The 102,604-nt window shown below is 47.2% G+C and carries 78 protein-coding genes (1 of these 78 running past the window's edge); 32 read left to right on the forward strand and 46 right to left on the reverse strand.

Annotation, left to right across the window (positions count from 1 at the left end; translation table 11 throughout):
- Positions 1-669, forward strand: partial view of a diguanylate cyclase DgcS gene (dgcS, locus tag NE536_RS06205; protein ID WP_261272146.1) — the 3' portion only. It extends 222 nt beyond the left edge of the window; the window shows 669 of its 891 coding nt (coding positions 223-891); its start codon lies off the left edge, out of view; its stop codon occupies positions 667-669.
- Positions 670-950: 281 nt separating this feature from the next.
- Here dgcS and tilS read toward each other — a convergent pair whose 3' ends face one another.
- The 17 genes from tilS to rpsB form a co-directional block, all read right to left on the reverse strand.
- The gene (gene tilS, locus NE536_RS06210; RefSeq protein WP_261272147.1) at positions 951-2,426 is read right to left on the reverse strand and encodes a tRNA lysidine(34) synthetase TilS; all 1,476 of its coding nucleotides are present in this window, start codon (positions 2,424-2,426) and stop codon (positions 951-953) included.
- A 41-nt stretch (positions 2,427-2,467) separates the two neighbouring features.
- Complete coding sequence (gene dnaE, locus NE536_RS06215; protein WP_261272148.1) at positions 2,468-5,941, reverse strand: DNA polymerase III subunit alpha; 3,474 nt, start codon at positions 5,939-5,941, stop codon at positions 2,468-2,470.
- A gap of 163 nt (positions 5,942-6,104) precedes the next feature.
- The gene (rnhB, locus tag NE536_RS06220; RefSeq protein WP_259573333.1) at positions 6,105-6,737 is read right to left on the reverse strand and encodes a ribonuclease HII; all 633 of its coding nucleotides are present in this window, start codon (positions 6,735-6,737) and stop codon (positions 6,105-6,107) included.
- Complete coding sequence (lpxB, locus tag NE536_RS06225; protein WP_261272149.1) at positions 6,737-7,915, reverse strand: lipid-A-disaccharide synthase; 1,179 nt, start codon at positions 7,913-7,915, stop codon at positions 6,737-6,739. Before lpxB ends, rnhB begins: the two co-directional genes overlap by 1 nt.
- Positions 7,916-8,135: 220 nt before the next feature.
- On the reverse strand, positions 8,136-8,906 hold the full coding sequence (lpxA, locus tag NE536_RS06230) for an acyl-ACP--UDP-N-acetylglucosamine O-acyltransferase (RefSeq protein ID WP_006080991.1): 771 nt from the start codon (positions 8,904-8,906) through the stop codon (positions 8,136-8,138).
- Positions 8,903-9,367 (reverse strand): 3-hydroxyacyl-ACP dehydratase FabZ, encoded by a 465-nt coding sequence (gene fabZ, locus NE536_RS06235; protein ID WP_006080990.1) that lies wholly within the window; start codon positions 9,365-9,367, stop codon positions 8,903-8,905. The genes lpxA and fabZ overlap by 4 nt, the downstream gene beginning before the upstream one ends.
- 31 nt (positions 9,368-9,398) lie before the next feature.
- A complete protein-coding gene (gene lpxD, locus NE536_RS06240) occupies positions 9,399-10,424 on the reverse strand; it encodes a UDP-3-O-(3-hydroxymyristoyl)glucosamine N-acyltransferase (protein WP_259215462.1) in 1,026 nt (341 codons plus the stop codon).
- A gap of 3 nt (positions 10,425-10,427) precedes the next feature.
- Positions 10,428-10,925, reverse strand: a complete 498-nt coding sequence (locus tag NE536_RS06245; RefSeq protein ID WP_261272194.1) for an OmpH/Skp family outer membrane protein — start codon at positions 10,923-10,925, stop codon at positions 10,428-10,430.
- Positions 10,926-10,989: 64 nt separating this feature from the next.
- On the reverse strand, positions 10,990-13,470 hold the full coding sequence (bamA, locus tag NE536_RS06250; protein ID WP_261272150.1) for an outer membrane protein assembly factor BamA: 2,481 nt from the start codon (positions 13,468-13,470) through the stop codon (positions 10,990-10,992).
- A gap of 31 nt (positions 13,471-13,501) precedes the next feature.
- The gene (gene rseP / locus NE536_RS06255) at positions 13,502-14,872 is read right to left on the reverse strand and encodes a sigma E protease regulator RseP (RefSeq protein WP_261272151.1); all 1,371 of its coding nucleotides are present in this window, start codon (positions 14,870-14,872) and stop codon (positions 13,502-13,504) included.
- Positions 14,873-14,911: 39 nt separating this feature from the next.
- Positions 14,912-16,102, reverse strand: a complete 1,191-nt coding sequence (gene ispC, locus NE536_RS06260) for a 1-deoxy-D-xylulose-5-phosphate reductoisomerase (RefSeq protein ID WP_261272152.1) — start codon at positions 16,100-16,102, stop codon at positions 14,912-14,914.
- 4 nt (positions 16,103-16,106) lie between these two features.
- Positions 16,107-16,964 carry a phosphatidate cytidylyltransferase gene (locus NE536_RS06265; RefSeq protein ID WP_261272153.1) on the reverse strand — a complete coding sequence of 286 codons (858 nt, stop codon included), beginning with the start codon at positions 16,962-16,964 and terminating at the stop codon, positions 16,107-16,109.
- Positions 16,965-16,984: 20 nt separating this feature from the next.
- Complete coding sequence (gene uppS / locus NE536_RS06270) at positions 16,985-17,812, reverse strand: polyprenyl diphosphate synthase (protein WP_106650023.1); 828 nt, start codon at positions 17,810-17,812, stop codon at positions 16,985-16,987.
- A gap of 82 nt (positions 17,813-17,894) precedes the next feature.
- A complete protein-coding gene (gene frr / locus NE536_RS06275; RefSeq protein ID WP_261272154.1) occupies positions 17,895-18,452 on the reverse strand; it encodes a ribosome recycling factor in 558 nt (185 codons plus the stop codon).
- Positions 18,453-18,473: 21 nt separating this feature from the next.
- Complete coding sequence (gene pyrH / locus NE536_RS06280; protein WP_106650021.1) at positions 18,474-19,211, reverse strand: UMP kinase; 738 nt, start codon at positions 19,209-19,211, stop codon at positions 18,474-18,476.
- A gap of 68 nt (positions 19,212-19,279) precedes the next feature.
- Complete coding sequence (gene tsf / locus NE536_RS06285) at positions 19,280-20,131, reverse strand: translation elongation factor Ts (protein ID WP_106650020.1); 852 nt, start codon at positions 20,129-20,131, stop codon at positions 19,280-19,282.
- 120 nt (positions 20,132-20,251) lie between these two features.
- Positions 20,252-20,980, reverse strand: coding sequence for a 30S ribosomal protein S2 (rpsB, locus tag NE536_RS06290; protein ID WP_037458301.1), 729 nt, complete (start codon positions 20,978-20,980; stop codon positions 20,252-20,254).
- Positions 20,981-21,263: 283 nt separating this feature from the next.
- Here rpsB and map point away from each other — a divergent pair, with 283 nt between their 5' ends.
- Genes map through dapD form a run of 3 tightly spaced genes read left to right on the forward strand, consistent with a single transcriptional unit; the run spans position 21,264 to position 25,559 of the window.
- Complete coding sequence (gene map, locus NE536_RS06295) at positions 21,264-22,094, forward strand: type I methionyl aminopeptidase (RefSeq protein WP_261272195.1); 831 nt, start codon at positions 21,264-21,266, stop codon at positions 22,092-22,094.
- A gap of 33 nt (positions 22,095-22,127) precedes the next feature.
- A complete protein-coding gene (gene glnD, locus NE536_RS06300) occupies positions 22,128-24,713 on the forward strand; it encodes a bifunctional uridylyltransferase/uridylyl-removing protein GlnD (RefSeq protein ID WP_261272155.1) in 2,586 nt (861 codons plus the stop codon).
- A gap of 21 nt (positions 24,714-24,734) precedes the next feature.
- Complete coding sequence (gene dapD, locus NE536_RS06305; RefSeq protein ID WP_106650017.1) at positions 24,735-25,559, forward strand: 2,3,4,5-tetrahydropyridine-2,6-dicarboxylate N-succinyltransferase; 825 nt, start codon at positions 24,735-24,737, stop codon at positions 25,557-25,559.
- Between the two features lie 129 nt (positions 25,560-25,688).
- Here dapD and NE536_RS06310 read toward each other — a convergent pair whose 3' ends face one another.
- The 4 genes from NE536_RS06310 to NE536_RS06325 all read right to left on the reverse strand — a co-directional run bounded on the left by NE536_RS06310 (position 25,689) and on the right by NE536_RS06325 (position 30,729).
- A complete protein-coding gene (locus NE536_RS06310) occupies positions 25,689-27,620 on the reverse strand; it encodes an HD domain-containing phosphohydrolase (protein ID WP_261272156.1) in 1,932 nt (643 codons plus the stop codon).
- Between the two features lie 173 nt (positions 27,621-27,793).
- The gene (gene purU / locus NE536_RS06315) at positions 27,794-28,660 is read right to left on the reverse strand and encodes a formyltetrahydrofolate deformylase (protein ID WP_080561625.1); all 867 of its coding nucleotides are present in this window, start codon (positions 28,658-28,660) and stop codon (positions 27,794-27,796) included.
- A gap of 165 nt (positions 28,661-28,825) precedes the next feature.
- The gene (locus NE536_RS06320) at positions 28,826-30,313 is read right to left on the reverse strand and encodes a PTS transporter subunit EIIC (protein ID WP_261272157.1); all 1,488 of its coding nucleotides are present in this window, start codon (positions 30,311-30,313) and stop codon (positions 28,826-28,828) included.
- Positions 30,265-30,729 (reverse strand): flavodoxin, encoded by a 465-nt coding sequence (locus tag NE536_RS06325; protein WP_107402272.1) that lies wholly within the window; start codon positions 30,727-30,729, stop codon positions 30,265-30,267. Before NE536_RS06325 ends, NE536_RS06320 begins: the two co-directional genes overlap by 49 nt.
- Before the next feature lie 121 nt (positions 30,730-30,850).
- Between NE536_RS06325 and NE536_RS06330 the strand changes: the two genes are divergently transcribed.
- On the forward strand, positions 30,851-31,045 hold the full coding sequence (locus NE536_RS06330) for a hypothetical protein (RefSeq protein WP_006080971.1): 195 nt from the start codon (positions 30,851-30,853) through the stop codon (positions 31,043-31,045).
- A gap of 233 nt (positions 31,046-31,278) precedes the next feature.
- On the opposite strand, the gene truC is transcribed toward NE536_RS06330, so the two are convergent.
- Both truC and NE536_RS06340 read right to left on the reverse strand, forming a co-directional pair.
- Positions 31,279-32,121, reverse strand: coding sequence for a tRNA pseudouridine(65) synthase TruC (gene truC, locus NE536_RS06335; RefSeq protein ID WP_261272158.1), 843 nt, complete (start codon positions 32,119-32,121; stop codon positions 31,279-31,281).
- The gene (locus tag NE536_RS06340) at positions 32,108-32,428 is read right to left on the reverse strand and encodes a YqcC family protein (RefSeq protein ID WP_261272159.1); all 321 of its coding nucleotides are present in this window, start codon (positions 32,426-32,428) and stop codon (positions 32,108-32,110) included. The genes truC and NE536_RS06340 overlap by 14 nt, the downstream gene beginning before the upstream one ends.
- Before the next feature lie 162 nt (positions 32,429-32,590).
- Here NE536_RS06340 and NE536_RS06345 point away from each other — a divergent pair, with 162 nt between their 5' ends.
- Positions 32,591-33,604 (forward strand): DUF3549 family protein, encoded by a 1,014-nt coding sequence (locus tag NE536_RS06345; RefSeq protein ID WP_261272160.1) that lies wholly within the window; start codon positions 32,591-32,593, stop codon positions 33,602-33,604.
- Positions 33,601-33,987 carry a DUF3301 domain-containing protein gene (locus tag NE536_RS06350; protein WP_006080967.1) on the forward strand — a complete coding sequence of 129 codons (387 nt, stop codon included), beginning with the start codon at positions 33,601-33,603 and terminating at the stop codon, positions 33,985-33,987. The genes NE536_RS06345 and NE536_RS06350 overlap by 4 nt, the downstream gene beginning before the upstream one ends.
- Positions 33,988-35,718: 1,731 nt before the next feature.
- Here NE536_RS06350 and NE536_RS06355 read toward each other — a convergent pair.
- Both NE536_RS06355 and NE536_RS06360 read right to left on the reverse strand, forming a co-directional pair.
- On the reverse strand, positions 35,719-36,024 hold the full coding sequence (locus NE536_RS06355; RefSeq protein ID WP_220592463.1) for an Mpo1-like protein: 306 nt from the start codon (positions 36,022-36,024) through the stop codon (positions 35,719-35,721).
- Positions 36,008-36,655 (reverse strand): GNAT family N-acetyltransferase, encoded by a 648-nt coding sequence (locus tag NE536_RS06360; RefSeq protein WP_012588138.1) that lies wholly within the window; start codon positions 36,653-36,655, stop codon positions 36,008-36,010. The genes NE536_RS06355 and NE536_RS06360 overlap by 17 nt, the downstream gene beginning before the upstream one ends.
- A 148-nt stretch (positions 36,656-36,803) precedes the next feature.
- Between NE536_RS06360 and NE536_RS06365 the strand changes: the two genes are divergently transcribed.
- On the forward strand, positions 36,804-37,037 hold the full coding sequence (locus NE536_RS06365; RefSeq protein ID WP_106650007.1) for a DUF2789 domain-containing protein: 234 nt from the start codon (positions 36,804-36,806) through the stop codon (positions 37,035-37,037).
- A gap of 16 nt (positions 37,038-37,053) precedes the next feature.
- On the opposite strand, the gene NE536_RS06370 is transcribed toward NE536_RS06365, so the two are convergent.
- Positions 37,054-37,461, reverse strand: coding sequence for a DUF3192 domain-containing protein (locus NE536_RS06370; RefSeq protein WP_261272161.1), 408 nt, complete (start codon positions 37,459-37,461; stop codon positions 37,054-37,056).
- Between the two features lie 164 nt (positions 37,462-37,625).
- On the opposite strand from NE536_RS06370, the gene NE536_RS06375 reads away from it, so the two are divergent.
- The gene (locus NE536_RS06375; protein WP_261272162.1) at positions 37,626-38,009 is read left to right on the forward strand and encodes a hypothetical protein; all 384 of its coding nucleotides are present in this window, start codon (positions 37,626-37,628) and stop codon (positions 38,007-38,009) included.
- Positions 38,009-38,782, forward strand: coding sequence for a Zn-ribbon-containing protein (locus NE536_RS06380; RefSeq protein ID WP_261272163.1), 774 nt, complete (start codon positions 38,009-38,011; stop codon positions 38,780-38,782). The genes NE536_RS06375 and NE536_RS06380 overlap by 1 nt, the downstream gene beginning before the upstream one ends.
- A gap of 154 nt (positions 38,783-38,936) precedes the next feature.
- Here the strand turns inward: NE536_RS06380 and syd are convergent, their stop codons facing one another.
- The gene (syd, locus tag NE536_RS06385) at positions 38,937-39,587 is read right to left on the reverse strand and encodes a SecY-interacting protein (protein ID WP_261272164.1); all 651 of its coding nucleotides are present in this window, start codon (positions 39,585-39,587) and stop codon (positions 38,937-38,939) included.
- A 59-nt stretch (positions 39,588-39,646) separates the two neighbouring features.
- Here syd and queF point away from each other — a divergent pair, with 59 nt between their 5' ends.
- Positions 39,647-40,504: an NADPH-dependent 7-cyano-7-deazaguanine reductase QueF gene (gene queF, locus NE536_RS06390; protein WP_006080957.1), complete on the forward strand. Its 858-nt coding sequence runs from the start codon at positions 39,647-39,649 to the stop codon at positions 40,502-40,504.
- 94 nt (positions 40,505-40,598) lie between these two features.
- Here queF and NE536_RS06395 read toward each other — a convergent pair whose 3' ends face one another.
- Positions 40,599-41,540, reverse strand: a complete 942-nt coding sequence (locus NE536_RS06395; protein ID WP_261272165.1) for a LysR family transcriptional regulator — start codon at positions 41,538-41,540, stop codon at positions 40,599-40,601.
- 123 nt (positions 41,541-41,663) lie between these two features.
- Here NE536_RS06395 and NE536_RS06400 point away from each other — a divergent pair, with 123 nt between their 5' ends.
- Entirely contained in the window at positions 41,664-43,652 is a 1,989-nt protein-coding gene (locus NE536_RS06400) for an alkyl/aryl-sulfatase (RefSeq protein WP_261272166.1), read from the forward strand.
- Between the two features lie 142 nt (positions 43,653-43,794).
- On the opposite strand, the gene NE536_RS06405 is transcribed toward NE536_RS06400, so the two are convergent.
- Together NE536_RS06405 and NE536_RS06410 are read right to left on the reverse strand one after the other, a co-directional pair.
- Complete coding sequence (locus NE536_RS06405) at positions 43,795-44,340, reverse strand: hypothetical protein (RefSeq protein ID WP_261272167.1); 546 nt, start codon at positions 44,338-44,340, stop codon at positions 43,795-43,797.
- A gap of 191 nt (positions 44,341-44,531) precedes the next feature.
- The gene (locus NE536_RS06410; protein WP_261272168.1) at positions 44,532-45,425 is read right to left on the reverse strand and encodes a 4'-phosphopantetheinyl transferase family protein; all 894 of its coding nucleotides are present in this window, start codon (positions 45,423-45,425) and stop codon (positions 44,532-44,534) included.
- A gap of 725 nt (positions 45,426-46,150) precedes the next feature.
- Between NE536_RS06410 and NE536_RS06415 the strand changes: the two genes are divergently transcribed.
- The 10 genes from NE536_RS06415 (at position 46,151) to NE536_RS06460 (ending at position 72,403) form a co-directional block, all read left to right on the forward strand.
- On the forward strand, positions 46,151-47,020 hold the full coding sequence (locus NE536_RS06415; RefSeq protein ID WP_261272169.1) for a transcriptional regulator: 870 nt from the start codon (positions 46,151-46,153) through the stop codon (positions 47,018-47,020).
- Complete coding sequence (locus NE536_RS06420; protein WP_261272170.1) at positions 47,017-55,167, forward strand: type I polyketide synthase; 8,151 nt, start codon at positions 47,017-47,019, stop codon at positions 55,165-55,167. Before NE536_RS06415 ends, NE536_RS06420 begins: the two co-directional genes overlap by 4 nt.
- Entirely contained in the window at positions 55,164-57,404 is a 2,241-nt protein-coding gene (locus NE536_RS06425; RefSeq protein ID WP_261272171.1) for a PfaB family protein, read from the forward strand. The genes NE536_RS06420 and NE536_RS06425 overlap by 4 nt, the downstream gene beginning before the upstream one ends.
- On the forward strand, positions 57,401-63,364 hold the full coding sequence (locus tag NE536_RS06430; protein WP_261272172.1) for a hotdog fold thioesterase: 5,964 nt from the start codon (positions 57,401-57,403) through the stop codon (positions 63,362-63,364). Before NE536_RS06425 ends, NE536_RS06430 begins: the two co-directional genes overlap by 4 nt.
- 88 nt (positions 63,365-63,452) lie before the next feature.
- Positions 63,453-65,099, forward strand: coding sequence for an eicosapentaenoate synthase subunit PfaD (gene pfaD / locus NE536_RS06435; protein ID WP_261272173.1), 1,647 nt, complete (start codon positions 63,453-63,455; stop codon positions 65,097-65,099).
- 378 nt (positions 65,100-65,477) lie between these two features.
- Entirely contained in the window at positions 65,478-66,857 is a 1,380-nt protein-coding gene (locus tag NE536_RS06440) for a KAP family P-loop NTPase fold protein (RefSeq protein WP_261272174.1), read from the forward strand.
- Position 66,858: 1 nt separating this feature from the next.
- A complete protein-coding gene (locus NE536_RS06445) occupies positions 66,859-69,630 on the forward strand; it encodes an NACHT domain-containing protein (protein WP_261272175.1) in 2,772 nt (923 codons plus the stop codon).
- A 529-nt stretch (positions 69,631-70,159) separates the two neighbouring features.
- A complete protein-coding gene (locus tag NE536_RS06450; RefSeq protein ID WP_006080947.1) occupies positions 70,160-70,336 on the forward strand; it encodes a DUF1328 domain-containing protein in 177 nt (58 codons plus the stop codon).
- Positions 70,337-70,359: 23 nt separating this feature from the next.
- On the forward strand, positions 70,360-70,554 hold the full coding sequence (locus NE536_RS06455) for a hypothetical protein (RefSeq protein WP_006080946.1): 195 nt from the start codon (positions 70,360-70,362) through the stop codon (positions 70,552-70,554).
- A gap of 142 nt (positions 70,555-70,696) precedes the next feature.
- Positions 70,697-72,403 carry a diacylglycerol kinase family protein gene (locus NE536_RS06460; protein WP_261272176.1) on the forward strand — a complete coding sequence of 569 codons (1,707 nt, stop codon included), beginning with the start codon at positions 70,697-70,699 and terminating at the stop codon, positions 72,401-72,403.
- Here NE536_RS06460 and NE536_RS06465 read toward each other — a convergent pair.
- The 3 genes from NE536_RS06465 to NE536_RS06475 form a co-directional block, all read right to left on the reverse strand.
- The gene (locus NE536_RS06465) at positions 72,396-73,052 is read right to left on the reverse strand and encodes a hypothetical protein (RefSeq protein WP_012088707.1); all 657 of its coding nucleotides are present in this window, start codon (positions 73,050-73,052) and stop codon (positions 72,396-72,398) included. The two genes, NE536_RS06460 and NE536_RS06465, sit on opposite strands and share 8 nt — an antisense overlap.
- 240 nt (positions 73,053-73,292) lie before the next feature.
- Positions 73,293-74,369: an L-dopachrome tautomerase-related protein gene (locus NE536_RS06470; RefSeq protein WP_172591388.1), complete on the reverse strand. Its 1,077-nt coding sequence runs from the start codon at positions 74,367-74,369 to the stop codon at positions 73,293-73,295.
- Between the two features lie 107 nt (positions 74,370-74,476).
- Positions 74,477-75,847 carry a sigma-54 interaction domain-containing protein gene (locus NE536_RS06475; protein ID WP_259544090.1) on the reverse strand — a complete coding sequence of 457 codons (1,371 nt, stop codon included), beginning with the start codon at positions 75,845-75,847 and terminating at the stop codon, positions 74,477-74,479.
- A gap of 248 nt (positions 75,848-76,095) precedes the next feature.
- Here NE536_RS06475 and NE536_RS06480 point away from each other — a divergent pair, with 248 nt between their 5' ends.
- Positions 76,096-76,551 carry a hypothetical protein gene (locus NE536_RS06480; protein WP_012088704.1) on the forward strand — a complete coding sequence of 152 codons (456 nt, stop codon included), beginning with the start codon at positions 76,096-76,098 and terminating at the stop codon, positions 76,549-76,551.
- A gap of 305 nt (positions 76,552-76,856) precedes the next feature.
- The gene (locus NE536_RS06485; RefSeq protein WP_006080940.1) at positions 76,857-77,411 is read left to right on the forward strand and encodes a BON domain-containing protein; all 555 of its coding nucleotides are present in this window, start codon (positions 76,857-76,859) and stop codon (positions 77,409-77,411) included.
- A gap of 196 nt (positions 77,412-77,607) precedes the next feature.
- Here the strand turns inward: NE536_RS06485 and NE536_RS06490 are convergent, their stop codons facing one another.
- The 3 genes from NE536_RS06490 to NE536_RS06500 all read right to left on the reverse strand — a co-directional run bounded on the left by NE536_RS06490 (position 77,608) and on the right by NE536_RS06500 (position 80,338).
- Positions 77,608-78,030, reverse strand: coding sequence for a DUF3224 domain-containing protein (locus NE536_RS06490; protein ID WP_261272177.1), 423 nt, complete (start codon positions 78,028-78,030; stop codon positions 77,608-77,610).
- A 180-nt stretch (positions 78,031-78,210) separates the two neighbouring features.
- Positions 78,211-78,996 (reverse strand): hypothetical protein, encoded by a 786-nt coding sequence (locus tag NE536_RS06495; RefSeq protein WP_261272178.1) that lies wholly within the window; start codon positions 78,994-78,996, stop codon positions 78,211-78,213.
- Positions 78,997-79,210: 214 nt separating this feature from the next.
- The gene (locus NE536_RS06500; RefSeq protein ID WP_261272179.1) at positions 79,211-80,338 is read right to left on the reverse strand and encodes a polysaccharide deacetylase family protein; all 1,128 of its coding nucleotides are present in this window, start codon (positions 80,336-80,338) and stop codon (positions 79,211-79,213) included.
- Between the two features lie 359 nt (positions 80,339-80,697).
- On the opposite strand from NE536_RS06500, the gene NE536_RS06505 reads away from it, so the two are divergent.
- On the forward strand, positions 80,698-83,334 hold the full coding sequence (locus NE536_RS06505) for a TonB-dependent receptor (protein ID WP_006085196.1): 2,637 nt from the start codon (positions 80,698-80,700) through the stop codon (positions 83,332-83,334).
- Positions 83,335-83,401: 67 nt separating this feature from the next.
- Positions 83,402-84,907 (forward strand): tryptophan halogenase family protein, encoded by a 1,506-nt coding sequence (locus NE536_RS06510; protein ID WP_261272180.1) that lies wholly within the window; start codon positions 83,402-83,404, stop codon positions 84,905-84,907.
- A 9-nt stretch (positions 84,908-84,916) separates the two neighbouring features.
- Here the strand turns inward: NE536_RS06510 and NE536_RS06515 are convergent, their stop codons facing one another.
- A complete protein-coding gene (locus NE536_RS06515; protein WP_261272181.1) occupies positions 84,917-85,891 on the reverse strand; it encodes an AraC family transcriptional regulator in 975 nt (324 codons plus the stop codon).
- A gap of 539 nt (positions 85,892-86,430) precedes the next feature.
- Here NE536_RS06515 and NE536_RS06520 point away from each other — a divergent pair.
- The 3 genes from NE536_RS06520 to NE536_RS06530 all read left to right on the forward strand — a co-directional run bounded on the left by NE536_RS06520 (position 86,431) and on the right by NE536_RS06530 (position 91,285).
- On the forward strand, positions 86,431-87,723 hold the full coding sequence (locus NE536_RS06520) for an MFS transporter (RefSeq protein WP_261272182.1): 1,293 nt from the start codon (positions 86,431-86,433) through the stop codon (positions 87,721-87,723).
- Positions 87,720-88,562, forward strand: a complete 843-nt coding sequence (locus tag NE536_RS06525; protein ID WP_261272183.1) for an ROK family protein — start codon at positions 87,720-87,722, stop codon at positions 88,560-88,562. Before NE536_RS06520 ends, NE536_RS06525 begins: the two co-directional genes overlap by 4 nt.
- Positions 88,563-88,630: 68 nt before the next feature.
- Complete coding sequence (locus NE536_RS06530) at positions 88,631-91,285, forward strand: family 20 glycosylhydrolase (RefSeq protein WP_280925589.1); 2,655 nt, start codon at positions 88,631-88,633, stop codon at positions 91,283-91,285.
- 186 nt (positions 91,286-91,471) lie between these two features.
- Here the strand turns inward: NE536_RS06530 and NE536_RS06535 are convergent, their stop codons facing one another.
- The 4 genes from NE536_RS06535 to NE536_RS06550 all read right to left on the reverse strand — a co-directional run bounded on the left by NE536_RS06535 (position 91,472) and on the right by NE536_RS06550 (position 94,467).
- A complete protein-coding gene (locus NE536_RS06535) occupies positions 91,472-91,900 on the reverse strand; it encodes a PaaI family thioesterase (protein ID WP_261272185.1) in 429 nt (142 codons plus the stop codon).
- A 62-nt stretch (positions 91,901-91,962) separates the two neighbouring features.
- Positions 91,963-93,672 (reverse strand): FAD-dependent oxidoreductase, encoded by a 1,710-nt coding sequence (locus tag NE536_RS06540; RefSeq protein WP_261272186.1) that lies wholly within the window; start codon positions 93,670-93,672, stop codon positions 91,963-91,965.
- 36 nt (positions 93,673-93,708) lie between these two features.
- Complete coding sequence (locus NE536_RS06545; protein ID WP_261272187.1) at positions 93,709-94,140, reverse strand: transcriptional repressor; 432 nt, start codon at positions 94,138-94,140, stop codon at positions 93,709-93,711.
- Positions 94,141-94,185: 45 nt separating this feature from the next.
- Complete coding sequence (locus NE536_RS06550) at positions 94,186-94,467, reverse strand: DUF134 domain-containing protein (RefSeq protein WP_006085187.1); 282 nt, start codon at positions 94,465-94,467, stop codon at positions 94,186-94,188.
- Positions 94,468-94,722: 255 nt separating this feature from the next.
- Here NE536_RS06550 and NE536_RS06555 point away from each other — a divergent pair, with 255 nt between their 5' ends.
- Positions 94,723-94,965, forward strand: coding sequence for a hypothetical protein (locus NE536_RS06555; protein WP_261272188.1), 243 nt, complete (start codon positions 94,723-94,725; stop codon positions 94,963-94,965).
- A 110-nt stretch (positions 94,966-95,075) separates the two neighbouring features.
- Here the strand turns inward: NE536_RS06555 and NE536_RS06560 are convergent, their stop codons facing one another.
- The 3 genes from NE536_RS06560 to NE536_RS06570 form a co-directional block, all read right to left on the reverse strand.
- Positions 95,076-95,585: a YgjV family protein gene (locus NE536_RS06560; protein WP_220592436.1), complete on the reverse strand. Its 510-nt coding sequence runs from the start codon at positions 95,583-95,585 to the stop codon at positions 95,076-95,078.
- Between the two features lie 139 nt (positions 95,586-95,724).
- Positions 95,725-96,336: a Crp/Fnr family transcriptional regulator gene (locus NE536_RS06565; protein ID WP_259563934.1), complete on the reverse strand. Its 612-nt coding sequence runs from the start codon at positions 96,334-96,336 to the stop codon at positions 95,725-95,727.
- Between the two features lie 23 nt (positions 96,337-96,359).
- Positions 96,360-96,986: a fumarylacetoacetate hydrolase family protein gene (locus NE536_RS06570; protein ID WP_261272189.1), complete on the reverse strand. Its 627-nt coding sequence runs from the start codon at positions 96,984-96,986 to the stop codon at positions 96,360-96,362.
- Positions 96,987-97,193: 207 nt separating this feature from the next.
- Here NE536_RS06570 and NE536_RS06575 point away from each other — a divergent pair, with 207 nt between their 5' ends.
- On the forward strand, positions 97,194-99,221 hold the full coding sequence (locus tag NE536_RS06575; RefSeq protein WP_261272190.1) for a methyl-accepting chemotaxis protein: 2,028 nt from the start codon (positions 97,194-97,196) through the stop codon (positions 99,219-99,221).
- 156 nt (positions 99,222-99,377) lie between these two features.
- Here the strand turns inward: NE536_RS06575 and NE536_RS06580 are convergent, their stop codons facing one another.
- Entirely contained in the window at positions 99,378-100,391 is a 1,014-nt protein-coding gene (locus NE536_RS06580) for a succinylglutamate desuccinylase/aspartoacylase family protein (RefSeq protein WP_006080925.1), read from the reverse strand.
- Positions 100,392-100,518: 127 nt separating this feature from the next.
- Entirely contained in the window at positions 100,519-101,157 is a 639-nt protein-coding gene (locus tag NE536_RS06585; RefSeq protein ID WP_261272191.1) for a MarR family winged helix-turn-helix transcriptional regulator, read from the reverse strand.
- A 230-nt stretch (positions 101,158-101,387) separates the two neighbouring features.
- Here NE536_RS06585 and NE536_RS06590 point away from each other — a divergent pair, with 230 nt between their 5' ends.
- Positions 101,388-102,593 (forward strand): MFS transporter, encoded by a 1,206-nt coding sequence (locus NE536_RS06590; RefSeq protein ID WP_261272192.1) that lies wholly within the window; start codon positions 101,388-101,390, stop codon positions 102,591-102,593.
- Positions 102,594-102,604 lie beyond the last annotated feature (11 nt).

Genomic DNA, 102,604 nt, shown 5'->3' on the forward strand with positions numbered 1-102,604 from the left:
GGCAAACGTTATGGTATCAGCGTCAAACGACAGCTGATATGTGCTGGTATGCAGCTGACGATTCAATACCAGTTATTGACGCCACTGACGCCATCGCAAACCTCGAACCTGAAAGAGATTGAGCCGCTGTTATTGCAACCGTTATTAAATGCAATGCAATACCAAGAAATGTCGATGCAAGCTATGTTTGACTCGCTCACAGGTTTAGGTAATCGCCATTACTACAGTCAAAGTCTCAGCAATGCGACCGCCAGAGCCCATAGAAAACAAGGCTCTGTCGCACTCATAGTGCTCGATTTAGATAACTTTAAACAGCTAAATGATAAATTCGGCCATAAATGCGGTGATTATATTCTGAAGGAATTTGGCGACATCATTCGTGCGACCATACGTAATACGGATCAAGCATTCCGTATCGGCGGTGACGAATTCGTTATTATTGTCCAAGGCAATATTCATGCGGCAGGCTTGCTATGCGAACGGATTGTCTCGGCTATCAATCAGCACACTAGTTTCACCCAGTTTGGGGTGAGCTGTAGTTTAGGTGCGGCAGAATCACACGATACCATTGAAGCCGAACAACTTTATGAACTTGCCGATAAGGCGCTATATCAAGCCAAAGCAGCGGGACGTAACTGCTACAAACTCAGCCAAAATCAATTAGTTTAGATGCGCAGGGATGCCAAATGAAATGCGATAACAAACTTGCAGCGCGTAATCTGTGAAGGTTCAAAACTAAAGGAAGGTTAATATCTCAATGTAGATCTCAAGGAAGATTCGAATCAAACTGACGTGCTGCGACCTACTCTTTCTTACTTTGCTGCTTTCCTACTTAAAAAGAATAACGCCGCAACGACTCACAAAAACTCCAGCGACAACTCCCAACCCAAACCCCTTGCTTCGCCAACAGGCACTTAAACAAACACTCAAACAAACACTCAAACAAACACTTAAACAGAAGTTTGAGAGACCTGCAAACCTAGTCCATTCGACTCAAGAATAAAGCTTTTTTCAACCCACAGCCCAATCGCCATCACCAGTTGCTCGTTATAGAACACGAAACCGATCTTTTCACGTACCCAAGGCGGAACGGCAAACTCTTGCCACAGTTTCTTTAATTCTCGGCCCTTGCCACGGGAATGGGGATAACAGCGATATTGCCCCGCGAGTTGATAACGCACACTCACCACTTCATCTGGCTGAGGAAAGCGGGCTCTAGGCCCTTGTCTAGAGGCACTGAGACGTATCGTCTCACCACAAGTAACACCCGCAAGTTTCACGTCTAATTGAGTAACGTCCAATTGAGTAACGTCTGATTGAGTCACGTCCACTTGAGTAACATCGCCCTGCACTAAAGGATTGAGGAGCTGCGAAGGAAATGCCCAGCTAGCAGGCTTAACATGACGCGGGCGGGCGTGATACTTAAATAAATACACTTGATTAGCAAAGCGGCGGATTTCACACTCACCCACTCGAATATGCACTTTGGCATCATCTTTCGCGGTTAAAAGCTGAGTGATGATCTGATTAAGCTGCACCTTTGAGGGCAAGGCAAAACCTTGTGATTCGATAAATCCCCGCAAGAGTAACGCTTGCCAGTCGGCTGACTGCTCGGCAAAACCCTCGAGTTTAAATACACTTTGAGTATGGTAAGGCGCTTGGGTTAACCATAAAGGTAAACGTTCACTCACCTGTAAATCCAGCGTTGCCTGTTGCTCGGCGCACAATGCCGCGCTACGACTCGCGGTTGCAGCGATACTCGGCCAACGCGCTTTTAAACGGGGAATGATTTCTAAACGTAAAAAATTACGATCGAACTTATCGTCTTGATTACTTTCATCTTCGATATGCACTAAGCCTTGCTGTTTTGCGTAGGCTTCAATTTGCTCACGGCTGATATCCAATAACGGCCGCAGTTGTCTGCCATGTGCTAATGCTTGCACTTGTCCCATGGCCGCCAGCCCTTTAGGCCCCTGACCCCGCTTGAGTGCCAGTAAGATAGTCTCAAGCTGATCGTCTTCATGGTGAGCCGTCAGCAACACATCATTGGCACTTAAATGCCGCTCAATCGCCAGATAACGCGCTTTGCGCGCTTCGGCTTCAAGGCTCAATCTTGGCCCACGATTAACCGTGACTCGCTCAACCGTCACGGGCAGATCGTAATACAGGCCCCGCTCAAGGCAATGCAGTGCCCAAGCCTCAGCGTTATCGCTTAGGCCATGGTGTACATACACTAGCTGATAATTAAACTCCGGATGTTGCCGTGCAAACTGGCTTAAACCAAAGGCCAAGACTTCGGAATCAACTCCGCCACTGTAAGCCAGCACTAACTTGCTGTCAGGCGCTAAAGACTGCGCTGTCAAAAAAGCACTAATATGCACGCAGAGATCGCCTGCAGCCAATGGTTCATCAAACTTAACCGACATAGGTTAACTTCATCTGTTTGCACCTAAGACATTCGCCAACATTAGAATAAAATTCTCACCTTGTTTGGCCCGAGTAACGATTCAAGCGAGAGCATCAAGTCATCGGTCGGATTCACTCGCCAAGCATCGGCGAGCCTAAATTGACCTTTGGCTTGGGCTTGAGTGTAGTTGATCACCACAGGCACGGCGCCGTTACGCCACGGGCTTAAGGCTTGCTCGAAGGTATCGAGGGCTGATGGCGTTAACTCACTGCCATCCATATCGATTTCAAGCGCCTTAGCAAAGTGACTACGCGCCTCACTAATATCAATAATATTACGCGCCGTCATGCGGTTGCCGCCGGCGAAATCATCGTAACTCACCTCACCTTCACAAATGAGGATGCGGTCTTTCTCCAACAGATGATTAAATTTTTCAAAGGCTTCGGTAAACAACATGATCTCAAGCCGCGCGCTCTTATCGTCAAGCGTTAACAGACCCATTTTCGAGCCGCGCTTGGTCAACATCACGCGTGTTGCCACCACTAAACCCGCAGCCTTGGCTGTTTTACCGCGCTCGGTGGGATGCACATCTTTCAAACGCCCGGACGTGTAATGCTTAAGCTCTTTTAAATATTGATTGATCGGATGACCGGTCAAATACAAGCCTAAGGTTTCGCGCTCACCTTCAAGCCAAATTTTATCCGGCCAAGGGGTACATTCAACAAACTGCTGCTTGCTGTCTTCGGGTTCACTGTTGAGCAAACCAAACATATCGTGTTGGCCAATCGCCTCGGCTTTGGCATGTTGATCGGCGGCGCGAATGGCTTCAGGCAAGGTGGCCATCATTGACGCACGGTGTGGCCCAAGATTGTCTAAGGCGCCCGCGCAGATAAGCTTTTCAATCACACGCTTATTGAGTTTTTTCAAATCGATGCGGGCACAGAAATCGAATAAATCCACGAAGGGGCCGTCTTTACGCGCCTCTAAAATCGATTCCACTGGGCCTTCACCCACACCTTTAATAGCGCCAATGCCATAAACAATGCGCAGATCATCATCGACGGTAAATTTGAACAAACCTTTGTTCACATCCGGCGGAATAAGCGGCAAGCCCATCCGCTCACATTCATCGACCAAGGTCACAATTTTATCTGTGTTATCCATATCGGCCGACATTACCGCCGCCATAAACTGCGCAGGAAAATGGGTTTTAAGCCATAAGGTCTGATAGGAAACCAGCGCATAAGCGGCGGAGTGGGATTTGTTAAAACCGTAGCCGGCAAACTTTTCCACTAAGTCGAAAATCTTCATCGACAAGTCGCCATCGACGCCGTTATTGATTGCGCCTTCTTTAAAGATACTGCGCTGCTTGGCCATCTCTTCGGGCTTTTTCTTACCCATAGCACGGCGCAGCATATCGGCGCCGCCAAGGGTGTAGCCCGACAGCACCTGCGCAATCTGCATCACCTGCTCTTGATACAGAATAATGCCGTAGGTCGGCGATAATAGTTCTTTTAATGATTCATGCTGGTACTGAGAATCTGGGTACGAGACTTCCTCGCGCCCATGCTTACGTTCGATAAAGTTATCTACCATGCCCGATTGCAACGGCCCCGGACGGAATAGTGCCACCAGTGCAATCATGTCCTCGAAACAGTCGGGCTGCAGACGCTTAATCAAGTCCTTCATACCACGGGATTCGAGCTGGAATACCGCCGTGGTTTCATACTTTTGCAGCAAACGGAAACAGGCGGGATCCGTGAGTGAAATCGCCTCAATCCGTATTGGTTTGCGCCCGTTTTTCACTTCGACCTTGTTCACCATCTCGAGCGCCCAGTCGATAATCGTCAGGGTTCTTAATCCCAAGAAGTCGAACTTAACCAGCCCTGCGGTTTCAACGTCGTTTTTATCGAATTGTGTTACTGGGTTTTTGCCTTCTGCATCGCAATAGAGCGGCGCAAAATCGGTAATTTTTGTCGGTGCGATAACGACACCACCGGCGTGCTTACCAGCGTTACGGGTTACACCCTCAAGCTTACGGCACATGTCGATCAGATCTTTTACGTCTTCATCGCCATCATAAGATTCTTGCAACGCTGGCTCGACTTCAAAGGCTTTCGCCAGTGTCATTCCAGGCTCAGGTGGAATTAATTTTGAAATTCGGTCAACGAAACCATAGGGATGACCGAGCACTCGGCCAACGTCGCGGATAACCGCTTTTGCCGCCATAGTACCGAAGGTAATGATTTGCGATACCGCTTCGCGGCCGTACAACTCAGCCACGTGGTCGATCACTTCATCGCGTCTATCCATGCAGAAGTCGACGTCAAAGTCGGGCATGGAAACACGCTCAGGGTTCAAGAAACGTTCAAACAGTAAGTCAAACTCGAGCGGATCTAAGTCGGTGATTTTGAGCGCATAGGCCACAAGTGAACCCGCACCCGAACCACGACCGGGTCCCACTGGGATACCGTTATCTTTACCCCATTGAATGAACTCCATTACGATCAAGAAGTAACCGGGAAAGCCCATCTGATTGATTACTTTGAGTTCGATATCAAGTCGTTCGTCGTATTCGCCCCGTTTCTCGGCGCGCACTTCTGGATTGGGGAACAAAAACTCGAGCCGCTCTTCAAGGCCCTTCCTCGAGCAATCGACCAGAAAGTCTTCGATGGACATATCGCCCGTCGGGAAGTTGGGCAGGAAATACTCGTACAAACGAATCGTCACGTTGCAACGTTTAGCGATTTCGACACTGTTCGCCAGCGCCGCGGGAATGTCGGCAAATAACTCACACATTTCTTCTTCGCTACGTAAGTACTGCTGTTCACTGTACTTTTTAGGTCGGCGAGGATCGGCAAGGGTAAAGCCATCGTGGATAGCGACGCGAATTTCATGGGCGTCGAAATCTTCAGGTTTAAGGAACACCACCTGATTGGTGGCGACCACGGGAATCCCTTTCTCCTGCGCTAAGGCCACAGCCATGTGCAGATAGCGCTCTTCGTCTGGGCGTCCAGTGCGGATAAGTTCAAGAAAATAGCGATCGGCGAAATGGGTTTGATAAAACTCACATAAAGATTCGACTTGTGTGCCATTGCCCTTGAGCAGCGCCTTACCCAGATCGCCTTCTTTGGCACCTGATAACAACAAAATGCCTTCGTTATAGGTGAGTAACCACTCTTGGTCTATCACTACACGGCCAGCCACTTGGCCACGCAAATAGGCCTGACTGATAATTTGGGTCAGATTCTGATAACCGACATTGTTCATCGCAATAATGGTCAAGGCGCATAATTCGCCTTCAAATCCGGGCACTTGCATCCAAAAATCGGCGCCGATAATCGGCTTGATCCCCGCACCATGGCAACCACTGTAAAACTTCACCAAACCACAAAAGTTGTTTTGATCAGTCAGGGCGACAGCCGCCATTCCCTGCGCTTCCACCTGCGCCAAAATAGGCTTAACCTTGGCCACGCCATCGGTCATAGAGAAGTCACTGTGGACACGAAGATGCACAAAACGAGGATCGGACATAATTAGGATTATCTTTGAATAGCAGGTTAACAATAACTAGAAAGCAGCCTAACAAAGTCACGCAGCCAGAGCCAGTGACTTTGCAGGATAACGGCAACTATATACCCAAACAACCTCAAGATACCTATTTCGGCTTGTTTGGGTTAAATGCTAAAATCAGCGCTCACAGTCCCAGTAATGCTTTGACGGGTTTGAAACTTTTACGATACTGGTCAAACACACCATGTTCAGCGATAGCCGCAAAGTGTGCCTTAGTTGGATAGCCCTTATGCTGAGCAAAACCGTATTGCGGATAAGCAGCATCGAGCACGTCCATCTCACGATCCCGCGTCACTTTCGCGATGATCGAAGCGGCGCTGATGCTAGCAATTAAACCATCACCTTTAACGATGCTGTGACTGGTAAGCCCAGCGCCATTATGGGCAACAAAGATGGGGCTACGATTGCCATCCACAAGCACAAGCTCAGGGGCAATATTAAGCCCAGCAACCGCACGCTGCATCGCCAGCATAGTGGCGTGCAGAATATTCAACTCATCAATTTCAGCAGGACTGGCGCGGCCAACGTGATAACACAAAGCTTTATCACAAATCTCATCGAACAGGGTTTCGCGGCGCTTCTCAGTGAGTTTTTTCGAATCATTCAGGCCACTGATGGGCTTGCTCGGATCCAAAATCACTGCGGCAGTGACGACGTCGCCGACTAAGGGGCCACGGCCGACTTCATCCACTCCGGCAATCAACCCCGTCGAAAAGGCCAGCAAATCGGCTTCAGTTAAACTTTTATAGGTTGCCACTAATTAGCCTCCTGCGATTTAGCCTGAGTGTGTTTAGGCTCAACCAGTGCCATCACGGCCTCGGCGGCTTTTAAACTCGCATCACGGCGTAATACTTGGTGCAGGGCTTCAAACTCGGCTTTGAGCGGCGCAAAATCGCGATTGAGCTCAAGGGTAACTGCTGCCGCAATTTTCTCTGGGGTGCAATCTTCTTGAATGAGTTCTGGGACGAGATCTTTTCCAGCAAGCAAATTCGGTAACGAGAAACGCTCCACCTGCATCATGCGCTTAGCAATGCGATAGGTTAACGGGCTCACCCGATAAGCCACCACCATAGGACGCTTGACCAGCATGGCTTCTAACGTCGCTGTACCAGAGGCCAATAAAATCCCATCGGCTGCCGTCATCACTTCACGCGACTGGCCTTCAATCATGTGGATTTCAAGATCTGGCGCAAAATCCTTCAGCGCTTGCTCAAATTGGTCACGACGTTTTTGATTCACCAGCGGCGTCACAAAACGTATATCTGGAAAATTGTGTCTAATCAATAAAGCTGCTTTTACAAAAGGCTCGGCCAGTTGCTTTAGCTCACCGCCGCGGGAACCGGGCAGGATCGCTAAGTATTCGGCATCGGCATCTAGTCCGAGCAAGGCACGGGCTGCTGCCTTATCGCTTTGCATGGGAATATCGTCGGCCAAAGTATGACCGACAAAGGTACAAGGCACCTGATGCTGATCGTAAAAGGCTTTCTCAAAAGGCAACAGCGACAACACCATATGGGTGGCTTTGGCGATTTTGAATATCCGTTTTGGACGCCACGCCCACACAGACGGGCTTACATAATGGACCGTCTTAATGCCACGCGCTTTGAGTTTAAGCTCAAGGCCAATATTAAAATCCGGTGCATCAATACCAATAAAACAATCGGGCTTAAGCGCGGTAATCTCTTTAATCAGGGAGGCACGTACTGTTAATAAACGAGGCAAACGGGATAGCACTTCTACAATCCCCATCACGGCGAGTTCTTCCATCGCAAACAGGGATTTAAAGCCGAGGGCTTCCATGCGGGGTCCACCGATACCGACAAAATGCGCATCGGGATGAGTCTTTTGCAGCGCCGCCATTAAACCTGCGCCTAAAATATCGCCCGAGAGTTCTCCGGCAACCATGGCAAACACTAATGGAGTTTTATTGCTCATAAACCAATCATGTCTCATGAATGAATGACATTGGATGACGGAGCGAACAACAGCTAAAACACATCATTCCAAGCCATACTGATGTAAATTAATGATTAAGCTCATTGATGGTTGAATGCACAAGGACATTACTAACAAAAACGTCTAACCACCCAATAGGCTTAAGCCAATAATACAAAAGGGCATAAAAATGCCCTTTTGTTGTCGTGTGGTCATCAAGTTAGCGAATAATGCCGCGACTCGATGACTTTACAAATTCAAGGAACAATTTCACTTGCTCATCGTTCTGCGCATCTTCAGCCAACGCTTCAATCGCTTCTTCAACAGTCAAGCTGCTGCGATATAAGGTTTTATAAGCGCGGCGCACCGCCAGTTGGCTTTCTTTAGAAAAACCACGACGCTTCATGCCTTCGCTGTTTAAACCTCGTGGAATCGTCGGTTGACCCGCAGCCATCACAAAGGGAGGCACATCCTGCAATACTAAAGAACAACCTGCAGTAAACGCATGGGCACCGATATGCACAAACTGGTGAACACCTGTCATGCCGCCTAAAATCGCCCAATCACCCACATGTACGTGACCTGCGATAGAAGCGTTATTGGCCATGATCACATTGTCGCCGACCACACAGTCATGGGCGATATGTACATAGTTCATAAACAGGTTGTTCGACCCAATACGCGTCTCACTGTTATCTTGGACTGTACCGCGGTGGATAGTCACGTTTTCACGGATGACGTTATTGTCACCAATGATCAATCGTGTGGGTTCGCCAGCGTACTTTTTGTCTTGGCACTCTTCGCCTACTGAGGCGAATTGAAAAATACGATTACCTTTGCCGATAATCGTTGGGCCTTTAACAACCACATGGGAACTCAACCAACAATCATCACCAATTTCAACGCCTGCACCGATATAGGTCCAAGGGCCAATGGTGACGTTATTGCCAATTTTTGCATCGGGATGCACAAACGCTAATGTATCTATCACTGACTAATCTCTCTGCGGGCACACATGATTTCAGCGGAACAAACCACTTCACCATCCACTTTGGCCTCGCCGTAGAAGACGCCAATCCCGCGGCGCTCTTTAATCATTTTGACATCAAAATGGATTTGATCTCCTGGCTCAACGACACGTCTAAAACGCGCATTGTCGATACCAGCAAAGTAATACAACACCCCTGGAGGTGGCACATCACTGCTCATGGTTTTAAAGGCTAACAGGCCAGTTGCCTGCGCCATGGCTTCTAAAATAAGCACGCCTGGCATCACAGGCTGAATCGGGAAATGTCCCTGAAAAAATGGCTCATTTATTGAAACGTTTTTAATCGCCTGCAGACTGACACCCGGGGTGTAGTCCAGCACACGATCGATCAATAAGAATGGATATCTATGGGGCAGATATTTAAGTATTTCTTTAATATCCATAGTGTTCATTTGATTAGACACGAACCGAGTTCCTCAAATTGCCTTGGAGCAATTAATCTGGTGTTTTTAAATTTTTTTCCAACGTTTTAACACGATGGAACAGTTCATCTAACTGACGGAAACGAACTGTGTTTTTACGCCAAAGTTTATTGTCCATTGCCACAGTGGCAGAAGAGTATAAACCAGGCTCACGCATAGTACTGGTAATGTTAGTCCCACCAGACACATGCACACCATCGGCAATGCTCAAATGACCTGCGATGGCACAACTACCACCAATAATACAATATTTACCTATGGTGACACTGCCTGCGACAGTCGTACTGCCTGCGATAGCGGTATTCTCACCGATAATATCGTTATGGGCAATTTGAACTTGGTTATCGATAATCACCCCATCGTGGATCTCGGTATGGCCTAATGCACCGCGATCTACCGTTGAATTCGCGCCTATTTCAACTCGATCGCCGATACGAACGCCGCCCGTTTGTGGGATTTTAATCCACTGACCGCGATCATTGGCATAACCAAAACCATCTGAGCCTAATACAGCGCCCGAATGGATAATACAATCTTGTCCTAAATGCACATCGTGATAGACAGTGACATTAGCCCACAAACGCGTTTTTGAGCCAATAACCACATCTTGTCCGAGCACGACACCGGCACCTATCTGGACATTTTCACCTAAAATGACGTTCGCACCAATAACCGCATTCGCCCCAATCGCAACACCTTCACCTATATGGGCAGAAGCGTCAATTTGAGCCGAAGGATGGATACCCACCGCCGCTTTAGGCGTAGTGTCCAAGTACTGGGCAACACGGGCAAAACCGACATAAGGATCTTTTACAATTAACGCAGTACCTTGATAATCCTGCGCATCTTTAGCTGACAATAACACCGCACTCGCTTGAGTTGCCTCAAGCTGAGAGCGATATTTACTGTTGGCTAAAAAAGAGATTTGACCTGCTTTGGCATGTTCTAAGGTCGCCACACTATTAATAATTAGCGTTTCGTCGCCTTGGATATCACCGTCTAATAACAGGCCTAGCTCTTTTAAAGTCACACTATTCATCTATTACTTGCCTTTGCTTAAGGCTTCAACCACTTTGCCACTGATGTCAGCGTTAGGCTTAACATAAATGACTGCACCACGTTGTAATACCAAATCATATTGGTCTTTTTCAGCGATAGTGTTGATGGCTTTCTGCACTTTAACTAACAGTTTATTTTGCTCTTCACCTTGGCGACGACGTAAGTCTTCATCCAATGCTTTGCCTTTTAACTGATATTCAGATTTTAGCGATTCCATTTTACGAACCAGTTCCGTTTTTTGTGCATCGTTCATTAACGCACCGTCACGTTGCTGCTTCTCCATTAGAGAGCGCATTTCTTCTTGCATTTTTTGGACATCAGCCATGCGATCGCCAAACTCTTTCTTCAGAGATAGAGAGATCTGTTCACGTTGTGGCAGCTGTTCGAACACAGCGCCCATATCCACTACGGCAATTTTCTCAGCATGTGCCATTAACGGCGCGCCTAACAAAACTAACGTCATCAGCGCGCGATTTACCATCTTGTTCAAAATAAACTCCTTGTTACCTTGTTATAGTCAGCAAAACTTGCCGAGTGTATGCCTTTTAAAAAGTTTTGCCAATATTGAAAGAGAAGATCTCTGTTTGGTCGCCTTCGTATTCTTTAATCGGCCACGCTAAGCTAAACACCATAGGACCCATAGGTGATAACCACTGCACACTTAAGCCCCAAGAAGCGCGTAAACGTGCTGGATCACTGTAATCCTGTAACTTAGCAAACTCGTCTGCTGGAAGTGTTTGATATGCATTGTAATCAAACTCAGTATCCCAGACGTTACCCGCATCAACGAAGAAACTCGTACGCACTGAGTTTGTGTAAGCCTCATCCAAGAATGGCGTCGGTACAATCAACTCCATGCTCGCTGTCGCAAGGGCGTTACCACCGATTGAACGGCCAGAACTCACTTGGATACTGTTAGGATCGCCCGGCAAACTACAACCATCGCCCGATGGATCCGGTGCACATGGCTCACTACCTCGGTAGAGATAGAAAGAACGTGGCCCCACAGAGTTAGACTTAAAGCCGCGCAGTGAACTGCTACCACCTGAGTAATAGTTCTCCCAGAACGGTAGAATTTGGTCGTTATCATTAAATTGACCATAACCGTTACCATAACCTAATCGACCACGGGCCAAGAGCACAAAGCTATGACTTCGGTTAACGGGGAAATAGAAGTTAGTATCAAAGTCTGTCTTAAAGTACTGTAAATCAGACCCTGGCGAGGTCATTTTACCGTTCAAACGCTGAGACGAGCCGTCTGTTGGGAAAGTGCCACGGTTCAAGGTGCTACGATACCAGCCCAAACTCAGTTCAAAGTTATCGAAGCTTAAGTCCGCATTTGGATCGTCATCACGGTAGATGTTATAGAAACGCAGTGCTTGCTCGTAGGCAGAAATTTCAGAAATCGTGTTATGACGATAGCCGATGCCACCGTTGATACGGTTGTATTCATTGATCGGGAAACCCGAGTTCAATGCCACACCGTAAGAACTGTTTTTATAACGTTCTAAGTTCGCTTCATTGGCGTCAAACTCACTCCAATAAACGCTCCCCCCTAAACTCACGCCATCCTTCGTCCAATACGGATCGGTATAGGATAAGTTAACGTTCTTAGAGTACTTGTTGGTGCTCAAGCTGATACCCGCTTGGTTACCTGTTCCTAAGAAGTTATTTTGCTGCACACCAAACTGCAAGCTCAGGCCTGATTCAGTACCATAGCCGACACCCGCGTTGAATGAGCCCGATGGCTGCTCTTTCACTTTAACCGCGACATCGACTAAATCATCGGTACCTGGCACTTGAATGGTTTCAGTGTCAACGGTTTCAAAGAAGCCCAAACGGTTAAGACGCGCTTTAGATTGCTCAACTTGCGCTGAGTTTAACCAAGCCCCTTCCATCTGACGCAGTTCACGGCGCATCACTTCATCTTTGGTCACTGTATTACCAGTGAAGTTAATCGCACGCACGTAAACACGTTTACCCGGTTTAACATTGATGTTTAAGGTGACTTCTTTGGTCTTATCATCAATTTCAGGATACGTTTTGACTTCTGGATAGGCATAACCGAAGCGGCCTAAATACTTGCTGTACATTTCTTCGGTGAAAGTCACATCACCGCCGTTGTACATATCTCCCGCTTTGATCGGCAGAATTGATTTCATCAACTCTTCACGGCCCATCAAATCACCCGTCAGGTTTACTTCTTTAACTTTATATTTCTCACCTTCATCTACGTTGATGGTGATATATAAACCTTTACGGTCAGGCGTCATCGCCACTTGAGTCGAGGTGACTTCAAAGCGGATATAACCTTTATTGTGATAATAGGTTTTGATGGTCTCGAGATCAGCTTGCAGCTTTTGTTTCTGATAACGGCGTTCGCCGAACAGATCCCACCAAGCCACATAATCTTTAAGTTCCAACATGCCAATCAACTCAGCATCGGTGAACTCATGATTACCGACCACGTTAATTTGGCGGATTTCGGCCGCTAAACCTTCGGTGAACTTAAATTTCAGCTCAACCCGGTTACGGGGTAAGTTGATCACTTGAGCTTCCACTTTAGCGCCGTATTTACCCACGCCGTAGTAGAAATCCTGCAGACCCTTTTCAATACCGGTCAACATAGTGCGATCGAGCGACTCACCAACTTTAACGCCAGAACCGTCCAGACTTTCCTGTAACTGTTCGTCTTTAATGTCTTTGTTGCCATCGAATGTCACGGCACTGATGGTAGGACGTTCAGTGACTTTCACCACTAATACGCCACCATCTCGGCTCACGGAGACATTTTCAAAGTTAGTCGATGCATACAAGCTTTTAATAGCTTGTTGAATTCTTAACTGGTCAACAGTGTCACCTACTTTTACTGGTAAGCTTAACAGGGCAGCACCGAGTGCAACTCGCTGCAAACCTTCAACTTGGATGTCGGTCACTTCAAACGGTTGGAAAGTATCAGCCAACACAGTCCCTGAAAACGACGCACCGACGAATAACATCGAGGCAAAAAGTTTATTCAATCTCATAGAGCACTTCTAATTATTAGTCTGTCCTTGCTCAGAGTCGGGCAAAATCATTGAAAAGCGCAACGCTCATCAACATCAGCAGTATTGCTGCCCCAAATCTGAATCCTATTTCCTGCACCTTTTCAGGTACAGGTTTACCAGTTATTACTTCAATAAAGTAATACAGCAGGTGTCCCCCATCGAGCACAGGTAAAGGCAGCAAGTTAATGATGCCTAAATTGACGCTGATGAGCGCGAGGAACCCGAGAAAATAGACCAAGCCATAGTTTGCACTACTGCCCGCACCCTGTGCGATCGAGATGGGTCCACTCAGGTTTTTCACCGACACATCGCCGGTAAATAATTTGCCAATCATCTTAAAGCTCACAGCAACAAGTTGCCATGTTTTATCCGCTGCGATGCCGAAAGAATCGATTGGTCCATATTCAAGTTGTAAACGCATATTGTCTGGCCATGGCGCTTGGGTTGGGCTCACCCCCAGCATACCTATCTCTTGGCCATCGGCGTTTTTACTGCTTAACGGTGTCACTGCCACGTTAAACTGCTCGCCATTGCGACGCACAGTTAAGCTCACAGGCACATTGGCAGAATGTTGAATAATGTCAACAAAAGCCTGCCAATCGGTATAATTTTTACCGTTTATCGCCACTAAGGTATCGCCGACTTTCAGCTCGCTCTTGGCAGCGGCGCTGTCAGGGCTAATTGCAGCTATTGTCGGGACGATTTCAGGGCGGTAAATCCCTAAACCTAAGGTGGTAATCGGTGATTCTTTTTCAGGATCAAAATGCCAATTGCGGGTATCTAAAGTATAAGAGCGCACACTGGAATCTAAGCCCTGTAATCCGCTCAATGGCGTCAGCGATACACTCAGACTTTCATCGCCTATGTGGCCCACTAAGGCTAAACTCACCTCTTCCCAGTTACGCACAGCCTGACCGGAAATGGCCGTAATTTGCATGGGCTCAGTAACTTGAATTTGCGCGGCGGCTGTCCCTGGCGTTGTCGATGTGATAACAGGTTTCAGTGATGGCACACCAATCAAATACATAAAATACAGGGCAACAATAGCAAAAATAAAATTCGCAATCGGGCCAGCAGCCACAATCGCAATGCGTTGCCAAACGGTTTTACGATTGAATGCTTGATCTTTTAATTCATCGGGAACATCTTCAACGCGCTCATCGAGCATTTTGACATAACCACCGAGTGGGATCATGGCTAACACGTATTCAGTGCCATCTTTACCGACACGGCGCCAAATCGCCTTACCAAAACCTATGGAGAAACGTTCGACCTTGACACCACAACGGCGCGCGACATAGAAATGGCCGTATTCGTGGGCTGTGATTAACAGGCCCAGTGCAACGATAAAAGAACCTAAGTTCCATAAAAAATCTAACATCCCACTCCTTACGTCATTGATTTAATCACTCAGCCATTGCTAAGCGATGCTTGCTAAGGTCTCACGCGCATAGACGCGGGTTTGCGCATCTAAGGCTAAAATATCTTCTATGCTGCCCATAGGGCGCTTAGGCACAGTCACTAAACAAGCTTCGTTCACTTTTGCAATTTGCGTAAAGCCAATTTGCCCCTGTAAAAATGCTTCAACGGCAATCTCATTGGCAGCATTTAACACAGTTGTCGCCTCTTGGCCTTGGGCACACGCGTCCATTGCCAGAGCCAAACAGGGGAAACGTTCAAAATCAGGTTCATAAAAGCTTAACTGTCCGACTTTGAAAAAATCTAAAGGTTCAACGCCAGAATGAATTCTTTGCGGATAAGCCATGCAATGGGCAATAGGCGTACGCATATCTGGGTTACCCATTTGGGCAATAACTGAGCCATCACGGTACTGCACCATAGAGTGGATCACGCTTTGCGGGTGGATAACCACCTTCAGTTGCTCAGCCTGAGTGTTAAACAACCAACGCGCCTCAATAAACTCTAAGCCCTTATTCATCATAGTGGCGGAGTCGACGGAGATTTTAGGTCCCATGGACCAATTAGGATGTTTACAGGCCTGAGCTGGCGTCATGGCGGCCAGTGTCGCCAAATCCGAGCGCAGGAAAGGCCCGCCAGAACCGGTTAACAGAATATGGGAAATACCCGATGCCGCTAAGTCACAACGGCCAAGGTTGGCTTGCACTTCTTGGGGCAGACATTGGAAAATGGCATTATGCTCACTGTCCACAGGCAAGAGCAAAGCACCAGAGCGCTTAGTCGCCTCAATAAACAGCTCACCTGACATGACTAAAGCTTCTTTATTCGCCAGTAATACCCGCTTTCCCGCCTTCACGGCTTCAAGGGTTGGTACTAGCCCTGCAGCCCCAACAATCGCCGCCATCACAGTATCCACTTCGGCGGCGGTCACTAAGCCGAGTAAATCATTAATGCCTGTGGTGACTTGGATATTGAGCGTTGCGGGTAAAACGGCGCGCAACTGTTTCGCTGCGGCTTCATCTACCATATGCGCCACTTTTGGTCTGTGAGCAACACAAAGTGCGAGCATCTTATCGACGCTGGCGTTAGCCACTAGTCCATACACGCGATAAGCGAGTGGATTAGCCGAGATTACACTTAAGGTACTGGCACCTATAGAGCCGGTAGCACCCAAAATCACCATATTTTGCATAGCGTTACATCCAGAATGCAATGTAGATCAGGGTAAACACCGGCAAGGCTGCGGTCAGGCTGTCGATGCGGTCGAGCACGCCGCCGTGACCTGGCAAAATGGTGCCAGAATCTTTAATACAGGCCGCACGCTTAAACATACTTTCAGATAAATCCCCCACTGCTGACACTAAGGCAACAAATAAGGTTACTGCCACAACTAAGCCCAGTTCTTGCTCAGGCGAATAATACATCACAATCGCAACCACTATCATGGTGGTTACTAAACCACCGACTAGTCCTTCAAGCGTTTTCGCTGGGCTCACCGCGGGCATTAGTTTGGTTTTACCTATCGCCTTACCAACAAAGTAAGCGCCAGAATCGGCAGCCCACACAATCAACATCACCAATAATACCAATACTGGGCCAAAATAAGGCGAAGCTTGTGAACCAATAGATTTGAGCGCGATAAGAGCGACAAAGCAAGGTATTAAGGTTAACTGTCCAAACATGGACTTAAACATAGGATTTTCTTGCCAAAACTTAGCGCTCTTAGGATAAGTCACCACTAATAATAGTGAGGCTAACCACCAAAGTGCGCCAATATAGAGAATGGCTAAATAAATAGGGTGTAACTGATGGTTTAACCAAACCGCATCGATGGGCACAATCAGATTCAGTGCCACCAATAAAATACCGACCGTGCAAGTGAAACTCCACTGAGTCACATCACACTGATTATCGATAATTCTTCCCCATTCCTTTGCTGCAATGAGAAAGACGCCGACCAAAGCCCAAGCGAAGTAGCTGGCAGGGAGCAAGAATATCGCCCCCAAAACTAATGGAACTAACCAAATTGCTGTTATTATTCGTTGTTTTAGCAAAAAAAATCCCTCATGAGGTTTTACAATGCACGCATCTCATCAATCTGACTTCCAGTCAAACCAAAGCGGCGCTGGCGACTTGCAAAAATGGCAATCGCTTCATGAAAAGCCTGTTCATCGAAATCAGGCCAAAGGGTGTCGGTAAACACCAATTCTGCATAGGCCGCCTGCCACAGCACAAAATTGCTGATGCGACAGTCCCCGCCCGTGCGGATCATTAAATCAACTTCACTCTGATTTTGCATGCACAAATGTGCACTTAAGGCTTCTTCGGTGAACTGACTGCTGGTCATTTCGCCAGTTTCAACCTTTTCAGCTAATTTTTGGGCTGCTTGAAGTATGTCCCAACGGCCACCATAGTTAGCGGCGACATTCAAAACTAAGCCTGTATTGCCTGATGTCTTCTCTTGCGCGGCAGCAATTTGCTTCTGTAATCGCGCAGAAAAACGGCTGATATCGCCAATAATCTTCAGCTTAACCTGATTCTTGTGCAGCAATTTAATTTCACGCTGTAATACGGTAAAAAACAATTCCATCAGCAAGCTGACTTCTTTATCCGGTCTACGCCAATTCTCGCTAGAAAATGCAAATAACGTTAGCGATTCAATACCTAATTGGCTTGCCGTGCTTACGGCTCTTCTAACGGCCTTAACACCGGCCTTATGCCCCAACACTCGTGGCTTACCTTGGGTTTGTGCCCAACGCCCATTGCCATCCATAATAATGGCGACATGCTTAGGTAACGACTGTTTCACGAGTTCGGGTAATTGTCCCGGCAAGGTCGTTTGAGTGTATAAATCACTCTCACTCGTCCTAGGGTGCGGATCAAGTTCCACTGTGGATGACATCTAATACAGCCCTTTAAAATAGACAAACGCCGTGTAGTATACCCCTACACGGCGCATCAACTCTAGCTTATCGAACTTGAGATTAGACTTCCATCAACTCAATTTCTTTGGCTGCTAAAATCTCATCGACCTTTTTAATGTGAGCATCGGTGAACTTTTGTACATCTTCTTCGCTACGACGAACGTCATCTTCTGTACATTCTTTAGCTTTCTCAAGCTTTTTCACTTCAGAAATGGCATCACGACGTACGTTGCGGATAGCGATACGACCGTTTTCGGCTTCGTTACGCACCACTTTGATGAAGTCTTTACGACGTTCTTCGGTCAGCGCGGGTAATGGAATACGCAAGGTCGCGCCAGCAGACATAGGGTTCAGACCTAAATCTGAGCTCATAATGGCCTTTTCAACGGCTTGGATAGCACTACGATCGAATACAGTCACAGACAGAGTGCGTGAATCTTCAACGCCCACGTTTGCCACTTGGTTCAGTGGTGTCATAGTACCGTAGTAAGAAACCTGAATTGAATCAAGCAGGCTTGGGTGAGCACGACCTGTACGTACTTTCGCCATTTGGTTTTTAGTCGCTTCTACACATTTGCCCATGCGTTCTTGCGCATCTTTCTTAATGTTCTCAATCACGTTAAATGTCCTTCTTGGTCATTAAATAACTTTTTTTGCTCTGATCAGCGTGCCTTCCTCTTCACCCATGATAACGCGGCGAAGAGCGCCAGGCTTGTTCATGTTGAAGACTAAAATAGGCATGTCGTGATCACGCGCCAGAGTAAAGGCTGCTAAGTCCATTACTTTTAATTCTTTTTCCAGAATTTCCGCATAAGTGACTTCATCATACTTAACGGCGTCTGGGTTTTTCATTGGGTCTTCGGAGTATACACCGTCGACTTTCGTCCCTTTCAACACGACTTCAGCTTCGATTTCAATGCCGCGTAAACAGGCCGCAGAATCGGTCGTGCAGAATGGATTACCTGTACCGGCAGCAAAAATAACCACTCGGCCAGATTTTAGCAAGCTGATCGCTTCAGCCCAATTGTAATCGTCACACACACCCTTTAACGGGATAGCTGACATCAGACGGGCATTTACATAGGCACGGTGCAAGGCGTCGCGCATTGCCAAGCCGTTCATAACCGTTGCCAGCATACCCATGTGATCGCCCACCACACGGTTCATGCCAGCTTTTGCTAAGCCTTCACCGCGAAACAGATTGCCACCACCAATAACCACACCCACCTGAATACCCAGTTCAACCAGCTCTTTCACTTCCTGAGCCATGCGATCTAATACTTTAGGGTCGATGCCGAAGCCTTCGTCGCCCATCAGTGCTTCGCCACTTAATTTAAGAAGAATGCGTCTAAATGCGGGTTTTGGATTGGTGCTCATAATTTTTATCCTGGTTATAACAAGACCGCAGCGAATGCCACGGTCTTGGGGGTATTTAGCGTTGGCGATTAAGCCTTTTTAGAAGCAGCGATTTGAGCAGCAACTTCAGCTGCAAAATCTTCTTCTTTCTTCTCAATACCTTCACCAACTTCTAAACGAATGAAGTTAGTCACTGTAGCGCCTTTCTCTTTCAGAACTTCGCCAACAGTTTTCTTTGGTTCCATGATGTAAGCTTGGCCAGTCAGAGAAATCTCACCGGTGAACTTCTTCATACGACCCAGAACCATCTTCTCAGCGATCTCAGCAGATTTGCCTTCGTTCATAGAGATTTCGATTTGCAGTGCTTGCTCTCTTGCAACAAGATCAGCAGGCACATCTTCTGGATTAACGAATTCAGGCTTAGAAGCAGCAACGTGCATTGCGATGTGCTTTAAGGTTTCTTCGTCAGCTTCACCGGCTACAACAACACCGATACGCTCACCGTGACGGTATGAAGACAGGTTTGCACCATCGATGTACTCAACACGACGAATGTTGATGTTCTCACCGATTTTAGTTACCAGAGCAACACGTGCATCTTCGAACTGTGCTTTTAAATCTTCAAGTGTCACTTTAGATGCTGCAGCAACATCTAACACTGCGTTTGCGAAGCCTAAGAAGTTAGAATCTTTAGCAACGAAGTCAGTTTGACAGTTAACTTCTAACAGAGCAGCGAAACCTTCGCCATTCTTGATTAAAATAGTACCGTCAGCAGCGATGTTACCCGCTTTTTTAGCCGCTTTAGCAGCGCCAGACTTACGCATGTTGTCAATCGCTAACTCCATGTCGCCGTTAGCTTCTGTCAGAGCGTTTTTACAATCCATCATGCCTGCGCCAGTACGGTCGCGCAGTTCTTTAACTTGGGCAGCAGTAATTGCCATTGTTAAATCCTCTATAAAAAATCGACTAATTTGCAGATATAAAACAGGGGCCTAATGGCCCCTGTTAACCAATCAAAAATCTTGGTTAATAAGGGTGATGAAACTCATCCCGCCTTATTATTATTCGGCTTCTACGAAACCGTCTTGCTCAGCTTGAACAGCCAAATCTTGACCACGGCCAGCTTTAGCAGCAGCAGCAACAGAAGTAGTGTACAGGCGGATAGCACGCATAGCGTCGTCGTTACCAGGAACGATGTAGTTAACACCATCTGGCGCAGAGTTAGTATCAACAACTGCAACAACAGGGATACCCAGGTTGTTAGCTTCTTTAATAGCGATATGCTCATGGTCAGCACCGATGACGAATAATACGTCTGGCAGGCCGCCCATGTTTTTAATACCACCTAAAGATTTTTCCAGCTTTTCAAGCTCACGAGTACGCATCAGCGCTTCTTTCTTGGTCAGCTTGTCGAAAGTACCATCTACTGATTGGCTTTCCAGTTCTTTCAGACGTTTGATTGACTGACGAACGGTTTTCCAGTTAGTCAGCATACCGCCTAACCAGCGGTGATCAACATAGTACTGGTCACAAGACAGAGCAGCTTCTTTGATCGCTTCGCCAGCAGCACGTTTAGTACCAACGAATAATACTTTACCTTTCTTTGAAGCTACGTTGCTGATGAAAGCCAGCGCTTCATTGAACATTGGCACAGTATGCTCAAGGTTGATGATGTGAACACCGTTGCGAGCACCGAAAATGAATGGCTTCATTTTTGGGTTCCAGTAACGGGTTTGGTGACCGAAGTGGACACCGGCCTGAAGCATATCGCGCATTGAAACTGTAGTCATTTCTATTACCTTAAAATTTAGGGGGTTAGACCTCCACGTATCCCATGTCTTCGACCCCGCAGTTAACAGCTGAGGGCACCCCGAAGAATGTGTCGACACGTGTGTGATTTAGTATTTAGACAAATAGCCATGTATAATGGCCGCCATCTTTAGTCTTGCAAGTATCTAAACAGAGCAAATGCTGGCTTAGGCAATTCATCAAGACTTAAACATAACGGCGCGCTTTATACCATAAATAGCCCTAAAGCACAAATTTTTGCATTAGGTTGCGTGGCCAACAGACATTAAAGACACAAGAGAAAACGCAATGAGTATAGTCATCAAGACAGCTGAAGAAATTGAAAAAATGCGTGCTGCGGGCAAACTCGCCGCACAGGTATTAGAAATGATCGCCCCGTTTGTTAAGCCGGGCGTGACCACCAATGAACTCAATGATCTCTGCGCCAAATATACCGAAGAGCAAGGTGCGATTTCGGCGCCGCTTAACTACCATGGTTTTCCTAAGTCCATTTGTACTTCAGTAAACAATGTGATTTGCCACGGTATTCCGAACGATAACCCACCATTGAAAGAAGGCGATATTCTCAATATCGACATCACAGTGATTAAAGACGGCTATCACGGTGATACTTCGATGATGTTTTTAATTGGTGAAGTGAGCGCTAAGGACAAACGCCTGTGCCGCATCGCGCAAGAAAGCCTGTATTTAGCCATTCGCAAGGTGCGTCCAGGTTTAAAACTGGGTGAAATTGGCAATACTATCGAAAAATTCATCAAAGCAAGCAAAACAGGCCTTGAGAAATATTCCATCGTGCAAGATTATTGTGGCCACGGTATTGGCTCGGGTTTCCATGAAGAACCTCAGGTCATGCACTACCGTAACGGCGATAACACAGTATTACGCCCAGGCATGTGTTTCACCATTGAACCTATGATCAATGCCGGTCGCCACACGACCATACTCGATCGTGATGATAAGTGGACGGTGACCACCTCAGACGGAAAAAACTCTGCCCAGTGGGAACACACTCTTCTGGTAACAGAAAAAGGGGTTGAAGTACTGACTCTGCGTGAGGATGAAGATTTCCCGCGTATCATCAATCACGAGCGATAGGCCACACTAACAAGCATAAAAACAAGGGACTCGATGAATACAGCTCTGCTCGCTAAACAATCATTAATCGAACAGAATCAGACTCTTTTAGCCCGTTTCAAGGCTAAAACCCCGATTGAAGAGCTCGTCACGCAGCGCTGTCAATTTGTCGATGCCCTTGTCAAGCAAGCTTGGGAACAGCACGGACTAAGGGAATACGATATTGCCCTGATTGCCGTAGGCGGCTATGGCCGTGGGGAGCTGCATCCCCACTCAGATGTCGACTTGCTGTTCCTGTTTAATGATATTTTGTCACCCGCCGCCGAAGCAGCACTCAGTCAGTTTATTGCCTTTCTGTGGGATGCCAATCTCGAAATCGGCCACAGTGTCCGCACATTGAACGACACGATTGTCCTCGGTCGTGAAGACATCACCATAGCCACTAACTTATTAGAGGCACGACTACTCGAAGGGCCCGAGTTTTTATTCGACCAACTTTACGATGCCATTCGTCAGAGTGACTTTTGGACCTCAAGCGACTTCTTTATCGCTAAGCGTGACGAACAAAATGCCCGCCATGCCAGAGCCAGTGCCTTCGATTTAGAACCCAATATCAAGAGTTGCCCCGGTGGCCTTAGGGATATTCAAACTATTGCTTGGGTAGCCATGCGGCACTTTGGTGCCGCTCGCCTCGAAGAATTAGTCCAATACGACTTTTTAGAGCAAGGTGAATTAGAAGAATTGCTCGAATGTCAGCACTTTTTATGGAAGCTGCGCTTTGCCCTGCACATGGTGGTGGGGCGCGATGAAAATCGCTTACTCTTTGATGTACAACGCCAAGTTGCCGAGCTGATGGGCTATGAAGACGCCACCCAGCTTGCCGTTGAGCAGATGATGAAACGCTACTATCGCACGGTACGCCGAGTGATGGAGCTGAACGAAATGTTGCTGCAGCTATTTAAACGGGCAACATTGGGGCACACAAAAGCCTTAGAAATTCAATCGATAGATAAACACTACCAGCGCCGTGGCACCTTTATAGAAGCGCTTAGCGATGATCTGTTCGATAGCGGCGAAGAAATTGTCCGGCTGTTTTTGTTGGTCGCTAAAAACTCCAACATCAAAGGCATTTACGCGCCAACACTGCGTTCACTGCGCCGAGCAAGACGCGCCCAACCGCAAGCCTTACAAGAAAATCCGCTTTGTCGCCAAGCTTTTATGGAAATTCTGCGCCACCCTCGCGGCATTGTTGCTTTGTCTTTAATGCATAAACACGGTGTGTTATCGGCCTATTTACCCGCATGGCGAAATATTGAAGGCCAGATGCAGTTCGACCTATTCCACGCCTACACAGTCGATGAACATACTCACAGATTGCTGCTCAATATCGAACGATTCTCCCAGCCCGAACAAAAAGAAGAATTTCCCCTAGGCTCGATTCTCATCAACCAACTGCCGAAAAAGGGCTTACTGGTACTCGGTGCAATCTTTCACGATATTGCCAAAGGTCGCGGCGGCGATCACAGTAAATTGGGCTCAAGCGACGCCCTCGCCTTTTGTAAGCTGCACGGGTTAAACGATCACGATGGCCGTCTAGTCGCTTGGCTGGTTGAAAATCATCTGGTGATGTCTGTCACCGCCCAGCGCCGGGATATTTCCGACCCCGATGTGGTTGCCGATTTTGCTAGTAAAGTCCGCGATGCCGTGCATTTAAGTTATCTGTACTGCTTAACCGTGGCCGATATCTGCGCCACCAATGAAAAAACCTGGAACAACTGGAAAGGCTCACTGCTGCGTGACTTGTACTTTTCGACCCAAAGGGTACTCGCCCGCGGTAAAGAAAAACCCGTCGATATTCGTGCCAGAGTGCGTGAATACCAAGCTAAGGCGAAAAAAGAGCTGCTGCGCCGTGGACTGAAAGAAAAAGATCTCGATACCCTGTGGCAACGTTTTAAGGCGGATTACTTTTTACGCCACCAGCCCAATCAAGTCGCGTGGCACGCCGAAGCGATTTTAAAGCACAAACAACAGGATGAGCCCTTAGTTTTAGTCTCAAAACACACCACCCGTGGTGGCACTGAGCTATTTGTCTATTGCCAAGACAGACCAAAGTTATTTGCAACTGTGATGGCGGTACTCGACAATAAAAATATCAACGTCCATGATGCCAACATCATGACCTCAAAAGATAATTATGCACTCGACACCTTTGTGATCTTAGAACAAGATGGCGAGCCAGTGAGCCAGCTCTCACGCATTCAAAGTATCCGTAAGGCGCTCGAAAAAGCCCTATCGAGCGACAGCCCAAAACTGCCACGCTTTAGAAAACTGTCGCGCAAGATGAAACCTTTTAATGTTCCGACACAAGTGAGTTTCCTCGAAAGCAGTCGTCATGGTACAAGTATGATGGAGCTTATCGCCTTAGATTCGCCAGGATTACTGGCAAAAGTCGGGGATATCTTTTACCGTTGCAACACGACGTTACTCGCGGCCAAGATCACCACCATTGGTGAGCGAGCCGAAGACTTTTTTATGCTGCAAACCAACGATGGCCTGCAGCTTAACGAAACCCAAGAGAATACCCTCAGGGACGCTTTAATCAGTGTCTTGAGTGCGAAGAATATCGAATCAGTTAATTAACGAGACCAGTGGGAGAAGTAAATGGAGGCTTTACGCCAACGTATTGAGGCGGCTTTTGAAGCGCGCGCCGACATCACGCCAAGCACAGTTGACGCCAGCGTGCGTGACGATGTGCAACATGTCATCAATATGCTCGATAAAGGTGAAGTCCGTGTCGCCGAGAAAATCGACGGACAATGGCATGTACACCAATGGCTGAAAAAGGCGGTATTACTGTCCTTCCGTATTTTCGATAACGTGGTTATCGATGGCGCAGAAACCAAATACTTCGACAAAGTGCCGTTAAAATTTGCCGAGTATGATGAAGCCCGCTTCAAAGCGGAAGCGATTCGTGTGGTGCCTTCGGCCACAGTGCGTAAAGGCTCATTCATCGGTAAAAATACCGTGTTGATGCCATCCTATGTGAACTTAGGCGCCTATGTTGATGAAGGCACTATGGTTGACACTTGGGCAACCGTTGGCTCATGTGCCCAAATCGGTAAAAACGTGCATTTATCTGGTGGCGTAGGTATTGGTGGCGTACTTGAGCCATTGCAAGCGGGCCCAACCATCATCGAAGATAACTGCTTTATCGGTGCACGTTCTGAGATTGTTGAAGGCGTGGTAGTTGAAGAAGGCTCAGTGATTTCTATGGGCGTTTATATCGGCCAAAGCACTCGAATTTATGATCGCGAAACTGGCGAAGTGCATTACGGTCGTGTGCCAGCGGGTTCAGTCGTGGTTTCTGGCAACCTGCCGTCAGCCTGTGGCAAGTACAGCCTCTATGCCGCCATTATCGTTAAGAAAGTGGATGCAAAAACCCGCGGTAAAGTGGGTATCAACGAATTACTGCGTATTGTTGATTAACAGTATTCGTTCGATAACATGAGTTACGTAAAAAAGATGCCCTCGGGCATCTTTTTTATTGTCGGTAAAATTTAGCCTACAGTTGCGCTGTTATTATCAGGATTAAAAATAAAGTGTTTCATAAAGCACTTAAATCAATCTCTCAACTTCGCGGAAAGCGTTTCTTGTCATGGCAATGGCCCGCCAGCCGATAATCCCCAATGGCTGCTGTGCTTTGTTTACCACCACAAGATATTCTGAATCCAAAAGATTCAACTGCAATAAGGCATCTTCCGATGTGGCCACCTCACTGATAATAGGCACCGAATGCTGCATGATCTGATGGGCTTTTTTATGTAAAGATGCCCTATCCTGCTCACGCTCAGCCGCTGTGCCAAGTAATGGACTAAACCAATGCTCCAGCAATTGATGAGTGATCACGCCAATTATCTTATGTTGCTCATCTAATACCACAGCCACCTTAGCGCGAGCAGCAGTAAGCAAACGCTTAACGTCGGCTAACTCATGGTCGAGGGAAATCGTGACGAGAGGTTCAAGGGGCGCGGCACCAATATGATCGCTAATACTCAGTTCACGATTAATCAAAATCGCTAAACAGGTCTCGACTATCTCTGGATCAAACAGAGTCCCTTTGCCCGCACGCAGCACTTCGGTCATTTTCTCCAGCCCTAAGGATGGACGATAGGGCCTGTGGGATAATATTGAATCGGCAACATCGGCTACCGCAATAATTTTTGCCTCATAGAGAATGGCTTTATCCTTTAAACCCTCAGGATAGCCTGAGCCATCAAGCCGCTCATGATGCTGTAAAATCATCTCTTTGATGGGCCATGGAAACTCCACATCCTCAATAATTTCAGCGCCATGGAGTGGATGGGTCTGTATTAATGCGTATTCTTCTTTTGAAAGCTTCGAAGGTTTGGTCAAGATCTGCGATGGAATGGCCAACTTGCCGATATCATGGACTAAGGCACCAATTTTAAGCCCTTCTAGGCGCTGGGGATCTAAGCCTAATTTCTCACCAATCAAATAACTTAATTGCGCCACCGACTTTTGATGCCCTGCGGTATAGGCATCTTTTAGTTCTAATGCCTCAGAAATAGCACTAATAAGCTGGGTTAACGACTGAGATAACTGCTCTTTTTGCGATTTAATGATTTTGGACTGGCGAGAAACAGCGCGCAATGTGCGTGGCAGTTCAATGCTGTGCCATAAAATGCTGGCAAAAGTCAGTAATGATCTCGCATCATTACGACTATAGGGCTCGTTACGGTCAACCACGCACACTATGCCGACCAAGCGGCTGCGAAACAAAATCGGCACCGCCAAGTAACGCCCCGCAAGTAAAAGTTTATCTAAGGGCAAATCCCCTAAGCGTCTTTGGGAGTCGGTTTGATTTTGGATGATCGGCTTATAATCTCGTACGCATTCGAGCCATACGCGGCTTTCAAGTTCTGACACTTGGGTATTATCTTTGATGAAATCGGCTTGGTCCGCCTCTGCGTTGGGATAGTCGGAACGTGCCGCGAGCGTGAGTGTTTTTGATTTTTCGTTATGCAACAGAATAAAGCCATAGCGACTACCAGTGAGCGACATCGCCTTAGCAACTGCGACTTTGAACACTTCTTCTTGGGAGGATTTAATCACATCTTCAATGTGTTGCAGCCAAGCATCGCTCGCTTGAATCGCTCGACGATAATCCGAATGCAACTCTTTCATCTGCGGATCTTCAAAATTAATGTCAGATAGAATCAAATACCATCCCATCTCAGGCAAAGAATGCAGCGCAAGATGCACACGTATACCCCGATGATCTTGGAGTTGAAAACCGAGCTCTTGCCCACGACGCCTTACAATATCGGCGCACAACTCGGCATTAAAGGCACTAAACAATTGGCTGATGGGTTGATTAATGATTTGCGCCGCCGAACGTTTACAACGCCGGTAAAAGGCTTGGCTCATCCGTAGCACGCGAAATTGCTCATCAAGCTGTGCCCAAGATAAATTCAAACTATCGGGTAAATCTTTCATTCCAACAATAAGGCTTTGACTGGTTGGCATCCTGCACTCCGATCTTAGACTAGAGCATGGGCGACAAGCTTATGCGCTATGTTCGCCCGAATGTTAACACTATAAAATCTCCAATAAACATAATGATAGCTGATTAAAATGGACCAAGCTGAATGCCATGATATCGCAATACTTACCATAACCTTAGCGCGACTGCCTGCGTATTAGAAAACGATCGTTTTATTGCCGTACACGACCACTTGCTCGTTAAGCACCAACTGCAGCGCTTTGCTCAGCACACTCTTTTCAACATCCCGCCCAGAACGTGCCATTTCTAAGGCGCTATAACTGTGATCGACAGGTATCACGTCTTGCTTGATGATCGGCCCTTCATCGAGGCAATTATTCACAAAATGCGCCGTCGCACCGATAATTTTCACCCCGCGCTCCCAGGCTTGGCGATAAGGCGCCGCGCCAATAAAAGCAGGTAAAAAAGAATGATGGATGTTGATGATGCGATTCGGATATTGCGCCACAAAATCAGGCGTTAATACCCGCATATACTTAGCCAAGACTAAATAATCGGGTTCGTATTGTGATACCGCAGCCAACAGTGCTTGCTCGTGTTGAATTCGGTCTAAGCCTTCGTGACTCACCAAATGAAAGGGGATGTTAAACTTTTCGGCCAGTTCGCGCAGCGCATCATGGTTGCCCACCACAGCGGCAATCTCGACACTTAAACCGCCGTAATAAGCTTTCATCAATAGATCGCCTAAACAGTGCGCTTCTTTTGTCACTAACACCACAATGCGTTTCTTGCCGGCGCTGACCAAGGTCATGTGATTCTTAGCAGGCAGCACGTCGCGCAGATCCTGCAATAACTGTTCGCTGTTAAAAATGCCCTCTAACTCAGTTCGCATAAAGAAACGCCCTTGGGCATTATCCACAAACTCACTGTTTTTGATGATATTCAGTTTATGGGTAAAACAAACACTGGTGATTTTGGCGATGAGGCCTTGGGCATCGGCGCAATCCGTCAGTAAGATTTTACGTTCTATGGATGGCGAAGTATTACCGCGAGTTTCAGTCATTTGTTGCAAAGTTGGCTCTCCTATATTGTCCTTACATCGAGTTTGCCATAGCAAATCGTGCTGAACAGCATGAAAATCCTATAATGCGAAAATAAAAATGACATTTCAGAGGCTTGAATCAATAAAATGTAAAAATTAAGCAGTTAATTTTGTAAAAATATAATCCTAGCGGCGAGTATCTAAGTAACGCTGCAATACCTTACGCAAGGTTTCGGCCTTAGTGCCATAAACCACCTGCACACCTTTGCCCATCACAATTACACCCTTAGCGCCCAACTGACTCAAACGCACCTTATTAACTAACTCTGGCTTATGTACGCTCAAGCGTAACCGAGTCAAACAGGCATTCAGCTCAACGATATTGTCACGCCCACCAAGCGCCGCAATAATCGCCCGTAAACTTTCTTTTGGTCCTTTACTGTCAAGGTCGTTATGCTCAAGCCTGCCGGGCGTTTTCAAATTAAAGGCTAAAATACTCAACCTAAACAACAGGTAATATATGATGGCGGTCAAAGGTCCGAGGAAAATAAACCAGCTGGCATTACGGGACAATGGAAATAACAGCGTAAAGTCCACCAGCCCTTGGGAGAACACTATGCTGTGGTGAATATCGAGCATGATACAGACAAAGTAAGCGAGCCCAGTGAGTAAGGCGTGAATGATAAATAGGATTGGCGCCACAAACATAAAGGCAAATTCGATAGGTTCAGTCACCCCAGTTAACCAACTGGCCGCCCCCGCCGAGAGCATAATGCCCGCCACGCGATTGCGCTCAGAGGGATCGGCGCAGCGCCACATTGCCAGCGCCGCCGCAGGTAATCCCCACATTTTAATCAGATAACCACCGGCAAGGTTTCCCGCCTGCGAATCGCCCGCTAAATAACGCGCCACCTCACCACGGACGACTTCATGCCCTAATAACTGATATTGACCCACTTCTAAGTAAAAAGGCGCATTCCAAATATGGTGCAACCCAAGGGGAATAAGTAACCGCTCTAATGCGCCATACACGCCAAAGGCAATGGCTGGTTTTTGATAAACCGCCCAGTCAGATACTCGCTCAATCAATAGCGCTAAAGGTGGCCACACATGGGCGAGTACATAACCTAAGCCCATCGCTAAGGGAATGATCAGCAAAGATGCACTGCGGCGTCCCTCAAAGAAGGAGAAAATCGCAGGCAAACGTATATATTGACTCCAGCGCACCGCAAGACAAGTAATACCGCCGAGCATCATGCCACCCGCAATCCCCGTATCTAAGGTATCCATCCCCAATAAAGGCTGGGTTGGGAGTCGATATAAATCGGCCAGTGCGGCTAATGTCGCCGTCATCACCCCATAACCAAACACCGCCGTAAAGGCGGCAATGCCTTGATCGCGGCAAAAGCCAATAGCGACCGCCACGGCAAATAACATCGGCATGATGGCGAAAATGAGCTTGCCCACCGCCAACATCAACACTGTCAGCTCTTCGGGCATAAAAGGAATAGGACTAACGGTGAGGCCGAGCATGACCCCAGCGGCGGGTAAAATGGCAATAGGAATAAGCAGCGCTTGGCTTAAGCGCTGGGCAAATTTAAACCACTGCTGAGTAACAAAACTGCCTAAGCGACGAGCTCGGTCTTGACGACTTGATTCCAGCGTTCTAGCCATTTTATCGCTTCAACCTCAGGTTCCATGGTTTCACAGGCATCAATTTCTAATAATTCTACAAGGGGTTTAGCGCCAAGCTCACTCAAGAGCACATCAACAGCCCTACCGGCGCCGCAGAAAGTTTCATAACTTGAATCACCCAGTGCGATCACACTGTAGTTAAGCTCGGGCAAATAGGGCGCAAGATTTTTAAGATTATGATACCAAGGCTGAATATCTTCGGGTAAGTCCCCTTGGCCCGTCGTAGAAGTCACCACGACTAACAATTCATCCTGCGGAGGAATAAAGCTGGCGACGTCATTCGGTTGCCACAATGTTACATCATAACCTAAAACTTGCATTTCTTTCTCTAGGGTTTCGGCGGCAAATTGTGCACTACCATAGACAGTGCCAAACACCAGATTCACCTTTTTCATGATACACTCCACATTGCGTTGCAAACCTTATTAGGCTGACCTTACTTTATTGTTCAGCGGATGGGCAAGCTAAGGCGCAAAATTTTTATAAATCAAGTCATTGAGCATGAGGAAACATCTGATGCGACAGTCCACCCGCCAAAAACACCTCAAGCAACACCACAAAACAACCCATATTCGACGTAAAAATTATTTCCACTCCGCCCAGCAAAATCTCACATCGCCACTCGCGCCTACCTCTGGATTCTCAACCTTAGCCGTCATGATGCAAGAACTGCGTCCACAAACCGCACAAACTCCACAACGCCTCGACTAATTACCGCCAGACTCATTTTGATTGGACAGTTTTAATTGAACCGTTTTAATTGAACAGTGTTGATTCGACTGTTATGGGTTCGATAGTTTTGATTCGACTGCTTTCGTGTCAATAACCAAGCCAAGCGAATGACTTTTGATGCCGCTCACTTGGCTGACGGCCAATTATGTCCAGATTGTCTCAGTTGAGATTGTCTGAGTTAAGGTCATGAGTTACGCATTTCCAGCTGGTATTTAATACGTGGCGATTAACAACTCAGCCTGTTGACTTAAGGTCGCCTCGTCCCAACCTAGCTCGGCAAACACGGTTTCCCACTCAGGCTCGAGCTCGGTTTCTATGCTGAGCCGAACTTGAGTGACAGGATGGGTGAAGCTGAGCTTTTTCGCGATAAGCCACAGGCGATTAATGCCAAAATGCTCGCGAAAAAACGCATTTTGCTTACCATCACCATGGGTGGTATCACCGACAATAGGGTGACGTAAATGCGCCATATGTCTTCTGAGCTGATGTTTACGCCCCGTTTTAGGGCTCAAGCGTACCAGTGCAAATCGGCTAGTGGGATATCGGCCTGACGGATACGGAATCTCAGTATTGAGTAATGGCTCATAAGCCGTCACAGCTTCCTGCGCGGCTTTGTTAGGATCGGCATTCTTATCGCCTAATTCATCTAACTCAACCTTAAGCGCATAGTCTAAAATACCGCTCTCATGCATATTACCGCGCACTAAAGCCAAATATTGTTTTTCAATCGTATGGGAGGCAAATTGCTCACACAGTGCATTGGCGACTTCACTGCTCTTGGCAAACAAGAGCACACCAGATGTCGGCCTGTCGAGACGATGAACAGGGAACACATGACAGCCGACTAAGTCGCGGGTCAGCTGCATGGCAAAAAATCGCTCCCGACGCGCTAAATAACTGCGGTGGACCAATAAGCCTGCAGGTTTATGAATTGCCACTAAGTGCGCATCTTCATAAAGAATTTCAATCTCAGGCGCCTGCTCTTCTGAATCATCCTCTTGGGATGCATTCAGTGCATTTTCAGGCGTTTCAAGCCAGATATCATCTTGATTCATTTAACAACATATCCAATTCATTCAATACGCCAATCAGAGCTTGGCGCGGGGGCATATCCTGCCAAACATGTTCAGCCATAGGGGCTATCGCTATTTGCGTCGGCAATGGCGCACCCGTTTCGATTAACATCTGCATTCTAGGCAGTAAAATAAACTGCAACCACTGCTCAAGGGGCATAAGATCACAGGCAAAAGGCGCTGTGCTTGCCATTGCCTCGGCAGAGGGCGCTTGCTCAGACCACAACTCGGCCGCTTGCAGCGCTTGGGCAATCTGAGCCAATTTAGCTTGGGTTTGACTGTATAACATAGCTTTCAGATCCATTCTAATGTTAGCCGTTGTGATTAAGGAACTTGCCATAATCCACAGGCCGAATAGGTCGATTAAAGTGCCGCAATCATACCATCCAGACGCACTTCCCCCTATAATGGCGCCAATTTATTGAGCCTCTTTGATTGATATGGCAGCCAAATGACTGAAATTACAACTTTAAGCCAGTTTTTAACCACAGCCAAAACCCAGTTCCAAGTGTATGATCTTGGCCGTAGGGTGCAACATATTGATATGCTCGCGTTTCACCAAATAGAATCTCTCGCTACCCCTTATCCTTACCCCATTCAAGGACATGCGCAGTTTGCTATCGTCTTTTGGGATGCCAGTCAGCAACACTTTATTTGGTTTCTAAAGTTGGCCTTAGATGAGCAAGGATTACTGTCGCCTGCACCGCGCTCACAATTTATCGAAATGATATTAGCGGCATTAGGGCAAGATCCCACTCAGCCACTCAGTGAAGAGCAGCAAGAACGACTCGCGAATAATCCGTTTAACTTCAAGCCAAGCCAAGAAAAACTCGCCGTATTCAACGCGCTTGTTCGTAAACAACTCGGCCAACGCGCGTCATCGCAATACGAATTTGCCGTGCAGTATTTGTCAGGCCAAGTTGCCCCAGCTCAATGGCAACATATTGGGATGCAAGGCATAGCCGATGTGTGTGCGCGCGCAAATGAATTTGATCATGAGCAGCAGTTAGTATCGAGTTTTGACACCGCCGCCATTGAAGTGCAAATCGCCCTATGCCAATGTCTTGAACACTTACTGATTAGCGACACACTCGCCGATAAAATTCTCGCAAAACTTCAAGATGCAGCCCCAGAGCACCAAGCCTATTTCCTACGGGCTTTGGCTTCTAGCGCCAAACACAGCCAACAAGCGTTTGAGCATCTACACGGCCAAGCCTCTTTAGATACCAATGCCCTCATCAGCATTGCCGGACGTAACTGGTCGGTCTTAAAACAAGATTCAAGTCGCAGTCTTTACTTAGAAGCCCTAGCACTGCAGCCCCAAGCCTTTTTTAATCAGGTCTTTGCTGATATTGTGGCTATTCCTAGTTTGCGCAATCAACTGCTAGGCGAGTTAAGAAATCCCAATCGAAGCATTCAACTATCACAAGCCATAGGTGGTTTGTTTAAGGCAGCAAGCAAATGATGTCAGATTTACTGTTAATTATTGGCCTCGTCGTGATTGCCGCATTTTTTTGGCAGTTACGCCAAATGGCAGAGCTGAGCCGTATTTTTGCCGAAAAAGAATGCTGGCGACAAAAAGTGCAACTGTTAGCCATAGCAATGGAAACCGCCCGCCCAAGTATTGGCGGCACCACGGGGATTTGTTGGAAAGCGAAATATTTATTTGAATTCAGCACCGACGGTATTAACCAGTACAGTGGCCATATTTGGATGCAAGGTAAGAAAATTCAAAAAATAGAATGGCCTATCTTCCCAGAGCCAGAATGGCAAGAGGCGCCGACAGCGCAGGGGAAATTTGGCGGTTGTGGTACGCAAAGCGGCTGTAGCTCAGGCAAATGCCATTAAGCTTTTATCGACAATGTTGGCTCAAATAAGCTGTTCGCCAGAATTGAGAATAATCAGTTATTCTCTGGTGCTGCAAAATAACTCACTGTAAAAGTTAAAAAAGAAAGGGCGCGGCCCTAAAGCCACGCCCTCCTATTCTCTGTTAAGCTATCCCGCTATTTTTGTGCTCCCTGCACCATCCATGCGTCAATCTGCGTCCTGCTTCATCCCTGCTCAATCCTTGAGGTCCTTGTACTCATGTACTTCCCTATCTCTTGGTCATCCAGTCCCAAGCTTGCTCTTTCCTGAGCGGTTCCATCATCATCCATGAAACGGGTATTGCATCCATTCAATTGCACTCCCTGTGCCATTGCCATCCTATGCAATGAGTCTATCAATCCTTGATAGTCTCCCTTCCTTGGTATTGGCTATCTTTCATCCTGAAAGGCCTATATCCCTATCATTCCTTAAGTCACATTCCTTAGTCACTGTTCGATCATCCTGATCGCCAACATCCTGTTGCCCGTAATTCCTTCTACAAGATGAATTCTACGCCAACCAACAAAAGTACTCATTGCGGATTATTTAAAATGTTAACGAAAAAAGTGAGCTTAACAGATGAAAAATAGACTAACCGGCTGATATAAATAAAAATAATAACCAAAGCCAAGACATAACCACCCCTTTAACTTACAAATTACTTACATACTTGTGAGAGATCTCTTACACGGAGGATGGCAATTCGAATCAAAAGTAAGCAAAGCGCTAGATGTTCTCCCCTGAAGGACTTATGCATAAACCGCTATCGCTCAAAGTTCGACAAGCATTCGTGCATGACCAAAACACAGTCAATACAGAGAGTAAATCATCGGGCAATAAGAGGAGTAGACTGGTAAACATGCTTTACGGTGATAAGTCTTTAAGCAGAGTTAAGCTAAAGTCCATGTGAATAGCTTTATAGCTTGGCAAAGCGAGATTAATGCTGAAAATGAACCAAAGAAAAGGGCGCAACTAAAGTGCGCCCCATTTATCCTTTGTAAGCCGTCCTGCTCGATTTGTGCTCCCTGCACCATCCATGCGTCTGCTTGCTTCCTGCGTCGTCCCTGTAATTCCTTTTCGTCCCTGTGTATCAAACTTGCGTGAGATAACACTCAGTCCTTTGACCTGTAAATCCATTTTACAGAGCCTGTCACTTCCTATGACTTCTTCCTATTGCATCCTGCAAAAATTTGTCTTCCATAGAGTAGTACAAGCTGTTCACCCTTATACTTTATCCTTGTCTCGACACATCCTGTCTCGAGTTCATGCTTAATCCTTAAGCGTGTCCTGTATTCTTCCTGAAATTCATCATCCTGACGATACGACTCACTGTCTCTAATCATCCTTGAAAAGCAATCCTGCTTTTCCTTAGCCTATCCTAGGCGAATGACAGTTTTCCTACCGTCAGCGATTTCAACCATGAAATCTTAATTCGTTGCTTCTTGCGTCCCTTTGGCCTGTTTCGCTTTCCTTGCTATCCATTTGCTTTGGCCATGAGTGAATTCTACGTTAACCATGACTTTTTTGTTCGGCTCAAAGAACGGACTACAAAAGAAATTACGACCGAACAGGAGAAAGATAAATACAAACTAATGATTTAATTAAAAATTAAACCAATAAGAACAAAAAACAATCAAAAAGAAAACATTATGTCCTACAGCGTTTGTAAGCGATCTCTCACACGGGTATGGGCATCTCACTCGGGCGGCTTTTTTAACGCTTAAAAATGCCGCGGATCATCTGAGCAAACATCACCCAATCTGCCATCAAACTGTAAAAGGGATACTGAAATGTCGCGGGTCGATTCTTCTCGAATACTAAGTGTCCCACCCACGCAAAACCGTAGCCAACGACCGGAATAAACCAACATAGCCACCAGGCTTGTGAAACCAAGGCAATGCCAATCAGCAGCAGGACTAAGCAACTGCCAACAAAGTGTAATTGCCGGCAAGTTGGGTGCTGGTGTTGGGATAAATAGAAAGGATAAAAATCGGCGAACCGTTTATAAGAGTGAGTCATCTTGTTGAACCGAATAGAATAATAACTGACCATGGACACTGCCGATATTGAGCTCGCCTAAAGAGACAAAGTCATGCTGGGTAAATAATTGCAGATGACTCTCCTGAGCGACAAACACACCAATGCCATCCAAATCCGGCTGTTCATCACACCAACTCACTACCGCTTGCACTAACTTATGTCCGAGTCCTTTATGCTGCTCGTTCGGTGCAAGGGCGATAAACTGCAAAATACCGCAGTGCTTACTGGGTAAGAGTTCGACAATACTGGACTCTTTTTTCATCAAAGCTTGGGTCGATTGCCAGCCCGTACCTAACAACATTTTTAAGCGCCAATGCCAGTAACGCCCTTCTCCCAAAGGCACTTCTTGCGTTACCACACAGGCTAAACCAACCAGTCTGTCATGGTCGAACAAACCTATGAGTGCTTGTTTTTGTTGCCATAACGTATTGAGTTCTTCGCGGATCGCGGCGCGCAGTTTTTGCTCGTAAGCGGCTTTATCTGAGGTAAAAAGTGAATCGACAAAAAAAGGGTCATCATGGTAAGCGTTGTAGAGGATAGAAGCGGCAATGCGTAAGTCTTCCGCGGTCAAATAGACTGCACGGCAGTCTTCCAAGGTCTCATTATCCATTATTAGTATTCCTTGACTTAGCTCACACTTTTATGAGTAACAATCAATTTACCAAGGAAACAGAAAAGTGCAAATTTTAATCATAGATTGCATTTTTCAATCAGGCGTTTACTCTAAACGAAGGCACTATACTGAAAAGGAAATAATGATGGATACTACGCCAGTAGACTTAAGCCACTTATTCGAGCAACTCGGTTTAGACAGTAGCGATGAAGCCATAGCGCAATTTATTGCAACCCATGATATCGACCATCACATCCATCTAAGCCAAGCGCCCTTTTGGACCCCTGCTCAAAAGAGCTTTATCATCGAAGGCCTAGAAGCGGATGCTCAATGGACTGAGCCCATTGAGCAACTTGATACTCAGCTACGTAAATTATAAAACAAAACGCGCGGGGTTAAATTTTGCTGTAAGCCGTTTCACCCCAACCCACTAAGGCATTGTTGCTCAGCACGATAGGTGTGCATTCGTCCTTAGTGGTTTTTCCATCTCCATTATTGCGCTGGGTACGATAAAACAACACTAAGACTTCATTATTGGCTTCACCTTGTTGAGCACTTTGTTGAATATAGGCTTCACTAAAATCAGCGGTGCCCATTAAGATCATCACTTGGTCTTTAGGCATGCCTAAGCTCAGTTTGGTTAAGTTAGTGCGGTTTTTATCCTGCACTTTCTCCCATGATTCGCTGCTATCCCAACCCGATTCGCCATCACCGACATTGACCACACAGCCGCTAAGACCTAAGCTTGCAAGCCCTAAAAACGTGATGGCGATAAGTTTGTTATTCAATTTATGGTTAATCATGTGACATCCTGTGTAATTATTATTTTTGCTTAAAAAAACGATTTAGGCAGGACAATAAGCAAAATAGATGCCAAATGACAACACACTGTTTTTAAATGAAAAAACTTACACGACCTTTTGGGATTAGTTTAAATCATTCAACAAATTAAGGAATTTTGCTAATTATGAGTCCACTTGACCAAGTATTAGCGGCTGCGCGTTCACTCGAAGCCTGCGGTAAAGTACCGAGCCTTGCCTTAATTAAAACCCGTTTAGGTAGCAGCCTACCTTTACCTATATTGATCCAAGGCCTACAGCAATTTAAATCTATGCCTAAGGCGGATCGCGAGCGTTTAGCCGAGTTGCAAGCCATCAGCCCGACAACCGAAGCCGCTGCAACTAACGATACCTTGACGCTTGCACTGCTTGCCAAGCGTCTGCAGATACAACAGACACATTTTGAACGTCATGCTGAGCAGCAAAAAGCAGAAATAATGCAATTAAAAAACGAACTGCTTGAACTTAAACAACGCATCAACCTATTAGAATCCCAAGGAAAAACCGCTTAATGTTTGTCACTGAACTGCGTTTTGAATGCTTCGCCGACACCACTATATCTGCCGCCGAAAAAGCCATTAATCAGCTCCTCGAAGCCTATCGAGCTAACGGCCAAATCTTAGGGCGAGAATTTGCGGTCGCCTTTAATGACGGTGAGTTTAGAGTGCGTTTACTGATGCCAGAGAAAAGCAGTTTAGCGCATAAATATCACAGCCCTTGGGTCAAAAAAGCCTTAGCAGAGTTAACCGACGCTAAGCTACTCGCGCCGCGGGAAAAGTTTATCGGTCAGGACATTAATTCTGAGGTCAGCAATACCGACACACCGAGCTGGCAACTGCTGTATACCAGCTTTGTACACATGTGCTCGCCCCTGCGCAGCGGCGATAATCTACTGCCGATTCCCTTATATCGACTTCCAGCAACCTTTAATGGCGATCACAAACGCATTATCCGTTGGCAGAGCGAATGGCAAGCCTGTGACGAGTTACAAATGGCGGCGGCCACCAAAGCAGAATTTGCCGCACTCGAGGAAGTATCGAGTCCAGACAGTGATTTATTTCGTAGAGGTTGGGATTTGCGCGGCCGTATCGAATATCTCACGAAAATCCCGACTTATTACTACTTATACCGCGTCGGTGGTCAAGATTTAGCCTCAGAAAAAGCGCGACCTTGCCCACGTTGTGGCAGCCATGATTGGAAACTCGATGAACCTTTATTGGATATGTTCCACTTTCGCTGCGAGCCTTGCCGCATAGTATCGAATCTGTCTTGGGATCATCAGTAACATCATTTTATCCCGCCAAAGACCTCAACCTAAGATAAGCCATGCTTAGGTTGAGCGTTCACGCTCAAACTCAGTGTGGTAGAGCATTCACACTCTGGCTAAACGTGGTAGAAGGCTGAGAGCTCGCCGCAAGATAGCGTCAAGCTCCCGCCAACTAGCGTTTACCGAAGAGGTTTTGCCACATACGTTTAAAGCTGGCAAAAATCCCAGGATGTTCTAATGCGGGCATCGGCAGTTCTTCATGTTTAACGGGCGGTGCTATCCGTGGCGATATTGCTTCGATAAACGCAGTCAAACTCGAGGCCAATTGCTCTGATTGCACTTCACCAGGGATTTCAATCCACACGCTGCCATCACTGTTGTTGATGGTGAGCATTTTATCGCCCTCATCTAATAGGCCAATGAACCACGTCGATGGCTGCTTGAGCTTTTTCTTCATCATCAGATGACCAATCAGATTTTGCTGCAGGCAGGTAAAATCATCCTCATTCCACACTTGCAGTAACTCACCCGTGCCCCATTTTGAGTCGAACAATAACGGCGCAGAAAAATACAGACCGTAAAAATGATTAATTTCCGGCCACAAAGTCAACTCAAGCGCATGCTCAACATTGGCAAAACTGCCTTCGACTTCGCGTTTCACCGGCTGCCAAGAAACGGCTTGATCAAGATCAGCATGAAATTCGCCTTGAATACACACAGAAGGCTCACCCTGTGGGTAATAACGCGGTAGTTCACCTAAACTCGTTAGGTAAGCTTGATGGTAGTTTTGCAAAAATTTATCGAGTGCGGGCAGACAAGACACTTAAGCACAATCCAATTTCAGGTATAATGTGCGCCTATTTTGACATGGAAACAGTATTGATGACACAGAATCACGATCCCTATAGTGATGCGCAAGCGCTTGTTGGCCTGACTTTAGGTAAAGCCACAGACTATCAAGCCGAGTATGATGCGTCGCTGCTGCAAGGGGTTCCACGCTCACTAAACCGTAATGCTATTGCACTAACTGGGACGTTACCGTTTCATGGTGCCGATATCTGGACGGGTTATGAGCTGTCTTGGTTAAATGCTAAAGGTAAGCCTATGGTGGCCATAGCTGAATTTCATTTAAGCTATGAAAGCCTGAACCTGATTGAGTCGAAATCGTTCAAACTGTATCTCAATAGCTTTAATCAAACCAAGTTCGATAGCATAGATTCACTGCAAAAGACCTTAGTCGCAGACTTAAGCCAATGTGCTCAAGGTGATATTAGCGTTAAAATCATCGAACCAAAAAGCTTTGGCATTCAGCGTATTATCGAGTTACCAGGCACGTGTATTGACGATCTCGATATTGAAGTCAGCGATTATAGTTTTAATCCTGATTACTTGGAAAACAGCACGGACGATAAGCAAACGGTTGCGGAAACGCTTAATTCAAACCTGCTGAAATCCAACTGTTTGATCACTTCGCAACCCGACTGGGGTAGCGTAATGATCCGTTATCAAGGGCCTAAAATCGATCGCGAGAAACTGCTGCGCTATTTGATTTCTTTCCGCCAACATAACGAGTTCCACGAGCAATGTGTCGAGCGGATTTTTGTCGATTTGAAGCGTTTCTGTCATTGCACTAAATTGACCGTTTACGCCCGCTATACGCGCCGCGGCGGTTTAGATATCAACCCGTATCGCAGTGACTTCGAGCAACCTGGCGAAAGCCACAGACTCGCAAGGCAGTAATTAACGTTCGTTCGAGTATCAGATTACGAACTAAGGTTTAGAACTGAGAAAAAACCAAGGTTACATACCGAAACTAAGCTCTGAATCACTAGCCCTAGTTGCTAACAAGATTCAGAGCTTTTTCATTGACTGTGCTCGCACTGGCATCGAGCAATAAGTTTCGCAGCCATTGATGACTCGGGTTTTGGGTGTATTTACTGCTCCACACCATATACAAATCAATGGGTCTTGTTTTCAGTGGCATAGGTAAAATTTGGATGCCGAACATCTCGGCGTACTGACTGGCGTACCGCAAAGGCGCTATACCTATCGCCTCACTTTTGCCTACGGTAGCAAACATACTCAATAAAGATGACTGCTCACTATACATCCTGCGCCTTGGCAACACGCCTTCGGTAAACAAATCCCCCGCAGTAAGATTAAAACGCCGCATATTCAAAAAAACATGTTTCTCCTCAAAATACTGCTCATGGGTGATGGCGCCTTGAATCCGAGGATGCTGCCGACTGACGATACACACTAAGGTTTCAGTGCAGAGTAACTTGCTCGAGAGCAAACTTTGCTGCGCGGGTTTAATGTCTATCGCCACCGCAACCCGCTCAAGCAAGATATCGCGATATAAATCAGCCTCCTGAGGTGGTGATTCACGGAAAATTACTTCAATGTCCGCATTCTGCAATAACGCCTGCACACCGGTTTGTAGCGCTTCGATAACCGACTCATTGGCATACACATAAAAGCGCCGCTGGCTACACTTTGGGTCAAAATGCTCAAACCCTAGCAATACGGTTTCAATATCTGCCATCGGCTGCTCAAACTTACGGTACATTTCCCGCGCCACTGCCGTCGGTTCAATTCCCCTCCCAACCCGATTGAACAGTGACTCCCCGACCCATACCCTAAATCGACTGATCGCATTACTGACTGAAGACTGAGTTAAATCCAGTTCATCAGCCGCTTGCGTGAATGAACGAGTACGGTAAACCACCATAAACACGCGCAATAAGTTTAAATCTAACGGCTTTTGTGTCGGCATAAGGGAAAGCACTCATTCACAATATGAATATTACAACCCAAGCTAACTCGAGTTATCTAAATACACAAGCTGTCTATACTCAAACCATCAACGACACACTCTCTCTTATCTGTAGGTAAAATTATGCAAAAATCTTTGATCACATTGAGTATTATCGCAACGTTCTCCCTTAGCGCGACAGCGGCAGAACACGAGCATGAACATATCAGCCTGCACTATCAGGGAAAGCCTGCGACCCAGCAAACTACTGAGGTCAACAAGGCCACAGCAGCCACTCTAAATTACACAGATAAAAAAGCCTTTGAAGAGTTCTCTAAGAATCTCATCGCCGAACTCGATGAACCAACAGCCGCCATTTTGCGCACTGAATTTAGCTTTATCGGCGACAAAACCCCAGACACTGTCAACCCCTCACTCTATCGCCAAGCCCAGTTGAATATGGTGTCTAACGGCTTATACAAGGTCACAGAGGGGATTTACCAAGTTCGCGGTACTGACTTGTCGAACTTAACCCTTATCCGCGGTAAAACGGGGTGGATCCTTTATGACGTGCTGCTCACCAAAGAAGCGGCAAAGTTATCATTGGAATTTGCCCGAAAAAACTTGCCTGAGGGTAATGACTTACCTGTGGTCGCTATGATTTATTCCCACAGCCATGCGGACCATTTTGGCGGCTCCCGCGCCATTAAAGACATGTACCCTAAGGTCAAAGTCTATGGTTCCAATAATATTACCAAAGAAATTGTCGACGAAAATGTTCTCGCCGGTAATGCCATGAGCCGCCGCGCCGCCTATCAATACGGCGCAACATTAGAGCGCAACGAGCAAGGCATTGTCGATGCCGCACTCGCAAAAGGATTGTCCAAAGGCGAAGTGACCTACGTGAAACCCGATACCACCCTCAACAGCAAAGATAAGTGGGAAACACGCACCATTGATGGCATAGAAATGGTGTTTATGGATGCCTCAGGCACAGAAGCCGCCTCAGAAATGGCCACCTATATTCCCTCAATGAAGGCCTTATGGACGGGCGAACTCACCTACCATGGCATGCACAACATTTACACCTTGCGCGGTGCAAAAGTCCGTGACGCCATCAAATGGTCTAAAGACATCAATGCATTGCTGACACGCTTTGGCGATGATGCGCAGGTTCTTTTTGAGGCCCATTCAGCACCTGTCTTTGGCAATGCGGATGTCAATGCTTACCTCAGAATGCAAAGGGATAACTATGGTCTAGTGCATAATCAAACCCTGCGTTTAGCCAATAATGGCGTAGGTATTCAAGATATTGGCGATGCAATTCAAACCACTATCCCTAAAGCGGTGCGCGATACTTGGTATACCAATGGTTACCATGGCACCTACAGCCATAATGCCAAAGCCGTGTACAACATGTATTTAGGCTATTTCGATATGAATCCAGCCAACTTAAACCCGCTCCCGACAAAGGAGGAAGCGGCCAAATTTGTCGAGTATATGGGCGGTGCTAAAGCCGTACTCAAACATGCTAAAGCCGACTATGCCCAAGGCGAATACCGTTTCGTGGCAACGGCACTGAATAAAGTGGTCATGGCAGAACCCGATAACGAAAAGGCAAGACAATTACTGGCTGATACCTATGAACAACTGGGTTACCAAGCGGAAGGTGCAGGCTGGCGCAACATTTATCTTACTGGCGCCCAAGAGTTACGCACAGGGATCCAACCCGGCGCACCCAAATCGGCATCGGCAGATATTTTAGGTGAAATGGAGATCTCGACTCTGTTTGACTTCCTCGCCGTAAAAGTCGATAGCATCAAGGCTGCTGAACTTGGACTGTTAAGGCTTAATGTGATTAACCCCGATACCAAAGAAACACTCTACGTCGAGCTAAGCAACGGTAACTTAAGCAATATTAAGGTTGATAAACCAATGGAGGCCGACACCAATCTTTATATTGATAAGCGCTACATTACCGGGATTTTACTCGGCAAAGTGACCCTCAAAGACTTACTTGCCAACGGCACGGCCAAACTAGAAGGCGATAAAGCGGCCTTCGGTAAGATAGCGTCGACCTTAGTAAAATTTGATGAAAACTTTGAAATCGTCCCACTTCCGAACGCTAAGTAGTGACATCAACGCCCTGATGATTCAGGGCGTTTTTATGGAAAAAGATTAACTAGCGTATATTCGCCTTGAACGGCTCTAGCACTGGGGGATTGGCATCATGCCAAGCAGATTCAGGATGATGTTGTCAGTTCAGAAAGCAGCATTAGTTAGCAGAGGCTGGCGTTGGCGCTACAGTTTTACACTCAAGTAATAATTGCTGGAAATGTGCGCCTAAATCTTGCTGGGCAAATTGCTCGCTCGCGGTCGCCATTTGCTTAAGGCTTTGTAAGGCTTGATCTAAACCTTGTTGCTCGATAAGGCTTTTAGCATAGGCCGCCGCATCGGCGCCCTTTTGTAACAGACTCGCTACCTGATCAAAACTGATGTCTTGCTGCATCACTTTCTGCAAGTCACCCAGTAATTCAGCCACCTTGGCCGACTCCACCAGCGAGCCTTCAACATTCACTAACTTGCCAAGCGGATCTTGGCTCAGTTTTTCAGCCACGCAGGCCGAAACTGTGCCCGCCGCTGCGCTTTGGGCCACAACATCTAAGCCATTAGCACGAATTTGCTCAACCACTTGCTGCAATTGTGGATCTTGGGCTAACCAAGCCTGCTCTAATTGTTGCTTTTCATCGCCACCAAAATAACCACAACCAGATAGCAACACCAGCATAGTAGCCGGTAACATGCACTTAATCTGTTTCATTGCTAAACCTCATTTAATCCATTCAAATTCAAAATATTATCGGCGTGACTATACCCAGCAATGTTTAACCGAAGATGAATTAAACTGGTTGATAGCAAGATAAGACGGAGAAAGAACCATGGCTAAATGCGATCGCGAACTTCAGCGGTTTATCTGAGTTTACTGGCGTGAAAAAACACGCACTTTCGTCGTTAATCAGCAACAAGTAAGCACTCTATACTGCTCAGCTGTGCGGTTAGCTTTAAAGGAAGACTGGCGTTACCGGCATGCGCTAGGCTAATGGCAAAGCGATACTCCTCGGTCAAACGACCAAAATGTGCCTGCCAATGCATAGGGTCTGCTAAATCCAGTGTGTGTATTGGAATTTGTAGCGGGACTTGTAATGAAATATGTGGATAAACATTAAGCCTCTCTGCTACGCCGCAGGATTGCCTTAATGCGGCATCTTGACAGGATAGCTCAAGCGATTCGACTGCCAGTTGTTCGAACGGCTTTAGTTCAAAGGCGAAAGATTTAAGCGACTGCGCTAAACCGAGTCCTGTGGCCTTGATATAGGACTCCTTTAACGCCCATAAATCGAAAAAGCGCTGCCGCTGACTTGCTTCATCGGCAAGAGCGAGCAAGGCTGACGTTTCTTGGGGAGAAAAATAATGATTTAGGATTGGATAGATATCCGTCTTCGGCCGCGATCTTTCAATATCGACCCCAAATAAACCAGACTCAACGCCATGAAACTGAGCCACACCAATCAATAACCAATCGCCGCTATGGCTTAGGTTAAACTCAAGCCCAGTTTGCTGCCGTAATGCCGTCGTTAAGCTCGGTTTACCCTTAGCGCCATATTCGAAACACCAATCCTGTGGCGATAAATCTGCATAGTGAGATAACACGGCCCGCAACGCTGCCCTGACCTGTAATCCCTTCATTTGCGCCTTGGGATCGCGATAACGCGCAACCTTTGCCAGTTCATCCTCACTTAACCAAGACTCGGCGAGTGATATTTGCGGCAATGAAATATCGCTCAGTGGAATAAAAAATAGATCCACATTCACGCCGTTTTTGCTAGATGCTAGAGAGTCGGTCATTCGAGAGCCTAGCTGTACAAAGCTCTGCGGCTGATGAGTTATCATTGGCTGGCTTTCTGGAGAGCACTTAGCGGCATTCTGTTCAGGATTCATTTATGTGAGTTCATTTATCTGGATTTATTATTGTTCGGGTTCATTTATCTGGGTTCACTATTATCTGACTCATTAGCCATCTTATATAGTCGGATCAGTGCTATATCACGCCTTAGAGCCAATGCCAGCAAAAAATCAGTAGCAAAATAAGTGGCGAAATCTACAACGCAATATTTAGTGCAATGCCTAGCCCATCTTTAGCTCGTTTTCAACGCTATAAGCCACACAAACAGTCGCTCAAGTTAGCCGTTTCAGCCGCACAGTTTCACTCATCACAGAGGAGGCTTAAGCCAATATTGGGCTATTTTACCCCGCTAACTCAAAAAAGCGGCCTTTATCGCCGCTAAAAATTTAACTCTTCCACTATCAAAGTATTAAAAAGCCCAAGCGGCAAGCGAAAACCCAACATAACGCACAGAAAATACCTTTACTCAACAAAAGCCAATAAATTCCAGTCCCAGATGATTGTATCGCCCCGAAACCTCAGGTAATCTGCATCCCCATTAAGTGACACAGATGATAAGCACAGGTTTTACTATGGGTGTCACGACATGAGTCCTCAATGTCAGTCGTGACTCAGCTACTATCGCTTATCAGTCCCAATAGATTATGTCGGATGATAATTATTATTAATGGCAGCTCGCGACTCTCAATCTAAAGCGCCGTCTTACGCCCCTAAGAGCACGACTCAAGCGGCGAAAAAAGACAGCACACCTCGGCATCGCAACGCCACCACTACGCCTGAAATGCGACTCTTTATCCAGCAGTCTGATTTGAGCGTCAGCCAGCTGGCAAAAATTTTAAATATTACCGAGGCAACGGTACGTAAATGGCGTAAGCGTGAGTCCATCAGCAACAGTTCGAACACGCCCCACCACCTCAATACCACGCTCACGCCGATGGAAGAATATGTGGTGGTAGGATTACGCTATCAACTCAAACTCACTTTAGATAGATTACTCAAGGTTACCCAAACCTTTATTAATCCCAATGTGTCGCGCTCCGGCCTTGCCCGTTGTTTAAAGCGCTACGGCATATCGCGGCTCGATGAGTTTGAAGCACCGCAAGTCCCCGAACGCTATTTCAATCAATTGCCTGTGACTCAAGGCAGCGATATCCAAACCTATACGGTCAATCCAGAAACCTTAGCTAAGGCGCTCGCATTGCCGAGTACCGACGGCGATACTGTGGTGCAAGTGGTCTCACTCACCATACCGCCGCAGCTTACTGAGCAAGCCCCAAGCTCAGTGCTATTAGGCATAGATACGGCAAGTGATTGGATTTACCTCGATATTTATCAAGACAGCAATACCCAAGCGACCAATAGATATATCGCCTATGTCCTTAAACATGGGCCGTTTCATTTACGAAAGTTGCTCGTTCGCAACTATCACACCTTCTTAGCCCGTTTTCCCGGTGCCCATGGCACGCCAAAGACAAGCGCGGCTGAATCCCAAAACAAGGTCACCGTATCCAGGTCGACCCGTGGAGACTCTTTATGAGCCATACCCCTTCTGTACCTAATTCAACCACTGACTCAAAAGCTGAGTCAAAAAAAGATAAACGACTCAACAAACGTTTGAAAGATATGCCCGTTGCCATCGTCGGCATGGCCAGCATCTTCGCCAACTCGCGTTATTTAAATAAATTTTGGGATTTGATCAGCGAAAAAATCGATGCCATTACTGACATCCCAGACACCCATTGGCGCGCCGAAGATTACTACGATGCCGACAAAAGCAAAGCCGATAAAAGCTACTGTAAACGCGGTGGTTTTTTGCCTGAAGTCGACTTTAATCCCATGGAATTTGGTCTGCCGCCCAATATTCTTGAGCTAACAGATACCTCGCAACTGCTGTCGCTGATTGTTGCCAAAGAAGTGCTCGCCGATGCCAATCTGCCTACCGATTACGATCGCGATCGTATTGGTATCACGCTAGGCGTGGGCGGTGGTCAAAAAATCAGTCAGAGCTTGAACTCGCGCCTGCAATATCCAGTGCTTAAAAAAGTATTCAAAAGCAGCGGCCTGAGCGATGAAGACAGTGAAATGCTGATCAAAAAGTTCCAAGACCAATATATCCACTGGGAAGAAAACTCTTTCCCAGGTTCACTCGGCAACGTGATTGCAGGCCGTATCGCCAACCGTTTTGATTTTGGCGGCATGAACTGTGTGGTCGATGCAGCCTGTGCGGGCTCGCTTGCCGCTATGCGTATGGCGCTGACGGAGCTGACCGAAGGTCGCAGCGACATGATGATCACAGGCGGCGTCTGTACCGACAACTCGCCGTCCATGTATATGAGCTTCTCAAAAACGCCTGCCTTCACTACCAATGAAACCATTCAACCCTTTGATATCGATTCAAAGGGCATGATGATCGGCGAAGGGATCGGCATGGTTGCGCTTAAGCGCCTTGAAGATGCCGAGCGCGATGGCGACCGGATTTATGCCGTCATCAAAGGCGTTGGCGCCTCATCGGACGGTAAATTTAAGAGTATTTATGCGCCGCGCCCTGAAGGCCAAGCTAAAGCATTGGAGCGCGCCTACGACGACGCGGGTTTTGCCCCGCACAGCATTGGCTTAGTTGAAGCCCATGGCACGGGCACTGCCGCAGGTGATGTGGCTGAATTTAATGGCTTAAAATCGGTATTTGCCCAAGGCAACGACACCAATCAACATATCGCGTTAGGTTCAGTGAAATCCCAAGTGGGCCACACTAAATCAACAGCGGGCATTGCTGGGGTAATCAAAGCCGCGCTGGCGCTGCACCACAAGGTATTACCTGCGACCATTAACGTCAGCAAGCCTAATCCAAAACTGAATATCGAAAGCTCACCATTCTATTTAAATACCGAAACGCGCCCTTGGCTGCAACGCACTGACGGTACGCCGCGCCGTGCTGGCATAAGCTCCTTTGGTTTTGGCGGCACTAACTTCCACCTCGTATTAGAAGAATACAAACCCGAGCACAGCCGTGATGAGCAATACCGTCAGCGCAGTGTGCCGCAAACGCTATTATTTGCCGCCGCCAATAAAGCTGCGCTGCTTAGCGAGTTAAAAGCTGCGTTGAGCCAAAGCGTGAATACGAACGCGAATAAGAGCAGCGCTGCGAGCCTGAACGCTATCGCTCAGCAATATCCGCTGCGCGCGCTGGCAGACACAGATGCTCGTTTAGGTTTTGTGGCTAAGGATATCGCTCAGCTGCAAGCTCAGTTGAATCAAGCCATCTCTCATCTAGAAAGCAGTGCGCATTTAGAAAGCGGGCTCCTAGATACCAGTGCCAGCGAGGCGTGGCAGTTACCTTCTGGGATCAGCTACCGCGCAAAAGCTTTAGTTGCTAAAGATGAATCAAAGAAAGTGGCCGCTCTGTTTGCCGGTCAAGGTTCACAGTACCTGAACATGGGTCGCGAACTCGCCTGCCATTTCCCTGAAATGCGTCAACAAGTGATGTCCAGCGATAAGGTATTTGCTCACCACGGTCAAACACCGTTATCGAACATCCTATACCCTATTCCGGCATTCGATGCCGATGCGGTTAAAGCCCAAGAAGCGGCGCTGACCAATACCCTGTTCGCCCAAAGCGCCATAGGCGCGGTTTCAATGGCGCAATATTCGCTATTAACTCAAGCGGGTTTTGCCCCAGATATGGTGGCGGGTCACAGCTTTGGTGAATTGTCAGCCCTTTGCGCGGCTGGCGTGATTTCGAGTGTTGATTACGTCGAACTGGCCTTCGCCCGTGGGCACGCCATGGCGCAAACGCCAAATGATACTGGCGCTCAAGTCGATTTAGGCAAGATGTTTGCCATCATCCTCAAACAAAAGAGTGATATCGATGCGCTTAATTGCTGTTTAGCTCAGTTTGATGGCGTTAAAATTGCCAACTACAACGCGCCAACGCAATTAGTCATCGCAGGTGGCACAGAGCAAACTCAGCTGGCCGCAAAAGCCATTAGTGAACTGGGCTTTAAAGCGATTGCCCTGCCTGTCTCAGGCGCGTTCCATACCCCCTTGGTTGGGCACGCACAAAAGCCCTTTGCCAAGGCCATTGATAAAGCTAAATTCAGCGCGCCTGCAATCGCACTTTATGCCAACGGTACGGGTCAATTGCACCCAAGCGATGGCAAAGCGATTAAAGCAGAATTTAAACAACACATGCTGCAATCGGTTCGTTTTAGCGAACAACTGCAGGCCATGTATGATGCTGGCGCCCGTGTGTTTGTTGAGTTTGGCCCTAAGAACATACTGCAAAAGCTCGTTGAAAATACCTTAAGTGAACACTTAAATGAGCTTTGCCTTGTCAGCATGAACCCGAACCCTAAGGGCGACAGTGACAGTCAATTACGCTTAGCCGCAGTGCAACTCGCGGTAGCCGGTGTGGCGTTAACTGAGGTTGACCCCTATCAAGCCGTCACGTCACAGGAGATTGCCGAGCGTGAAGCGCCATCGGCGATGAACATCAAACTCACCGCCACTAACCACATCAGTGCCGCAACCCAAGCTAAGATGGCGAAATCTCTCGCCACAGGCAGCGTGACTAGCCAAGTGCAATATGTGGATCGCATCGTTGAAACGGTTGTCGAAAAAGAAGTCGAAAAAATCGTTGAGAAAGAAGTCATAGTCGAAAAAGTGGTTGAGAAAATAATAGAAGTGGAAGCAAATCAAGTGGCAGCTGTTGAAATGAAACAAACATCCCCAAGCGTGACGCAAGGCTTAAGCAATCACCAGCAACAAGCGACGGCGCAATTGAACCAAAGCGTTAGCGGCGATGCGTTAACGGCATTTTTCAGCGCACAATCTCAAGCGGCGCAGTTGCATCAACAGTTTTTAGCCATCCCGCAGCAATATGGCGATACCTTCACGACACTGATGACAGAACAAGCCAAGATGGCGAGCCTTGGCATTGCAATCCCAGAAAGCCTGCAACGCTCAATGGAAATGTTCCACCAGCATCAAGCACAAACCCTGCAAAGCCACGCCGAATTTATGCAACTGCAAAGCAGTAGCAGCCAAGCGGCTTTGGCCATGCTAAACAATGCGCCGATTAACTTTAACCCAGCGGTTGCAAGTCAGCCACAAGCAACAACACAGGTTCCTGCGCCTGTTGCTGCATCGACAGTGGCACACAATGCCGCACCAGTCGCGGCTCAGGCTGTTACGACAAGACCAGCGGTTAGCACACCCGTTCCTCCTGTTGTGCAAACCGCTCCCGTTGCTTATGCGCCTGCTGCGACAGTACAAGTTGCGCCAGCAGCTCCTGTTTTAGTTATGCCAGAGATGACATCTGTGGCACCAGCAACAAGCGGTTTAAGCGCAGCTCTTGTTCAACAAACCATGATGGCAGTGGTGGCCGACAAGACGGGCTATCCGACTGAAATGCTGGAGCTCAGCATGGATATGGAAGCCGATCTCGGTATCGATTCAATTAAGCGCGTTGAAATCCTAGGCACAGTGCAAGACGAACTGTCGGGCTTACCTGAACTCAGCCCAGAAGATTTGGCCGAGTATCGCACCTTAGGTGAAATCGTTGACTACATGCAAAGTAAGCTTACACAAAATGACAAATTGCCAGCGCCTGACCAAGTTGTCGTTTCTACAACAGCGCCAACAACTCCTGCAGCCAGCGGTTTAAGCGCTGCGTTAGTGCAACAAACGATGATGGCAGTGGTAGCCGACAAGACGGGCTACCCCACTGAAATGCTGGAGCTCAGCATGGATATGGAAGCCGATTTAGGTATCGATTCAATTAAGCGCGTTGAAATTTTAGGCACAGTGCAAGATGAACTGCCGGGTTTACCCGAACTTAGCCCAGAAGATTTGGCTGAGTGCCGCACCTTAGGTGAAATCGTAAGCTATATGAATAGCAAGCTGCCCGCTGCGGGATCTGTTATTGCTACGCCGATGTCAACGGCAAATGTAGTCACTCAAGTTGTAACAGCCGTACCTGCCGCCAATGGTTTAAGCGCTGCATTAGTTCAACAAACCATGATGGCTGTGGTGGCCGACAAGACTGGCTATCCCACTGAAATGTTGGAGCTCAGCATGGATATGGAAGCCGATCTCGGTATCGACTCTATCAAGCGTGTTGAAATCCTAGGCACAGTGCAAGACGAGCTACCAGGCTTACCTGAGCTGAATCCTGAAGATCTGGCCGAGTGCCGTACCTTGGGTGAAATCGTTAGCTATATGAATAGCAAATTACCTGCAGCGGGAGCTATTGCTTCGACAGCTGCGCCAGTTGCTCAAACCACTGCCGCTCCTGCATCTAACGCTTTAAGCGCTGCATTAGTTCAACAAACTATGATGGCTGTGGTGGCCGACAAGACAGGCTACCCCACTGAAATGCTGGAACTCAGCATGGATATGGAAGCAGATCTCGGTATCGATTCTATCAAGCGCGTTGAAATCCTAGGCACAGTGCAAGATGAACTGCCGGGCTTACCTGAGCTGAATCCTGAAGATCTCGCCGAGTGTCGTACCTTGGGTGAAATCGTAAGCTATATGAATAGCAAGCTGCCCGCTGCGGGATCTGTTATTGCTACGCCGATTACAACAGCAAATGTAGTCACTCAAGTTGTAACAGCCGTACCTGCCGCCAGCGGTTTAAGCGCTGCACTTGTCCAACAAACCATGATGTCTGTGGTGGCCGACAAGACAGGCTACCCCACTGAAATGCTGGAACTCAGCATGGATATGGAAGCCGATCTCGGTATCGATTCCATCAAGCGCGTTGAAATCTTAGGCACAGTGCAAGACGAGCTACCGGGTTTGCCTGAACTCAATCCTGAAGATCTGGCCGAGTGTCGCACCTTAGGTGAAATCGTTGCACTCTTTTCGAAAGAAATAGGGCAAAGCAAGCTAGGCCAAAACGCGGTAAGCCAGAATGCCGCGCCAGTTAGCGCTGTCGTTCAGCCTGAACCTACTATCGATTTACCCCCACATAGTGAGGTGGTGCTAAAAAAGTTGCCAGCGGCGGCTGAGCTAACGCAACTATCGCCACAGCAATCGTCAAAGCAATCAGCGCAACAAGCTCAAACACGCGTTTTTGCTAAAGATGCCTGCATTATCATTAGCGATGATGGTCACAATGCTGGCGTACTTGCCGAGAAATTGCATGCTCAAGGTCTAACTGTTGCGGTTGTACGCTCGCCAGAAAGCCTTGTAGCCAGTGCATCACCGCTCAATAGCCACATTGCCAGCTTCACATTGGCGGCGATTGACGATGCCAGCATTGGTGCAGTAATTAATGAGATCAAAAGCTTAGGCACAGTTGCAGGCTTTATTCATCTGCAACCACAACATAAAACCGCCGCCGATGCGAAAGGTTTAGTGTTGTCCAGTGCCGCCAAAGCGTCGGTCGAGCAAGCCTTCTTGTTCGCTAAACACTTGCAACCTTTTTTGGTCACGGGACAAAGCAGCTTTATCAGCGTCAGTCGTATCGACGGCGGATTTGGTTATCTTAACCACAGCCAAATTGCCAATAGCGAATTAAACCAAGCAGCATTATCAGGCCTAACGAAAACCTTAAGCCACGAGTGGCCAAGTGTGCATTGCCGCGCCTTAGATATCGCGCCCGCACTTGATGCCAAACAACTGGCCAATGCGGTGATCGCTGAGCTATTTGCAACCGATAAGCTATTAGAAGTCGGTGTTAGCCAAGGCGCAGCCCAAGCACTTGAGCGCGTGACCTTAGTGGCAGGCAAGGCCGATACCCGCCACGGCGCGGCGAACTTAACGAGTGCAGATAAAATACTGGTGACCGGCGGCGCAAAAGGCGTGACCTTTGAATGTGCGCTAAGTTTAGCCAAACGCAGCAAGGCACACTTTATCCTTGCCGGCAGAAGCAGCCAACAAGCGATTCCCGCTTGGGCACAAGGCAAAAATAACAGCGAACTTAAAGCCGCTGCTATTGCCCACATTCAAAGCTTGGGTGAGAAACCCACGCCAAAACAAGTGGATGCCTTAGTATGGCCAGTGCAAAGCAGCCTAGAAATTGCAGCTGCACTGCAAGCGTTTACCGCAGTAGGCGCGAGCGCTGAGTACTTAAGTCTCGATGTAAACAATCCAGATACGATCGCCAGCACGATAGTGCCGATCACTGAGTTATCACCTATTACCGGCATTATCCATGGTGCGGGCGTACTCGCCGATAAACACATCCAAGACAAAACCTTAGATGAGTTGGCACGGGTGTATGGCACTAAGGTCACAGGCATTAGCAATCTGCTAGCCGCACTGGATTTAGATAAGTTAAAGCTGGTTGCCCTGTTCTCATCGGCGGCAGGTTTTTACGGCAATACCGGCCAAAGCGATTACGCTATGTCCAACGACATACTCAACAAAGCCGCACTGCAACTGGCGCAGCAACTGCCAAATGCCAAAGTGATGAGCTTTGATTGGGGTCCGTGGGACGGCGGCATGGTGAATCCTGCGCTGAAAAAGATGTTTATGGATCGCGGTGTTTATGTGATCCCGTTAAAGGCAGGTGCTGAGTTATTTGCTAACCAATTACTGAGCAACACTGGCGCACAATTGCTGGTCGGTACTGATATGCAAGGCAGCGCACCCCATGACGACACGCCTAACGAAAAGCAAGAAACTGAAGGTAGCAATCTAAAAAAGCCTGAAGCGGATCTGACCACTGACACGTCGGATCCGCATGCTTTGCTTAACGCTTTAAATCCAAGCGCAGTAAATATAAGCGCTGTAAAGCTGCAGCGCACACTGGACCCTAAGGCAATGATCTTTATTGAAGATCACTGCATTAACGGTAATCCCGTATTACCGACTGTGTGCGCAATTCAGTGGATGCGTGAAGCCGCCTTTGATGTGCTCAAGCAGCCTGTCAAAGTGCAAAGCTACAAGCTGTTGAAGGGCATTATTTTCGACACTGCCGTGTTACAAAATGGAGTGTTAGAAAGTGCAGCCCCCATAACGCTAGAACTTGAGCTTGCACCGATTGCGTTAACGGATAAAGCCGCGAAAGACACAGACGAGTACTTGAGTGGACAATTCAGTGCCTTAATCAGCTTTGAAGGTCGTCCGCAATATCAGGCCATCTTAGTCGTTGATGACGCGGCTAACGATTACTTAGCCACTAACAGCAAAGCAACCGCCTTTGACGCGCAAAGCTTGGCGGGACTTTCTGCTATCGCAACCACGAGCCGCCTTTACAGCGACGGCACACTGTTCCACGGCCCAAGACTGCAAGGTATTGAGTCAGTGTTGAAGTTTGACGATGCGAGCTTAATCGCCAAGGTGAGTCTTCCCCATGTTGCGTTAGCGGACTGCGGGAGTTTTGCACCTAATCTCACCCCTAAAGGCTCACAAGCCTTTGCGGAAGATTTGCTGCTACAGGCGATGCTGGTATGGGCACGACTCAAATATGGCGCGGCGAGTTTGCCATCAAGTATTGGTGAGTTTATCTCCCATGCGCCCTTTGCCTTTGGCGATAAAGGTTATTTAGTGCTTGAGGTGGTGAAACACTCTGGCCGCGCCCTTGAAGCCAATATCGCGCTATATCATCAAGATGGCCGCTTAAGCTGCGAGATGAACAACGCCAAAGTCACCATCAGTAAAAACCTTAACGGTGCATTCTTAGCTAATAAAGTTGCTAATAAAACCATTGAAAGCGTGGAGGCAAAAATCGAGTGAATTTAGCCCACACTTTAGCAACTCTACATAGCGGCCAAACTGAAACGTCGATAGCTGACACGGCTATGACTGAAAAGCTTGCCAAGCCACTGCGTATTGCAGTGTTGCTTGGCGATGCCGTCAACCTTGACTCTCACTCAGCCCAAGTATTAGGGAGATTTACGGAACGTGAAAGAGTTCAAATTTGCGCTGCCGATGCCAACCAATCGACAGATCATGAACCGTCAGTGTATGAGCAAAGCTCGCTCACTGCCTTGTTAGGCCAAGCAACAACAGCCATTGAGCAAGGCAAGCTCGTTGAACTTAAATTCAATGATGGCAATCTGCCCCAGTCTCTGCACTTGCTCGATGGTTTAACCGCCGCCAAACTGCGCCTACACGCCCACGCATTTATTGCAGGCTTTGCAGCAGGTAATGAGGCTACTGGTGGTGCGAATGCGGGTGTTGCAAATGCGGCAGCTGTTGCTAACACGGCGGCTGTTGCTAATAAGGCATTAGGGGCGGCAAAGCGCAGTCCAGCGCAAACCGTTCAGCATCAGATGGTCGCTAACACGCTCAACGAGGCATGTATTGCGCTGCGCCAAGGCGTAACCGCCCTCGCAGCGCGAACACAAGCGCCGCTTTATGGCAAAGAAGGGGAAAATCAGCAAACGGGCTATTGGTTTAGCGACCAACATCAAGCGCGGGTGTTGTGCCTAAATCTTGTCGCAAAAACGTCAAATCAAACGGATGAGTCTCGAAATCTAAGCCAAAGCCTAGTGCTTACCCAAGGCACACAAGTTATCGCGCCCAAAGCCCTTGTTGATGAAAACAAACTATTTGTGCCGATAAGTGGTGACAATATTGATTCACTCATCGCGCAAGTATTGCAGCTAGTTAACACAGTGGAAAATGGCGTAGGCTTGCACGCTGACTTTCGCGCTGAGCAACTCAAAACTTGGTTTGAACGCTATGATGCCAACGCACCACTGGCATTAGTCTTGATGGCGGCATCAAGTGATGATCTCAAACTTGAAGCCAAAGCTATGCTTACGGCGCTTGAAAGTGATGCTATTCGTCATCACGGTCAACACTTTAAGACCCCAGCGGGCAGCTGCTTTACCGCGAGGCCACTAGGGGATGCGGGACTTACCTTTGTATATCCCGGCGTTGGCACTGTTTATGCCAATATGTTCAATAACTTGCATGAGTATTTCCCCGCGCTGTATCACCAGTTAGAACGTGAAGGCGATTTAAGCGCCATGCTGCAATCACCGCAGATTTATGCCGCAGATGTAAAAACCGCAGCAAGCATGAGCTTAAGCCAGCAAGCGATTAGTGGCGTGGGCGCCAGCTACCTATTCACTAAGCTTTTAACCCAAGTCTTTAATATTAAGCCAAAAATGGCGCTGGGTTACTCAATGGGCGAAGCCGCCATGTGGGCCAGCCTAGATGTGTGGCAAACGCCCCATGCTATGATCAAGGCCACCGAAAATAGCAATATTTTCAACCATGCCATTTCTGGCGAGCTAACCGCAGTGCACCGAGCATGGCAGCTTAAGGATAATGAATCCATAGTGTGGAACAGCTTTGTGGTGCGCACTGATAGCAATGAAATCAAAGCATTACTGCCAGAGTTCCCTCGCGCCTACTTAGCCATCATTCAAGGTGATACCTGCGTTATTGCCGGCTGCGAAACAAGCTGTAAAGCCCTGCTTGCAAAGTTAGGTAAGCGTGGGATTGCCGCCAATCGCGTCACGGCAATGCATACCGCGCCCGCCATGTTAGTCCACGGGCAAGTACAAGATTTCTATACTCAAGCGCTAAAAGCTGAGGCGCAAGATTCCCCAATTCGCTTTATCAGCGCAGCGCAAACTGCGCCAGTGGCAGTGGATAGCGACAGCATCGGCCGCGCGATTGCCGATACCTTTTGTTCGCCACTCGACTTTAGTGCCCTCATTCAAAATGCCACCGAGCAAGGTGCAAGGCTATTTGTCGAAGTGGGCGCCGATAGGCAAACCAGCACGCTCATCGATAAAATCGGCCATGCCCATGCAGGCCAAAGCACCGAGAACGCAACTACAGCCGCCATTGCCTGCAATGCCAAAGGTGCCGACGCGATTACTAGCTTACTCAAGTGTTTAGCTCAGCTGATAAGTCACAGAATACCGCTGTCGCTCGCGCCGCTAATAACGCCATTAAGTGCTAACGCAGCCCCTTTATCATCAGCAGTATCACCAAAAGGAGAACCCCAGTGAGTTCTCAGCATTCCCCTACTATTGATAAAACTACCGTGCCTACCATTGCGTCAAACCGCGCATCAAAAAGTGCGTCAAAAATCGCGATCGTCGGTCTCGCGACTCAGTATCCCGACGCCGACAATCCACACACCTTCTGGCAAAATCTGCTGGATAAAAAAGACTCACGCAGCCAAATTAGCCGCGAAAAGCTCAATGCTAATCCCGCCGATTACCAAGGTGTGCAAGGTCAATCTGACCGCTTTTACTGCGATAAAGGTGGCTACATTCAACACTTTGAGTTTGATGCTAGGGGCTATCAACTGCCTGAGTCCGCCTTTGACGGTTTAGATGAAAGCTTTTTATGGGCACTCGATTGCAGTCGCAAAGCCCTTCAAGACGCCGGGATTGCCCCAAGCGATGCCGTACTGGCGCACACAGGTATCGTGATGGGAACCTTGTCGTTCCCGACCGCCCGATCCAACGAATTATTTTTGCCTCTGTATCATCAAACCGTTGAAAAGGCGCTGCAAAACAAACTTAACCAAAGCGCTTTTCAACTGGCTGATTTTAACCAAGCTCACGCCGACAAAGCATTAAACGTCGAGCAAGCATTAAACGTTGCCAATGGCGCCGTTGCCCACACAGCCTCAAAGCTGGTCAGCGATGCACTCGGTTTAGGCGGCACTCAGTTAAGCCTGGACGCCGCCTGTGCTAGCTCAGTTTACGCACTCAAACTCGCCTGCGATTACCTAACAACTGGCAAGGCCGATATGATGCTTGCGGGCGCAGTATCGGGCGCAGATCCCTTCTTTATCAACATGGGATTCTCAATTTTTCACGCCTATCCAGATCACGGTATTTCGGCGCCCTTTGATAGTAACAGCAAGGGCTTATTCGCCGGAGAAGGCGCTGGGGTTTTAGTTTTAAAACGCTTAGAAGATGCCGAGCGCGATGGCGATAACATCTATGCGGTCGTCAGCGGCATTGGTTTGTCGAACGACGGTAAAGGCCAGTTTGTATTAAGCCCCAACAGCAAGGGCCAAGTGCAAGCCTTCGAGCGCGCCTACAGTGCGGCAAACACACAGCCCGCCAATATCGAAGTGATTGAATGCCATGCCACGGGCACGCCGCTTGGTGATAAAGTCGAACTCGCCTCGATGGAACGCTTTTTTGAGGACAAACTCGCGGGCTCTGCAGTGCCGCTTATCGGCTCGGCAAAATCCAACTTAGGCCATTTACTCACCGCCGCGGGCATGCCGGGGATCATGAAGATGATTTTTGCCATGCGCTCGGGCCGCTTGCCGCCAAGTATTAATTTATCGGCGCCGATATCCTCGCCTAAGGGGTTGTTTAGCGGTAAAAACCTCCCGACAGAAATGCATGCGTGGCCCGATAAAGCTGGCAATGACCGCCGCCACGCGGGTGTTTCCGTGTTTGGTTTTGGCGGCTGTAACGCGCATTTATTGCTGGAATCCTATGTACCGGCAAATACCAGTAGCAAACATCAGCAGAGTACAGCCCAAGTAAGCTATCAACATACACCATTAAATATCATTGGCTTAGCATCGCACTTCGGGCCTTTATCGTCGATTAGTGCACTGGATAGCGCGATTAGTTCTCAGCAAAACGCCTTCATTCCACTGCCTGAAAAACGCTGGAAAGGCTTAGATAAACATCCTGACATCTTAGCTAACTTTGGCTTGCCTGCTGTACCGCAGGGCGCCTATATCGACCAGTTCGATTTTGACTTCCTGCGCTTTAAAGTGCCGCCCAATGAGGATGATCGCCTGATCTCCCAGCAACTACTGCTGATCAAAGTGGCCGATGAAGCGATCCGCGATGCCAACCTAAAGCCAGGTGGCAAGGTGGCCGTATTAGTGGCGATGGAAACAGAGCTGGAATTACACCAGTTCCGTGGCCGAGTGAATCTGCACACTCAACTGGCAGACAGCCTTAAAAAACAAGGGATAACACTCACGCAAGCTGAGTATCTCGCCCTTGAAAAAATCGCCATGGATAGCGTGCTCGATGCCGCCAAACTGAACCAATATACCAGTTTTATTGGCAACATCATGGCGTCACGTATCGCCTCCCTGTGGGACTTTAACGGCCCCGCCTTTACCATTTCGGCGGCAGAATTGTCAGTCGCCCGCTGTATCGATGTGGCTGAAAACCTCTTGTCCCAAGAGTCCTTAGATGCTGTAGTGATCGCCGCCGTCGATTTAAGTGGCAGTCTCGAGCAAGTGGTGCTTAAAAACGCTGTATCACCAGTGGCATTGAATGCAACAGACACTGGCTGGAAAGTCGGTGAAGGTGCCGGCGCGTTAGTGCTCACAACAGCGCAATCAAGTGCAGCCCAGCCAAGCACTGCCGCTGACAATGCCAATAGCAGCTATGGCGACAGTTATGGTCACATTAGCGGCCAAGTATTTGGCGCTCTTTGTGACCCACAAGGCAACAGCAGCACAGCGCGAATTTGCGATAACTTGTTAACGCAAGCCAAAGTGAATAGCAGCCAAATTAGCTTGATTGAAACCAGTATTGCGGTTGAGCAACTCAGCGAGCCTGCGCTGACACCCAACACCCTGCTGCCAAGTGTGAGTGAGCGCAGCCAAGCCGCAAACACCCTAGGCCACAACTTTGCTGCCGCGGGAATGGCGAGTATCTTGAGCGCTCTGCTTCAGCTGAAAAATCAAGTTCAGCTGAAAAACCAAACGCAACAGAACACTCAAGCGCAGCACGCGCTCGTAGCCACCTTTAGCCAAGGTAAGTGCGCGCAGTTATTGCTCAGCCAAAGTGCCATGCAAGCGCACCGTTTGCAGCAAAGACTCGCGCAAGACTTAACGCTTTCAGAGCAAAAACACTTGATAAAACAAGTGACACTCGGAGGCCGCGATATCTATCAGCATATCCTGGATACGCCGCTCGCTGACCTTGGTGCAATACAACAAAAAGCCCAAGCCATGACGGCATTGCCAGCGCGCAGCCAACGCAAGTATTTGGCCCAAATAGCGAGTAAAGACACTAATCGCTTTGCAACAAGCAGCCCAACCACGGCTCTACAAAAAGAGACATTAAGCAGCATGCCAATGAATGCCCTAAGCACGCCCAATAACAACGCCGCTCAAGCAGAGCTAAAAGACGCTGCATTTATACGTAATCAGCAATTCGCCCGTGAAGCCCATTTAGCCTTTTTACAAAGCCGTGAGCAAGGCCTGAAACTGGCCGATGCCTTGATGAAAGCCCAACTGAAGGGCGAACTGGCATCGATTGGCCAAGCGACGTCAGTGCAACAGCAAGCCATTGTTCAGGCGCCAGCGTATGCATCTGCTCATACACCTGAGCTAGCTCCAGTTGTTAACTCAGAGGCAAACCCAGCAGCGCTTTATCCAAACCATGCAAAAGTGCCTGAGTACACGCCGCCAACGCCGATAAACAAGCCTTGTATTTGGGATTATGCGGATTTGGTCGAGTACGCCGAAGGGGATATCGCTAAGGTCTTTGGCCCAGATTACGCCATTATAGACAGCTATTCGCGCCGTGTACGTCTGCCAACCACAGACTATTTACTGGTATCTCGGGTAACGAAATTAAACGCCCAGATGAACCAATATCAGCCTTGCACTATGACCACAGAATACGATATTCCTGTGGACGCGCCGTATTTGGTCGATGGTCAAATTCCGTGGGCCGTGGCAGTTGAATCGGGTCAATGTGACTTGATGCTGATCAGCTACTTAGGTATCGACTTTGAAAACAAGGGCGAGCGCGTTTATCGCCTGCTCGATTGCACCCTGACCTTCCTTGGCGACTTACCGCGCGGTGGCGACACCCTGCGCTACGACATTTCCATCAATCACTTTGCCCGCAATGGCGATACCTTGTTGTTCTTCTTCTCTTACGAATGTTTTGTGGGCGACAAGCTGATTTTGAAAATGGATGGCGGCTGCGCCGGCTTCTTCACCGACAAGGAACTCGCCGACGGCAAAGGCGTTATTCGCACCGAAGCCGAAATCAAAGCCCGTAATCTTGCGCTCAACAATCCCAATAAACCGCGCTTTAATCCGCTGCTTAACTGCGCGCAAAACCAATTTGATTACAGCCAAATCCATAAATTACTCGGCGCCGATATCGGTGGCTGTTTTGGCGGTGCCCATGCAGCGCATCAAGCCCAATATGGGTTGCAGCCCTCTTTATGTTTTGCCTCTGAAAAATTCCTGATGATTGAACAAGTCAGCCATCTTGAGGTGCATGGCGGTGCGTGGGGCTTAGGCTCAGTGCAAGGCCATAAGCAGCTCGAGGCCGACCATTGGTATTTCCCGTGTCATTTCAAGGGCGACCAAGTGATGGCGGGATCGTTAATGGCCGAAGGTTGTGGTCAATTACTGCAATTCTTTATGCTGCATATTGGTATGCACGCCAGCACAGAAGAAGGTGGCGTCAAAAACGGTCGTTTCCAACCGCTCGAAAATGCGTCACAAAAAGTGCGCTGTCGCGGTCAAGTTTTGCCGCAATCTGGCCTGCTCACCTATCGCATGGAAATCACCGAAATCGGTATGAGCCCGCGCCCTTATGCGAAGGCGAATATCGATATTTTGCTCAATGGCAAAGTGGTGGTGGATTTCCAAAACCTTGGGGTGATGATCAAAGAAGAAGCCGAATGTACCCGCTACCTTGCGGATAACGATACGAATTGTTCACTGACTACAACCGCAGCAGCTGCGCCGCTAATGGCCCAGCAGCCCGATTTAACTGCGCCAACCAACAAAGGCGTAGTGCCGCTTAAGCATGTACCTGCGCCAGTCGCGCCAGCGGATTCTAAGTATGCTAACCGCGTGCCCGACACCCTGCCGTTCACGCCATACCACATGTTCGAATTTGCCACTGGCGATATCGAAAACTGCTTCGGCCCCGATTTCAGCATCTATCGCGGCCTAATTCCACCGCGCACGCCTTGCGGTGATTTACAGCTCACGACTCGCGTCATTAAGATTGACGGCAAACGCGGCGAGCTGAAAAAGCCTTCATCTTGCATCGCCGAATACGAAGTGCCCGCAAATGCTTGGTATTACACTAAAAACAGCCATCATGCTGTGATGCCCTATTCTGTGCTGATGGAAATATCACTGCAGCCAAATGGCTTTATCTCAGGTTATATGGGCACCACCTTGGGCTTCCCCGGCCAAGAGCTGTTTTTCCGTAACTTGGACGGTAGCGGTAAGCTACTGCGCCACGTGGATTTACGCGGCAAAACCATAGTGAACGACTCACGTTTGTTATCGACTGTGATTGCCGGCAGCAACATTATTCAGAATTTTAGCTTCGAATTAAGCTGTGATGGCGAGCCTTTCTACCAAGGTAAAGCGGTATTTGGTTACTTCAAAGGCGATGCGCTGAAAAACCAACTTGGCATAGACAACGGCAAGACAACTCAGCCTTGGCATGTGCAAAATGGTATAGCCGCCGATAGCCAAATCAATCTGTTAGATAAACAACATCGCAGCTTTAACGCACCAAAAGGTCAGCCACATTACCGTTTAGCGGGCGGTCAACTTAACTTTATCGACAAGGCTGAAATCGTGAAAGCCGGCGGTAAAGCGGGCCTTGGCTATTTATACGCCGAGCGCACCATTGACCCGAGTGATTGGTTCTTCCAATTCCACTTCCATCAAGATCCGGTAATGCCAGGCTCATTAGGGGTTGAAGCCATTATCGAGCTGATGCAAACCTATGCGATTGACCAAGACCTTGGCGCAGGCTTTAAGAATCCAAAATTTGGCCAGATTTTATCGGATATCAAATGGAAGTATCGTGGCCAAATTAACCCATTAAACAAGCAGATGTCGCTGGATGTACACATTACCAGCGTGACAGACGACAATGGCAAACGCATCATTATGGGCGATGCCAACTTGAGTAAAGATGGCCTGCGAATTTATGAGGTCAAAGATATCGCCATCTGTATTGAAGAAGCTTAATCACCTTGCTCAATTAGAAAGACGCTAATTACAAATAATGTGTCGCCTTGGCCAAAGTGCCTAAGGCGGCAATAAAAAGAGAATACCTATGACAAGCCATACTCTCGATCAATTTAATAGTAATAACGAAAAACTTAGCCCTTGGCCGTGGCAAGTCAACGATGCAGAGCTGAGCTTTGATATCGACTCATTAGGCAAAAAACTCAAAGATTTAAGCCAAGCCTGCTACTTAGTGAATCACAGTGAAAAAGGCTTAGGCATAGCGCAAACGGCCGAAGTGACCACCAGTGACAGCCAAGCGCCATTGGGCTCACACCCTGTCAGCGCCTTTGCCCCAGCTCTTGGCACCCAAAGTTTAGGCGACAGTAATTTTCGCCGCGTCCACGGCGTCAAATACGCTTACTATGCCGGCGCTATGGCTAACGGTATTGCCTCGGAAGAACTGGTTATCGCCCTCGGCCAAGCGGGCATTTTGTGCTCATTTGGCGCGGCTGGGTTAATTCCATCCCGCGTTGAAGCAGCCATTACTCGCATTCAAGCAGCGCTGCCTAATGGCCCCTACGCCTTTAACTTAATTCACAGCCCAAGCGAGCCCGCATTAGAGCGCGGCAGCGTTGAGCTGTTTTTAAAACATAAAGTGCGCACAGTCGAAGCCTCGGCATTTTTAGGTTTAACGCCGCAGATCGTCTATTACCGCGCAGCAGGTTTGAGCCGCGACGCACATGGCGACATCGTCATTGGCAACAAAGTCATAGCCAAAATCAGTCGCACCGAAGTCGCGACTAAGTTTATGGAGCCGGCGCCTGCCAAAATTCTGCAGCAATTAGTCAGTGAAGGCCTTATCAGCCAAGATCAAATGGCGATGGCGCAACTTGTACCCATGGCGGACGACATCACGGCCGAAGCCGATTCTGGCGGCCATACCGACAATCGTCCACTGGTCACGCTATTGCCGACGATTTTGGCGCTCAAAGATGAAATCCAAGCTAAGTATCAATACAAGACGCCCATCCGTGTGGGAGCAGGCGGCGGCGTTGGTACCCCCGACGCAGCATTAGCCACCTTCAACATGGGCGCGGCCTTTATCGTCACAGGTTCAATCAACCAAGCGTGTGTGGAGGCGGGCGCGAGCGAACACACACGTAAGTTACTCGCCACCACAGAAATGGCCGATGTGACTATGGCGCCTGCCGCCGATATGTTCGAAATGGGCGTGAAATTACAAGTGGTTAAGCGCGGCACCCTGTTCCCAATGCGCGCCAATAAGCTTTATGAAATCTACACCCGTTACGATTCGATTGATGCCATCCCTGCGGACGAGCGTAAAAAACTCGAAGAGCAAGTGTTCCGCTCATCACTCGATGACATTTGGACTGGCACAGTAGCCCACTTTAACGAGCGCGATCCTAAGCAAATCGAGCGCGCACTGGATAACCCCAAACGTAAGATGGCGCTGATTTTCCGCTGGTATTTGGGTCTGTCTAGCCGCTGGTCGAACACAGGTGAAGTCGGCCGCGAAATGGATTACCAAATTTGGGCAGGCCCAGCGCTCGGCGCATTTAATGCGTGGGCAAAAGGCAGTTATTTAGATGACTATAAAGCCCGTAATGCGGTCGATTTAGCCAAACATTTAATGGTGGGCGCGGCCTATCAATCCCGGATTAACTTGCTGTTATCCCAAGGGGTTAGCATTCCAGTTAGCCTGCAACGCTGGAAACCGCTAAATCGTTTTTAACCCCTAACGGACTATCGAGACATCAAGTAGGGACTCAACTCCCTACTTGATGCAATCTTCTTCACTACCTCGTTAAATCGAAGCGCCTACGTTATTGCCAATCTAATCTCTTGAGTTATAGGCTTTGTTTGTGCCAATGCAGCTAAGCACTGTCGCTCTAGTGGCACGCCGTGAACCCATCCCTGGGGGCTCAACGGAAAAGTCCCTTTTCCCGATGGCCACTGCCGCGACAGTGCCCGCCTGCAACTTACGGCATTAACTGTGACGATCCACATACGGTCAAGCCTGACTAACAAGCCAATAGAATCTAAAGGGAAAACACCGTAAGATACCGACTCGTTAATCGAATTGTATGTACTGCTAGGATATGGATACCGCATGGCTCATCAAAGCTTAAACGACTTGCCCGTCTTAACCGACGACTTCGGCCTTTACACTACTTTTGTTAAAGGTATCGCTGAAGAGATACGTCAAAGTCAGGCACCTAAAACCATCGCTATCACAGGTTATTGGGGCAGCGGCAAGACCAGCGTTTTAGCGCAGTTATACGCACAGTTATTCGGTGAGAACCCACCTTCTATAAAGGGTGAAGCTGTTAATAATCCCAACAGAGTTAACCCCTATTACCAAGGTGTATGGTTTGAAGCATGGCGTTATCAACATGAGCCCCAGCCCATTATCGCCCTTATGCATACAATGCGTCAGTCCTTTAGCCAAAAAAGGAAACTATTTGACAAAGCTGGAAAAATTGCAAGCGTCAGTATGGTCGCAGGTCTTAGCGTGTTTGATGGCGTGATCAAGACTCTCAGTGCAGGAATGGTTTCTGGCCTAGATAAGATCCAATCTATCGGTGATAAATACGAGAAAGATAATCTGCTGAGCCAACTTTCAACTGATCAGATAAACAATGCCCTCAGCACCGCAATAGATCACTTACTGACAGACTTGGCTGATATACCTAACACAGATAGAAAATGTATTATTTTTATCGATGATCTTGATCGCTGTGATGCGGCAACAGCCAAAAAACTGCTAGAGGGCATCAAGGTTTACCTCAATCTGGAAAACTGTATTTTCGTGATTGCCATCGACCCCGCGCAGTTGGAAGCCAGCTTTAAGCTCGAACACGCGCAACTACGAAATACGGGCAATATACAAGATGTATCGAATCACGATGCGACTGAATATCTAGAGAAACTGTGCCAAGACGCTCACAGGTTGCCGATTGCAGATAAGAATCAAATTGCCGAGTTTGTTGCGAATAATCTAAATAAAATACTGACAAATGATCACAACAAATATGTTGGCATTATTGCGGCAATAAAACTTGAACTCGAACAACAAAACTACCTGCCTGCCAATCCACGGCGCTTGAAAATGATCTGTAATCGTTTAGCTGCCTTTATCAGCAAAACCAACGGCGAAACGCAATACCATGCTCAATCCCTGCTGTTTCTCGCCAGCGCTTATGTGAGTTACAGAGAAATATACGAGATGCTCAGCGTTAGCCCTGAGTCAATTATTGATGTGGCTGAATTTACTAAAAATGGCAAGTCTACAATACCCGCCTTTAAACATCTCACAAGTTCGAATACCGAGGCGCGCGGCGCATTTATACATCCCAATAAAATCACTGAATTTCGCTTCGCCAGTTTGCTAACAGAAATAGAGGCAAATGCTAACTTACCTGCTTGGGGAGATTACCTGCATAATCTTATCCAATCCTATAATGCCGCCACTCCCGCAGAGGTCGAATAGTATGAAGTATTTCCCCGAATTTGAGCCCTCAGATAAAAGCAAATTTATTGACCTTTACCGTGAAGGATTTGACCGTTATTGCCGCCAATTAGCAGACTATTATGGTTGCCTGAATAATCAAGGCCTAGCTCTATTGGATGATGATGCAGATATAGACCAAGACAGTGCCTTTATCGATGATCTCTTCGTACTGCCAAGCTTTGGCAATAGTGCCACCAGCGCCGAAAACTTCGATGCTGCGCAGCAAACGCTGCAGGCCAAGGACAATATCAGCCTAGCCAAGCTGTTAGCTGCAAAACCACGGCAATTTATATTAGGTGACCCCGGGATAGGCAAAACGACTTTTCTGCATTGGCTGGCAATAAGCCTAGCCCACCATAGAAGTAACTATGCGCAACAGGCCATGGGGCCCTTACTGCCAATCCTTTTAAGAGTGAGGGATTTTCGTACCTTTCTCACTGTGCCCAACAATACGGAGCAATTTCTCACCAATATCAGGGGCTATTTAGGCTCCCTTGGTGAACTGTTGGATCTAGATAAACTCACTGAGACCATGGCCAATGGTCAGGTCTTACTGTTGGTCGACGGATTGGATGAAATCGGCAAGCAGGAAATGCTGAATCTGGGGCAAACTCTAGCAACTCTGTTTAGCCAATATCCATCATGCCGATGCATTATGACCGCGCGGGTTGTTGGTTTCGATGCATCCTTGCTTTGGCCCTTTGCCAATATTGATAAAAATCAGCCACTAGATTTACACGAATTGAATGAGGCGGATGAATTTGATATTCAGGTTAAAGATGGGCTTAACGCTAAGCTAGCCAATCCAAACAGGCTTAAGCGTAAGACCGATGTATCCCAACTGCATGACTTTGGGCTTTATTATATCCAGCCTCTCAATAATGAGCAGCGACTGCAGTTTAGCCAAAAATGGTGCAAAATCTATGTAAAAACCAGCGATGCACAGGCGCAGTTTATCGACGACCTACAGACCGCGTTTAATGGTAACGGTGCGCTTAATCACTTGGCGCGCACTCCTGTACTATTAAATATGATCTGCTTTATTCAACAGCGCCGTGGTCGCCTGCCCAATGGTCGGGCAGAACTCTACCAGAAAATCATCGAGACCTATTTGGTTAGCATGGACAGGGCCAGAGGCATAAAAAATCACTTTATCGACAGCGAAGATTTTGACTATACCGACATCCGCAACTGGCTGGCGAAACTGGCCTATGCGATGCAGTTAGGCAAGCTGAGTGAATTATTAGGTAAAACTGGCAACAACAATGTTCAAATTGAAAACCTATATTTTGATAATGAGGTTGGCCGTGTCACCAGCCTAACAGAGAGTGACCTGACAAGATTCTTTGCTAAAGAGCTAGAAGAAGTCTATGAAGATAAAGACAAATGCCAACAAACCGCCAAAAGCTTGATCGATTATATCAAGCGCCGTACTGGCTTTTTGATTGACAGAGGGCAGGATGCAGAGCAAGGGCACGAGGCAGTATTTGCCTTCAGTCACTTGTCTTTTCAAGAGTATTTTGCCGCCCACTTTATTAGTGGGCAATGGTCACAGTTGAGTGGTAATCAGAAATTGGTCGACTCCCTGACCTTAAGTTGTAATAGCCAAAGCTGGTTCGAATGCTGGCAACTGGTATTTGAAGACTATTCCCAAAATGGCAACAGCCGTCAGCAACACAGCCAATTTATCGACAAGCTGTTTGGTACTATTGAGCAGCTTGCTGAAAAATTCCCCAACAAAAATGACAAATTTAGAGACAAAGTGGATCATGCGCTGCATCTGCTGAGTAAAATCATCCTCAACCCTGCCGTTAAGCTCTCCCCCAACTACCGCCAGCAGCAAATCACAGTGCTGTGGATACATAATTTCACCGAAGGACAGTTTGATGGTTCAGCATCCATCTATAGCCTGTGGCCCGAGCTTTGCCGCGATTATGATAACGAAGAGAGTTTGAGCCGCAAAGCGATAGCGGCAGCTTTTGCACGTTGTGGACATGAGAATGCAGCGAGTCTTAATTTAAGTGGCGTGCGATCGGCCGATTTGCGGCCGCTCAAACTTTGGTCCAATTTAAGGCAGTTGAATTTAAGCCATACCCAAGTGAACACCTTGCAGCCATTGAAAGATTGCAAACAGCTGGAAATGCTAGAATTTGATAATACGCCCGTATCTGACTTAGCTCCGGTAACCCAGCTTACCGAGCTTAGAAGCCTATCTTTCTCAAACACAGCCGTATCTGATTTAACGCCGCTAACAGGGCTATCAAAACTAACAACTATTTATATGAACTACGCCCAAGTGGTCGAGTTAACGCCATTGGCGGAACTGCTAATACTAAAGACTCTTATGATCAATGGAACAAAAGTGTCAGATTTATCACCACTAACCAACTTAACTCAAATTTATTTTCTCGGATGCAATAATACAGATGTAGCAGATTTGACGCCGCTTGCGAAATTAACGGAGCTGACACTGCTTTGGCTAAATAACTCTCAGGTCTCGGACTTAACCCCGTTGGCCAACATGCCTAAATTGTGGGATTTAGAGGTAGCCAACACTTCTATCACAGACCTAACGCCATTGAAAAAATTGACAAGACTAATAGAACTTAATATATCACACACCCAAGTGACCAATTTAGCGCCTCTGGCCAAGCTGCCAAAGCTAAAAAAGGTGATAGCCATTGGGTGTAAACAACTGAATGCGGCAAGCCTAGAAAGCTTACCCAAGCACATCAAAGCCCATCTTGATTGACGGATATAACCTACTGATTAATTTAAATATATTAGCAAACCATGACACCATCCGATTTGCACCGCTGCACTCGCTCGCATCTGGCACACTCGCTGGTGGCCCATCAAAACAGGGAGGTGTTGATGACTGCAATCATTAAGTGCCACGCGTTTTTAACCACAGCAATTGCTTAGCGTTAAAAAAGCCAATGGATACTCAAGCCGACACTGATTAATGAATTAATTGATTCACGAATTAACAGTGTCGGCTTTTATTTGTCTTTACTTATGAACGACATCAGCTCACAGTCTTTGATTCAACGTATTAGGCTGAAACTCTTACCGAAGCTTAGGTAAAAATTGCCTATTCCACGCTTCGCACATTCGTATCCGCTTAAAACTAATTCTTTAAATTTTATTTAAAATCAATACTTTAATTAAAATAAACAAAGTTGGCATTATGTTCGCAATCTAGAAATAACCATTAGCCGTTACCTTACAAATGACACAAACGGTCATGCGAAGGATTAAGACAAGGGCAGGAGGTTATTATGTTAGGTTGGACATTAGTATTTCTAGTTGTCGCTGTTATTGCCGGACTGTTTGGATTTACGGGTATCGCTGGCGCGGCAGCGGGAATCGCAAAAATTATTTTCTTCTTATTTATTGTGTTACTCGTAATTTCACTGCTGATTAATGCCCTCAAGGGTAAGTCACCGCGACTTTAATTTTTTTAGAAAAGGAGATGTATATGAAACCATTTACTCTGATGACAAGCGCTTCACTGGCATTACTGCTCGCTTTAGGTTTAACCGCCTGTAGTGATAACAAAGCCGAAGATGCCGGCGAAAAAATTGATGAAGTGATGACTGATGCAGGTAATGCCATTGAAGATGCCTGTGAAGAAGTTAAAGAAGGCGTTAAGGCTAAAGATACTAAGTGCTAATCTGGCCTTTAACCTAACTTGAGGGTGGCAATAGACATATCTACTGCCACCCTTTTGATCTAATGTTAACAACGCGATTCACCGATTCAGTCAGCCGCTCAACATGCAGCGGTTAAATCAAAAACAGCATTGGAGGGCGCGTATGCTAAGCAAAATCCACATCAAATATTTCTACTTTATGAGTGCCGTGTTACTCGCCTATTTTGCAGTAACGGGTACGTCTCCCCTGCTCACCTTTATTTGGGCTTGGACAAGCCTGTCGCTATTTTTAGTCGGTTCAGCCTACTGGTTTAATCTCGCCAGCATTTTTAGAAAGCGCCAAGATGGCACTATCCCTTGGTATATTCGCTGGGGCTTTATTCCGTTTTTATTGGGCTGTCGGCTGTATAATCATTGGGCCAGAAAACGCGACTCTGTGCCGTCGATGCAAAAGATAGATGAGCAGTTGTATCTCGGCTGCCGATTATTTTCTGCGGATCTGGAGAAAATCAAAGCCAATAAGATCACCGCCATTCTTGATGTGACCGCCGAATTTGATGGCTTAGATTGGTCGCAGTTTGAAGATCATATCGAGTATTTGAACATTCCCATCCTCGACCATAGCGTGCCGACCAGTGCCCAGCTCAATCAAGCCGTTAACTGGTTGCATCGCCAAGTGCGCGCCAATAAACAGGTGCTGATCCACTGTGCTATGGGGCGCGGCCGCTCAGTACTGGTACTCGCCGCCTATTTAGTCTGTAAAGATAAACAGCGCAACTTCGCCGAAGTATTGCAGCAGATAAAGCAAGTCCGCAAAACCGCGGGCTTAAACAAATGGCAATTACGCGCCCTTGAACACATGCTCAAGCAAGGCAAAATCAACATCCATAAAGTGGCGTGGATTATCGCCAATCCTGTCTCTGGTGGCGGAAAATGGCAACAATATGGTGAGCAAATCCAAGACGAACTAAAAGCCTATTTTGAGCTAACGTTAAAACTCACCAGCGAAAATATCAGCGCAAACACCTTCGCCAAAAAAGCCCGCAGTAGCGGCGCAGATATCATTATTGCCTGTGGCGGCGATGGCACAGTGACAGAGGTGGCATCGGAAATAGTGAACACCGACATCGCCTTAGGGATCATTCCCTTAGGCACCACTAACGCCCTCAGCCATGCGCTATTTGGTTTAAGCAGTAAGCTCATTCCTGTCTCTCAGGCGCTGGACAATATTATCCAAAGGCATTACCAAGCCATAGATACGGCTCGTTGTAATGAACAACTAGTCTTGTTACTTGTGGGGATTGGCTTTGAACAGCAGATGATTGAATCAGCCAACCGTGAACGTAAAAATGCCCTCGGCCAGTTTGCCTACCTCGATGGTTTATGGCGCGCCGTCAATGCCGATGTCACTTTAACCATACAGCTCAGCTTAGATGATGCCGAGCCCACAACATTGACCACCCATAGCCTCATTGTTGCCAATGCCGCCCCGTTTACCAGCGTATTAGCACAGGGCGATGGCGAGCCAAACATGACAGATGGCCTGCTCGATATTACCTGGCTAGATGCCGGCAGTGAGCCGACAGACAAGCTCCTTAGCCTAGCAGAATTAGCCATTGCTGGATGGGTAAAGGAAGGCAATAAAGACACGCATTCAAAGCGACCTGGTACGCCATCTAGCGCGACCAAGGTCCACCACGCCCATGCGAAAAAAGTGAACATTAGCAGTCAGCCCAAGTGTAAATATGTGATTGATGGCGAAATCTTTGAACCCGCGGATCTCACCATTGAAGTCCAACCCGCATCCCTTAAGGTATTTGTGCCTTATCAAGAATCGACTGAAAATGCTATCGACCCAAAAATCATATAAATGACACTATCGCGATGTTTATTAAGATAAAAACAACAAGCGCAATAAGCACTCGCATAAAATTAAATTCACTCACTTTGGGGTGGGATTTTTGAGGACTATTGCTAAAATCCTGAAACTTACAGCCTATCGCTTGCGCGCATTGCTGCAAAACTTGCTGTAATTCCTGCTTGTCAGTGCTGTTAGCCAATTTCAGTTGACTCCCTTTAGGCTGCTGCACTTGTAAATAAGCGAGATAGTGATCTACCGTATCTTCCGCTTGGCGGTTACGGTCGAGCTGGTGCCAATGGGTTGTTTGTAGCAGATAGAGTTGCACAGCATTAATATCTGAAAAGGCATAGGCGCGCCAACGCCACAATCCAGGCAACTTCCCATTGAAGACACCTTTACCGAGCCACAATTGCTGTCGCTCGGTATCTAACCAAGATTGTTGCCGAACTAACGCTAGCGGCAGTACAGGGAACAACAGAAAAAATGCCACCCAACCAAGCACAAGCCGTAACACGGGCTCGGGTTGTAACCAGGCCGCCCTCGCACAAAGCAATCCAAGCACTAACAAGGCAATGGCAAAAAACCACAGTATAGGTCGGTACTGGGTACTCAACGCCTTGAGATAAAGCGCACTCTTAGGAGGTTGATTAAGTGTCACTGAACTTGTTCCTTGTTCCTTGTTCCTTGTTCCTTGTTCCTTGTTCCAAAAATTATCTCACCATCCCAAATTGACCTGTGCTAGTAACAATATGAGGCATTGATAGTTTACACAATCAACACCTAACTTATTTTTAGATCCTTTCGAGTTAAACCAACGACTGACATCAATGGAAATAACCGTTGCGATATCGCTCATAGTGTAACGAAAAGCTGCAACTTTGCAGTTGCAGCTAAGGTGTTATTGACCCGCAGCGGTATCCTCACCGGTCCAGAGTCGCATGATGCGATAAGGTGGTTTGGCTGTTTCAGCTTCGCCATTAAAGGCTTTTGCTTTATGCAATTGATTCACTGAAATATATAACCAGCCCGTTTCACCAAATTGCACACTATCGGGAAAATCCAGCAATGGAGAACTGACCGCTGTTGATAGCGTACCTTTGTTATCTAACATAGATATGGCATTGTGGTTCAAATTGGTGAAGTAATGATTACCTTGTTTGGACGTTGCAGCGCCATCTGACACTGGCTTAGCTCCGACTAATTTTACAGTCGCGATAATTTTATCATTATTGCCTGTTTGTAAAGCCGCAGTCGATAACTGATACCAGTGAGTGCCATTCATTGCACCATAATAGAGTGTGCTTCCATCGGCAGATAAACTGATGGGATTGACCGCGACACTAGCAACCTTGCCATTAAACAATGTTGTTTTGTTATCTATGTTCATTACTGCATCCGCTTCGGCCTGCAGCGAACTATGACCTGAAAAACGTACGGTATGACCATCGTCGATACGCACTGCTAAGAGGCCTGGGTTGGCGATATCGGCTAAATAAATCCAGCCTTTTTGTGAATCGACAACCAGATCCTGCATAAAGCTGCCTTTGGGCGCGAGTGCTTGTGGTAGGACAATTTGTTTATATAGACTGCCATCCTTAATGTTGAATCCCCAAATCCTCGTCTGACCTAATTCTAACCCCATATCTGCGGTCCAGAGGTGTCCAGCTTTGTCCTGAGCAATCCCTAATAAGGTATCAAATTGAGTCATATTGGCAGTCGAAGCTTTTTGCAAATCCATTGAAGGCCAAGCTTTGTAAGCATTGGTTTCACGATTAACTTCAATCAGTTGTAAACCTGACGGCGTATCAAGTGGATGTACCGTGGCAAAAATCCGACCTTGTGCAGTGACGCTGACATTGCCAGGTCGTATTGGCAATTCAGCGACTGTTTCAAGACTTCCTACCGCTGGGGTAGCGTTTACAAAACTACTGGCAGTCAAAGAAAGCCATAATGCTGTAGTAAATAAGTGTTTCATATTCTATCTCCGCTTTTCTGTTTAAGGGCTGTAGAATAGGAGTTATTATTTACAAAAAAAATAGTGCAAAAATCGGTTCTGTTTCAATATTAATTTGATAATCAGCACTATTCCGCCGTCGGCTCACCCGCTTCGACTTGTTGCTCGTACTTGCTGAGCTTGTTGTAGAGGGTTTTTACACTGATCCCCAGTTGCTCGGCAGTGTCGGTTTTATTGCCTTGAGTGGTTTCTAATGCTTGATAAATGGCGATTTTTTCTAAGTCTTCTAAACGCATGCCCTGCGGAATAACCACTTGGTCATCGGCAGATGCCCCCATTTCACTCGCCTGTGGCAGTTGTAAGTGACTGGGTAAAATCTCTTGATCTGCCAAAATATAGGCTCGCTCAATGGCATGTTTTAATTCACGCACATTCCCTGGCCAAGGATATGCCGCAATCATCTGCGCACTGTCTTCAGCGAGGCTTTTATTCTGCTTTTCGGCCACATTACGATAGGCAAGAAAATGCTGCGCTAGCCCGAGAATATCATCGCCACGTTCCCTTAATGGCGGAACGCGGATAGGGAACTGGGCCAAACGGAAATACAAATCTTCGCGAAATTGCCCAGCCTCAATCGCCACTATGGGATCACGATTAGTTGCCGCCACAATCCGCACATTGGCATGCTGCACTTTGGCACCGCCAACGGGACGATATTCGCTATTTTCAAGCACTCTGAGTAACTTCACTTGATGCTCAATCGGCATTTCGGTGACTTCATCAAGAAATAAGGTTCCACCTTCTGCCTGCTCAAATACGCCTTTGTGATCGCGATTCGCACCAGTGAAAGCGCCTTTGACATGACCAAACAGCTCACTATCGACCAACTCAGGGCTTAATGCACCGCAGTTAATTGCAATAAAAGGCTCGTTCAATCTCGGGCTGGCAAGATGTATGGTATTGGCAACGAGCTCTTTCCCTGCGCCACTCTCACCAATAATCAGCACATTACTGTCGGTCGCAGAAACGCGACGTATCGTACGATACAGCTTGTGCATAGCTGCAGAGGAACCGACAAGCAAACCATATTGGTCTAGCTCGCTGGAAAAAGGCCGAGGCCGGATTGGTGATGAGACTAAATACTGGGCAAAATCGGCGAAGATGTCACTGATCAACGTCATATCGTAGGGTTTACGAAAATGATAACAGGCAAAATTCGACATTAACTGATCAAGATTGGGGTTCGGCTGACCATCGGAGAGAAAAATAAACTCGATATTAGACAAGGCCGTATTGTCCAGCAGCCCAAGATAATCCTCACGGCTAAGGCTAGACAGCTCAATGATGGCAACATCAATGTGGTTCGCCTCAAGCTGCTCTATCCAAGGTAAATCATCGACACTGCGTAGCTTATTAAAGTCGGCTGCGCCGGCGAGTTCAATGATAGCTTGCTCGGCGTTTACATCCTGCAGGTGATAAAAAAGTGTCAATCGAGCCATGCTATCCCACTCCCTGTGTATGAAGGGCTACTGTATGTCAGTCGTGAAATTTTAACAACAGCAACGGTAATAGTTGCCGATATTCTAAGAGGATGGCGCAAGTAACCGAGAATATCAGCCTAAAAATCAGCCTGTTAACATACCATTAAAAATGAGAACAAAATATGCATGGTAGCTGAACGAAACGCAATTAGTTAAGCCAAACCGTTAAACAGGACTGTGCCGAACACTGGCATTTGGAGGCATTCATGAAGTCTAATGTTGTGCAACATCAGACTGATATCCGCGCCGATATCAGTTTGATTGATGAAATAATAAAGCTCAATCAAGAAGGGCTAACATTCTACAATCAGGCAATGACGTACGTCGAAGACTATAACCTTAAGCGTATTTTTTCGACCAAAGCGAATATCCACCAACGAATGTTGACGCGTTTTGAACAGCTGCGCCCTCTAACTGGTGAGCCTATTCATGGTCTAAGTCATGCAATACCAGTGACTTATACTCAAGTGACCAAATTGCTGCAACAATGCCATATGGCACAAGCGATGGCCGCACTTGTCGCCATTGAACAACAAGTGTTAATCCAGATGAAACAAGCGGTAAGGCAAGCACATCAGCCACAGCTTGCCAATCAGCTCGCAGAAGGTGCCGCTTGGTTGCAAATCAGTTGCGATGGTATGAGTTCACTCAACCCCAGTTAATCCTTGTAGCTGTTAGCATCAGTGCACATCAATATGATGTCTCTGTACTAATACGGCTTGCTACTGCATACGCGAAACCTTACACACTCAACCGCACTTATTCGTGCGGTTTTTTTATGCTCTAAAGATGGCTTTGCTTACCAGCAAAAATTACATTTTGTCGGTAAAAAAGACCGACTTAGGGGAAATCGCTGAGACATGAAAATATCGAAACTATCAACTAGAAGCATTAAATTCAATAACTTAATAAAACTGGCACGATTCACGCATTATCTAACATCGAGAAAACAACGGAGGATATGATTATGAAAACCACAACAGCATCAGTACTAGCGACCTTACTTGTCGGTTCAATCAGTTTAAATGTCGCAGCGGCTCAAGATTGGAAGGACGGGGCAAAGGATGCGTGGATCGATGGTAAAGCTGAAACCACTTTACTGCTCAACACTAACCTCAATTCCTTTGACATTATCACCGATGTGAAAGACGGAAACGTCACATTAACAGGTAAAGTGGAAAGCAGTGTTGATAAAGCCCTCGCCTCTGAACTGATCAAAAGTTTAGACGGGGTAAAAGATGTCGATAACCAACTCACTGTAATGAATGAGAAAGAAGGCACCAGTGACGTTGTCGCGTCGTTGACCGATTCTAAGGTTGCCACAGTCGTCAAAACCCGTTTACTGTTTTCAACCGATGTTTCTGGCACCCAGATTAATGTGGATGTCGCCAATGGTATCGTCACCTTAAAAGGTGAAGTTGCTAGCGATGCCGAACGTCAGTTAGCGCTGAAAATTGCTGAGAATACCGACGACGTGAAAAAGGTTGTCGATAAAATCAAAGTCGTAAAAAACATGTCTTAATGCAAGCAGTTAGTCTTGACTCAACAATTTGACCTAATTGGTTATAAAAGTTAGTTATAACAAAGCATTACAAAAAACCAGCCTAGGCTGGTTTTTTTATGTCTATTATCAGATTTAACCAAGCTAGGTTTTCTATCTCGACTAAGGAAGACTAAATTGCGAAAACAAAAATCGAAGTGGGAAAATAAAAGCTGCGCTAAAATGTGGGCTCAGCGCTGGCTTCAAAGCCAAACTGGAACTCATAAAAATGCTGACCATTTTCGATACTGATGGCCATAGTGCCCGTTAAGCCCTGCAACTCGCCCACGCCAGAATGGGGAACCACTTCTAAGATCAAACGGTTTTGCCCATCGGTCATAATGCCAAAATGTTGCAGCACGAAACTGCCCTGCTTACCGCATACATTGCCAACCACTTGTTCAATCGCCACATAGCCAGCCGAGCCTTTGACTGACGTCATCGCACTGAGCATTTCACCTTGACTGCGGCCCTCAAGCTCACCATAAAAGGTTTTATCTAAGCCCATACGCCCTAACGTCACGCCGCCAACCCCAGTCGCATAGGTGCTATCTGGGGTGAGCTTAACATCAAATTTCCCCGTAATTTTACTAACTTGCATGACACTCTCCTTGTCAAAACGTTATGCCAAGTCTATCTACCCGAGATTGCTTGCCGCTGCGGCAAGCATGATTCACGGAACGAAAAATAACTTAGCACAAGCCTGCGCAGATCCATAATCGCATTTACACACTTCCCTTACACACTTCCCTTACACACGCCCCTTGCACACGCCAACTGACTACTGAGTTAAGTGACTGATGCCAGTTTCACTCACTGCCACTTCTGTGGTTTTGACGATTTCAGGGCTTTCAGACATAGGTTGGTCAGGCGCTCTATCGCGATAAGTCACGGCAATTTTGAATGGAGCTTCGAAGGGATAAACAGGTTCAATACTGTCCACCTCAATGCGATCGCCCAGCACGACGCTGCCTAAATGCTTCAAATTATTGTGTTCAAAATCGAGGCTAAACAAACCAAGATACCAAAATACCCCCGAACCTTGGGTCGTCACAATAAACGGCGCCACAAAGGGCATAGTCTGCAGTTTAGGATCATCTTGAATGGGCGCGTTACTCTGGGTATCGGGCTCTAAAGCGGGATCGAAATTTAACGGGGTAATGCGTAAATAATCCAGTAATGCTCGGCCTTTTACGTCACCGTCTTGATAATCCCCCATTGCAAATTCTGTTTGCTTGATCTTAATAAAATGGGTCAAGGCAACCGATTTACCGCCCTCTGGTAGGGTAATTTCAAACGGGTTAGCGGTATTTAAGCTAAAGAGTTTAAGCATCACTTCCGATGCATTCGCCACCGGTTTAACCTCAAGTGGTGTCACCACTTCGACCTCATTGGCCTGTGCCTGCGCTTTTTCCTGTGCCATAGCCTCGTCGTATTGCATAACTTGGCCATCTTCCATCACCATATAAATATCATCATTGGTCATGTTGAAACGGTAAATACCCGCGGCAAGTATGGCGAATATCACTAAGGTGCCCGCTAGGGTTAACTTTACAAACGTACTCATTTTCTCTCCCCAATCGCGCGCTTTGTGCGCTGCTTTTCTAACACTGATCAACTTCAAATCAATGTCGGAGCAGTATTACAGATACTGAGTTAAAGCGGAGTGGGTAAAGTGTAAAAAAGTGACGCTATTTTGAAATTTGTCAGGCTAAGTTCAGCAACATGTCCTTTACTCGGTGAATATTATGGGCCGAGTAAATACTCAGCCCAACACTTAGCTACTTCTCGTTTTTCCACAAGGCTGGGGTTTGACTCGGTTGCCAATTACTTTGGGAGAAATGGGCTTGCACTAAGGAATAGATTTTATCTTGATACGAGACAAAATCAGGCTGCTGATAATCATGCTGATCCTGCCAAGCAGGGGCATAGTTATCTAGCGTGTCGAAACGGTATCCTTGGCGCTGCGCCTCTTCCACGAAGCGTTTAATTTTAGGCAAATTGATGGTCGCCCCTTGACCACGATGGGCATTCTCAAACAGGAAGTCGTGGGTCAAGATCACCACTTTACCGTCGTGCAAACCATCGCTGCAGTCTAAGTTCTGCGTGCGACTGTTGAGAGGGTTCATTGTGGTGCCCGCACAGGTGTTGATCACTTGATTGATTTTATCCACCAGCTCAAGCCCATCGGCCATAGATTCGGCTGGAAAAGCCACGCCCCAATCCTCTGGGCCCCAATCAAAGTCCCAACCAAATATTTTATAGTCACTCTCGGCGAGCATGTTTTGAATTTGCACCGCAACTTGCGAACTGTTGGTAGAGGTTTCAGCGGTACAAGCAAAAGCGGGGTCCCAAGGCGGCACAGTATCAGAGGTGGCACACAAGCCGTCGCCTTTGAGTTTACTGCTCACTCGCCAGCCATTGGTATAGGGCAAACGCGCCAACTTAGTCATCTTGTTGTTGGGATAACTGGCGGCATTAGGGATAAGTTCAACCACTTTGGCGGTGTTCGTCACAAAATAGGTAAAGTCGGTAGCCGCATCTTGATAGGATTTAACTGGCCAGAGGCCCACTTGATTGCAATAAACCGCCCCCGATTGCACACCATCGGTGCAGTTATGCAGCATATGATCGTAACTGTGGTTTGCCAGAATATGACCATCGTCTAGCAAACGTTGTAGGGCGACAGCCGCCAACGCTTCGTTTTCATCCCCTTCGCCATACATATGAAATGCATTGATAAAGAAGGTCGCCTTGATATTGGCATCCTTTAGCGCATCCAATACCCCTAAAGTCGCGTCAATTGGACCATCATCAAAGGTGAGGTAAATGGTTTTATCGCTGGCGTGGGCAAGACTTACGCTCGCTAAACAGAGTCCAACTGCGGCGGCTATCGATTTCAGTTTCATGATCTCATCCTATAGATAATGTTTGAGGCTAATGATTAAAAAGCAATGAGTTAACGCCCATGTATCTCAATTCGCACACAGTGGCGGCACTCATTCGCTCGGCATCTCTATAGTGAGTAATCTAGCCAGCGTTAGTTATACCATCCTAGCAACAAGCCATACTTTTCTACGCTAAGTCGTTAAATCGTTAAATCGTTAAATCGTCCATCAGCATTCAAGTTGAAATCACCGCCGCCCTCGCGTTAAACACAATAGAAAAATACCAATCCTAGTGTGAAAAGTACCGCATCAACAATTCGATAACAGGTAAGTTAACTGGAGAAAAAAACAACACTAAAGCACTACAGGGACGCTATAACATGTCAGAAGGTCAACTATTTAAGAGCTCTTTGCTCGCATTGTGTATCGCTAACGCCTTATTCGGGATGAGTTCAACCGCAGTCGCGGCGGAGCAACAAGAGGCAACGGCAGAAAATATGGAGGTAATCCAAGTACGCGGCATACGTCGCTCGATTGAAGCCTCATTGAATACCAAACGCTTCGCCGACTCCACGGTCGATGCCATCACCTCGGAAGACATAGGTAAGTTTCCCGATAAAAACATCGGTGATGCGCTGCAGCGAATTTCTGGGGTCACGGTCGATAGGCAATACGGCGAAGTAAGCGGCGTTACTATTCGCGGTACAGCGCCAGAGCAGAGCCGTATTTTGCTTAACGGTCAAACCGTTGCCAGCACTTCTTGGTATGACTTGGGTCCTGCCACTCGTACCTTCAATATGGAATTGTTGTCGGCTGAGCAAGTGAACGCCGTTGAAGTGCATAAAACCCCGACTGCCAGACTTGAAGAAGGTGCGCTGGGCGGTACTGTCGATCTCAAAACCCGCAAGCCCTTAGATCTCGATGCCCACACCTATCAAGTCGCTGGCGAACTGAGCCAAAGCAGCCTGTACGATGAAACAGACCCGAGTGGCTCTTTCCTCGGAAGCTGGAAAAATGACGATGAAAAGTTCGGCATTTTAGGCGCCTATTCAGTAGAAAAAATTACCAGCGGCCGCCAAGTGCTGGAATCTCTCAGTGGTTATTATGAATACTTCGCCGCCGATCCCGCGCAAAATCAAGAATCTACCGTTGGCGCTTGGGGCATTGGCTCGCAGGCCTTTAGAGCCGAACGTGAACGGACCAGCGCCCAAGTCACACTGCAATTTGCGCCAACTGACAATACCGAGTTCACCTTAGATTACTTTAATTTTGAACTCGATATCCCCCACGTAAACCATAACTTCTTAACCGTTGGCGCGCGCGGTTCAGGCTCCACCAACGTAGTGAATAACGCCCAAGGCGGCACAGCGTCGGCAACGATTCTGCCGGCGTATGCGTCGATTATTTATAACCCTGTGGTGCGCCACGCGGTCAATATGAAATCTGACGTACTCAACTTAACCGGAAAATACGTCGGAGACAGTTTTACGGTGAGTGGCGTCATTGGCCAATCAACCTCAGATGGTGGCACCCAAGGCGGTTCATCTTCTTGGTGGATCCCAGCGACAGATCAAGGCGGTAAAATTGGCGATCCCGCCTTCCCTAACGGTCAAGGCAGTGTCGATGGTGGCTTTAGTTACGACGCCACGGGTCCCTACCAAGTGGTGCTGACGAGTTTAGATGCTAACGATGCCAGCCAATTCAAGCACGCCCAAGAGGCGAACTACGAAACCACAGTGCAAGATCATAAAGTGACCTACGCACAGACCGATTTCGAATATCAACTCGACCATGATTTTATTAACAAAATTGCGGTCGGGATTAAATACAACACCAGTGATTTCGAGCGTAATGCCTTCAACCGTAACCCCGCAGAAATCCTAGGTTTCGTGCCCAATGGCAACCTCGCTAACTGGAGCGATGGCGTGCTGTCTGGGCTACATTCCCAGAGCGGCGGCAATGTACTCGACTCCTATGCCAAGTTAGATGAAGACAAATGGTGGGCCTTTATCAGCGAGAAATACGCCAATGGCGAGTTAGTGGAAGTCGCCGATCTCGGTAACACCTTCACTGTCGAAGAGGATATGTTGGCCCTGTACGCCCAAGCGGATTTCAGCGGCGAATTCTACCGTGGTAACTTTGGCGTGCGTTATGTTAACACTGACCAAACCTCAACCGGTTTTGCCGATGGCAAGCCCTACAATGAATCCGTCAATTATGATAATTGGCTACCGAGCATCAACGTCGCCTTCGATCTGCAAGAAGATTTAATCCTACGTGCTTCGGCCTCTTCCGTGATGGCACGTAACAACTACAGCGATCTCAAACCTGGTTTAGCCATAGCGAAAAACTTTGGTACTGCGACCGGCGGTAATCCAAATTTGAAACCCTATAAGGCGAACCAAGCCGACCTTGGCATCGAATGGTACTTCACTGAATCTTCTATGTTGTCGGCGGCCTTGTTCTACAAAGATATTGATAACGTAGTGTTTGTCACTGAGTCGACGCAGTACATTGAAGGTTGCGGCGCGTCAGAATCCGAGTGGGATAAATGCCGAGTTACAGCCCCTGCCAACGGCGGTAGCGGCTCAGTGACTGGGCTTGAAATCCAGTTGCAACATAACTTTGAAAGCGGTTTTGGCTTCTTGACCAACTACACCTATGTTGACAGTAAGAGCACTCGCCCCGATGGCACTGAACAAATGATTGAAGGCGTGTCAGAAAACTCCTTCAACGGCTCACTCTTCTACGAAGATGATCTATTCAGCGCCCGTATCGCCTATAACTGGCGTTCAGAATACTTAGGCGTGGGTAACATTCAAAACGTGTTAAACGACAGCTATCAGCAAGTCGATGCCTCGATTATTTGGCATGCGATGGAGAACTTAGATGTTTCACTCGAAGGGGTAAACCTAACCAATGAAGTGGTGCAATCCTATGATGTTAAATATGGATTGACCCAAAACACCATCGAATTTGGTTCACGTTATTTCGTCGGTGCCAGCTACAAATTTTAAACTTGAGTCACACTATAGCCGACCTTAGGGTCGGCTTTTTGCGTTGATAATACAGCGGGGATAAGCCATGAAAGTGAAACAAGCAATCAGAAAAATCATTATCTTAGGTGGCGGCACCGCAGGCTGGATGGCAGCGGCCGCCCTCGCGAATAACCCCGTATTTGCCGCCATTGAACTCTGTTTAGTGGAATCGGACAACATAGGCAATATCGGCGTTGGCGAAGGCTCGACGCCACACTTAAAACGCTTTATGGACAACTTAGGCATCAGCGAAAAAGATTGGATGGAACGATGCCACGCCAGCTATAAAACCGGCATCGACTTTATCAATTGGAATGGTGACGGCCAGCAATACTTCCACCCTTTCTATTTTCAAATGGATGTAAAACCCGCTGAAGTTTTCTTTATCAACGCCAATGCAAGACGCCGAGGGCATGGCAATGCCGTTAAACCCGATGCGTTTTTCTCCAGCGGTGTATTGGCCAAACACAATCTCAGCCCAAGGCCGAATAAAGCAATGCCCTACATCAACGAATACGGCTATCACTTCGATGCGACTGAGCTGGCCAACTACTTAAAAGATTATGCCTGCCAGCGCGGCGTACGGCAGATCATTGCTGATGTGGTTGAGGTGTCAACCTCCCCAAACCAGCAGATTGAGACGCTGATCCTAGCAAATGGTGAACGACTGAGCGCCGACTTTTTCATCGATGCCAGCGGCTTTAGCGCCAAGTTAATTCATAAAGCCCTAGGCGTGCCCTTTCAATCCTTCGCAGATGAGTTGCTCAACGACAGCGCCGTTACTGTACCTGTATTAATGGAGCCCATTCAGACTCAAGCACAGCAGGCAAAGTACCATACCCGCGCCACGGCGCTCAGTGCGGGCTGGCTATGGCAAATCCCCCTCACCCACAGGCTTGGCAATGGCTATGTTTATAGCAGTCGCCACCTCAGTGCCAATGCCGCGGCTAAGGAATTGTTGCACAGTGTAAATTTACCCGAGTCGACCCAAGTGCGTTTTCTCAAGCTGCGGGTCGGCGTCAGTGACAAGGCTTGGCACAACAATGTGCTGGCGATTGGGCTTGCACAAAGTTTTATCGAGCCGCTCGAAGCCACATCCATCATGATGACCCAGTTCACCCTTGAAAGATTTATGTCATTATTCGAGCGTTATCAATTAAATAAGCAGGCAGAAACCTTAAGTCGACAAACATTAAATCAAGCAGTAATGCAGTTAGTGCTCGGCATAAAGGATTACATTCAGGCCCATTATGTCACCAGTCAGCGCAGCGAACCTTATTGGGTGGCAGCGAGAAAAGTCGCCATTTCCCAAAGGCTGACGCAACTATTAAAAGCTTGGTATCAAGGGGAAGACTTTGATTTACTGCTTTACCAATACGATCAGCAACTCGCCTACTTTCGCCCCTCTTGGTATGCGCTGTTAGCGGGAATGGATTACCACGACCCCAAACTCAAGCGCCCATTTGAGCCGATTTCAGCGGACATTACGGCGCAGGCAATAAGCTATTGCCAAACCTTAGTGGAGCAGTATTTTCAGCCTAAGCATTCGTGATAGTAAGGGTTAAATCGCCCTTTGTTTACTGCTAAAGCGCTGACGAAAGCGACTCGGCGTGACGCCTTTAAATTGAATAAAGCGTCGATTGAAATTAGATAAATTATTGAAACCACACTGATCGCTGATGGTTGAAATCGGGCTCTGGTTCGAGAGTAATAACTTGCACGCCTTAGCGATCCTGAGTTGGTTGATAAACTCAGTTAAGGTTTTCTCGGTGCGTTTTTTAAAGAAGCGATGGAAATGATTGGTGCTCATGTGCGCCAACTTTGCCAAGTCCTGTGCCGACAAGGCCTGAGTGTAATTGTCATAGATATGCTCGATCACTTTATCGAGCTTTTTCACGGTAAAGTCGAGCTTACTGCCGTGGGTGAACAAGGTGCTCGACAAGAGTTCTTGCTGACTATCCTGTTGTAATAACGCTAATAATTCCAATAACAAAATATAGCGTTTAAAGGGATTAGCCGTCTCCATCGCGATAAACACGCTATGCGCCTTGCGCGCCGTTTCCTCACTAAACAACACGCCCCGTTTGGCATGGGTCAACAGCGAATGCAAGGATGCTAACTCGCGCTGCTCATTCACAATTTGGTGCAGCCAGGCTGCGGGAATTTGCGCCACATACACGACTTCCTTCACTCGACTTTTCGAAGCGGAGCCCATCAAAACGGGCTCTTTCAAACCGACCGCAGTTGAAGTGCCGCCTTTCAAACCGTCATCCTTTGAAACCTCGTCAGTTAAAACATCAAGGTTAGCCTCGGATTGCCAGCCGTGGGGCATGTCTGGGCCGATGATCACTAAATCATAATCGCCATAGCGGGCAATATGATCGCCCACATAACGCATGCCATAACTGTTGAGGGTTAAGCAGATTTCGTACTCGGGGTGATAATGCCAGTTGAGATCCATGTGGTTCCATTCATAGCGAAAGTAACGCCAAGAGCTGTTTTCATCGGGGATCACTTTTTCACACAGAGGTTTCATCCATTAAACTCCAGTTACTCATTCCTTTACCTTAGCTTCAATCAGCCCTTACACATCAACGCCATTTACTCAAGCTAGCCGTTATTCCATCCTGTTAAATTATTCAATTACTTAGACCTTATTTTTAATGCCAGCTTTGACCTATCAGCTCGGCGAAATCGCTGTGCCTCGCGCACTATTGTCTATAGCAAGTCAGCCCTACAGTGATACTCAACTCCGTTACTCTAATACTATTCTATCCAATGTTAATTAAAGGTAACTATTTTACAAGCAAACACTTTATCAGCAGATACTAAAACACGGTTTTACCTATGCCTATCCGCAGCAGCTATCTGCAACTCGTATCTATCGCCAGTATCTATCGCCAGTATTTACAAGTATCTACAGCCCGTATTAACTGCACCTGATGTAAATCAGCTAAATCAGCGCGAACAGGATTTACATATGTGAGAAAAGTATCGACAGAGGCACTATTCGTATCACCGCCATAGCGAGTGTCAGTCCACAATGAATTTCACTTAATTCAATTGGCTAAGCACATGAAACACAAACCCATCATTCTGTTTGTCCTCTGCACTTTCTTTGTGATTTCCTTGATGACCAACAGTATGGGGCCGATTTTCCCTGCGTTAATTGACAGTTATGCTATCGGCCTGACGTTGGCGGGGTTATTTCCCTTTGCGTTTTTTATCGCCTACGGGGTGACATCGATTCCTGCGGGGATTTTGGTGGACAAGTACGGTGAAAAACGGGTGATCATCTTAGCCTTTAGCCTCGCGTTTATCGGCGCCGTCACTTTTGTGTGTCTCCCTACCTTTAGCATCGCCATGTTTAGCCTGTTTTGTATCGGCACTGGCATGAGTTTATTGCAGGTAGCAGTGAATCCCTTACTGCGCCAAGCCGCGGGGCCTGAGCACTTTGCCTTTTTCTCCGTACTGGCCCAACTCGCCTTTGGCGGCGCCGCAACCTTAGCGCCGCTGGTGTACCAGCATTTTGTCGCCTTAAATCAAGCAAGTGCAGCATCCGCAAACTATGTGCAGCAGCTATTGCCCGAAAACATGAGTTGGCTCGCCATGTACTGGTTATTTACCGTGGTCGCGCTCGCCATGGTGCTCTTTGCCAGCCTAGTGAAGATGCCCAAAGTGGATAAATTGGCGGATGAGTCGGCGGGTGCTCTGGAGACCCATTTACGCCTTTTCAAAGATAAAACCGTTTTGAAATTCTTCTTCGCTATCGCCGCCTACGTTGCACTTGAGCAAGGGCTTGCTAATAGTATCTCAGTCTTTTTGTCGCAATATCATGGCCTTGATACCTTAAGTGTCGGCGCCAATGTGGTTAGCGATTTTTGGTTTTACATGACGCTCGGCTGCCTACTCGGTTTGCTGCTACTTAAGCTTATCGACAGTCAGATCTTGCTGCTCAGTTTTTCCCTTAGTTCACTGGTTTGTTTTCTGGTGGCGATTTGGGGACCGAGCCAACTAGCATTAATTTGTTTCCCATTGGTTGGCTTTTTCATTTCTATCATGTGGTCGGTGATCTTCTCGCTGGCGCTCAATTCTCGCGCCCAAGATCATGGATCATTCGCTGGCATTCTCTGCACTGGCATTATCGGCGGCGCGTTTATCTCGCCGATCATTGGTGTTATCAGTGAGCTGTCCGGCGAGTTACGGTTCGGGATGTTAGTGCTGTTAATCCCTATAGCTTACATAGGTTATGTCGCGCTAACGGCTCGCCCCTTAATTAAAAACACCACCCTATTTTCAACAAAAGCGGCATCAAAGAATGACGAGCCGATGGCGACAACCAACACGAGAGGCAATAAGCTATTATGAGCGTCCTATGTTTAGACCTTGGGGGAACTAAACTGATGTTGGCACAGGTGGAAGGTAAAACCTTACTCGACACTTGGCGGTATCCCGTTCCCGCCGATGGCAATTTCGAACAGTTACTCGATTTCCTCGTGACCTGTATCCACAGCCACCTCACGCCTGAAACCTATGGTATTTCCATCGGGATACCCGGCATGGTGGATATGCACAGCGGCACTTTACTCGAAGTGCTCAACATCCCTGCGTTGACGGCAACGCAGTTAGCCCAGCAACTTAAAAATACCTTTGAAATGGATGTTGTTGTGAATAACGACGCTAACCTCTTTGCCCTTGGCGAAGCTGTGCTCAATCGCAATCAAGACATGCTCGGGATTACCTTAGGCACAGGCGTGGGCGCTGGGGTGATTTTTAATGGTCAGTTGTATTCGGGTAAACATTGCGCCGCAGGAGAAATCGGCAGCTTGAGTTATCGCGATGGCATAATTGAGCACTACTGCTCGGGGCAATACTTCACCACTCACCATCACATGAGTGGCGAACATTTGTATCAAAAAGCCTGTGAAGGTGACAGCCAAGCGCTGCAAGCCTTCGCCCATTTTGGTGAACACTTGGCGCACATGATCGCCCAAACCTTACTGGTATACGATCCTAAAGATATCGTCCTTGGCGGCTCAGTCAGCCAAAGCTTTCCCTTCTTTATTGAAGCGCTTAAACAGAAATTGCAAAGCTTAGTCTATGGCCCCCAACTGGCGGACTTGACGATTTCAGCCAGCCAACATCACAATGCGGCACTCATTGGCGCCGCGCAATGGTTTTTACAACAAAAGGGCTCAGTTAAGTGAAAGTACAAATAACACAGAAAGGGAAAATAAAGTGGCAGGGGATTAAGACGGCCTTAGTCAGCGGCATAATGGCCGTGCTTCCCTTGGGGCCAGTGCTTTCAATATTTATTATGCCATCGGTACAGGCCGCCAACGCCGTGCAGGAGGCAAATCATGTCGCCCTGAATCAATTGGCCGATAAGCTCCAATTAAATTATCATTTAACAGCCAGTTATCTTGAAACCTGTCCCGCTAAAGAAACCCAGTGCTATCGCTCCGCCATTGAGCTGACCTTGCCCACTCAGCTATCCAACGAAGAGTTAAATCATGGCGACTGGCAAATTTATTTCAGCCAATTATCGCCCGTTTATTTCGTCGATGCGGGTGACTTTAGCATTGAGCATATCAATGGCGATTTACACAAAATCACTCCTAAAGCCAGCTTTAAGGGCTTCGTCGCCAATCAAGTTTATCGTATTGAGTTTTATAGCCAAGGTAGCCAAATCACCCGTTCCGAGTTTATGCCAAACTTCTTTGTCGCTATGGGCGATAAAGCGCAGCTCATAAAGAGTACTCAAACCCAGCGCAATAAAGAGACGGGGTTGCCCGAGCAAGCCTACCTCGCGCCTTTTAATGCCGAGAAACAATTCTTTCTGGCAAAAAACGATGCAACCCCCTTTGCCGATGGTCAGTATTTAGCCGAGCAATATCAAGCCTTAGCCGCAGACAAGGCTCCTGACATTAGCGGCAAACTCATCCCCACGCCACTTCACAGCCAAAGCCTAGACTCAGCGCCCTTATCTATTGCTAAAGGTTATCGACTCACGGCTACGACTGTAGATTTTAAGGGCCGGCAGGCGGCGTTTGATTACCTCGATTCTTTAGGCTTTTCGGCCAAGGACAAAGGCACGCCGTTATTATTGCAACTCGATACTCAAGATCCAAACGTCGCCAGCACTGAGGCCCATGATAGTGAAATTAAAAGCAGCGAAGCCTATCGGTTAACCATAACGGCCGAGCAAATCAGTATTCGAGCGGGCAGTGAAGCGGGACTCTTCTACGGTCTACAAAGCCTCGCAGGGTTGATCAGTTTAAGTGACGATCAACTGGTCGCCATCGAGATCCAAGACCAGCCTCGCTACGCCTTTCGCGGCCTGCACATCGATTTAGCCCGTAACTTCCACTCGCTAGATTTTATTAAACGCATCATTCCACAGCTCGCCGCCTATAAAATCAATAAACTGCATTTGCACTTAGCCGACGACGAAGGCTGGCGTTTAGCCATACCCGGCTTACCCGAACTGACCGATGTGGGCGCAAAACGCTGTTTCGATTTAACCGAGCAAACCTGTTTATTGCCACAACTAGGCAGCGGAATTGCGGACGTTAATCCCGTCGATGGCTACTTAACCGTGGCACAATACCAAGAAATATTACAACTGGCTGATGCTCACCATATCGAAGTGATCCCCTCACTGGACATGCCAGGGCATTCCCGCGCCGCGATAAAATCCATGGAGGCGCGTTATCGCCATTATCTATCCAAGGGAGACAAAGCTAAGGCGGAGGAGTTTTTACTGACTGAATTTGCAGATAAAACCCAATATTCATCGCTTCAGTATTATCACGACAACACACTCAATGTGTGCTTGGCGAGCACCTATCACTTTATCGATACAGTGATTGATGAAGTCAAAAAAATGCACCAAGCCGTAGGCATTCCCTTAGTGCATTACCACATAGGCGCCGATGAAACCGCGGGCGCTTGGGTCGACTCTCCCGCGTGTATCACAATGAAAAAACAAAAAGCCGATGAGTTAACCGGACTGCACTCACTCAATGGTTACTTTATCGAACGCGTTGCTAACATGCTGGCAGATAAAGGGATTATTGCTGCTGGCTGGAATGATGGTATGGGTGAAGTGCGCCCCGAAAACATGCCCGCCCAAGTGCAATCTAACGCTTGGTCACTGATTTCAGACAACGGCCATCAAATCGCCCATAAGCAAGTCAATCTTGGCTGGAAGGTCGTGCTCTCAACGCCGGAAGTCACCTATTTTGATTTCCCCTATGCTAGCCATCCAGATGAGCGCGGCAATCATTGGGCCTCGAGGGCAATAGACAGTTTTAAGGTGTTTAGCTTTATGCCAGACAACCTGCCCGCCCACGCCGAGCGCTGGCGTAACACTTTTAATCAGCCCTTTACCTCAGATGATACTCAAAGCCAATTGCATGCTGGCCGCGGTTTTTATGGCTTGCAGGGGCATCTTTGGAGCGAAATGGTGCAATCGGATGAGCAAGCAGAATACATGCTATTCCCGCGCATGGTCGCCCTCGCAGAGCGGGCATGGCATAAGGCGCCATGGGAATTAGCCTATGATTATCAAGGTAAAATCTATAGTCAGCAAACTCAACATTTTGCCCGCCAACTCAATGACCAAGCCGAGCAAGTGCTCAAACAGGATTGGCAAACCTTTGCCGCGGTTTACGCCAATAAAGTGCAACCTAAGTTAGCAAAAGCGGGAGTTTTCTATCGCATAGCACCGCCTGGAATACGTGTTGAACATCAGCAGTTAGTGCTCAATAGCTTATATCCCAATGCCGAGTTGGAATACCAACTCGACTCAGGACCTTGGCTAAGCTACCGCCAAGCTTTCAAGCTTAATGATGTCAAACACATCCGCGCTAGAGTCAAAGATGGCGCACGTTACTCTCGCCCATCGACTTGGCAAAGCTCCCTCTAATCGTTCATCGCACAATGCCGGCCATCACATGTGATGGCCGACGTGTTAACGCCCAACTGATGCCGCTGATATTTGTTTTTTGAAACGCTCACGTTATCAATCTGAGATTACGACTTTATGCTTGAAGCTCTCTAAAAAGTTAATTAATTATTTAAAATCAAATTGCTACACGGCTACCTAACAGGGTTAATTTATTACACCTCTCTTAGGTTGAATAAATTTTGCCTTAGCAGTCACACACGCGATATCAGCCACATAAAGTGAGGCTTCCAATTGGTACATTCCCATACGCTGGCTCACGATTCGGCCGACAATTTTAATGGCATCTCCCACCTTTATTGGCGCAACAAAACGCACAGTCATTTCAGCAGTTAATGCTTTTATGCCCTGCATAAATAAACAATGTGTCATAGCGGCATCCACTAAGGAACTGGCAACGCCTCCATGTAGTAGGTTGTTATAGCCCTGAAGCTGGCGATTGACCTTATGATAACCCACAACCTGATCCTTACCGTCAGCAAAAAACTTACACTGCAACGACAAAGGGTTTTGAGTCGCGTCGCCACAGACAAGGCATTGGCTGTGGCTTTGTTTACAATTTTGATAATTGTTCACGCTGCACCTATTTATTGATGGATGTAAATGGTTTTAAAATCCATCTTTAATGCTGTTCTTCACTAAAAACGTGCATTAACCATTTGATAAGTTTTATAGCCACCACTGAGGTTGCGTACCTTAAAACCATGTTGCACTAACATCCGATAAGCGACATGCCCGCGCAGACCCACTTGGCAAAATACGAGCAGTTCTTTGTCTTTAGGAAGTTCATTGAGCCTGTCTCTCAGTACTGGCAACGGAATATTAATCGCACCAACAATGGCACCCACTGCCGTTAGCTCGCTCGGGTTGCGCACATCGATAATGACTTGTTCAGCCGTCAGATGATCTAGTTCCTGAGAATGGCAAATGGATTCATCACCTAATAAGACGTTTGCAGCCACCATGCCGGCTTGATTCACTACATCACGCGCCGAGCCAAAGGGTGGTGCATAAGTGAGTTCAAGATCGGCTAAATCATAAACTGTCATTCCTGCCCGTTGTGCTACTGCTAACACATCAATGCGTTTGTCGACGCCATCAATCCCAGCGGCTTGAGCCCCTAAAATACGGCCGTTATCAGGGCAAAACAACAGCTTTAGGGTAATGGGATGTGCTCTAGGGTAATAGCTGGCATGGCTAGCGGTGTGCACATAAATCTTTTCAAACGGAATAACTTGCCTTAGCAAACTCTTCTCGTTTAACCCCGTTGAGGCGATTGCCATATCAAACAATTTACAGATTGCAGTACCTTGGGTGGCGCGATACAGCTTATTGCCGCCAAGCATATTATCTGCGGCTAATCGACCTTGACGATTGGCGGGACCTGCGAGTGGAATAAGTATTGGATTACCTGTAACAAAATCATCAGTTTCAATCGCATCGCCTACGGCATAGATGTCCGGGTCAGAAGTGCGCATACTGGCGTCAACGTAAATTCCACCGAGCTTGCCTAAGGTTAAACCACATTCAGATGCTAAGCGGGTTTCAGGCTTAACACCTATGGCAAGGATCACTAAATCTGTAGCTAAGCTGCTGTTATCACTCAAATCTAAATGTAGATGGTAATGAGGAAACACTGGCGTATCGTAGTCATCGGTAATGTCGGATTCAGCCGGTTGATTAGGACGCTCATGAACTGCGGTCAATCCTGTTTTTAAACGTAAATCCACGCCATTATCGACTAATTTTTGATGTAGTATATTGGCCATTTCAACATCGACCGGCCCCATCACTTGGTCGGCAAGCTCTAGTAAACTCACCTCTAATCCTCGATGTCGTAGTGCTTCTGCCATCTCTAAACCAATAAAGCCACCACCGACGACAGTGGCATGCTTAGGTTTATGCAGCAGAAGGTTCGCTAACACCTTATCCATATCGGGAATATTTCGCAGGCTATGCACAAAATGACTATTAATGCCGCTAATTGGAGGTTTGATTGGCGAGGCACCTGGACTTAGCAACAACTTATCATATGACTCTTGATAGACTTCATCTGTGAGCAGATTACGTATGCTTAACTGCTTGGTTTGTCGATTAATTGCAATCACATCATTAAACACGCGCACTTCAATATTAAAACGTGATTTAAAGCTTTCAGGCGTTTGCAGCAACAAGGCCTCTCTAGACTCTATCTCACCGCCAATATGATAAGGCAAGCCACAGTTCGCAAATGAAATAAACTCGCCTCGCTCTAACATGATAATTTCAGCAGTTTCTGATACACGTCTTGCTCTTGCTGCTGCAGATGCGCCACCAGCAACACCGCCTACAATCACTATTTTAGTCATGTTCTTCTCCAATAAAATTAACGAATAATATTTCGTCTATCTACCCGATTTGCTCTCAAGCTTTTGCTTACAATCAAAACAGTGACCATAAATATTAAGGCTGTGATGATCGATACTCATACCGTGACGTTCAGCTGCTAACCATAAACGTAAGTCAATCAAAGGATCGGCAAACTCGACTAACTTGCCGCAAGTTAAGCAGATTAAATGCTCATGACGCGGTTTCCCATTGAGCTCATACATCGCAGTTTCAGACTCAAAAAGCCGCCTTACCACTAAGCCGGCTTGTTCGAAATGCGCCATGATTCGGTACACAGTATTGAGGCCCATGGTCTCGCCCTGCGCATTTAACCCCTGATAGATATTTTCGATGGTTAAATGTTGCTTATCGACTTGAGTTAAAAACTTAAGCAACTTGCATCTTTGAGTGGTGACTTTGAGGCCCGAGTCTTTCAATACTGCTTGCATTACACTTACCTAGACACGTCGATACGCGTTACCAGTGTTCAATACTCAGTTGATATTGTTTGTCATCAGCGCTTTACCGTTGATTAAGCTATCAACCACCTTATACCTTGCCCCTTTAACTAAATTCGCCAAGGTTTGACGTGATACACCCATTGATTTAGCCGCTTCCTGTTGCTGCATGCCGAGTAAATCAACTAAGCGCATAGCCTCGATTTCGTCCTCGGCCAGCGGCACCTGCTCTAACTGTGTCATAGGAATGCCATTAGGCTTAAAACAGATATTGGCTCTTTGGCCACAAATAGTTCTGGGGATTTTTGGTCTGACCATGTTACACCTCGTTTATAGCATATGCTATTTATATTCGGTATAGTTCCCATATGCAACCTATATCAGTAGACGAGGAAAATGCTAAAAGCGGCCTAAGCCATGAAAGCACCGTTCGCTGTTTGCATTTGAGCTTTTCAATATCACCTAAACTCAGGCTATAATCGCCACAACTAAGGCAAATGCCGATTGACAGCGTCGTGAGTTGCTCATTTTTAAGCCATATCATTCACTCAATTTTTAAGGATTTCACTGCCGATGACAACTGCTTCGACTAGCCCCTTTGCCGTGTTAAATCAAACCACTGCAACCTCGTTTAATGAGCAGAAAAATCTGATTAAACGGGTATTTAAAGGTAAGCCAGTGCAATGTCCCAGCTGTAAACTGACACTTAAAGTGATATTGCCTGAGCAGGCAAAAGCCGAACAAGCGGCAGGAATTTACTGTGCCAAAGGCTGTACTGATATCGAGCTGGATATGGAAGCCGTCGCGGGACTCTAGCTATCCTAGATTAATCACGCACAAAGATGCTCTTCACATCAACGCCAAAACGACTATGCAAGCACTAAAAATTTAACCTCTCAGTTAAGGCTAGAGATGACCTTGGCTGATCACGGAAGTTGCTTAAGCCGCCCGCGAAAATAATGCCGATAATAGCCCAGCAAATTACTGCCAATAAATAATATCTCCATCAATACCGCCACGGGCGATCCCACTAAGGCATTGTGAACAAGCCAAAAACTGGTTCCGACTATCATCAGTAATCTAAGATCTTTATCCCTTTGACAGAATGCGGCGCGGGTTTGAAACAAGGTACCTATACAACTGATCACTGTCGTTATGCCATTGAAGGTCACGATACTCATTGCCACTGCTGCGCTAGAAAAACACCACATGGCCACCTTTGACGTCGTAAACATGCTGGTGAGATAACGCACTGTGGCTATGCCCATTAAGCCTGCAGCAGTCCATTGCTGCAACAGACAAAAATGAATAGAAATCAGAATACCCGATACAAAAAGGCAGGCGACAATCCGCTCCCGCGCCTTAAATTGAAACGAAATCAGATCGAAGATAATGGCTATCGCCACCAAAATTTGAGACAAAGTAAACGCAGTCAACTTATTAAGCCCCTTAGCTTTAAGCAATAATGCGCACTCAGATTGCAAGCCTTACAGACTTGAGAGCGCAACTTAAGGCTCAGCATCATGGAAATCGCGCTTTAGCGCATTAACTTAAGTTAACTGGGGGCAAAAAACGTTAAAAAGAGTCTTGAAGTCGTCGACGCATACGCGACAAACTGATTGCCGTAATACCAATATAATTAGCTAGCTGACCTTGGCTTAACCGCTCAAGCCAAAATGGTGAATGTTCGCGTAAATACAGATAACGTTGCTCAGGTGTGTGCAGCAGTAAAAAGGCTTCCTTTTGTTCTTTATACAATAATTGCTGTTTAAGTAACCCTAGTTGCACGGGCTGCAGCGAAGTATCATCCAACACGGATAACGGCATTTGGATAAGTTTACAGGCGCTTAAAGCTTCTAATTGGTAACGAGCGGGAATTTGCTTAAGCCAACTGACATACAAAAAACACAATTCACCCTCGAAATAAAACTCCTTACAGCGCTCTGTGCCCTCCTGAGTATAATGGCAAGCGCGCACGATACCATCCACAACAAAATATGCCTGTGACTGCTCATTTCCTTGGCCAAGAAGCACCTCTCCCGCCGGCACGTTCAACGCTTTAAACTGTGGTAAGTAACGTTCAACAGCAGCTTGACTCGCCCCTAACGCAAGCAAAAATTGTTGCAGAGGCTGGCAAATTGACACCTGCAATACAGCAGTCTTTTTTACGTCATCAGGTTCAATCATGCGAGCTACTCAGCGATTTATCACTAAACACTTAACCATTGCCATTCGAGTAAGGGCTCAGCACTCGCTTGCAAACCCCGGCTCAGCGTCACGTTGAATACACTTTTAGCGGGAATACTTCCCACGCCCTTGGGGGTGCCTGTCATCACAATATCGCCGTCATCTAGACTGATAAACGCTTGTAGTTCGGACAATATGGTCTGAGGTTTGTAGATCATTAAATCGATATGCCCCTCTTGCACCAAGTTGTCGTTGATACTCAAGGTAAAATGCAGCGGCGCCTCTGCATAATCAATCGCCACAAACGGACTGAATAACGCTGCACCATCAAAGGCTTTTGCTCGCTCCCAAGGCAATCCCTTAGCTTTTAACTTAGTTTGCAAATCACGTTTTGTGAGATCTAAACCGACGGCGACGCTACTGAAACGGCCATTTTGAAACATAAAACACAGCTCGGTTTCATAATGCAAGGTTTCCCCTTGATGCTCAGAATGAAGCACAGTCGAAATGGCCGAGTTGGGCTTTAAAAATACCACCATATCCTCGGGGATTTCGTTACCTAATTCATGGATATGCTCAACATAGTTACGCCCAATGCAGAGAATTTTTGTCGGTACGATAAGGTTTTCACCTAACACGACTGATTTCATCTTTAATCCTTTTCAAGATAGGGTTGAAATAATTTTAAATAATAAAACCAACTAGTTAACCTAAATTAAATCTAAACATTCAATTGAACTAATCACTGTACTTATGACGAACTCTGCTACACTTAAATCAATATTTCAACGAAAACAGCGATCTAACCATTAATAAACCCATTTTACAGGGACAGTCATAGAAGAGGTTTTCGCACTATGTTAACGCTTACCATAAAACAAAAAATCATCTTTAGTTTTAGTGCAATTGGCGCGCTGCTCATCGCTGGTAGTAGCTTTTTCTACTATTCACTCTCCCAAGTACAAACCGCCTATCAAAATATTGAAACCTTAGCCGTACCGGTGCAAAAGCAGAGTAATAGCTTACAACTAGTGCTATTAAAAATGTCACGCCTTGCCACCTTAGCCCATAGTCAGCAAGACACTGCCGCCTTAACCAAAAGTCAGCAAGCATTTACCGCGCTGCAGAAGAAATATCAAAGTATTGAAAATGAGTTAATTGAGCGAGTTGCAGATCAACCTAAAATGCAGACTTCTCTAGATGAAGCACAGGCAAGATACCAAGCCTATTTGCAGCAAAGCCAAGCCATGTTTAGCGCTAAACTCGCCAATGAACAAGCAAAACGGCAGTACCTGCAACTCTTTGAGCGCTTTAACCATGCCAAGACCAACGCCAGTAATGCGATGATTGATCTCGAAACTCTTTCCATCCCCGATAATCCCACTTTACTCGAAGAAATTGTCGGCACAGGTACTCGCATTGACGACATGCTCTATACGCTAGCCAACACTATGGGGGAACTGATCCACACTCAAAGTTTGGATGTTATTCAATCGCACCAACAGGATGTCGGTATTTTACTGGGGAACCTCACCACTAACTTTACCTTTTTAAAACAACAAACTGATGGGCTTGATACCTTAGGCCTACTGCAAACATTCGAGCAAGAATATGTGATTATCAATACCTTAATCGCAGCGCCTGCCGAACTTTATAAAGTGCAGGAAGCCGTAGTTGAGGCACAACGACAAGCTGAGCAACATTACCTCGATGCCGATAAAGAGTTTAATGCGAATAATCTCGCCTTAGATAAGTTAATCAACTTAGCCGACCGCCGATTTACCAGCCTGCAAACCATCGCCAGTAATGATATTCAACAGGGTCAAACCTTAGCGATTGTACTAGCGCTGGTATTTATCATCATGGTGAGTTTTATCTCCTTCTTCACCTCCAAGGCCATGCTCAATCCCTTGGCCTTAGTGAACGGCGCACTCGCCAGTATCGCCCGAGGGGATTTATCTAAACGCATTCATAAACGCCATAACGATGAATTTGGTGCCCTAATCGATAACATGAATACCTTGAGTGACGATCTTGCCAAACTGTTAACCAATATCAGCCAAAATGCCCATTCATTGGACAGCTCTGCCACCCAAACCAATGAGCAAGGCCAGCGCATCGCCAATGCCGCAACGGCGCAAATCAGTCGAGTCGATGAAACGAAAGCCTTGGCAGAACAGATGTTTACTAGCTCAAATCTAGTGACAGAACAGGCCAGTGAGTCGGCGAGACAAATCAGTCAAGCCTCGAAATACGGTAATCAAGTGAAGCAAATTGCCGATGATAATCGCAATAAAATTGCCGAACTGAGCGCCCGTTTAAGTAGCTCAGTTGAAGTCATGTCTCGCTTGAGCATTCAAAGCGATAATATTGGCAGCATTTTAACCACCATTAGCAGCATTGCCGAACAAACCAATTTGCTGGCACTGAACGCCGCCATTGAAGCCGCCAGAGCGGGGGAACATGGTCGTGGTTTTGCCGTCGTGGCCGATGAAGTGCGATCACTTGCCTCACGCACCCAAGCCGCCACCGCCGAAATTCAAACCATGATCACGGCCCTGCAAAAAGAAACGTCCACGGCAGCCGATGCAATTACTACGGGGCAAAATCAAGCAAATGAGTGTGTCGGACAAAGCCAAAATCTGCAGGATGCTATCACCCACATAGAAAGCACTTTGCATACACTCAATGACATGAGTCTAGAAATCACCCACGCCGCCCATGAGCAGCTAGATTACAGTCAACGTATTGAATCAAGCATGAGCGAGGCGGCGCAAGCAGCGGATCAAAATGCCAATGAAGCCATGGACATGGCCAAACGTAGCAACGAAGTCACCACGCTTGCCCACTCACTCACCAGCTCAGTGGAACGGTTTAAACTCTAGTGAGTTTAGATATTTGGGAATGTCGAAAATGGCATTCGTAGGATGACTAGGCAGAAGTTAGCGAAGTAAAAATAAGCACTTAAAAAGGATCACAGAAGTCGCAAAACCATCTTAGCGACTTCTGTGGCTGTATATCCAATGCCAACAAGTCTGCGGTTAAGCATATTCCATCAAAAATTCATCGAGCTGTTCATTGGCCATTTCAATTTCGTCGCCTTCAAACTGGGCGATATGGAACATGCCCTCGCCTTCGTTAGTAACGGGAATATTGCTGATCCCTATGATGATGCCGTCGGTTGGTGCACGAATCGCCACACTGTCACCGCCGTGGGGGCTGACGATATGGGCAATGATATAACCCTTAGTCACCCGCTGGCCGAGCTTGAGCTTCATATTCACTAAGCCGTCGGATTCGCTGCGCACCCAATAACTGCGAATGGCGCTAACACTCGAGCCCTTATTGCTTACCCGTCCCTTCAACATGCCTAAACTGCGCATCACATTGAGCACGCCCTTGAGGCCGGATTTTATCGACAATTCACTGAAACGTAGCGCCTCGCCCGCCTCGTACAAAATGCACGGAATGCCCTGCTGATTAGCATAACCCCGCATCGAAACACTGCGCGCTTTTGAATGCATAATCAGCGGTGCACCAAAGGCATTCGCCATGGCCAGCATAGTCTCATCGCTGGTATCACAGCGAATTTGCGGCAAGTTGTCTCTGTGAATCGCGCCCGTATGTAAATCAATCACATGGGTTGCATGGACTAATAACTGAGTGGCAAAGAGGTTGGCTAACCGGCTTGCTAGTGCCCCTTTACTGGAGCCTGGGAAGCAGCGGTTGAGATCCCGCCTATCGGGTAAATAACGGGATTGCTGAATAAAACCAAACACATTCACAATCGGCACCACAATCAAGGTGCCCGTCAGATTCTTGGGATTGACTCTGGCTAATAGTCGCCGACAAATCTCGATACCATTGAGTTCATCCCCATGAATGGCGGCGCAAACCAGTAAAGTTGGGCCGGGTTTGGCCCCGTGAAACACTTCAACATGAATATCGAGTTGCGTATCGGTATACAACTTAGCGGCGGCCAGCTTGATCCCCAATTGAGTCCCTGCTGTGACTCGTTTACCTGCTAATTCAAATGCTTCACGTCTTTTTACCATGGCAACTCCCTTGTACTATCGAATGTTGTCCCGCGCGGCTGACTCATATTGGCTAATAGCGCTCGGCTATCACTTATCGCCAGATGTCTAACACGAGAAACTAAAACTCACGTGAAGTTTAAACGATTTATTGCGGCTCAAATTGGTTCAGCCAAGATTTTAAAATCTGCAACAACACAGGTCTATCTTCAGCGCTCACGCCCGCTAACAATGCACTCTGACATAGAATATGCTGCGGCAATGCCTTATCAATGAGCGCCTTACCCTCGGCAGTTAACGAGACATGGACGGCGCGGCGGTCTTCCTTACTGTGCGCCCGCTCTATCAGCCCCTTATTTTCGAGTCTGTCTAAACGGCTCGTCATAGCGCCAGAACTTAGCATCATGCTCTGATAAAGTTGCGAAGGCGAGAGGGTAAACGGCTCTCCCGATCGCCTTAACGTCGCGAGCACATCGAACTCGCCCTGACCTAAGCCAAATTCGCCATGGCATTGCAGCAACACCACTTCGATATATTTCGTTAAACGCGCGATTCGCCCAAGCACAGCCATAGGGATCAAATCATCAGTCACCCCTTGTTGCTGCCACTGGCCGACAATGCTATCCAAACCATCTTCGCTTTCAAGGCCATCTGCTTTGGTGTTCGAAGCCGCTTGGTCTTTATCCGAAGGAATCGCGTTTTTATCCGCTGAACTCGCGTTAGTACCCGAAGGACTCGCGTTAGTATCCGCAGGGCTCATGTGAGTGAGTGTCGTTTTCGCTGTCATAGCTTTATCTCAACATAAAGATTCTTTATATCATTCTTTACATCTTAGTCATTATCTCACAGAATTAAAATATCTTTATATCAAGATACATCTGAAAGAGATTCTTTTTGAACTGTAGCGATGCTGCTTCAACTTACTGTTGTTGATTGGAAATCATCGTGAATGTGCTAAATGCCGCTACAGGTCACTCTTTCAGCAAATCAAACTCAGCTTATTTTTGGAGACAATCCATGCGGTCACCCCAGTCAGAGAAAGCGAATTTATTGCTTCTCGGAATCGCGTTCATTCTTATCGGGCTAAATCTGCGCCCCATTCTCGCCTCGGTTGGGCCTTTACTGCCCAGCATACAAGAGGATATCAGCTTAAGTTTTACCTTAGCGTCTATGCTGACATTGCTGCCCGTGCTCGCCATGGGATTGGGCTGCTTTGCAGGCTTTAGTATCGCCAAACGTTTAGGATTCAATACCGTAATGACGGGATCATTGATCCTCTTGATCATCGCCACGGCGATGCGATTTTGGGCGATGGATGCAAGCTGGCTTATCTGCTCGGCATTACTGGCCGGAGTCGGTATCGCCCTTATTCAAACCATCATGCCAGCCATGATCAAACTCAATTTCGGTGAACGGGTGCCCTTAATGATGGGGCTTTACGTCACCGCCATTATGGGCGGCGCTGCTTTGGCCGCCAGCAGTGCGCCTTTTATCGGGATGAACTTAGGTTGGCGTGCGGGCTTAGGCCATTGGACATGGTTGGGCGTCGTGGCACTGGCGCTATGGCTGATGGTTAAACACAAAGCCGTATTAGCGAATCAAACTACGGAGCAAACTGTGCCGCTTAGCTTTTGGCGTTTTCGTCGCAGTTGGTTATTGGCGATATTTTTTGCTTTAGGTACAAGCTGTTATGTCTGCGTGCTTGCATGGTTAGCCCCCTACGCGGTCGAGCTAGGTTATAGCCAAACTCAATCGGGATTAGTGTTAGGTTTCTTAACCAGTATGGAAGTGATCGCGGGCTTAGTGTTTCCTTGGCTTGCCAGCAAGTCAACGGACAGACGCGCTATTATTGCCCTACTGTGCTTACTGCAACTCATCGGCTTTATGGGACTTGCACTCGCCCCTCAAGTGTCGCTATTTTTATGGGCAGGACTTGCGGGATTAGGCATAGGCGGGATTTTTCCACTCGGATTAATTGTGACTATGGATCATCAACAAAATCCGATGTTAGCGGGTAAATTAACCGCCTTTGTACAAGGTGTGGGTTATACCATTGCCGCCATTTCGCCTTGGATTGCTGGATTAATTCGCGATAATTTCAATAGCTTTAACAGTGCGTGGTTATTGCTCGGTGGCATAAGTCTGATGGCGTGGATACTATCTTGGCAATTTAATCCGCAGGGCTATGCACGCCAATATCAAGTCACCCGCTGCGTATCTTAACTCTCTAATTC

It is taken from the genome of Shewanella septentrionalis (genome assembly GCF_025370265.1).
In the GTDB taxonomy this organism is placed as follows: Bacteria; Pseudomonadota; Gammaproteobacteria; order Enterobacterales; family Shewanellaceae; genus Shewanella; species Shewanella hafniensis.

Bases quoted from the DNA above. Each gene is read 5' to 3' on its own strand.
- tilS (WP_261272147.1), bottom strand. From the start codon at position 2,426: ATGTCGGTTAAGTTTGATGAACCATTGGCTGCAGGCGATCTCTGCGTG.
- dnaE (WP_261272148.1), bottom strand. From the start codon at position 5,941: ATGTCCGATCCTCGTTTTGTGCATCTTCGTGTCCACAGTGACTTCTCT.
- lpxB (WP_261272149.1), bottom strand. From the start codon at position 7,915: ATGAGCAATAAAACTCCATTAGTGTTTGCCATGGTTGCCGGAGAACTC.
- lpxD (WP_259215462.1), bottom strand. From the start codon at position 10,424: ATGAATAGTGTGACTTTAAAAGAGCTAGGCCTGTTATTAGACGGTGAT.
- NE536_RS06245 (WP_261272194.1), bottom strand. From the start codon at position 10,925: ATGGTAAATCGCGCGCTGATGACGTTAGTTTTGTTAGGCGCGCCGTTA.
- bamA (WP_261272150.1), bottom strand. From the start codon at position 13,470: ATGAGATTGAATAAACTTTTTGCCTCGATGTTATTCGTCGGTGCGTCG.
- rseP (WP_261272151.1), bottom strand. From the start codon at position 14,872: ATGTTAGATTTTTTATGGAACTTAGGTTCTTTTATCGTTGCACTGGGC.
- ispC (WP_261272152.1), bottom strand. From the start codon at position 16,102: ATGCAAAATATGGTGATTTTGGGTGCTACCGGCTCTATAGGTGCCAGT.
- uppS (WP_106650023.1), bottom strand. From the start codon at position 17,812: ATGTCATCCACAGTGGAACTTGATCCGCACCCTAGGACGAGTGAGAGT.
- pyrH (WP_106650021.1), bottom strand. From the start codon at position 19,211: ATGAGCACCAATCCAAAACCCGCATTTAGACGCATTCTTCTTAAATTA.
- tsf (WP_106650020.1), bottom strand. From the start codon at position 20,131: ATGGCAATTACTGCTGCCCAAGTTAAAGAACTGCGCGACCGTACTGGC.
- rpsB (WP_037458301.1), bottom strand. From the start codon at position 20,980: ATGACTACAGTTTCAATGCGCGATATGCTTCAGGCCGGTGTCCACTTC.
- glnD (WP_261272155.1), top strand. From the start codon at position 22,128: ATGAATACAGCTCTGCTCGCTAAACAATCATTAATCGAACAGAATCAG.
- dapD (WP_106650017.1), top strand. From the start codon at position 24,735: ATGGAGGCTTTACGCCAACGTATTGAGGCGGCTTTTGAAGCGCGCGCC.
- NE536_RS06310 (WP_261272156.1), bottom strand. From the start codon at position 27,620: ATGCCAACCAGTCAAAGCCTTATTGTTGGAATGAAAGATTTACCCGAT.
- purU (WP_080561625.1), bottom strand. From the start codon at position 28,660: ATGACTGAAACTCGCGGTAATACTTCGCCATCCATAGAACGTAAAATC.
- NE536_RS06320 (WP_261272157.1), bottom strand. From the start codon at position 30,313: ATGGCTAGAACGCTGGAATCAAGTCGTCAAGACCGAGCTCGTCGCTTA.
- NE536_RS06325 (WP_107402272.1), bottom strand. From the start codon at position 30,729: ATGAAAAAGGTGAATCTGGTGTTTGGCACTGTCTATGGTAGTGCACAA.
- NE536_RS06330 (WP_006080971.1), top strand. From the start codon at position 30,851: ATGCGACAGTCCACCCGCCAAAAACACCTCAAGCAACACCACAAAACA.
- truC (WP_261272158.1), bottom strand. From the start codon at position 32,121: ATGAATCAAGATGATATCTGGCTTGAAACGCCTGAAAATGCACTGAAT.
- NE536_RS06340 (WP_261272159.1), bottom strand. From the start codon at position 32,428: ATGTTATACAGTCAAACCCAAGCTAAATTGGCTCAGATTGCCCAAGCG.
- NE536_RS06345 (WP_261272160.1), top strand. From the start codon at position 32,591: ATGACTGAAATTACAACTTTAAGCCAGTTTTTAACCACAGCCAAAACC.
- NE536_RS06350 (WP_006080967.1), top strand. From the start codon at position 33,601: ATGATGTCAGATTTACTGTTAATTATTGGCCTCGTCGTGATTGCCGCA.
- NE536_RS06355 (WP_220592463.1), bottom strand. From the start codon at position 36,024: ATGACTCACTCTTATAAACGGTTCGCCGATTTTTATCCTTTCTATTTA.
- NE536_RS06360 (WP_012588138.1), bottom strand. From the start codon at position 36,655: ATGGATAATGAGACCTTGGAAGACTGCCGTGCAGTCTATTTGACCGCG.
- NE536_RS06365 (WP_106650007.1), top strand. From the start codon at position 36,804: ATGGATACTACGCCAGTAGACTTAAGCCACTTATTCGAGCAACTCGGT.
- NE536_RS06370 (WP_261272161.1), bottom strand. From the start codon at position 37,461: ATGATTAACCATAAATTGAATAACAAACTTATCGCCATCACGTTTTTA.
- NE536_RS06375 (WP_261272162.1), top strand. From the start codon at position 37,626: ATGAGTCCACTTGACCAAGTATTAGCGGCTGCGCGTTCACTCGAAGCC.
- NE536_RS06380 (WP_261272163.1), top strand. From the start codon at position 38,009: ATGTTTGTCACTGAACTGCGTTTTGAATGCTTCGCCGACACCACTATA.
- queF (WP_006080957.1), top strand. From the start codon at position 39,647: ATGACACAGAATCACGATCCCTATAGTGATGCGCAAGCGCTTGTTGGC.
- NE536_RS06395 (WP_261272165.1), bottom strand. From the start codon at position 41,540: ATGCCGACACAAAAGCCGTTAGATTTAAACTTATTGCGCGTGTTTATG.
- NE536_RS06400 (WP_261272166.1), top strand. From the start codon at position 41,664: ATGCAAAAATCTTTGATCACATTGAGTATTATCGCAACGTTCTCCCTT.
- NE536_RS06405 (WP_261272167.1), bottom strand. From the start codon at position 44,340: ATGAAACAGATTAAGTGCATGTTACCGGCTACTATGCTGGTGTTGCTA.
- NE536_RS06410 (WP_261272168.1), bottom strand. From the start codon at position 45,425: ATGACCGACTCTCTAGCATCTAGCAAAAACGGCGTGAATGTGGATCTA.
- NE536_RS06415 (WP_261272169.1), top strand. From the start codon at position 46,151: ATGGCAGCTCGCGACTCTCAATCTAAAGCGCCGTCTTACGCCCCTAAG.
- NE536_RS06420 (WP_261272170.1), top strand. From the start codon at position 47,017: ATGAGCCATACCCCTTCTGTACCTAATTCAACCACTGACTCAAAAGCT.
- pfaD (WP_261272173.1), top strand. From the start codon at position 63,453: ATGACAAGCCATACTCTCGATCAATTTAATAGTAATAACGAAAAACTT.
- NE536_RS06440 (WP_261272174.1), top strand. From the start codon at position 65,478: ATGGCTCATCAAAGCTTAAACGACTTGCCCGTCTTAACCGACGACTTC.
- NE536_RS06445 (WP_261272175.1), top strand. From the start codon at position 66,859: ATGAAGTATTTCCCCGAATTTGAGCCCTCAGATAAAAGCAAATTTATT.
- NE536_RS06450 (WP_006080947.1), top strand. From the start codon at position 70,160: ATGTTAGGTTGGACATTAGTATTTCTAGTTGTCGCTGTTATTGCCGGA.
- NE536_RS06455 (WP_006080946.1), top strand. From the start codon at position 70,360: ATGAAACCATTTACTCTGATGACAAGCGCTTCACTGGCATTACTGCTC.
- NE536_RS06460 (WP_261272176.1), top strand. From the start codon at position 70,697: ATGCTAAGCAAAATCCACATCAAATATTTCTACTTTATGAGTGCCGTG.
- NE536_RS06470 (WP_172591388.1), bottom strand. From the start codon at position 74,369: ATGAAACACTTATTTACTACAGCATTATGGCTTTCTTTGACTGCCAGT.
- NE536_RS06475 (WP_259544090.1), bottom strand. From the start codon at position 75,847: ATGGCTCGATTGACACTTTTTTATCACCTGCAGGATGTAAACGCCGAG.
- NE536_RS06480 (WP_012088704.1), top strand. From the start codon at position 76,096: ATGAAGTCTAATGTTGTGCAACATCAGACTGATATCCGCGCCGATATC.
- NE536_RS06485 (WP_006080940.1), top strand. From the start codon at position 76,857: ATGAAAACCACAACAGCATCAGTACTAGCGACCTTACTTGTCGGTTCA.
- NE536_RS06490 (WP_261272177.1), bottom strand. From the start codon at position 78,030: ATGCAAGTTAGTAAAATTACGGGGAAATTTGATGTTAAGCTCACCCCA.
- NE536_RS06495 (WP_261272178.1), bottom strand. From the start codon at position 78,996: ATGAGTACGTTTGTAAAGTTAACCCTAGCGGGCACCTTAGTGATATTC.
- NE536_RS06500 (WP_261272179.1), bottom strand. From the start codon at position 80,338: ATGAAACTGAAATCGATAGCCGCCGCAGTTGGACTCTGTTTAGCGAGC.
- NE536_RS06505 (WP_006085196.1), top strand. From the start codon at position 80,698: ATGTCAGAAGGTCAACTATTTAAGAGCTCTTTGCTCGCATTGTGTATC.
- NE536_RS06510 (WP_261272180.1), top strand. From the start codon at position 83,402: ATGAAAGTGAAACAAGCAATCAGAAAAATCATTATCTTAGGTGGCGGC.
- NE536_RS06515 (WP_261272181.1), bottom strand. From the start codon at position 85,891: ATGAAACCTCTGTGTGAAAAAGTGATCCCCGATGAAAACAGCTCTTGG.
- NE536_RS06520 (WP_261272182.1), top strand. From the start codon at position 86,431: ATGAAACACAAACCCATCATTCTGTTTGTCCTCTGCACTTTCTTTGTG.
- NE536_RS06525 (WP_261272183.1), top strand. From the start codon at position 87,720: ATGAGCGTCCTATGTTTAGACCTTGGGGGAACTAAACTGATGTTGGCA.
- NE536_RS06530 (WP_280925589.1), top strand. From the start codon at position 88,631: ATGGCCGTGCTTCCCTTGGGGCCAGTGCTTTCAATATTTATTATGCCA.
- NE536_RS06540 (WP_261272186.1), bottom strand. From the start codon at position 93,672: ATGACTAAAATAGTGATTGTAGGCGGTGTTGCTGGTGGCGCATCTGCA.
- NE536_RS06545 (WP_261272187.1), bottom strand. From the start codon at position 94,140: ATGCAAGCAGTATTGAAAGACTCGGGCCTCAAAGTCACCACTCAAAGA.
- NE536_RS06550 (WP_006085187.1), bottom strand. From the start codon at position 94,467: ATGGTCAGACCAAAAATCCCCAGAACTATTTGTGGCCAAAGAGCCAAT.
- NE536_RS06555 (WP_261272188.1), top strand. From the start codon at position 94,723: ATGACAACTGCTTCGACTAGCCCCTTTGCCGTGTTAAATCAAACCACT.
- NE536_RS06565 (WP_259563934.1), bottom strand. From the start codon at position 96,336: ATGATTGAACCTGATGACGTAAAAAAGACTGCTGTATTGCAGGTGTCA.
- NE536_RS06570 (WP_261272189.1), bottom strand. From the start codon at position 96,986: ATGAAATCAGTCGTGTTAGGTGAAAACCTTATCGTACCGACAAAAATT.
- NE536_RS06575 (WP_261272190.1), top strand. From the start codon at position 97,194: ATGTTAACGCTTACCATAAAACAAAAAATCATCTTTAGTTTTAGTGCA.
- NE536_RS06580 (WP_006080925.1), bottom strand. From the start codon at position 100,391: ATGGTAAAAAGACGTGAAGCATTTGAATTAGCAGGTAAACGAGTCACA.
- NE536_RS06585 (WP_261272191.1), bottom strand. From the start codon at position 101,157: ATGACAGCGAAAACGACACTCACTCACATGAGCCCTGCGGATACTAAC.
- NE536_RS06590 (WP_261272192.1), top strand. From the start codon at position 101,388: ATGCGGTCACCCCAGTCAGAGAAAGCGAATTTATTGCTTCTCGGAATC.